Consider the following 114,897-nt stretch of genomic DNA (forward strand, 5'->3'; position numbering starts at 1 on the left):
GTTAGCACGCGTAATTCCGACATATCATCTTCACTCTAATCTGCCTTACAAAAAACAGTAAATGGTGCAAGCGCCGAAACTGCATTTTTTTAACATCAGAAAGCTGCTCAGGTAGATAGAACCCTCTCCACAATGGGCGGGGACTTCAAATGAGCATAACGACTGCGCAACCTGTCGAGAAGAAGTTCGCTTGGACTCTTGGTGCAGTAGAGATAAATTTTGTATAGCCCGCCAAACCCCATGTTGATATAGCGAGTCACCACTTCCTCATCGTTTTGCCCGTCCGGCAAGCCAAGATGAAGTGTCAGTTTTTTCCCCTCGACAGCAAATAACGGTGTATGCCAAAGGAGTTGGGCTGCACCCACCTTGGGTAGTCGGACAAACATATAAGCGTGGTTGCCCAGCGTATCAATATCACCGCCACGTCTTCTTTTCCATTCGAGAAGCCCGTCGTCTGGACGGGCCAGGCAAGTACCGATGTCATAATAGTCAAAGCCATTGTTTATTGCCCACTCAAGCTCCATAAATGTAGTGATTGAGTTGACTTCATTCAGCCTTTTGGCATCTGAAAAAACCGCCTCAGGATAGCCAGCACGTATCATGCTCCAGTAGCGCTTTCCGGCCCGAGTAATTACGCACGCAAGTTGGCATGCAACAATTTCGTCTTCCAACAGTATTAGATCGAGCCGGCCGAAAGTCTTTGCTATCCTTAATACTTCATGTGGGGCAATTTGCGAGGCGGCAGTGCCATGCCTTGCGATGGCATAGGGTTGAAGCATTTCCCTGTCGGCTCTTTCAATTTCCTCGTCCGTCAGTGCCTGCTTCATTCGGTAGCGCGATTGGTTCTTGCGTATGTTTCGACGTAACTTACTATCGTATCCCGCCGTGATATCGTCGATGGAACGACCCAGCGGCACGATAGCACTCAGAAAGTGAGGCACATACAACGCGCCCAAGGTTGGTATTTCACTGACCAGCACCGTACGGTTTGATTTATCCGATTCCGATTTGCTGTCGGCCACAGGAGACTCCACCCCCATGAGAACCTTGGCCATCTCCCGCTGTGCTCTTCTTCCCACATAGAGGATGTCGTAAGGACTGTCTTTGCGCAGCTTGAATCTGACAATTTCCCAGCGCCAGAAACAGGCTCGCCCAAGTATGTCTCGCAGCCAGGCTGTAGTTTTTCTTAGCTCAAATCGTATTGAGGGAGATATGAGTTTTCGGATCTGCACCGCTAAATACGCTTTCATTTTCGGCACTCTTTTTAACTTGCCTTCAGACTGGCTAATAGGCTCGCTTGCCGGTGAAGGCAAACAGCGTTCGCAGAAGAATGACGAAATCGAGCCAGAGCGACCAGTTGTTGATGTACTCAATGTCAGACTCAACACGCTGAATCATCTGCTCTATATCTCTCGTTTCACCGCGAAAGCCACGCACCTGAGCCAGGCCTGTGATGCCTGGCTTGATATTGTGACGCGCAAAGTAGTCTGCGATGCCAGGCGAGTACTGCGCATCATGCTGAATAGCATGCGGGCGAGGCCCCACCAGGGACATTTCCCCCATCAAAACGTTGAACAACTGTGGCAACTCATCCAGGCTAGTTCGCCGAATAAAGGCTCCAACCCTGGTCATGCGCGGATCATTCTTTTCTGCCTGCTTGACGATGCCGTCTTCCGGCTGATGGACGACCATGCTTCTGAACTTCCAGATACGAAAAACTCCACTCCACCCCATGCGCTCCTGTCGAAAGAACACCGGTCCAGGGCTATCGACCTTGATGGCAATCGCTATAGCCACCAGCAATGGAGCCGCCAGAAGCAAGATGAGAAAAGCCAAGACTTTGTCCTCAACATTCTTCAGAAACAGACGCATCCCCATCAGTGGAGTTTCAGACAAAGTCAGCACGGGAATACCGGCAATTTCACGAACGCTGTGATTGATCAAGCGCAGTGAAAAAATGTCAGGCACCCAATTAATAGCAATGTGCTTATCAAGCAGCTTTAAGTAAACATCCTTAATGACCTCCGAGCCATCCAGAGGTGTAACGAAATATACGGTACGAATGGAATGTCGCACGATTAACTTATCAAGGTCGGAGATATTACCCAGTATCGACAAACGTTGCGTGCTTTCTGAGCCCTCCTTCCCTCGAACATCGCGCGATCCAATCAACACACAACCGACCACTCGTTCACCCAGCCAGGGATTATTGCTTATTTTCTGGTGAAGGAAGCTGGCCAGCTCCCCCGAGCCAATAATAAGAGCGGTTTCCAAATGATTCGGGTGGGTCAAGAGTTTCTTCTGCACTTCGAGTGTCGCCAGGTGCAAAAGCAACTGAGCGAAATATCCAACAATAAATAACTGCGCAACCAATAAGCGCGAGTACTGTTCACTTTGTTTGGTCAGAAAGGCCATGACAACGAGAAAACCAAAAGCGGCAAGCCACGCCTTCAAAAGCTTAAATGCTTTGACGGTAAATCCAACATTGCTTCGGTAAATAGCATAATGGTCGTACACGACAGCCAACGCCCCAAGCAGCAACAGGAGCATGATGACATACGCTTGCGTTATAACGCCGATATGATAATCGATCAAATACCATGCGACACCGATCACCGCAACAAAATCGAGACCGGCCTGAATAGCGTTACTGGTACTGCTTCGTCGCTGGAGTATGGAGCGGCTACTGCTGGGTTCGAATATCATCATTAGACCTCATTAAATTGAGAATCCAAAACGCTTATCTATTAAGTAATAAAAAGGCAATGAAGATATAATTATTAATTAACTTGTCAGCGTTGAATGATCCATCTGCGGTGCGGTGCATCGCAGCTTCGATGATTCGCACCACATTGACAGCTCTCCTGGTGCCAGAGCCTTGAGCACGTCGCCCTGAACCATCAGCGCCAGACCCTTCTCGTAATACCTACTGGCCTTCTCAGCCGGCGAGGAGCAGGCCGCCAAGCCAACAGAACAGACTGCAAGGAGCGCGCCCCAAGCGTCTTTGCCAACTTTGCTCAAATACATCTTCATCGAATTCACCCCCTTGGAGGTCAATGCGGAATATGAGCCGCCAGCCGTGACACAGCCAATCTCATAAAAACGTGTAAGCGCTTATCTGCAGCAATAGGCGCTTCGCAGGCTCTCCACAACCGTCTTGCCACGACGGCAATCCGCGATCACATAATCTCCAGCCCTGGACTCACTTCGGCCTGGACGTCCAATCGACTCTCACTGGCACGACACCCATCCAGGAGATCCTCCCTGAAAGAAGCTTTCTGCTATGTCGGGGTATAGCCCAGCGTGGACAAACCATGTCAGCAAACTGACATGATCCTCTGTTGAAAAATGGTCAGGCGTTAGGCGATCTGCCATCAAGTGCCGTCAGACTGCGACTCTGCCTGTGGTTGAGGCATTACAGACGCTGTAAAGAAAGCGATAAACGGTCGTAAGGCTTGAGTTACAAGGGTTACAAGATGTAGCTGTGTCATTTTTGAGTCATCTGTTTTTTGACGCTTTTGCACGTTAGATGGCATTTCTTGCGCTTTAAGTGCGTGCTGCTAGTGCCCAAAAATGGCCAGTCACTAACTCGCCATACCGATCAGGAGCGAGAGAGGACTCATGACCAGATACCTGAAGGAACCCGGGCCTCGACATTTTCAACTACGGCTATGTCGCTTCCGTCGCCAACTGCAGCGCCGACACCAACGTGACCTTGCGCTATGGCGGTGCGCGCACGGAATACACGCGTATCAATTCGAGCCTGCCGTCGATCTGGCAATATACGGCCTACATCGACGCCCAACGCACGGGCAGCAACCTGCAAAACCTGATGACCGACCTTGAGCGCAAGGACATCGACGAATTCGCCCAGTTCGACCAGACCGGCGTGGGCTGTAGTGAAAAATGTGAACAGAAACACTATCATTAACTATCTTTTTGTGGTGTTTCAAGATGAGTCTTGCTGTCAGTGTGTGTGTTTCCAGAACCGTACGGTTAATGCTGTGCTCTATTTTTTTTGTACCCTCTTTCGCTCTAGCTGAAGAAGCTGATGCAAAAAAATGGAAGGAGTTAACAAATAATGACCTTTCTGCTATGCATCAACTGATAGTCAGTGCTCATCCAGGCGCTTTAGACAGTAACAATAAGGCTTTTGCGAGCTGGGTTGAACAGGGGTATTTAGAAGCTCGGCAACTGTCGGCGCAGGTCAAGTCGAAGAAAGATTCTTTAGCCGTTCTCAATTTTTACATTGCTGGTTTTCAGGATGGTCACGTAGGGCTGAGTCAATCAAAACAGGAGAAGTCTTCTTGGGCAGGTTTTGTTTTGGGGATGAAGGGGCAGAGCTTTATTGTAAAGAATGTCTCTAAAGACTGGCCCGTGCCTTTACCTCCCGTCGGGTCCGAGGTGGTGGCGTGTGATAATAAGTCAGTCCGCGAGATACTGGAAAGTGACCTGTCGCCCTATATTGATCGTAGACTTAAATTGCAGTCGACATGGTTGCATTTGGCTACGCAGTTGACGGTGGATGATGTCAATTATCCCGTGCTGGGCAGAGTCTTGCCAAACAACTGCCTGGTTACTCTCCCAAATGGAGATCAACAGCACTTTACTTTGTTATGGCGGCAAGAGCGCGGGGAGCTGGATCCTTTACTGTCGCAGCCTCAACCGCCACAGACTCTAAAAGGCCTGGGAGACGGGCGCTACTGGATACACGTATCAAATTTCACACCTTCAGCAGCTGAAAATGCCTCCCTCGATAAAATGCTAAGCGGCATCAAAAGTATCAATGATGCCACGCTGGTTGTGCTTGATGCACGTGGTAATCGCGGTGGTAACAGTTTAGTGGGTGTTGAAATACTTTCCGCTCTGTTAGGTTCAAAAGTTGTGAGTGGTGTGGGTGAGCAATCTCGCGCGTATGCGATGTGGCGTGTTTCTCCTTTTGCATTGTCAACGCTCAGTCATGTTCTAAAGTCCATGGAGGGTGATTATGGAAAAAACAGTGAAGCCTATAAGTTTGTTTCTGGTTTAACTGAGTCGATGGGGCTCGCGCTTCGTGAGAAAAAAGATTGGTTGCGGCAGCCGAGTTCTTCGTCAATAGATCAAGGGAAGTTGAAAGGGTTTAATGCCCAAGGCTTCAAAGGTAAGCTTGCGCTGGTGACGGACTCATTTTGCGCTAGCGCCTGTCTAGACTTTGCGGACATTGTTCTTGCTATTCCGGGGACTGTCCATCTGGGATTACCAACGAGTGCCGACACGCTGTATATTGATATAGGCTCTCAATCACTGCCGAGTGGTGCCCAGTTCTGGTTACCGTTAAAGGTATGGAGAGACCGAGCGCGAGGAAATAACCAAAGTTATGACCCGAGCTTTATCTTTGATGGGGATATCAATGATACTGCGGCCGTGCAGAAATGGGTTCTTGATACGATCTGACAGTTATTAAACGATACTGCACTGGGGGCTTAAGCTGGCGAGGCTGCTGAGCAATTCACCGATCTTCTTATCATTATGGCTAGACTAGTTTTGAGCTCAGATTGCACGCCAGACGCCTCGACAATCGTTAACCAACAAAAACCATGCAGGGCGTGCATGCCTGTCCGCTATCCTTGGCCTGACTTCCTGTCGAACGAGCGTTCCCATGCTTCAGGTCCAAGGCGTGTTCAAAAGCTACGCCACACCCCAGGGCCCATTGGCGGTATTGCAAGGTGTCGACTTGCAACTGACGCAAGGCAGCAGTCTGGCGCTGATGGGCGAATCCGGCAGTGGCAAGAGCACCTTGCTGCACTTGATTGCCGGGCTCGACAAGGTTGATCGCGGCAGCATCCGCATGGGCGATCAGCGCCTCGAACAGATGAACGAAGGGCAACTGGCAAATTGGCGGCGCACTGAAATCGGCCTGGTGTTCCAGCAGTACAACCTGATTGGCAGCCTGCGGGTCGAGGACAATCTGGCATTCCAGGCACGCCTCGCCGGACGTCATGACCTGCGTTGGCAAGCGCACCTGGTGGCGCGGCTGGGGCTGGGGGATTTACTCCAACGTTATCCGGAGCAGTTATCCGGTGGCCAGCAGCAACGGGTTGCTCTCGGTCGGGCGCTGGCGTCGCGTCCGCGTCTGCTGTTGGCCGATGAGCCGACCGGCAGTCTCGATGAACACACCAGCGATGAGGTGCTCGACTTGCTGCTGGAGCTGCTCGATGACAGCCCCAGCAGTTTGTTGATGGTCACTCACAGCCCACGGGTCGCCGCACGGCTGGCAGAAAAAGTGCTGCTGCACGGTGGACGCCTGGTCGACACAGGCCAACGCTGATATGGACGTTTTGCGTGAAACCTTGCGAGCGCTGCTCAGCCATTGGCGTCAGCACCCGGTGCAGTTTTTCAGTGTGCTGACCGGGCTCTGGCTGGCCACCGGCCTGCTGACCGGGGTACAGGCGCTGAACAGTCAGGCGCGAGAAAGTTACGCCCGCGCCAGTCAACTGATTGGCGGTGAACCCCAGGCCAGCCTCAGTGCGCCGAATGGCGCGACCTTCTCTCAGGCGTTGTTCGTCAACCTGCGCCGGGCCGGTTGGCCGGTGTCACCGGTGTTGCAGGCGCGACTGCAACTCAAGGGGCATGAAGACCTGCGCTTGCAGTTGATGGGTATCGAACCGTTGTCGTTGCCCAGCGGTTCGGCGCTGGCCGGACAACACCTCGACATGGCGCAGATGGTCGATTTTGTCGGCCCGCCGGGCCGTACCTGGATTGCCCCGTCAACCTTACAGGCGCTCGATCTGCGTGAGGGAGCTCAACCGCAAAGCCTGAACGGGCAGACCTTGCCGCCGTTGCACAGTCAGGTCGACATGGCCCCCGGCGTATTGCTGGTGGACATCGGAGTTGCCCAGCAGGTGCTGGGTTTGCCGGCACAGCTGTCGCGACTGTTGTTGCCCAGGGATTTCGCCGCCACCGAGCCTCAGCTACCCAGCGAATTGACGGAGCAGTTGCAACTCAAGCGCAGCGGCGAGGAGAACAATCTGGCGCGGCTTACCGAAAGCTTCCACCTGAACCTCGACGCGCTGGGGTTTCTGTCGTTCGTGGTCGGCTTGTTCATCGTCCACGCGGCTATTGGTCTGGCGCTGGAGCAACGTCGCGGGTTGTTCAGAACCCTGCGCGCCTGTGGGGTCAGCGTGCGGACGCTGATCTTCTGCCTGAGCCTTGAATTGGGTGGGCTGGCACTGCTCGGCGGGATGGCCGGAGTGGTCAGCGGTTATCTGTTGGCCAGCCTGCTGTTGCCGGACGTTGCCGCCAGCTTGCGTGGTTTGTATGGCGCCGAAGTGGCGGGGCAGTTGAGCCTCAGCCCGCTGTGGTGGTTCAGCGGGCTCGGTGTCAGCCTGCTCGGCGCACTGCTGGCCGGGGCGAACAGTTTGCTGCGGGCGGCGCAATTGCCGCTGCTGGCGTTGGCCAATCCGCAAGCCTGGCATCAGGCTCACGCGCGCTGGTTGCGGCGTCAGGGTTGGGTGGCGGCAGTCGCTGCGGTGATCGGCCTGATTGCGTTGCTGTGGGGTGACAGCCTGGCCAGCGGTTTTGTGTTGATGGCTGCGTTGTTGATCGGTGCCGCATTGAGTTTGCCGGTGCTGCTCGACGCTGTATTGAATCGGCTCGTGCGGCGCAGCCGGTCGGTGCTGGGGCAATGGTTTCTCGCCGATTGCCGTCAGCAGTTGCCGGCCCTGAGCCTGGCCTTGATGGCGCTGCTGTTGGCGCTGGCGGCCAACATCGGTGCCGGCAGCATGACCGCCGGTTTTCGTCAGACGTTCAGTGACTGGCTGGAGCAACGGCTGACTGCCGAGCTTTACGTCAACCCGCAGAACCCGGCACAGGCCACCGAACTGCAACAGTGGCTGCCGGAACAAAAAATCAACGCGGTGTTGCCGAGCTGGCAGGTTGCAGTGTCGTTACAGGGCTGGCCGGCGGACCTTTACGGGGTGATCGACCATCCGACCTATCGCGAGCATTGGCCGTTGCTTGAAGCGCTGGGTGAGCGCCCCTGGGATCAGTTGGTGGCGCGTGACACGGTGATGCTCAGCGAACAACTGGCCCGTCGACTCAAGCTGCGGCTCGGTGACCGTCTAAGCATTCCCACACCTCAAGGCGCGTGGTCACCGCAATTGATCGGGATCTATGCCGACTACGGAAACCCCAAGGGGCACTTGCTGGTCAACGCTGAACACCTGCTGCATTACTGGCCGCAACTGACGCCGAGTCGCTTCAACCTGCGTATCGATCCGGCGCAAATCCCCGCGCTACTGACGGCGCTGCAATCGCGCTTTGCCCTGGATGACAGCCGTATCGTTGATCAGGCCCGACTCAAGGGCTGGTCGACGCAGGTGTTCGAACGGACCTTCGCGGCGACGGCGGCGCTCAACAGCCTGACCCTCGGCGTGGCTGGTGTGGCGCTGTTCATCAGCTTGCTGACCCAGAGTCAGAGCCGTCTCGGGCAACTGGCACCGTTGTGGGCGCTGGGCGTGACGCGCCGACAATTGATGCTGCTCAACCTCGGGCAGACCTGGTTACTGGCCCTGCTCACGCTGGTGGTGGCGTTACCCTTGGGACTGGCGCTGGCCTGGTGCCTGGACACGGTGATCAACGTTCAGGCGTTTGGCTGGCGCCTGCCGTTGCGGGTGTTCCCGTTGCAACTCGTGGAATTGATGGGGCTGGCGATGTTGGCGACGTTACTGGCCTCGGCCTGGCCATTGTTCAAGCTCTATCGCACGCAGCCGGCGGACCTGCTGAGGAGCTTTGCCCATGAGGATTAACTGGGTCGTTGGCGTGTTGTTGCTGGCATTGACGGGTTGCGATGACTCATCGACGCACAACGAAAGTTTCGCCGGGCTGGGCAGTGAAGCGGCGGCGTTCCAGCAAGTGACGCCGGGCCGGGTATTCAGCTTCCCGGCCGATCACGGTGCGCATGACGGTTACCGCGTCGAGTGGTGGTACATCACCGCCAACCTCAAGGACTCGCAGGGCCGGGAGTTCGGCGTGCAGTGGACGCTGTTTCGCAATGCCCTGAAGGCCGGGCCCGAGCAACCCGGCTGGGCCAGCCAGATCGTCTGGCTCGGTCATGCGGCAGTGACCTCGGCGACCGTTCACCACGCCGCCGAGCGTTACGCCCGCGGTGGCGTCGGTCAGGCCGGGGTTCAGAACGTGCCGTTTACGGCGTGGATCGATGACTGGCGCCTGAGCACTCAAGCCGACACCGCGAACCCCTTGGCCGAGATGCACATGCAGGCCAGCGGCAAGGGCTTCAACTATCGGCTGCGACTCACCTCAAATCGGCCGTTGGTGCTGCATGGCGAGCAGGGCTTCAGTCAAAAATCCGAGCAGGGCCAGGCGTCGTACTACTACAGCCAGCCGTTCTTCCAGGCCAGCGGCAGCCTGGAAATCGACGGCACGACCTATCAGGTCAGTGGCCGGGCGTGGCTCGACCGTGAGTGGAGCAGCCAGCCGCTGACGGCGAACCAGACCGGTTGGGACTGGTTTTCCCTGCACCTGGACGGTGGCGCGCAGTTGATGCTGTATCGGATGCGGCAAAAGGAAGGAGTGGCATACCTGACTGGCACCTGGATCAACCCGGACGGCAGCGTTGTGCAACTCTCGCGAGACGAGATCAGCCTCACGCCGTTGGCGTCTTCCGAGGTGGCCGGGCGGCGTTTGCCGACGCGCTGGTCGATCAAGGTCCCGGGCAAAGGCCTGGACATCACCAGCAGCGCGCTGAACCCCGGGGCCTGGATGGATTTGCGCATTCCCTACTGGGAGGGGCCGGTGCAGGTGCGCGGCAGCCATGCCGGCAACGGGTATCTGGAAATGACCGGGTACTGATCCAGAGCGCCGCCCGGTATCCATGCGCTCCTGCTCAGGGAAACAAGTGTGGTCGGATTGGTTCGATTTTTTTCGTTACAAACCAATTAGCGGGAACATTGTGTCCAGATTTATTCAGAATTTGTGAGCGGACAGAACGTTTGCGTTGCATTAAAATCCCCCCGTTCGCTCAGTGTCGGGGCTCTTTACCGGTGCATGGATTGCCAGGCCATAACACTGGGCGAACACCTTCCTCCAGGCGCGATAAACAACATTTCATGCTCGCCTCATCGCACCGACAACCTTCAAATCACACCTCTCGTTAAAAAGCACCCTGTTCAAGCAACTGGCTGAAGGCTTCCAGTTCGGTTTTTTCCAGATCGGATATCACGATAAAACGCATGTGATTGTGTTGCCACGCGACCACGTTGTAACCGCGGATGAACTGGTTTTTCCGGGGCTGATCGGTTTCTGTCGTCGGCACCATGAACACGTTGATGATGTGCTTCGCCCGTCCGTAAGACAGTGCAGCGGTCGTCTGGTGTTGCAGGTAATCCAGGCGCCCGCCGAGTAAAGGAAAACCCTGTGTCGAGAAGTCGAACACCGGTGGCGAAAAATCCAGCTTGCCGGTAAACCAGGGCTTGACCGTGTGCCGGTCGGACGACACGACATCGTTCAAGTGCTGGGCCATCAGCGAGCGCACATGGCTGGACACCGCTTCGTCCAGCCAGGGTTGCTCAGGCGAAGGCGTGGCCACATACAACACCAGGGCCATGGCCAGTGCGATCGCGGAAAAAGCCGGTGCCAGCCACTTTCGCGTGGCATCTCTCAACGCTTGCCAGGGAGAGGTCGGTGACGGGAGATTGACGAAGACCTGTTGAATCAGCGCATCGGGCGCCGCGTAATACGGCGCATAGGCCTTGACGCTGGTGATCAGCCGTTGCATTTCGTCATGCACACGTTGGCAGTCGGCACACTGCGACAGATGCCCGGCAACGTTCGCGGTGGTCGTGGCGTCCAGTTCATGGTCCAGGTAGCCATGAATCAATTCGTGGCAGACCGTGCAGTTGATCTCATTCATGGCCTTGCAACTTCAGTAGTTCCAGCTTGAGCATGGCGCGAGCCCGGGCCAGTCTCGACATGACGGTTCCCAGAGGTATGTCGACCACCTTCGCGATGTCCTTGTAAGGCATGTCCTCCAATTCCTTGAGGACGATCATTTCGCGAAAGGCCGGGGGCAGGGCGCGCAGTGCCTGTTGAACCCGTGCAGCGTCTTCGGCCTGCATGGCGAGCAGCTCCGGTGTCTGGCTGTGGCTCAGGGCAAAGTTGTCTTGCGAGATTTCATCGCCGATGGCGACCCAACGATGGCTGGCCGAGCCCTTTAGCCAGTTGTAACTCTCGTTGCGGACGATCGTCAGGAACCAGGCCTTGGCATTGCCATCGGCAAAGCGATGCAGAAATCTGAACGCCTTGAGTGCACTTTCCTGCACCACATCATGTGCCGCGCTGTCACTGCCGGTGAGCCAGCGCGCGAGGTTGTAAGCGGCATCCATATGCGGTGCAAGCAGCTCCTCAAATCGCTTCATAGTGCCCCAGCCTTTGCCCCCTATAACCCGGATTCGCTACGTTTTATTCCCGGAATGAAAAATATTTTTTCCCGGGAATAAAACCCCGACCGGCGCGGTTGTACATCCTGTCAGTTCATCAATGTAGACCGCTACGAGGGCGTTCCCATGAACATTCGTCCGGCATCACATGAAAAACGTACAGACGGCCCCCTGGACCCCGACCGCAGACACCTGCTCAAGTGCTCGGCGTGGGCGGGTGCCGGTGTCATCTGGGCATTGAGCGGTGGGATTCCGCGAGCGTTCGCCCTGGGCGAAGATGGCCAGGTAAAGGACCCGAAAGCGCTGGACAGCACCTTCCACTTCGTACAAATCAGCGACTCGCACATCGGCTTCAACAAGGAAGCCAATCCCGAACCGCTGAAGACCTTGCAGGTCGCCATCGACAAAGTTATCGCGCTGCCGAAACGGCCTTCGCTGATCCTCCACACAGGCGACATCACCCACCTCTCCAAACCGGAGGAATTCGATACTGCCGCGTCTGTGCTCAAAGGCCTGCCTTCAACCGTGCACTACATACCGGGTGAGCACGACACCCTCGATGAGGGCGGCGGCAAGCTCTATCTCGAGCGCTATGGCAAAGGTACCAAAGGCAATGGCTGGTACAGCTTCAACGACCATGGCGTGCACTTCATTGCGCTGGTCAACGTCTTCAACTTCCAGGCGGGCCACGAGGCGACGCTCGGTGCCGAGCAACTGGCCTGGCTGCAGGATGATTTAAAGGCGGTGAGCACCAGCACACCGGTTGTGGTGTTTACCCACATTCCATTGTGGACGATCTACCAGCCATGGGGCTGGGGCACCGAAGACGGCGATCAGGCCATCGCCATGCTGCGCAAATACGGTTCGGTGACGGTCCTCAATGGCCACATCCATCAGGTCATCCAGAAAGTCGAGGGCAACATCACCTTCCACACCGCACGCGGCACGGCTTACCCGCAACCCGCACCCGGAGTCGGGCCAGCACCGGGACCGATGACCGTGGCAGCCGATCAACTGCGCAACTACCTGGGGATTACCGAGGTCAAGGCGACGCAGGGCGATCATCCGTTGGCATTGATCGATTCAACACTGGTTTAGGGGAGGCGCTGAGATGAAGCATTTACTGCGGGTTCTGGCCTTGGGTTGGCTGATGGTGTCGATTCCTGCATGGGCGGAAGGGACCAAAATCGATATCAAGGAATTCATGTTTGCGCCCAAGGACGTGACGGTAGCGGTGGGCACCAAAGTGACCTGGGTCAACGACGATCAAACGATCCATACGATTATGGAAACCCACAAGGTGTTCCATTCGCCGGCGCTCGACACCAACGACCAGTTTTCCTATCAGTTCAACACGCCGGGGACCTATGAATACTACTGCACGCTGCACCCGCAGATGATTGGGAAGATCATTGTCAGTGCGGCGAAGTGAGGGGAGGGGCGTTGTAACGCAGAAAAAATGGGTGACTCCAGGGTTTGATAACGGTCAATCAAGTGAACGCAAAGTCCGAAACAGCAAAGATCTAATGTGGGAGATCGCAGCACAATCACCAACACGCAGAACCTGTGGCGAGGGGGCTTGCCCCCGCTGGGTCGCGAAGCGGCCCTAAAATCGGTGATCGCATTGCATCAGGAAAAATACATCCGCCGGTTTTACGACTGCTTCGCAGTCGAGCGGGGGCAAGCCCCCTCGCCACAAATGCCCGCCAGACCAAAGATTTACATTAACTGACGGGCATTAACGCGAGCCATGGCTGAACCATCCATTGGATAAACGAACCTGAACACTCAGTGGCGAACGCCAGATGCCGAATCAGGCGTGTCGAGGTGTTCCAGCGCCCGGTTGACCATCAACTCGCCCAGCACAGCCAACTGCTGAATCGCCAACGCGACGCTGCGACGCGAGCCTTCGAGTTCAAAGGCCAGGTCGGTGGCCATGGCATTGAGCGAGGCGAGGGTTTCGGAGGTGTGGATCAGCAGGGTTTCGGTATCGACGTCGGGGGTGAGGGCGAAGATAGAGCTGACAGGGGGGGGACGATTGGGGGTGATCTTTTTCATTGGCTTGTTCCTGAAACTGAATCAAGGAAAAGCGCCTGCTTGAATTTAGAGGCGCTTGTGCACCTAGATCTTTTGAAGGGCTTCCACACCCTTGCCACTGATTCTGCAGCGACAGACGAAGGCTATCCGTGAGACCCACCCGGCACAAGTTCACCAAAACCGCTACAGCGTGCAGGAAATGTCCGAAGCCCGTGTTTCTGAGACGATCCGCCGACCTATCAGCTCAGCGGCGGCAGATTAAGCGCGGCGCAGCACTCATCAATCGAGCGCTGTTGTGTCTGCGCGTAAAGCGCCAGCTCATCAATAGTCGACCGCCCCAGCGCTTGTTCAAACGCCTGCCGATTCGAATGCTCGCCATAGTGGGTTTGCGCGGCGTCACCCAGGTTCGACTGGAAGATCCCTGCTGCACTGACCGGCAGAAAATCTTCATACACCAGCGGCACTGCACGGATGTACTCGGCGTCGAGCAAGCCACGCAATGACGCGGACCCGAGTTCATCGCTATCAGCCGTCAGGCCTTTTTCAGTGACGAAGTAGCGAAAGTAAGCCAGGCCCTGTTCGCGCATTTCGTTGTAGCTGTCCGGGAAGGCTTTGAAGTGCTGTTCCATCAGGCTGTTGTAGCGCGCCGCGTTGGCTTCGTTGGGGAAGTCCTTGAGCTCATCGCGGGCGGCGTTGAGCAGGCGGTCGTAGAGCGCGCGGCCTGCTGGCGTCAGCGCGGCGCCGCGTTGTTCGATTTCGCCGAAGCGGGCGCTGTGGCTGCCGAGAGCCTGTTGCTGATCGGTGAACGCAATCGGTTCGTCCAGCGCTTTGAAACTGGTCTGGCGCAGCAGGATCGGACACTGGCGGCGCGGTGGGCCTTCGATTACCGCTTTGGGGGTGATGCCGTGTTCGGGCATTTTTGCCTGCACGATGTCGATGTCCAGCGTGCGCGGTGTCAGGTGATTGATGTGCGGGCCTTTGAAGGCGACGACGTCGGCAATCAACCGATGCTGGGCGCTGAGTTGTTGGTATTGCGCGGCGGTGACGGTGGCGCGGTGGTGCCAGCGGAAGGTTTCCAGGGCCTGTTCGACGAAGTCCTCGGCTTGTTGCTCGTCGAGTCCGCCGTGTTGTTCGGCCTGCTCGATCAGCGCCAGTGCCTGTGCGGTGAAGATCGAACGCTTGGCCAGCACCGATTCGGCAAACGCGCGCAGCTCGGGGTTTTCGATCAGTTCCAGGCGCAGCAGCGAGGTGAACACCCGGAACGGGCTGACTTGCAACGACGCTTCATGCACGGCGCGGAACGCCGTGGAGTGCACCGGCACTCCGGCCGGCGTCAGGTCGTAATAGCCGACCGGCTGCATGCCCATCACCGCGAACAAGCGGCAGAGGGTCGCCAGCTCTTGCGCGGTGCCGACGCGGATCGCCCCGTGGCGTTCCAGGTCCAGGCGCTCGATTTCGCCTGTGCTGCGTAACTGTCGGGCAATCGCCGGATCGCTGTCGAGCACCTGGGCGTTGGTCTGCGCCACCAGTTCCATCAAGGCGCCGTACAGCGGCACTTCTTCGCGGTACATGTCTGACATCGCTCGCGAGAAGCGTTGGCGGATCAGGTCTGGGCTGACGACGTTGTGGTTGCTCATAAACACGAATCCCGGCGCAGTGACAGTGGAGTAGGCCGATTCTGTTCGGCACAGGCGACGCTGACAAACGAAGTTTCTTCTGAACTTCATTCTGCAAACGACTGCTGCGATCAGCGCAACATCTGGTCCACCAGCTCGATCCAGTGCCGAACAGGTGTCCGTCCGGCGCTGGCGAGGTGGCTCTGGCAACCGATGTTGGCGGTGACGATCAGCTCCGGTCGGCCGCTTTCCAGAGCGTTGAGCCTGTTGTCGCGCAGTTGCCGGGCGAGCACCGGTTGGGTCAATGAGTACGTCCCGGCCGAGCCACAGCACAAGTGACTGTCAGGCACGCTGGTGAGGTTGAATCCGAGGCGGGTCAGTAGTTCTTCGACTGCACCGCCGAGTTTTAGCGCGTGCTGCAAGGTGCACGGGCAGTGGAAGGCAATTCGTCGTTCGGTGGCTGCGCACACTCGCTCCAAGGGTTCGTTGCGCAGGATCTCCACCAGGTCTTTGCTCATCTCGCTGATCCGTTTGGCTTTAGCCGCGTAGGCCGGATCGGTCTTGAGCAAATGCCCGTAATCCTTGATGAACGCACCGCAGCCGCTGGCGGTTTGCACGATGGCTTCGGCGCCGCTTTCCAGCGCGGGCCACCAGGCGTCGATGTTCTGGCGGGCGCGATTGAGTCCCTGTTCCTGAGCGTCGAGGTGATAGTCCAGCGCCCCGCAGCATCCAGCCTGGTGAACGCTGCTGACGCTTATCCCCAGTCGATCCAGCACCCGCGCCGCGGCGGCATTGGTGTTCGGTGACAAACCCGGTTGCACACAGCCTTCGAGCATCAGCACTTTTCGCGCATGCACCGTGGTTGGCCAATTTCCCGCTGGCGGCACGTCGCGTGGCAGTTTGGCTTCGAGGTCGCGCGGCATCAGCGGTCGGAAAGTTGCACCGATTTGCAACAAGGCCTTGAACAGTCCGGGGTTCGGCGCCATCGCCCGCAAACCCTGACGCAATACGCGCTGGCTCGCCGAGCGCGGCACCGCCTGATCGACCACGGCGCGACCGATGTCCAGCAAGTTGTGATAATCGACTCCGGACGGGCAGGTGGTTTCGCAAGCGCGGCACGACAGGCAACGGTCCAGGTGCAATTGGGTTTGGGCGGTGGCGGGGTTACCTTCGAGCACTTGCTTGATCAGGTAGATCCGCCCTCGCGGGCCGTCCAGTTCATCGCCGAGCAACTGATAGGTCGGACACGTGGCGTTGCAGAACCCGCAGTGCACGCAGGTGCGCAGAATGCTTTCGGCCTCTGCCGCGCGGGGCAGGCGTTTGGCCTGATCGCTGAGGGTGGTCTGCATGCTTCAGAACTCCGCGTACATCCGGCCAGGGTTGAACAATCCCTGAGGGTCGAGTTGGGCCTTGAGCTGTTGGTGATAGCGCAACAGCGCCGGCGCCAGCGGCTGGAACGGCGTGTCGCTGACGCCGTGGCTGTAGCAGGTGGCATGGCCGCCCAGATCAGCAGCCAGTGACTGGATGCCCGGTGCCTCGGATTTCAACCAGCGTTGTGCGCCGCCCCAGTCAATTAGATGTTCACCGGGCAGCGTCAGCGGGCCGATGTTGTTCGGCAATGACAGACGCCACAACGGCAGCCCTTCATCGAAAAATGCCAGCTGTTGTTCATTCAACGCCTCCCAGAATTGAGCGTCCAGCACCTCGCCACCGAGTCGCTGATGGGCGGCGCTGACCGAACCTTCGCCACCCTCAAGCCGCAGGTGCAATTGCCGGCCGTCATGGCACGCCGCGCTGATGGGCAGCGGTTGCTGGCCCCACTCGGCAAGTTTGCTCAAGGCGTGGGCGCTGTCGAGTTCCAGGCTGATGCTCAGGCACTGGCGCGGTTTGGGCAGGACCTTGAGCGAGACTTCGGTGATCACGCCGAGGCAACCGAAGCTGCCGGTCAACAACCGCGACAGGTCATAACCGGCGACGTTTTTCATCACCTCGCCGCCAAAACGCAGCTGTTTACCGTTGCCGGTGATCAGCCGGGTGCCGAGCACAAAGTCACGCGCCGAACCGGCCCACGGGCGACGCGGGCCTGATAGCCCCGCGGCGATCATGCCGCCGACCGTGGCGTCTTCACCGAAGGAGGGCGGTTCACAAGGGAGCATTTGACCGGCCGCATCCAGCGCCGCCAGCAATTCCCTCAGCGGTGTACCGCAGCGAGCGGTGATCACCAGTTCGGTCGGGTCATAGCTGACGATGCCGCGATGGACGCGGGTGTCGAGCACCTCGCCAGCCACCTCACGACCGAGGAAGGCCTTGCTGCTGGCGCCTTGAATGCGCAGCGGCGTGGCGTTCTCCCGTGCCTGGTTGATCTGCTCCAGTAACTCCGCGCTGGCGTCCCGGTCCTGTTCGGTGCGCATCAGAAACGCTCCAGGTCGGGGAAGGGCAGTTGCCCGCCGTGGACATGCATGGCGCCGAACTCGGCGCAGCGGTGCAGGGTGGGAATGTTCTTGCCGGGATTGAGCAAGCCTTTAGCGTCGAAGGCGATTTTGATTGCGTGAAACACCGTCAGCTCGTCGCTGTTGAACTGTGCGCACATCTGATTGATTTTCTCCCGACCGACACCGTGCTCGCCGGTGATGCTGCCACCGACCTTGACGCAGAGTTCGAGGATTTTGCCGCCCAGGGCTTCGGTGCGTTCCAGCTCGCCGGGCTGGTTGGCGTCGAACAGGATCAGCGGGTGCATGTTGCCGTCACCGGCGTGAAACACGTTGGCGACTCGCAAGCCGTATTCACTGGCCAGCTCGGCAATCCCCTTGAGCACCCGAGGTAACTCACGTCGCGGGATGGTGCCGTCCATACAGTAGTAATCCGGCGACAAGCGCCCGATCGCCGGGAACGCCGCTTTGCGTCCGGCCCAGAATTTAACCCGTTCCGCCTCGTCGCGGGCCTGGCGCACTTCACTGGCACCGGCCCGCTCCAGCACGGCGCGAACCCGCAGGCAATCGTCGCGTACATCGGCTTCGACGCCATCGAGTTCACACAGCAGGATCGCTTCGGCGTCCACCGGGTAACCGGCGTGAACGAAGTCTTCGGCGGCGCGCAAGGCCAGGTTGTCCATCATCTCCAGACCCGCAGGGATGATCCCGGCGGCGATGATGTCCGCCACGGCGGCTCCGGCTTTTTCCACGGAGTCGAAACTCGCCAGCAGGACTTTGGCGGCCTGTGGTTTGGGCAGCAGTTTGACCGTGACTTCAGTGATGATGCCCAGCAATCCCTCGGAGCCGTTGAACAGCGCCAACAGGTCGAGCCCAGCGGAGTCCAGCGCGTCCGAGCCCAAGGTCAGGTGTTCGCCTTCAATCGTCAGCACTTCCAGTTTCAGCACATTGTGGACGGTCAGGCCGTATTTCAGGCAGTGCACACCACCAGCGTTTTCCGCGACATTGCCGCCAATCGAGCAGGCGATTTGCGAGGACGGGTCCGGCGCGTAATACAGGCCAAGCGGTGCGACGGCCTGGGAAATCGCCAGGTTGCGCACTCCCGGCTGAACCCGTGCGGTGCGGGCGGCGGGGTCGATGTGGAGGATCTGGTTGAAGCGCGCCATCACCAGCAGCACGCCTTTTTCCAACGGCAGCGCGCCGCCGGACAACCCGGTGCCGGCACCACGCGCCACCACCGGCACCCGATGGGCATGGCAGAGTTTGAGCACGGCCTGAACCTGCTCGAAATAGCGCGGCAGCAGCACCAGCATCGGCGTGGTTCGATAGGCCGAGAGCCCGTCGCACTCGTAGGGTTTGAGTTCTTCTTCGCGGTAGAGGATGTCCAGTTCCGGCAGCTGCTCGCGCAAGGCGTTGAGCAAGGCATCCTTGTCGACCGGGGGCAGGGCACCGTCGATGCGTTCGTCGTAGAGAATGTTCATCAGATGACAAGCCTCGCAGCAGCTGCCGAACGCAGCCTTCGGCAGCTGCTACAGGTGTGTGTTCAAGCTCGGGTTCTTTGTCATTTATAGTCAAAATTTCGACAGTGGGCCTGCCGACAGGGCTATTTCGGGCCGCCAAGCGGTGATGGCTATTTGATTGCGCCCTGATAGACTTCCAGACATCCCTGTCTGAGTTACTCGTAGTTTCAGGTCAGTAGTGAAGAGGAGCTTTGTCCCCTTATGCACCATAACGGAGGAAAGGGACTTTCACTGGCACGGAGGCTTTACACATCGCGAATCCTGGGAATGGTCCTGGGCCTGCTCTGCGTGGGCGCGGCGATCATTCCACTCAAACCGCCGCATTGGCTGCTGGCGCTGATGCTGTTCAACGGCCTTATCTGGCCGCACCTGGCCTATCAATGGGCGCGCCGCTCGCCCATGCCTTATCACGCCGAACACCGCAACATTCTGATCGACGCGTTCATGGGCGGATTCTGGGTCGCTGCCATCCAGTTCAATCCCTTGCCCAGCACTGCCACGTTGTCGATGATGGCGATGAACAACGTCGCCATTGGAGGCCTGCGTTTTCTGCTTGTCGGCACGGTGGCTCAGTTGCTGGGCATGGGTGTCGGGCTGCTGATCTTCTTTCCGGTGTTCATCGCGCAAACCAGCCCTGTTCAGTTGTATGCCTGTTTGCCGTTGCTGACGTTTTACCCCTTGGTGTTGGGCTGGATCTGCTTTCGTCAGGCCCACACGCTGGGCAAGCACAAACGCGAACTGCTGGCCCTGAGCCGCACCGACAGCCTCACCGGGCTGTTGAACCACGGCGCCTGGAAAGATGCGCTGGAGGTCGAGTTCCAGCGTTGTCAGCGCCAGCAGCGGGGCGGCGCGATTGCCTTGATCGACATTGACCACTTCAAGATCATCAACGACACCTACGGCCATGTGGCCGGCGATATCGTGTTGCGCCAGTTGAGCAAAGTTCTCAAGCAAAACCTGCGCGCCAGCGATGTGGCCGGGCGTTATGGCGGCGACGAGTTTTGCGTGATCCTGCCCGACGTGCCACTGGCCCACGCCGCCCAAGCGATGGACGCCTTGCGCGATCGGTTTTCGGGGCTGGGTTACGAGCAGAATCCGGCGTTGAAAGTCAGCCTGAGCATCGGCCTGGCCGCGTTCGACCCGATGCACACTGAAGCCCTGCAATGGCTCAACGATGCCGATGCGGCGCTGTATGCGGCCAAGACTACCGGGCGTAACCGGGTGATTTGTCATGCCGATGGGCTGGTGCAGCGGGTGGCGATGGGGTTGGTTTGAGGTTTAGCGGTGTTGCAGATGTCGTCTTCGCGGGCAAGCCTTGCTCCTACGGTTCGGGGGAGGGGCGGATATTGATGATTGATGCAGATTGTGTAGGAGCAAGGCTTGCCCGCGATGGCGGTCTCACGGATGCCATTATTGGCGAGCCAGGCGCCTACACGTCAGGCGGACGTCTTCAGGTAATCGGTGTGCTGACGAACGCCGGCAGCTGTTCGGCGTAGGCGGTGAACGCGCGGATTTTCGGGAACTGCGCGTCACTGACCTGATCCGGCACCACCAGATTGGTGAAGCTCCAGGCCACGGCGAGGGTGATGCCCGCCTGGTCGAGGGAACCGTCGGTCTTCAGTGGCTGCTTGACCAGTTCCTGTTCCAGCGCCGAATACGCCGCCAGCAACTGCCCGCCGACGCGTTCCAGCCACGGTTCATGCTGTTTCTCGGCAGGTCGCAAAGTGCGCTCGTAATAGATCTGCACCGACTTCTCGCAAGCCGCCAGGGCCAGGCCGATCAGCCGCAATGCACGCACGCGCTGGTCCAGTTGCGCGGGCATCAGGCTCTTATCCGGTCCGCTCAAGGCTTCCAGGTAATCGATGATCAAGGTCGAGTCCATCAGCACTTCGCCGTTGTCCAGCACCAGCGTCGGGGCCTTGACCACCGGGTTGATCTGCTGGAACTGCGCAAAGTGCCGGAACACCGACACCGAGGCGTGCTCGAATGGGATGTCCAGCGATTTCAGGCTAATGGCGACGCGTCTTACATAAGGTGAATCGAGCATTCCGATCAGCTTCATGTACAGCTCCTTTGATAATGCGTAGACAGTGCGCCGCCAATTTAGCGGTAAACCCATGACCTTCGCCAGTGCACTCGGGCTCAGCCGCTATGCTTGAGAGTCTAGGTACCCGGATGTTTCTGGAGGTCTGTCATGCCCGCCGAAAAAACTGCGCTCGTCCTTGCCGGTGGCGGCAGCCTCGGTGCGGTTCAGGTCGGCATGTTGCAGGCGCTGGTCGAAGCGGGTGTGTCGTTCGATATGGTGATCGGTGCCTCGGTCGGTGCCATCAACGGTGCGTACTTCGCTGCGCGCCCGAACGCGCAAGGGGTGGCCGAGCTGGCGGACTTCTGGCGTGGTTTGCGCAAGGCCGATGTGTTTCCGTTTTCGCTACTCGATAGCCTGTCGGCGATTTTTCGGCGCAGGGGTTTTCTGTTGCAGTCTGCGGCGCTGGAGCATCTGGTGCGGCGGGCGTTGCCCTTCAAGCAGATCGAAGACACCGAGTTGCCGCTGCACATCGTCACCACCAATTTGCTGACCGGCGCCGAAGAGCTGCTGTCGAGCGGCAGTGTCGAGCAGGCGTTGCTGGCCAGTGCGGCGATTCCATTGGTGTTTCCGTGTGTGCAGATCGGCGGCAAGCTGTTGATCGACGGCGGCGTGGCCAGCAATACGCCGATTGCCAGTGCGGTGTACCTGGGCGCGACGCGGGTTGTAGTGGTGCCGACCGGATTCGGTTGTGACTGCCCCAGTCCGCCCTCAGGGCTGGTGGCGTTGGCGCTGCACACCTTGAACCTGATGAGCATGCGCCAGCTGGTGCGCGACATTGAACTGTATTCACCGCGAGCGGCGATCCACGTGGTCGCGCCGCTCTGTCCGCTGGGGATCTCGGTGTTCGATTTCACCCAGACCGATCAACTGCTGCAGCGCGCTTATCAGTCAACCCAGGCCTGGATCGAAAGCGGCGGGCTGAATCGCGCCGGGGTGCCGGGCTCATTGCAGGCCCACACCCATCATGGCGCTGAGGGTCAGTCCTCGAACCCGACCTGCTCGTGAATCTCATCCATCTTCAGCTCCAGGCGATAGGCCACGGCGATGAACAGCGCCTGGCACAGGCACAAGGTTGCACTCAAGGAGCGGAACGCAAACGAAGAACCTTCATTGACCAGCAGCACTGTGTTCGCCCGTTTGGCCAGTGGTGACAGGTTGCTGTCGGTGATGATCAGGGTTTTCGCCTGATGGTGCTGGGCGATGCGCAGGCAATGCTGGGTTTCCTTGCCGTAAGGCGTGAAGCTGATGGCGATCACCAGGTCATTGGCCCGCACGCTGCGCATTTGCTCGCGGTAGCTGCCGCCCAATCCCGAGACCAGGTGAATGCGCTTGTTGGTGTGTTGCAGGTTGTACACCAGGTAATCGGCCACCGCGAACGAGCGGCGCACCCCGACCACGTAGATGTTGTCGGCATTCACCACCAGGTCCACGGCTTTCTCGAAGGACTGGTCATCCAGCTCCAGGCCCAGGCGTTCGATGCCTGACAGCGTGGCGTTGATGCACTCGCGCGCCAGGTCGCCGCCGCTGGCCTTCTGCGATTTGTTGGCGATCATGCTGCGAATGCGCTGCTGGTAGTTCTGCACCGGCGTGGTCTTGTGGGTGTACGCCTCGCGGAACAACGCCTGCATTTCGCTGAAACCGCTGAAACCAAAGCGCTGGGAGAAACGCACGATGGCCGAAGGGTGTACTTCGCATTCGCGCGCGATGTCGCTGATGCGGTCGACCATGATCCGGTCGCTCTGCTGGCTCATGTAGCTGGCGATGCGTTTGAGCTGCCGCGGCAGGCTTTCGTATTCGTTGGTGATCAGCTGCAGCAAGCGTTCGGCATTGATCGGGGGGCTGGCGAGGTCGCTTTGCGGCGTGGTCTCGGCGGTAGCCGGCTGATCGGTGCGGGACATAGATAATCCTTCTGGCTTGTTCTTATTGGGCCGCTCGGTGAAGCGTTGCCCACGACAATAGGTTGGCTGTGCGCAGTCTACAGGGTAGGCGTGAATAAAATCTTGAGCCGTGGGTCAGCCGGACGCGTGCTGAAACGATGCACGGTGTCTGGAGCGGTTCTGTAAAAGTTTATTGGAAAAAATATTCCACGTAAAAATATATTGGAATAAATATTGATTTGTGCGCGCCACACGTTTTAGTCTGCATCCACCAAAAGCGTTCGGCGCCACCATCGCCCCGAACGCAGGCTGATAAAAATAACAGGAGCCAGCATGGGCCAGACTCGTTTTGCCAGTGGGCGTCAATTGGATCTGATTTGCCTCGGGCGCCTTGGCGTCGACCTCTATGCACAGCAAGTCGGTGCACGGCTGGAGGATGTCGCAAGCTTCGCCAAATACCTCGGAGGTTCGTCCGCCAACATCGCCTTCGGCACGGCCAGGTTGGGGCTGAAGTCGGCCATGCTCAGCCGGGTGGGGGACGACCACATGGGGCGTTTCCTGGTTGAATCCCTGGCCCGTGAAGGCTGCGACGTCAGCGGCATCAAGGTCGATCCGGAGCGCCTCACCGCCATGGTTTTGCTGGGCCTCAAGGACCGCGAAACCTTTCCGTTGGTGTTCTACCGCGAAAACTGTGCCGACATGGCCCTGCGTGCCGAAGACATCAGCGAAGCCTTTATCGCCTCCAGCAAAGCCTTGCTGATCACCGGCACGCATTTTTCTACCGACGGCGTCTACAAGGCGAGCATCCAGGCGCTGGAGTACGCCGAAAAGCACAACGTCAAACGCATTCTCGACATCGATTACCGGCCGGTTCTTTGGGGCTTGGCGGGCAAGGCGGATGGCGAAACCCGTTTCGTCGCCGACCAGCAGGTCAGCCAGCACGTACAGAAAATCCTCCCGCGTTTCGACCTGATTGTCGGCACCGAAGAGGAGTTCCTGATTGCCGGTGGCAGCGAGGACTTGTTGAGTGCACTGCGCAACGTCCGTCGTCTGACAGCGGCGACCCTGGTGGTCAAGCTCGGGCCGCAAGGCTGCACGGTGATTCACGGGGTGATTCCGGTTCGTCTCGAAGACGGCGCGATCTATCCTGGTGTGCGGGTCGAAGTGCTCAATGTGCTCGGCGCTGGCGATGCGTTCATGTCGGGCTTCCTCAGTGGCTGGCTGGAGGATGCCAGCGATGAGCGCTGCTGCCAGTTGGCCAACGCCTGCGGCGGCCTGGTGGTTTCTCGCCACGCCTGCGCCCCGGCGATGCCGACCCGCGCCGAACTGGATTACCTGTTCAACAGTCCGGTGCCGATCACCCGGCCGGACCAGGATGCCGTGTTGCAACGTCTGCATCAGGTCAGCGTGCCGCGCAAAACCTGGAAGCAGTTGTTCATCTTTGCCTTCGACCATCGCGGGCAATTGGTGGAACTGGCGCAAAAGGGCGGTCGCGAACTGAGCAGCATCGGCGAGCTCAAGCAGTTGTTCATCAAAGCCGTGGAGCGGGTCGAAGCGGATCTGCGTCGGCAGGGTATCGAGGCGGATGTCGGTCTGCTGGCTGACCAGCGTTTCGGCCAGGATTCGCTGAATGCCGCCACCGGTCGCGGCTGGTGGGTGGCGCGTCCGGTGGAGGTGCAAGGTTCACGGCCACTGGCCTTCGAACATGGTCGTTCGATTGGCAGCAACCTGATCGCCTGGCCGCAGGAACAAATCATCAAGTGCCTGGTGCAATTTCACCCCGACGATGAACCGCTGCTGCGTCTGGAACAGGAAGCGCAGATCAAGGGGTTGTATCAGGCGGCGCAGGTCAGCGGCCATGAGTTGCTGCTGGAAATCATCCCGCCCAAGGATCACCCGTCAGCGCATCCGGACGTGCTCTATCGCGCGATCAAGCGCCTATACAACCTGGGTGTTTTCCCGGCCTGGTGGAAGATCGAGGCGCAAAGCAGCGAGGAGTGGAAACAGCTCGACGAGCTGATCCAGGAGCGCGACCCCTATTGCCGAGGCGTGGTGCTGCTGGGGCTGAATGCACCGGCCGCAACGTTGGCCGAAGGCTTTGCGCAAGCGAGCCAGAGCAAGACCTGTCGCGGGTTTGCAGTCGGCCGGACGATTTTCCAGGAGCCGAGTCGAGCGTGGCTCGCCGGTGAGATCGATGACGAAGCGCTGATCCAGAGAGTACAGGGCACGTTTGTCGAACTGATCAATGCCTGGCGCACCGCCCGCGCCTGACCAAGTATTTTGTGACACGCCGGTTTTTTGTGGTGAGGGGGCTTGCCCCCGTTCGAGTGCGAAGTACTCGCCATGCCGGCGCCGTGGTGTAACTGACCCGATGAGGTCGTGGTTTTTGGGATCGCTTCGCGATCCAACGGGGGCAAGCCCCCTCGCCACAGTGAACCGTTAACCGATAGAACAATAAAAGGTGCAGCCATGCCCGCTATCCGAATTGGCATCAACCCGATTTCCTGGAGCAACGACGATCTGCCGGCCCTCGGTGGGGAAACGCCGCTGAGCACTGCCCTGAGCGAAGGCAAGGACATCGGCTACGAAGGTTTTGAACTCAACGGCAAGTTTCCCAAGGACGCCAAAGGGGTCGGCGATGTGCTGCGGCCTTACGACCTGGCGCTGGTCTCTGGCTGGTACTCCAGCCGCCTGGCCCGGCGTTCGGTGGCTGAAGAAATCGAGGCCATTGGCAGCCATGTCGAGTTGCTGGCGAAAAATGGCGCCAAGGTGCTGGTCTACGGCGAAGTCGCCGATTCGATTCAGGGCCAGCGGATTCCGCTGGTCGAACGCCCGCGTTTTCACACCGAGCAGGCCTGGCAGGAATACGCCGACAAGCTCACCGAGCTGGCACGTTTCACCCTGTCCCAGGGCGTGCGTCTGGCGTATCACCACCACATGGGCGCGTATGTCGAATCGCCGGCAGACATCGATAAGCTGATGTCCCTGACCGGCAGCGAAGTCGGCCTGCTGTTCGATTCGGGCCATTGCTACATGGGTGGCGGCGAACCGCTCGAGGTGCTGCGCAAGCACATCGGGCGCATCTGCCACGTGCATTTCAAGGACGTACGCAAACCGGTGGTGCAACTGGCGCGCAACAATCTCTGGAGCTTCCCGGACTGCATCATCAACGGCACGTTCACCGTGCCGGGCGACGGTGATATCGACTTTGCCGCGCTGCTCGACGTATTGCTGGCCGCCGATTATCACGGCTGGCTGGTGGTCGAGGCCGAGCAGGATCCGGCCGTCGCGCCGAGCTATGTCTATGCCAAGAAAGGTTACGAGACCTTGCGCGCCTTGCTCGATCAGAGGATCGGACAATGAGCCTGCTGGTCAAGAGCAGCGCCAAGGGCCGAACCCTGGTCGAGTTACCCGCCGGAGCGCTGGAGTACGTTGGTTTCAGCGCCTACCGCCTGAGCCTCGGCGAAACCTTGCCGGTCAGCGCGGGCGATAAAGAACTGTGCCTGGTGCTGCTCAGCGGTCGGGTTGATGTCAGCGGTGAGGCTCCAGGGCAGGGCGCGTTCAACTGGGACAACATCGGCGACCGCCAATCGGTGTTCGAAGATAAATCACCGTTCGCCGTTTACCTGCCACCTGGCAGTCAGGCGCAGATAGTCGCACTCAGCGATGTACAGATTGCCGTGTGCGCTGCTCCCGGTTCGGCGTCGGCAGGCATCGGTCCACGGCTGATAACCCCCGACAGCATGAAGCGCAGCGTACGCGGCAAGGGCGCCAATACCCGTTACGTCTGCGACATCCTGCCCGACACCGAGCCTGCGCATTCACTACTGGTGGTGGAAGTGCGTACGCCGTCCGGGCATTCGTCGAGCTACCCGCCGCACAAGCACGACACCGACAACCTGCCACACCAGAGCTTTCTCGAAGAGACCTATTACCACCAGGTCAACCCGCCGCAGGGCTTCGTTTTTCAGCGGGTCTACACCGATGACCGTTCTATCGATCAGGCCATGGCCGTGGAAAACAGCGATCTGGTGGTGGTGCCCAAGGGGTATCACCCGGTCAGCGTGCCTTACGGCTACGAGTCGTATTACCTGAACGTCATGGCCGGCCCGAAACGGGTTTGGCAGTTCCATAACGATCCGCAGCACAGCTGGCTGCTGGACCTCTGAATTCTGAAGACGCACTGGAGAACAAAAACAATGAGTGATGCCAAGGTTATCGGCCACTACCTCAACGGCCAGGTGCAGGACACTGGCAGTGAGCGCTTCAGCAATGTCTTCAACCCGGCCACTGGCGCGATTCAGGCGCGGGTCGGGCTGGCCAGCCAGAAAACCGTCGATGAAGCCGTGGCTTCGGCGCTGCGGGCGTTTCCGGCCTGGTCCGAGCAATCGTCGCTGCGCCGCTCGCGGGTGATGTTCAAGTTCAAGGAACTGCTCGACCGTCATCACAATGAGCTGGCGGAAATCATCAGCCGCGAACACGGCAAAGTTTTTTCCGACGCCAAGGGTGAAGTCACTCGTGGCATCGAGATCGTCGAGTACGCCTGCGGGGCGCCGAACCTGCTGAAAACCGAATTCAGCGACAACATCGGTGGTGGCATCGACAACTGGAATCTGCGTCAACCGTTGGGCGTTTGTGCCGGGGTCACGCCATTCAACTTCCCCGTGATGGTGCCGCTGTGGATGATTCCGCTGGCGCTGGTCACCGGCAATTGTTTCATCCTCAAACCTTCGGAGCGTGATCCGTCGGCCAGTTTGCTGATGGCGCGCCTGCTCACTGAAGCCGGTTTGCCGGACGGTGTGTTCAACGTGGTGCAGGGCGACAAGAGCGCCGTCGATGCGTTGCTGCAGCACCCGGATATCGAAGCCATTTCGTTTGTCGGTTCGACGCCGATTGCCGAGTACATCCACCAGCAAGCCACGGCCCGTGGCAAACGCGTGCAAGCGCTGGGTGGGGCGAAGAACCACATGATCGTGATGCCCGACGCCGATCTGGATCAGGCCGCCGATGCGTTGATTGGCGCTGCATTCGGCTCGGCCGGCGAACGCTGCATGGCGATCTCGATTGCCGTGGCGGTAGGCGACGTTGGCGACAAACTGATTGCCAAACTGCTGCCGCGCATCGATCAGTTGAAGGTCGGCAACGGTATGCAGGGCGACAGCGACATGGGGCCGCTGGTTACCGCCGAGCACAAGGCCAAGGTCGAAGGCTTCATCGATCAAGGCGTGGCCCAGGGTGCGCAGCTGATTGTCGATGGCCGCGGCTTCAAGGTGCCGGGTGCGGAGAATGGTTTCTTTGTCGGTGCAACGCTGTTCGACAAGGTCACGACCGAGATGAGCATCTACCAGCAGGAAATCTTCGGTCCGGTACTGGGCATCGTTCGGGTGCCAGATTTCGCCAGCGCCGTGGCGCTGATCAACGCCCATGAGTTTGGCAACGGCGTGTCGTGCTTCACCAGCGATGGCGGGATTGCCCGGGCGTTTGCCCGCACCATCAAGGTCGGCATGGTCGGCATCAACGTACCGATTCCGGTGCCCATGGCCTGGCACTCGTTTGGTGGCTGGAAGCGTTCGTTGTTCGGCGATCACCATGCCTACGGTGAAGAAGGCATTCGTTTCTACAGCCGCTACAAAAGCGTCATGCAGCGCTGGCCGGACAGCATCGCCAAAGGCCCTGAGTTCAGCATGCCCACTGCCAAATAAACACCTTGAGTGCGGAGAACAAGAATAATGAGCCAGCCCCTGCGTTTCGCCCTGAACCGTATGGTTGCCCCACGTTTGTCGCTGCCTGAATTCATTGAACTGGCGGTAGCCCTGAAAGCCGATGCCATCGAGATCCGCAACGACCTCAAGGGCATCGAAATCGAGGACGGTACGCCGCCCGAGCGTGTGCGCCAGTTGTGCCGGGCCAACGGGATCAGCGTGCTGTCGATCAATGCGCTGTACCCGTTCGATGTGTGGAACGACGAGCGCCGCGCACACGCCTTGAAACTCGCCGCCTATGCCCGTGATTGCGGCGCGCAAGGCTTGGTGATGTGCCCGCTGAATGATCGCGCCGACCCGCGTAACGAAGCTGAACGCAGCGTCGACCTGCGCACCGCATTGAGCGAACTGGCGCCGATCCTGCGCGAATACGGGATTCTCGGTTTCATCGAACCACTGGGTTTCGAAGAGTGTTCACTGCGGCGCAAACGCACCGCAGTGGATGCGATCAAGTCCATTGGCGGGCTGGATGTGTTCCGTCTGGTGCATGACACCTTTCACCATCATCTGGCCAGTGAACACGAGTTCTTCCCCGAGCTGACCGGGCTGGTGCACATCTCGGGCGTCGAGGACGCGCAAGCGCCGCTGACGTCTATCCGCGATGGGCATCGGGTGCTGGTGGGCGAGGGCGACATCCTCGGCAACGCAGCGCAGATCGATACCTTACTCAGCACCGGCTACAGCGGTTACCTGTCGTTCGAGCCATTTGCCGACAGCGTGCACGGGCTGACAGATATCCGCCAGGCAATCGGCGCGAGCATGGATCACCTGAAGAACTCCCTGGCCTGACACAGGATATTGGGTTGGCATAAATCTAATGTGGGAGCGGGCTTGCTCGCGAAAGCGGTCTGACAGTCACATCGATTTTGAATGTGCCACCGTCTTCGCGAGCAAGTCGGATCGCCGCACCGCCGCTCCCACATTGAGCAGATTTGCATTCATAAAAGGTGCAAGCATGAGCACAACACGACTGACCATGGCCCAGGCCCTGGTGAAATTCCTCGACAACCAATACGTCGAGGTCGATGGGGTTCAAAGCAAATTCGTCGCCGGGATCTTCACCATTTTCGGCCACGGCAATGTGCTCGGCCTCGGCCAGGCGCTGGAGCAGGACAGCGGTGACCTGATCGTCCATCAGGGCCGCAATGAACAGGGCATGGCCCACGCCGCCATCGGTTTTGCCAAACAGAATCTGCGGCGCAAGATCTACGCTTGCAGCTCATCGGTCGGCCCCGGTGCGGCGAACATGTTGACTGCTGCGGCGACGGCCACCGCCAACCGGATTCCCCTGCTGCTATTGCCGGGTGACGTCTACGCCAGTCGCCAACCGGACCCGGTGCTGCAACAGATCGAGCAGTTCCACGACCTGAGCATCAGCACCAACGATGCCTTCAAAGCGGTGAGCAAATACTGGGACCGCATCAACCGTCCCGAACAACTGATGAGCGCGGCGATCCACGCCATGCGCGTGCTCACCGATCCGGCGGAAACCGGCGCGGTGACGTTGGCCTTGCCGCAAGACGTGCAGGCCGAAGCCTATGATTACCCCGATTGCTTCCTGCAAAAACGCGTGCACCGCATCGACCGTCGCCCGGCCACCGAAGCCATGCTCGGCGACGCTGTAGCGCTGCTCAAAGGCAAGCGCAAACCGCTGATCATCTGCGGCGGCGGGGTCAAATACTCGGGCGCGAATGCCGCGTTGCAGGCGTTTGCCGAGCGTTTCGACATCCCGTTCGCCGAGACTCAGGCCGGTAAAAGCGCGGTGGTTTCCAGTCATCCGCTGAACGTCGGCGGAATTGGCGAGACCGGTTGCCTGGCGGCGAACCTGCTGGCCAAGGAAGCCGATCTGATCATTGGCATCGGCACTCGCTACTCGGACTTCACCACGTCGTCGAAATGGCTGTTCCAGCATCCCGAGGTGAAGTTTCTCAACCTGAACATCAGCCCGTGCGATGCGCTGAAGCTCGATGGCGTGCAGCTGCTGGCCGACGCCAGATCCGGCTTGCAGGCGTTGTCCGAAGCGCTGGCCGATTACCGCTCCAGTTGGGGCGATCAACCGCGTCAGGCCAAGGCACAACTGGAGGAAGAGGTCGATCGGGTCTATCAGGTCGAATACCAGACCCAGGACTTCATTCCGGAAATCAACGACCACATGGACCCGGCGGTGCTGCGCGAATTCATCGAGCTGACCGGTTCCTGCCTGACCCAAAGCCGCGTGCTCGGCGTGTTGAACGAGACCCTGGCTGATGACGCGGTGATCGTTGCCGCTGCCGGCAGCTTGCCCGGTGACTTGCAACGCAGCTGGCGCAGCAAGGGCGTGAACACCTATCACGTCGAGTACGGTTATTCCTGCATGGGCTACGAGGTCAATGCCGCGCTCGGGGTGAAACTCGCCGAACCGACGCGCGAGGTCTACGCGCTGGTGGGCGACGGCTCGTACATGATGCTGCATTCGGAGCTGGCCACCTCGATCCAGGAGCGGCGCAAGATCAACGTGATCCTGCTCGACAACATGACCTTCGGCTGCATCAACAACTTGCAGATGGAGCACGGCATGGACAGCTTCGGCACCGAGTTCCGTTTCCGCAACCCTGAGACCGGCAAGCTCGATGGCGGTTTCGTCCCGGTGGACTTTGCCATGAGCGCGGCGGCCTACGGCTGCAAGACCTACAAGGTCAACACTGTCGAGCAACTGCAAGCGGCACTGGCCGATGCGCGGTTGCAGACGGTGTCGACGCTGATCGACATCAAGGTCCTGCCCAAGACCATGATCCACAAATACCTGTCCTGGTGGCGGGTGGGTGTGGCGCAAGTCTCCACCAGCGCCCGCACCGATGCGGTAGCCAAAACCCTTAATGAACGACTGGCCAAGGCCCGTCAGTACTGATTGCTCTGCCATCTCAACAGGAAGGAGTCTTCGCATGTCTTTAAAGCTAGGCGTCATCGGCACCGGCGCCATCGGTCAGGATCACATCCGTCGTTGCAGCCAGACCCTGCTCAACAGCCAGGTGGTGGCGGTTACCGACATTAATCTGCAGCAGGCCGCCAAAGTGGTTGCCGACCTGAAGCTGACCGCCGAGGTGTACCCGGACGGCCACGCGCTGATCAAGGCGCCGGACGTCGAAGCGATTCTGGTCACCTCCTGGGGACCGAGCCACGAAGAGTTCGTGCTGGCGGCGATTGCGGCAGGTAAACCGGTGTTCTGCGAGAAACCGCTGGCGGTCACCGCCGAGGGCTGCCGCAAGATCGTCGAGGCCGAAGTGGCCCACGGCAAACGTCTGGTGCAGGTCGGTTTCATGCGCCCGTACGACGAGGGTTACCGAGCACTCAAAGCGGTGATCGACAGCGGCCAGATCGGCGAACCGCTGATGCTGCATTGCGCTCACCGCAACCCGACCGTGGGTGAGAACTACAAGACCGACATGGCGATCACCGACACGCTGATCCATGAACTGGATGTGCTGCGTTGGTTGCTCGACGACGATTACGTGTCGGTACAAGTGGTGTTCCCGCGTAAGACCAGCAAGGCCCACGCCCATCTGAAAGACCCGCAAATCGTCTTGCTGGAAACCGCCAAGGGCACGCGCATCGACGTCGAAGTCTTCGTTAACTGCCAGTACGGTTATGACATTCAGTGCGAAGTGGTGGGCGAGACCGGCATCGCCAAGCTGCCGGAGCCGTCGCAGGTGCAGATGCGCAGCGGTGCCAAGCTGTCCAACGCGATTCTGATGGACTGGAAGGACCGCTTCATCGCTGCCTACGACGTAGAGTTGCAGGCCTTTATCGATGGCGTACGCGCCGGGCAGGTCGGTGGGCCGTCGGCCTGGGACGGTTTTGCCGCAGCGGTGGCGGCGGATGCCTGCATCGAAGCACAGCAGAGCGGGGCGATCATCAAAGTCGCACTGCCAGACCGTCCCCACTTCTACGGCTAACCACAATCCAATGTGGGAGCGGGCTTGCTCGCGAAGACGGCGGTACATTCAACATTGATGTGACTGTCAGACCGCCTTCGTCGGATCGCCGCCCGGAGCAAGCCCGCTCCCACAGGATTGATGTCTGGGCTCAGGCCCTGGTTAAGGAGAACAACAAAATGCGCATCGCACTAGACCCCTACATGTACCGCACTCTGTCCCTGGGCAAGATGGTCGACAAGGTCGCCGAGCTCGGTTACGAGCACATCGAGCTTTCACCCCGGGAAGATTTCCTGCCGTTCTACAAGGCTCCGCGTGTCGACAAGGCGCGGATCAAGGAGTTTCGCAAAGCCCTGAGCGACACCGGGGTGAAGCTCTCGTCCTTGCTCCCGATGTACCACTGGGCCGCCGCCGATGAAGGCTTGCGGGCAGCGGCGGTGCGTAACTGGAAGCGCGCAATCCAGATTGCCGTCGAGATGGATTGTGAACGGGTCAACACCGAGTTCACCGGTCAGTCGGACAACCCGCTGGTCTGCGAGAACCAGTTCATGCGTTCCATGGACGAGCTGATTCCCGAGTTCGAACGCGAAGGCATCAAGCTCGATATCCAGGCGCACCCGTATGATTTCTGCGAACGCAATAACGAGTCGGTCGACATCATTCGCGGCCTCGATCGCGACTGGATCAACTACCTCTACGCAGCGCCGCACACCTTCTTCTATGACGACGGCAAAGGCGACATCGCCTCGATGCTCAAGTACGCGGGCTCCAAACTCAGCCACTTGATCATCGCCGACACCTACAACCACAAGGCTTCGTCGGGGCTGCGCTACATCGTCAACCCGCCGGGCGTTACGGCCACCGTGCACCAGCATCTGGACATCGGTCAGGGCGAGGTCGACTGGGACGCGTTCTTCAGCACCCTGCGCGAGATCAAGTTCGACGGCATCGCCACGGTCTCGGTGTTCGCCTGGGAAGATCGCCCGGACGAATCCAACCGGATGATGTTCGAGCGCGTGACCCGCGAGTTGTGTCGATAAGCATTTTCGGGAGCGCCTCCAGACATTGTGGCGAGGGAGCTTGCTCCCGCTCGGTCGCGTAGCGAACGTAAAACCTGCCAATGGGCTCTACCTGGAGGAACCGGTTGCAGGTTTCAGGACTGCTGCGCAGTCCAGCGGGAGCAAGCTCCCTCGCCACAGGATTGATGTCTGATCTTATTCCCCGTTTTGTTCAGCGCCAAAAGGAAAGCTTCATGCGAATCGGACTTGTCGGTTACGGCCACGGTGGCCGGTTTTTTCATGCGCCGTTGATCAGCAGCTTGCCGGCGGCGACTTTTGTCGGCGTGGTGACGCGTTCCCCCGAGCGTCGTCAGCTATTGGCGGCTGAATACCCCGGCGTCCCGGCCTTCGACAACATTGGCCAGTTGGTGGAAGTCGGGGTCGATGTGCTGGTGATTTCCACCACGCTGGAAGGGCGGGCGGCGCTGGTGCTCGAAGCGATTGAGTACGGGGTAGCGGTGGTCTGCGACAAACCCTTCGCTGCCGATGCACAGCAGGCCGAAGCGCTCGTAACCGCTGCCGAGCAGCGCAAGGTCCCACTCAGCGTCTATCAGAACCGGCGCTGGGACTCGGACTTTCTCACGGTACGTAAACTCGTCGAATCCGGAGCACTGGGTCAGGTCACGCGCTTTGAGTCCAGCGTAGAACGCTATTCGCCGCAGTCAGTGGACAAGGGCAGCGGCGGTGGGTTCCTGCGCGATCTGGGCAGTCATCTGGTGGATCAGGCGCTGCAATTGTTTGGGCCGGTAACACGGGTTTATGCCGAGCTGGACTACCTCAATCAGGAGCAGCTTTTCGACAACGGCTTTTTCCTCTCGCTGATCCATGCCAACGGCGTGACCTCGCACTTGAGCGGCAGTTGCCTGCAAAACAATCCCGGGCCGCGTTTTCGGGTCAACGGTACGGCAGGTTGCTACAGCGTCGACGGTCTGGACGGACAAGAGGCCCTGGCGCTGGCCGGGCTGACGCCAACGTCCGAAGGTGATCGCTGGGGCGTTGAAGAGCATCGACGCTGGGGCTGGTTCGAGCACGGTGAAGAGCGCGAGCGGATTCCGTCTGAGCGCGGTTGTTGGAATCAGTTCTATTTACAGCTGCAAACCGCGTTGCAAAGCGCTGGCCCATTGCCGGTCGAGGCCCGTGATGCACTGGCGACCACCCGCGTTCTAGACGCCGCACGGCTGAGTTTCGAACGCCATCAGGCGATTGAAATGAAGCCTGCATGCGGTCATGGAAAAAAATTAGAATAAAATTCTAAAATGAGTTGATATGGAAATTAAATTCCAATAAAGTCATTTCCAGGTTGCCGACTATCAACGTCCCGATCGACCTCAAGCCAGCCTTGAGTGCGGGGAGGGCGAAACAAAAACAAGAAACAACGATAGGTGCCGTCGATGAAAACCTTCAGCTCTGCTCTGCACGTTTTACGTAACGCGTTCCTGCCTCGTGTTCAAACCTTTTCCCTTTCCGGTTGCCTTTGCGTTCAACGCAAGGGCGCCTTGGTGTGCTGCATTCCCGGCGCACCGATCATTCGCTTGCCCACTCACTGAATTCGTCCTGCGCCTTATCCATAAAACCTACAAGAATGTGGAGAAAGACTTTTCATGAAGACCAAGATCCGTTTCGCCTCACTTGCCCTGTCCCTGATGCTTGCCAGCGGTGCTGCACTCGCTGACCTGAGGATTGGCGTCAGCATGTCCCAGTTCGATGACACCTGGTTGACCTACTTGCGCGAATCCATGGACAAGCAAGCCAAGTCCATGCCCGATGGCGTCAAACTGCAGTTCGAAGACGCCCGCAGCGACGTGGTCAAGCAACTGAGCCAGGTCGAAAGTTTCATCAGCCAGAAAGTCGACGCCATCGTGGTGAATCCGGTGGATACCGCCGCGACCAGAAAAATCACCGAAGCGGCGGTCAAGGCCGGAATTCCGCTGGTCTACGTCAACCGTCGTCCGGATGACCTGAAACTGCCCAAAGGTGTGATTACCGTGGCCTCCAATGATCTGGAAGCCGGCCAGATGCAGATGCAGTACCTCGCCGAAAAAATGAAAGGCAAGGGTGACATCGTGATCCTGCTCGGCGACCTCGCCAACAACTCCACCACCAACCGCACCAAAGGCGTCAAAGAGGTGCTGGCCAAATACCCGGGCATCAAGATCGACCAAGAGCAGACCGGTACCTGGTCACGCGATAAAGGCATGACACTGGTCAACGACTGGCTGACCCAGGGCCGCAAATTCGACGCCATCGTCTCCAATAACGATGAGATGGCCATCGGCGCGGCCATGGCCTTGAAACAGGCCGGCGTGGAAAAGGGTAGTGTGTTGATCGCCGGTGTCGACGGTACTCCCGACGGCCTGCGCGCCGTGAAGAAAGGTGATCTGGCGGTCTCGGTGTTCCAGGACGCCAATGGCCAGGCTGTCGACTCCATCGACGCCGCCGTGAAGATGGCCAAGAACGAGCCGGTCGAGCAAGCCGTGTGGGTGCCGTATCGCCTGATCACCCCGGAAAACGTTGACCAGTTCAAATAGTCAGTCCGTTCAAAAACAACAATAAGCACGCAAGGTGGCATTGCCAACCTTGCTGATGGAGTACCTGATCATGTTCGCTTCAGCGACTGCTTCGAGCATCCCGTTGGTGGGTGTCCAGCCAAACGCCATACCTGTCGATGAGCCGTACCTGCTGGAGATCATCAACGTCAGCAAGGGTTTCCCCGGTGTGGTGGCGTTGTCCGATGTCCAGCTGCGGGTGCGTCCGGGTTCGGTGCTGGCCTTGATGGGTGAGAACGGCGCCGGCAAATCCACCCTGATGAAAATCATCGCCGGCATCTATCAGCCGGATGCCGGTGAGCTGCGTCTACGCGGTAAACCGGTGACCTTCGATACGCCGCTGGCAGCCTTGCAGGCCGGGATCGCGATGATCCACCAGGAACTCAACCTGATGCCGCACATGAGCATCGCCGAGAACATCTGGATCGGTCGCGAGCAGCTCAACGGTTTCCACATGATCGACCACCGGGAAATGCACCGCTGCACCGCGCAATTGCTGGAGCGACTGCGGATCAACCTCGACCCGGAAGAACAGGTCGGCAACTTGAGCATCGCCGAGCGGCAGATGGTCGAAATCGCCAAAGCAGTGTCCTACGACTCGGACATCCTGATCATGGACGAACCGACCTCGGCGATTACCGACAAGGAGGTCGCCCACCTGTTCTCGATCATTGCCGACCTCAAGGCCCAGGGTAAGGGCATCATCTATATCACCCACAAGATGAACGAGGTGTTCAGCATCGCCGACGAAGTCGCGGTGTTCCGTGACGGCGCTTACATTGGCCTGCAACGGGCCGACAGCATGGACGGCGACAGCCTGATCTCGATGATGGTCGGGCGTGAACTGAGCCAGTTGTTCCCGGTGCGCGAGAAGCCGATTGGCGATTTGTTGATGTCGGTGCGTGACCTGCGTCTGGACGGTGTCTTCAAGGGCGTGTCCTTCGACCTGCATGCTGGCGAGATCCTCGGCATCGCCGGGCTGATGGGCTCGGGCCGGACCAACGTCGCCGAAGCGATTTTCGGCATCACCCCCAGCGACGGCGGTGAAATTTGTCTCGATGGCCAGCCGGTACGTATCAGCGATCCGCACATGGCCATCGAGAAGGGCTTTGCGTTGCTGACCGAGGATCGCAAGCTCAGTGGCCTGTTCCCGTGCCTGTCGGTCCTGGAAAACATGGAAATGGCGGTGCTGCCGCATTACGCGGGCAACGGCTTTATCCAGCAAAAAGCCTTGCGCGCCCTGTGCGAAGACATGTGCAAGAAGCTGCGGGTGAAAACCCCGTCGCTGGAGCAGTGCATCGACACCTTGTCCGGCGGCAACCAGCAAAAAGCCTTGCTTGCCCGTTGGCTGATGACCAACCCGCGCATCCTGATTCTCGACGAACCGACCCGCGGCATCGATGTCGGCGCCAAAGCCGAGATTTACCGACTGATCTCCTATCTCGCCAGCGAAGGCATGGCGGTGATCATGATTTCGTCGGAGCTGCCGGAGGTGCTCGGCATGAGCGACCGGGTGATGGTCATGCACGAGGGCGACCTGATGGGCACGCTCGACCGCAGCGAGGCGACCCAGGAGCGGGTCATGCAACTGGCCTCGGGCATGTCTGTACGCCATTAAGTCAAGGGTGAACGCCGTATCTGTGGCGAGGGAGCTTGCTCCCGCTGGGCTGCGGAGCGGCCCCAATGTCTCGGATATACCGTAGATCTGGCGGGCGCTACGCACTCGAACGGGAGCAAGCTCCCTCGCCACAGGTCTGTATTCGATGCCGGATTTCATTTGAAGGGTGAGTGGTTATGAACGCGATACTGGAAAACAAGCCTGCAATGGCACCGGCCAAGAGTCGTCGGCGCTTACCGACCGAGCTGAGTATCTTTCTGGTGCTGATCGGCATTGGTTTGGTCTTTGAAATGTTCGGCTGGATCGTGCGCGACCAGAGCTTTTTGATGAACTCCCAGCGGTTGGTCCTGATGATCCTGCAAGTGTCGATTATCGGCTTGCTGGCGATTGGCGTGACCCAGGTGATCATCACCACCGGTATCGACCTGTCATCGGGTTCGGTGCTGGCCTTATCGGCGATGATCGCCGCCAGCCTGGCGCAGACCTCGGATTTCGCCCGGGCGGTGTTTCCGTCGTTGACTGACCTGCCGGTGTGGATTCCGGTGATTGCCGGGCTCGGGGTCGGGCTGTTGGCGGGGGCAATCAACGGCAGCATCATTGCCGTCACCGGGATTCCACCGTTCATTGCCACCTTGGGCATGATGGTCTCGGCCCGCGGCCTGGCGCGTTACTACACCGAAGGCCAGCCGGTGAGCATGCTCTCGGATTCCTACACGGCCATCGGCCACGGCGCGATGCCGGTGATCATCTTTCTGGTGGTGGCGGTGATCTTCCACATCGCCTTGCGCTACACCAAGTACGGTAAATACACCTACGCCATCGGCGGCAACATGCAGGCGGCGCGCACCTCTGGCATCAACGTCAAACGCCATCTGGTGATCGTCTACAGCATCGCCGGGTTGCTGGCGGGGCTGGCGGGCGTGGTGGCGTCGGCCCGTGCCGCAACCGGGCAGGCCGGGATGGGCATGTCGTATGAACTGGACGCGATTGCCGCAGCGGTGATCGGCGGTACCAGCCTGGCGGGTGGCGTGGGGCGCATTACCGGCACGGTGATCGGCGCGCTGATCCTCGGGGTGATGGCCAGCGGCTTCACCTTCGTCGGTGTCGACGCCTACATCCAGGACATCATCAAAGGCCTGATCATCGTGATCGCGGTGGTCATCGACCAATACCGCAACAAGCGCAAACTCAAGCGCTGAAAGTCCCCCTGAATCTCCCCCCGTAGGAGCAAAGCTTGCTCGCGATGAACGATAACGCGGTGTAACAGGTAAACCGCATCACGCCCATCGCGAGCAAGAGCTGGGCGCCCCCAGCGCCTACACAGCAGTCCCCCGATTCAATCTTCTTAAAAAACTCCTAATAACAATAAAGGTGAGCTTTGCCATGGGCGTAAGAAAATCAACCTTGTACCTTTCACCGTGCCTGCTGCTGGCAGCCATGGGCAGCGCAGGACACTGCCTGGCGGTGGATGCGTTTTCGGCCGATTCGAAATGGCTGACTGGCGATTGGGGCGGTCTGCGCACCGACTGGCTGGAAAAGGGCTACGACATTCAGCTGGAGCACGGCGGTGAATTTGCCAGCAACCTCAAGGGTGGCTACAACGACGACAAGACCGCACGCTGGACCGAGCAGTTCGTGTTCGGCCTCAAGGTCGATCTGCAAAAGGCCATGGGCCTCGAGCACGCGACCTTCAAAATGGCGATCACCGAGCGCGACGGTCGGAGCCTGACCAACGACCGGATTGCCGACCCGCGCGTGGGTGGTTACAACTCCTCCCAGGAAGTCTACGGTCGTGGCCAGACCTGGCGCCTGACCCAGTTGTGGCTGAGCAAGGGCTTTCTCGACGACGGCGCGCTGGACATCAAGGTCGGTCGCTTTGGTCCTGGCGAAGACTTCAACAGCTTCCCTTGCGACTTCCAGAGCTTGACCTTCTGCGGTTCCCAGGTCGGCAACTGGGCTGGCAGCATCTGGTACAACTGGCCGGTCAGTCAGTTGGCTGGGCGGGTCAAGTACAGCCTCAATCCTGAAGTATTCGTGCAGGTCGGTGCCTACAACCAGAACCCCTCGAACCTGGAAGTCGGCAACGGCTTCAAGCTTGATGGCAGCGGCACCAAGGGCACGATATTCCCGGTAGAGCTGGTCTGGTCGCCGAAAGTCCAGGGACTGCCGGGCGAATACCGGGTCGGCTACTACTACAGCACCGCGAATGCCGACGATGTGCTCAAGGACGTCAACGGCCAGCCGCAACCACTGACTGGCAACGCGTTCAAGTCTCACAGCAGCAAGTCCGGTTACTGGCTGGTGGCCCAGCAGCAGATCACCAGCCATCACGGCGATGCCAGCCGAGGTTTGTCGCTGTTCGCCAACCTGACGCTGCATGACAAGGACACCAACCAGGTCGACAACTTCATGCAGGCGGGGATGGTTTACACCGGACCATTCGATTCACGGCCCAAGGATGCGATCGGCTTTGGTGTCGCCCGGGTTCACACCAACAGCGACTACCGCGAGCGCGCGCAATTGCAGAATCAGGTCAACGGTGCGACCGATTACAACGACCCGGCGAGTATCCCGCTGCAGCACAGCGAATACAGTTCCGAGCTGTATTACGGTTTCCATGTCACCAATTGGTTGACCGTGCGACCGAACCTGCAATACGTGCGTTACCCCGGTGGTGTACGTGAAGTCGATTCGGCGGTGATCGGCGGGATAAAGGTCGAAACCGTGTTCTAAAGGCACTTTTCGCGGTGAATTACGCCACGCAGGCAAGCGTGGCGTAGCCGTTTGTCTTCTATATACAGCCGCTCGATTGAATTTCTTGCTATAAACGCACTCCGATAACCGCCTCAAAGCTTGCCAGAGAGCAATTTAAGGGCTGTATCGGACAAATTCCCTGTCTTTTCAGTTGCTGAGGTTGCAAGTCGGCCTTAGACTGCCGCCCCTCGTAAATTGAGTGCCGGGTGGCGCTTGGAATGTACGGCGCCTTTCCGAGGCCTTGCGGGTCGACCGGAAAGCTCCCTGATTCGCCTTAATGCACGTATTTTTTATAGAGAAATCAATGACAAAGGAAAAGTTGCTGGCCATGCCGGCGGATGACTACATGAATGCCGAGCAACAGGCTTTTTTCACCGAGCTGCTGCAAGCCATGAAAGTGGAAACCCACGAGCGCATCGAACAGAACCGCATCGCCATTGAGAGCCTGGATACCCCGGCTGACCCGGCTGACGCGGCTTCGGTCGAGGAAGAGCGCACCTGGCTGGTCAACGCCATTGATCGTGATCAGCGCATGCTGCCTCAGCTGGAAAGAGCGCTGGAACGTATCGGCGACGACACTTTTGGCTGGTGCGACGACAGCGGCGAGCCAATCGGCCTGAAACGCCTGCTGATCAGCCCGACCACCAAGTACTGCATCGAAGCTCAAGAGCGTCACGAGCAAATCGACAAGCACCAGCGTCAGGCCTGATTCAGTAGCGCCCATTCGCGGGCAAGCCCGTTCCCACAGGTCACACTTCACCTGAGGGAGCAGGTTTGCCCGCGAAGCTTTTTGCCGCCCGGAAAATATCCCCGCACTTCTATTGATCTGCTGCAAGCACCGCGACTAATGGACCATAGATAATGGCCTTCTAGTGGCGCTTAATGCTGACACAACAAATAGAAGACGCAGTGGGGTAACGAACATGGCAGGCGACGGATCTTTGGCTGGCGCAGCGGCGCAATCACGGGTTTCACCCAAGACGGATGCGCGCTGGTTGATGCCTGCGCTGCAAAGCGCCGCCTTGATGCTGTTGCTGTGCGCCTTGGCACTCGGCGGCTGGCCGCTTTACCTCTGTTTACCGGTGGCGGTGCTGATTATCTGGCTGCCCCGCCTGCGTTCGCGGGCAATCGTCGACGTTCCCGTCGCCGACGCGTCCAGTGCGATCACCGAACTGACCCGCGATCTGTCCTATTCCACCAGTCATAACGCCTTGTCTGCCGCTGGCGTGGCCTATTCGGTCAAGCAACTGGCCGGCAAACTGCAGTCGCAACTCGATGCCGCCGCGCAAATCGTCAGCAGTGCCGAAGTCATGATCGGGACTGAGAAGGCGACCTCACAACTCAGCCAGCAAGCCTTGAGCGCCGCCAGCGAAGCCCACCAAAGCAGTGTCCTGGGGAGCACCGTGCTGGCCGAATCCATCACGCGGATGCACCAGCTCAGTGTGCGCGCCAACGACAGTCGCGAGCTGATCGAAGCCCTGAGTGTGCGCAGTGAAGACATCCAGCGAGTGACGCTGGTGATCCAGACGATCGCCAGCCAGACCAATCTACTGGCGCTGAACGCGGCGATTGAAGCGGCGCGGGCCGGAGAGCATGGCCGTGGCTTTGCCGTGGTTGCCGATGAGGTTCGCGGGCTGGCCGGGCGCACTGCAACCGCTACGGGAGAGGTCGGGTTGATGGTGGCCGACATCCAGCAGCGCACAGCGCAGGTGGTCGAGCAGATCCGTCAGTTGTCCAGCGACCTGAACAGCGGTGTCGAGCAAGTCGAGCACACCGGGCAACAATTGCAAAACATTGCCCGACTGGCCGCCGGGGTTGAAGCCCAGGTCGGTGAGATCGCCAGTGGTTCCAGTAACAATCACCAACAACTGGACAGTCTGTTTCATGCCGTCGAACAGATGCGCAGCGATCTGGCAGTCAGTGATCAGCAAACCCGGCACCTGGCGCAAGCGGCGGTGCAAATGGAGGGGCAGGCCGAGACCATCAGCGAACGCCTCGCCGAGGTCGGACTGGACGACTACCACCAACGGATCTATGACCTGGCACGCGAAGGTGCCAGTCAGATCGCTGAGCGTTTCGCGCAGGACATCGACCAGGGGCGCATCAGTCTGGAGGATCTGTTCGACCGTAACTATCAGGCAATTCCCAACACGGCGCCGACCAAGTTCCAGACCCGTTTTGATCGCTACGCCGATCAGGTGCTGCCGGGGATACAGGAACCCTTGCTCAAGCGTCATGAAGGTCTGGTGTTTGCGATCGCCTGCACCCAGCAAGGCTACGTACCGACACACAATGCGATCTTCAGTCAGCCGCTGACCGGCGACGTAGATATCGACGCGTTGCAGAACCGCACCAAACGCAAATTCAGTGACCGTACCGGTATTCGCTGTGGCAGCCATCAACAGCCTGTATTACTTCAGACCTATACTCGTGATACGGGCGAATTGATGCATGACTTGTCGGTTCCGATCATGCTCAAAGGGCGGCATTGGGGTGGACTGCGGTTGGGTTACAAACCTGAAAGCCCACGGTAAGGCTGGTCCCGGGGACATGTGATTGTTACCGGTTATGCAAGGAAATTGTGCAGGCAGGCGGCTATTTCCAGGGAGCGGGACTCATTAACATTTCTACATTGTTAGGAAGCTAATGAAAAATTCCGAGGTGCTCTCATGCAAAGCAAAGTCGATGTGGCGGTGATGATTGGCAGTGGCGTGCCTGCCGGATTGCGGGCAGCGGGGCAAAGCGTGTGCTGGGTCGTCTTGCTCAATGGCGAGCAACGTGGCACTGCATTCTCAAGCCGTAATGAGGCCGAGGAATGTAAAGCTGCCTGGTTGGCGCAACTGAACGCCGAAAAGCCCGACAGCCTGCATTAAATCGTTTTCGCTAATGAGTCTGCTCAAGTCGCGACCTGTCGATCAGGCTTTCAGTGCGCCTCCATCAACAGCAAGCTTCAACGCTTTGGCAGATTCCATGGCCGCGGCTGCAGCGACGTCCGTGGTTTTGAACCAACGGTCTTTCTCGACCTGGTGGTAAGTCACGGTGGTCAGCGGCGGCTTGGCGCGCATTACAATGACAGCCTGGAATTCGCCGTCGACTTCTCTGGCTTCGCCCCAAATAAAAAATTCGCCGATATCAAATTCCGTCACGTACGCCTTCCCTTGGAAATTATTCTGTTGTTTTCAACGCAGCCCGCCGAAGGGGCTGAGTTTCAATGGTCGGGCAGTATGGCAGTTGTTGCTTGCTGGCGGCGCAGTTAAGTCATCGGTGTGACGAAACGACAGTGCAGGCAAACACCATCCGGGGTGTCAGAAGCGGGTTTCGAGGTTTCTGGCGAGGGCGCAGGCTTCGTTGTGGTCACCACGGAAGCCTCTTACACGACCCGTTGCGGTTTCTTTGATATGGAAAAAGCGCTTACCTGCCAGAACCACCTGATAACGCAGGTGAGGGCTATAGGTCGGGGTGTTTGTGTGCTGGGCGGGGAGGGTCAGCGTGCTCATATGAATTCCTTTTCTATGGTTTGCCGACGGATACACGTCGCTTTAGGTAGTCTAGGGGCGCATGGCTGCTCTAGAATCGCCTCCACGGGTTGGAGGTTCATGCTTATCTAAAGCAATTTTTTTCTGGCGATATGTCAGAAAAGTGCTTTTTTTAAGGAGTTTTCTCCCTAAAGTAGATAGTCCAGTATTCTCTGGCCGTTAGAAGGGCGATTTCCTTCAGCATCTGACGACCGCCAGGGAAGACGGGAGGATGGGCACTCCAGTAGTCTTTTCCTACCCTGCGATGAAGGAGCTTTCTGCTCGCTTCACGATTTCAGCTTGGGTCATTGTTGCGACATTTTCGGTATGACCGTTTTTCTGCTGCCTGTTTTTTCTGCAGGTAGCGTCATTTTCAGATGTGGGGATGTTTCCTTGGCAGTAAGTAATCTCGATATGCATGCTTTGTTTGTGCTGGGTGATCTGCGCGCAAAGCTGGTCAAACAGTTTCAATCACGTTTCGTTTACATCACCGAGCAGACCCCTGAAGGTATTTACGTCGCCGAGATCGACACCGAGTCGGCGCTGGTGGTGGACGACAAGCCTCGCCTGGAACTCAAGGTCGGCGATCATTTCCGCGCAGCGGTATTGCCTAGTCGCGAAGGTGGCAAATTCGAAATCAAGTTTCGCGAGATCAAACTGACGGTCTACGGCCTCGGTGATTACGCATTTGTGACCACGGCAGACGGCCACGCCATTCTGTTCAAGGAAGGCCACAGCGTAGTGACGGTGTTTGCCGCTCACCAACAGCTACAGGAAGGCCTGACCAAAACCTTGAAAGCGGTAACCGGCAAAGCTGCCAAGTGGCGCAAGGGCGAGCTCATAACGTTCAAGGCCAGCGAATAAATGAGCCTGTCCCGGGCCGACTTCCATGAGCAAAACCTCGACAGTGCTCGTGCACAAGCCCAGCGCCTGTTCGCTCAGAGGGCTGTTCTGCAGGGCGCCTGGCTAAGCTGGGTGGCATCGCAGATCTACACCTTGCGTCCGGCGGAGTACGCCAGCATGGTGCGAAGGGAGTTGCAGCACTTGCAGGACTCTTCTGAAAGTTGATCGTTGGACCTCGAACGCACAAACCTCTACTACAGTCAGTTGACTGAGTATTCGCAGGTGCGCGGCCTTTGTGCGCAAAGCCGTCCTGCCATGGCTGTGAACAGCACGAGGTGCAACGCATGAAAGGGTTTCGACTGCTACTGGGAAGTCTGCTAGCCACTGTTGGTCTGTTGGTGTCGCCCGTGACCGTAATGGCCGCCCCGGCGCCGATCCACTTCGCTGACCTGAACTGGGAAAGCGGCAGTCTGATCACCGACATTTTGCGGATCATTGTCGAGAAGGGTTACGGCCTGCCGACCGATACCTTGCCGGGCACCACCATCACCCTGGAAACCGCGCTGGCCAACAATGACATTCAGGTCATTGGCGAAGAGTGGGCCGGTCGCAGTCCGGTCTGGGTCAAGGCCGAGGCTGAAGGCAAGGTGGCGAGTATCGGCGATACGGTCAAAGGCGCAACCGAAGGCTGGTGGGTGCCGGAATACGTGATCAAGGGCGATCCGGCCAAAGGCATCAAGCCATTGGCGCCGGACTTGCGCAGCGTGTCGGACTTGCCGCGCTACAAGGATGTCTTCAGCGATCCGGAAAGCCCCGGCAAGGGACGTTTTCTCAATAGCCCGATCGGCTGGACCTCGGAAGTGGTCAACAAGCAGAAGCTCAAGGCCTATGGCCTGACGGACAGCTATGTGAATTTTCGCAGCGGTTCCGGCGCGGCGCTGGACGCAGAGATCACCTCGTCCATTCGCCGTGGCAAGCCGGTGCTGTTTTATTACTGGTCGCCAACCCCGTTGCTCGGGCGCTTCAAGCTGATTCAGCTGGAAGAGCCGCCGTTCGATGCCGAGGCCTGGAAAACCCTGACCGATGCCGATAACCCCAATCCAAAACCAACACGCTCGCTGCCCTCGAAACTGTCGATTGGAGTGTCTGCACCTTTCCAGAAACAGTATCCGCAGGTGACTGAGTTTTTCAGCAAGGTTGATCTGCCTATCGGGCCTCTGAACAAGGCCCTGGCCGAAATCAGCGAGAAGCACACCGCGCCGCGCCAGGCAGCCGAAGCCTTCATGAAGGCGCACCCGGAGGTCTGGCGGGCGTGGCTGCCCAAGGATGTCGCAGACAAGGTCTCTGCAAGTCTGTAGGGTACCCGGTCGATCAATGAACGGTCAGAGTTCAGGCAAATTTTATGCGGCGTGACTGCAACATTGTCGTGGAACAACGCACTGACAAAAAGTCTGGTCTAGGCTGTTTCTTCTGCCATCGATACCCGGAACCCTGCTCATGACGTTTGTGCTTGCTCAATGGATCGTCGCCGCGTTTGTGCTGATCAGCCTGATTCATTTGTACTGGGCGCTCGGCGGTCGTTGGGCCATTGACGCCGTTGTGCCGCAGGTACAAGGCGGCGCAGAGGAGGGGCTGCGGCCGGCTTTCAGACCTTCTGCACTGGGAACCCTGGCGGTGGCTGTCGGGTTGTTGCTGATTGCCCTGATGGTGTGCCTGAGAGTTGGCCTGTTTGTGCCGGCAGTCGGGCACTGGTCGATGCAATGGCTGATCAGTGCAGTTGCCTTGCTGATGTTTGCCCGCGCGATTGGTGATTCGAATCTTGTCGGCTTTTTCAAGGAACAGGCCGGGTCGAAGTTCGCGCGCCTCGACACCTGGGCCTATTCACCGCTGTGTGTGGTGTTGGGGGCGGGGTTGTTGGCCGTTGCGTGGGGGTGAGTTCTAATCTTCAGGATCGCAGGCTGCGATCTTTTCGGCTCAACGCTCGCTTTCTGTCCGTCGACTGCTGACCTCAGCCGGCACATCATCCCCGGCCATACGCTTGCGGAACAACGCCGCACGCGCCAGCAGCAGGGTGGTGACCGGCATGGTGATCGACAGCAGTATCGGGATCAGCCAGGCGTGCAACACCGGACTCGACTGGAGTGCCGAGAAAAAGATGATCGACGCCAGCGCCACGCACCAGGCGCCCAAGGTCGAGGCCAAAGCCGGTGGGTGCATGCGTTGGAAGTAGTCCTTCAAGCGCAGCAGGCCGATGGCACCGATCAACGCGAACAGGCTGCTGGCCACCAGCAGGATCGCCACCGGGATCTCGACCCACAAAGACAACTGACCCAGCTCATTCATTCGATCACCTCGCCACGCAACAGGAATTTCGCCAGGGCAAACGAGCCGACGAAGCCGAACAGCGCGATCAGCAGCGCCGCTTCGAAGTAGGTGTCACTGGCATAGCGGACCCCCAGCACCAGCATCATCAGCATGGCGAGGATATACAGGTAATCCAGCGCCAGAACCCGGTCCTGTGCCGATGGACCTTTGAACAGGCGAATCAGTGTCAGTCCCATCGCCAGCGAGAAAATGAACAGGCTGAACAGAACCGCATTCGAGAGCAGGGCACTCATTCGAAAATCTCCATCAAGGGGCGCTCATAAGTCGCCTTGAAGTGCTGGATGAAGTGCGCTTCGTCATCCAGATCGAACACATGCAACAGCAAAATGCTGCGATCCAGCGCCAGTTCCGACCAGACCGTACCGGGAATCACCGTGGTGATCATCGACAGCGCCGCGAGGCCGTTGGCGTCACGCAGGTCCAGCGGCACCTTGATGAACTTCGAGTGTGGCGGCCGTCGCCCGGCGTTCAACACGCCCCAGGCGACGGCGAGGTTGGACGCCAACACGTCACACCCGACCAGGAAGATCAGGCGCAGGATTACCCCGGGACGACGAATACGGATCGGCAGCGGTCGCAGCTTGCGCATCATCAGTGGTGCGCAACAACCCAGTATCGCACCCAGTAGCAGGTTGCCCGGGCTGATGGACTGGTTCAGCACCAGCCACAACAGCCAAAGGGCCAACGACAACCAGGGGGCAGGGAACAGACGTTTCATGGTTGCACCTCCTGCATCGCAGCCTTGGCTTCGGGGCTGGGTACGGCGCGGGTGCCGAGTACCGCCATCACGTATTGCTGCGGATTGTTCAAGGTGTCGGCGGCCGCCTGGGTGTAACGCATCAGCGGTTCGGCCTTGAAGGTCAACACGATGCTCAAGGCCAACAAGGCAAAGATCGGTACGCATTCCAGGCGTCGCAGCACCGGTGACGGGCGTTCTGCGGGCGTCCAGAAACGCTGGATACCCAAGCGCGAGAAGGCGATCAACGAGGCCAGCCCGGACAGGATCAACAGCGCCAGCAGGCTCCATGCCGCGTTCGATATCGGCTGCTCACCCGAGACGCCGAGGCCCAATGGGTTGAGCAGGGCGCTGAGCAAACCGAGCTTGCCGATGAATCCGGAGAGCGGCGGCATGCCGATGATCAGCAGGGCGCAGGCAATGAAGCTCAAGCCCAGGAAGGCCATGGTCCAGGGAATCACCTGTCCGACCACGGCTTTCTGGTCGTCGTCGAGGTTGATGCCCTTGCTCGGCGGTGAAGATTGCGATGGTCGCGGTAGCGCTTCGATTTCATCGTCCAGCGGCATCTCGATGGCGGTGCGCGAGCGTTCGATCAGTTCCGCCAGCAGGAACAGCGCGCTCAGCGCGAGGGTCGAGCTGACCAGATAGAACAGCGCCGCGCCGATCAGGCTCGGCTGGGCAAAACCGATGGCCGACAACAGGATGCCCGCCGACACCATGATGCTCAGGCTGGCCATGCGCTCCAGGCGCTGCGTGGCCAGGATCGCCAACGCCGCGCAGATAATTGTCGCCATGCCGCCGTAGGTCAGCCAGTCGCCGCCAAAGTATGCCGACGCACCGGCCTGGCCGGAGAACAGCAGGGTCCACAGACGCAGCAAGGTGTAGACGCCGACCTTGGTCATGATCGCGAACATCGCCGCCACCGGAGCACTGGCCGAGGAGTAGGCCGGGGCCAGCCAGAAGTTCAGCGGCCACATCCCGGCCTTGGCCAGGAATGCCACAGCCAGAATCGCCGCGCCGGCATGCAGCAAGCCGCGATCGGCTTCCGGCACCAGCGGGATCTTCAGCGCCAGGTCGGCCATGTTCAGGGTGCCGGTGACGCCATAGATCAGTGCGGCGCCAATCAGAAACAGCGACGAGGCCAGCAGGTTGATCGAAATGTAATGCAGGCCCGACGACACCCGGGCGCGCCCCGAACCGTGCAGCATCAAGCCGTAAGACGCCGCCAGCAGCACTTCGAAAAACACGAAGAGGTTGAACAGGTCGGCGGTCAGGAAGGCTCCGTAGAGGCCCATCAGTTGAATCTGGAACAGCGCGTGGAAGCTTGCGCCGGCACTGTCCCAGCGGGCCATGGCGAACAGCAGGGCGCTGACGCCGATGATCCCGGTCAGCACCAGCATCAGCGCCGACAGGCGATCGACCACCAGCACGATGCCAAAGGGTGCCTGCCAGTTACCCGGCAGGTAGACGCCGATGGAGCCGGGCACGCCTTGCGCCTGGGTCCACTGCAGCAACAGTACAGAAATCCCCAGTCCCAGCAGGCTTGAGAACAGGTTGATCCGGGCTTTGAGCGGGCGGTGTTTTTCGCCGAGCATCAACATCAGCGCCGCCGTCAGTAACGGCAGCAGAATCGGTGCGGCGATCAGATGGGGCATCCAGCTCATTCTTTAGGCTCCCGGCCATCGACATGGTCGGTGCCGGTCAGGCCCCGGGACGCCAGCAACACCACCAGGAACAATGCGGTCATGGCGAAGCTGATGACGATGGCGGTGAGTACCAGCGCCTGGGGCAGCGGATCGGTGTAATGCAGCAGGTCTTGCGGCACGCCGTCCTTGATGATCGGCTCCTTGCCGATGAACAGGCTGCCCATGCTGAAGATGAACAGATTGACCCCGTAAGACAGCAGGCACAGGCCCATGACGACCTGAAAGGTCCGTGGGCGCAGCACCAGCCAGACCCCGGAGGCAGCCAGTACGCCAATGGCAATTGCGATGACTTCTTCCATCAGGCAGCTCCTGGCTTGGCAATGGGTTTAGGCTGGCTGCCCGGCTTGTGGCCACGCACCGATTGGTGCGCCAGGGCAGTCAGGATCAGCAGTGTCGAACCTACCACCACGGCATACACGCCGATGTCGAAGCCCAGCGCACTGGCGATATGAATCTCGCCCAGCAACGGCAACCCGAAATGCCAGGTGTGGGTGGTCAGGAACGGATAACCGGCGACCATTGCACCCAGGCCGGTGAGCGTGGCGAACAGCAGTCCGGTGCCCATCCAGCGTACCGGCCGCAGGCTCATCTGCGCCTCGACCCACTGAGTGCCGGCGACCATGTATTGCAGGATGAACGCCACCGACATCACCAGGCCCGCGACAAAACCACCGCCCGGTTGATTGTGCCCGCGCATGAACAGGTAGAACGACACCACCACTGCAACTGGCAATAACAACCGCACCAGCACCGCCGGGACCATCATGAAGCCCAGCGCGGTATCGCTGGCGTGACGCGGGTTGACCAGATCAGTGACCACGTCCGGCGCCAGCAGGCGTTGTTGTGCCGGTAGTTGCATGCTTTCTTTCGGTGGGCGGAAGCGTCGCAGCAGGGCAAACACGGTCAGCGCCACGGCCACCAGCACGGTGATCTCACCGAGGGTGTCGAAGCCGCGGAAGTCCACCAGCATCACGTTCACCACGTTGCTGCCGCCACCTTCGGGCAATGCGCGACTGAGGTAGAACGAGGAAATATCGTTCGGTGTCTGGCGGGTCAACATGGCGTAGGCGAGCAGCGCCATGCCGATGCCGACCGCGCTCGATAGCAGCAAGTCGCGCAAACGGCGAGCCCGCGCCTTGGGCACGCTGCTGGGCAGTGGCGAGACCTCTTCGATCCGCCGTGGCAACCAGCGCAGGCCAAGCAGGATCAGCACGGTGGTTACCACCTCGACCACCAATTGGGTCAGGGCCAGGTCCGGCGCCGAGAACCAGACGAAGGTGACGCAGGTCATCATGCCGCAGACACTGACCATCGTCAGGGCCGCGAGTCGGTGGTACTTGGCTTGCCAGGCGGCGCCCAACGCACAGGCAATCGCCAGCAACCAGAGCGTGACGAAGACGATCGATCCGGGGATCTTTGGCCGCTCGCCCCAACTCAAGCCGCTGTGCAGCAGCGGAATCAACCCCGCCAACACGGCCACCAGCACCAGCAGGAACAATTGAGTTTGCAGGCGCTTGGTACTGACCCGCCGCTCAAGCCGTCGAGCCAGGCGCATCATCACCACCAGGCTGCGTTCGAACAGGCGCTTGCCGTTGAGGCGGCCAATGAGCGGCGGGTAGTTGAATCGCCCGCGTTTGAGCTGATTGCGCAGCAGCAGGTACACAACGATACCGGCGGACATGGCGATCAAGCTCATGATCATCGGCGCATTCCAGCCGTGCCAGATCGCCAGGCTGTATTCGGGCAAGGTTCCACCCACCACCGGCAGGGCCGCAGCGGCGAGTAACGGGCCGACCACCTGGGCCGGGAAAATCCCGACCACCAGGCAGGCGAACACCAGCAACTCCACTGGTGCACGCATCCAGCGCGGCGGTTCGTGCGGGGTGTGCGGCAGGTCGGTGGCGGTTGGGCCGAAAAACACGTCTACGGTAAAGCGCAGCGAATAGGCGACGCTGAACGTACCGGCGATGGTCGCGACGATCGGCAGGGTGGTCTCGATCCAGGCCGAGGCATTAATGAACACGGTTTCGGCGAAGAACATCTCTTTAGAAAGGAAACCGTTGAGCAACGGCACGCCGGCCATCGAGGCGCTGGCGACCATCGCCAGGGTCGCGGTGAACGGGATCAGTTTGATCAGGCCGCTGAGCTTGCGAATGTCGCGGGTGCCGCTTTCGTGGTCGATGATCCCGGCAGCCATGAACAGCGAGGCCTTGAAGGTCGCATGGTTGAGAATATGAAACACCGCCGCGACGGCGGCCAGCGGGCTGTTCAGGCCCAGCAACAGGGTGATCAGGCCCAGATGGCTGATGGTCGAGTAGGCTAGCAGGCCCTTGAGGTCGTTCTGGAACATCGCGCAGTAAGCGCCGAGCAACAAGGTACAGGCGCCGGCCCCGCTGACGATATAGAACCATTCTTCGCTGCCGGACAGCGACGGCCACAGCCGTGCCAGGAGGAAAACCCCGGCCTTGACCATGGTCGCCGAGTGCAGGTAAGCCGAGACCGGTGTCGGAGCGGCCATGGCGTGGGGAAGCCAGAAGTGGAAGGGGAACTGGGCACTTTTGCTCAAGGCGCCGATCAGGATCAACGGCAGCAGGATGGGGTACAACGCATGGGCGCGAATCAGATCGCCGGCGGCCAGGACCTTGTCCAGGTCATAGCTGCCCACGACATGGCCGAGCAGCATCACCCCCGCCAGCAGGCATAAACCACCGGCACCGGTCACCATCAGCGCCATGTAGGCGCCACGGCGAGCATCGGCGCGGTGGTGCCAATAGCCGATCAACAGGAACGAGAAGAGGCTGGTCAGCTCCCAGAAAAACACCATCTGAATCAGATTGCCGGAGATCACCAGCCCGAGCATGGCGCCCATGAACGCCAGGAAAAATGCAAAGAAGCGTGGCACCGGGTCGTCCGGCGACATGTAATACCGCGCATACAGCGACACCAGCGTGCCGATGCCCAGCACCAGCATCGAGAACAGCCAGGCGAAACCGTCCATGCGCAGGACGAAATTCAAGCCCAGGCTCGGTAGCCAGAAGAACTCTTCGCGAATCACGCCACCGTGGGCGATTTGCGGATACAGCAACGCCACCTGGACGGTGCCGATCAAGGCAACCAGGCCAGCGAGTATCGATTCAGTGTTACGCGCGTTGTGCGGCAGCAAGGCCGCCAGACAGCTGCCAATAAAAGGCAGAAGCAGTAGAACTATCAGGGACATAGGCTTCTAATCTGCGGAAGTTTGTGAAGGATCATACGTGCCGAGCCCCTGATCACCAACTGCCAAGCTGTGGCAGGATCCTACAAGGTAGGCTGAAAACGCCTGATTCACATTGTTTCGAGGGGTTGTGTCCGATCGTTCTGGCCCCTTCGCGAGCAAGCCCGCTCCCACATTAGATTTGTGTTATGTCGCGATTGCGCATACGCAGGCAATCGAATGTGGGAGCGGGCTTGCTCGCGAAGGCGATCTATCAGGCGCTACAGTTCTTGAGGTTTAACCCTGTGCTTCCTGTTCCAGCTCTTCTTCAGTCGAAGCAGCTTTACCCTTGGTCTTCAACTCACTGACGATCACCGCCGCGACAATCAATGCCGCACCAAACAGCGCCAGCCCCGGCAGCCGTTCACCCGCCAGGCGCCCGGCGATACCGGCCCAGACCGGTTCGCCAGCGTAGATCAGCGTCGCACGGGTTGGTGAAACGCTTTTCTGCGCCCAGTTCATCGCCACCTGAATCGCCGCACTGGCGGCGCCCAGGCCCACCGCGCTGGCCAGCAGCAACCAGGAGAAACCGGGAAGCGCTTCCTGAGTCGGCACAATCATCAAAAATGCCAGCACCGAAGTGGTCGCCAGTTGCACCACGGTGACCCGACGCACGTCGACCCGGCCAGCATAAGTGCTGATCAGAATGATTTCGGCGGCGATGGCGACGGCGCTGATCAGCGTGGCGATTTCCCCCGAGCTGAAATTCAGCGACGCCCCGGCAGGACCGGAGAGCAGCATCAACCCGGTAAACGCCAACATGATGCCAATGCTCGGCATCAACCCCGGCCGACGCCCCAGCACCAGCCATTGCAGCAAAGGCACGAACGGCACGTAAAGCGCAGTGATGAACGCCGATTGGCTGCTGAGAATGGTCTGCAAGCCAACGGTTTGCAGGCCGTAGCCGAGCATGATCGCCACACCAATGAACGCGCCGGCCTTGAGTTCAAACAGGGTCAACTCACGCAGGCTGCGCCAGGAGAACAGCGCGACAATACTCGCCGCTGCAGCAAAGCGCAGGCCGACGAAAAACATTGGCCCGCTGACCGTCATCGCATGCTGCACCAGCAGGAACGTCCCGCCCCAGACCATGGTGATCAGCACCAGCACGCATTCAGCCTTGCTGAACCGTGAGAAAAAGGTAGAGGGTTTGGAAGTATTCACCGACGTCATGGCCTTGCGCACTACCTGAGGGGGACGCACAATGCGCCCGAAGTTGGGCAGTATACTGCGCAAACCTACTAAGTGAGCAATATAGTGCACAAAGATTCCGGCCAACGAGCCTCCGTCCTGCAACACGTCAGCCAGAACGTCCGACGCCTGCGCCATGTCGCAGAGCTGAGCCAGACCGCATTGGCGGAAAAATCCGGAGTCAGCCGCCGGATGCTGGTGGCCATCGAAGCGGGTGAGAAAAACGTCAGCCTGACCACCCTCGACCGGGTGGCCGAAGCCTTGGAGGTAGCCTTCAGCGACCTGATTCAGGCTCCCGAGGTGCGGGACCCAAGCCGCATCAACGAACTGGCGTGGGCCGGCTTGATCCCCGGCAGTAAAGCCGTGCTGTTGGCCAAGGCCAACGCCAGCCGAGAAGTCGAACTCTGGGAATGGCGGCTGGAACCGGGCGAGGAATACGTTTCGGAGCCGGATGCCGATGGCTGGAGTGAACAGCTGTATGTCTTCGAAGGCAGCCTGACGCTGGTGCTGGGGGATGAAGAGCGCATTCTCGCGACAGGCGAGTTTGTCAGCTTCGCCAGTAACCGGCCTCACGCCTATCGCAATGATGGGACGGTGGCGACGCGGTTTGTGCGTAATGTGGTGCTCTGAAACAGATCATCGGTCCCGATAACCATCCAGTGATACATTTCAGACATTCCCCTCGATCCGTGAGAACCGCATGACTGAAACTCTTGGCGGACAAGCAACAGACATTATTCGCAACGCCGACATCCTGATCGTCGGCGGTGGCTTGAGCGGCGCATTATTGGCCATGCAGTTGCTGCGTTTGCCCGGCAAGCGTCAGGTGCTGGTGATCGAGCCTCGCGCCGAGTTGGGCCGGGGCGAGGCCTATAGCGCGGTTGAATTGGGCCATACGCTGAATGGCAATGCCGCGCGGATGGGTGTCGACCCGGACAACCCCGATGACCTGACCCAATGGCTGAGCGCATTTATTGCCAATGGCGGTTGGCCGGAGTCGGATCAGCAGTCGGTGCCGGTCGCCGAGTTGTTCCCGCCTCGGGGCATTTTTGGTCTGTACGTGCAGCAGCGGTTGGCCGAAGCCCAGGCCGTCGGCGCGCGTTATGGTTCAAGCGTCGAGCATGTGCGCGGGGAAGTGGTCGACCTGCAAACCGATGAACACGCCACATTACTGACCTTGAGTGATGGTTCACGGTTAAGAGGCGCTTTTGCGGTGCTGGCGACCGGCTTGTTCCCGGCTGCGCGAACCCCACAAACCGAGTCCAGTGGCTTGAACGCTGCAGCCGTCGATCCTTGGGATGTGGCGGCCATGACACAGCTTGATCCGCAATCGACGGTATTGATCATCGGCTCGGGCCTGACCATGGTCGATGCCGTGGTGTCGCTGGAGCAGGCCGGGCATCGTGGACCGATCGAAGTGTTTTCCCGTCACGGGTTGCTGCCGCATGTGCGTCGGCAACCGCCGGCGTGGGTGGATTTTCTGGCCGAAGATCCCGACATTCGCAGCCCACGTCAGTTGATGCATGAACTGCGACGGCATTGCCGTGCGGCGATGGCGGAGGGTATCGACTGGCAGGCGCCGCTGGATACCGTGCGGGCGCATATCGGGCGGCTCTGGAGCCAGGCAACGGATGTGCAACGCCGGCAGTTTGTGCGCCATGTGCGGCCATGGTGGGAAAGCCATCATCACCGGTCGCCGCCCTTGAGTGCAGAGCTGGTGGCGCGTTTGCATCAGTCAGGGCGCTTGCGAATTCAGGCCGCTTCGTTCAAAGGCCTGGCGCCCTCGGCGGACGGACGGGTGAGCATTTGCATTCGTCGGCGCGGGGAGTCTGAAGTGACGGTGGTCAGTGGCGACGCGCTGATCAACTCCAGTGGCATCGAATACGACTGGCGCCGGGTCGCCCGACCCTTGCCGCAGCAACTGCTGGCCCGCGGCTTGATAAAACCGGGGCCATTGGCGCTGGGGATCGCAGCGGATCCGAGCGGGGCGGTCATGGATGCCGAGGGGCAGGTTGCCCAGCGCTTGTTCGCCATGGGCCCGCCCCTGCGTGGAATGTGGTGGGAAAGCACGGCAGTGACCGACGTGGCGAGCCAGGCCAAGGCGTTGGCACTACAGCTGGCGCGCTGAGCATTGCCATGCAGCGCTGGAGCGATCAGACCTCCCTGATATTGACCCAGCGCTGCTCCCGCGCCGCCAGCCGAATCGCCGCCGCCAGGCGTTCCACTTCCCAGGCCTCCTCGAAATCCGTGCCGTCCTGGCCTTGTCCGGCCAGGGCCATGATCAGGGCGTGCACTTCCAGCGTCTTCAACTCGTTGTAACCCAGTTGATGCCCCGGTGCAGGGCTGAATGCCGCGTAGCCGGGCAGATTCGGTCCGGCCAGTAAACGCTGGAAACCGTCCTGGCCGGCGCGGCACAGGCGTAACTCATTCAAGCGCTCCTGATCGAATGCCAGAGTGCCCTTGGTGCCGCTGATCTCGAAGCTCAGATGATTCTTGTAGCCGTGCTTGAGCCAACTGCTGCTGAAGGTGCCACGCGCGCCGTTGGCAAAGCGCAGCAGGGCGTGGGCCTGATCGTCGACGGCAATGCTGCGTTGTTCCAGGCTGCCCGCCGTGGCCGGGCGCTGGCGGTGCACGGTTTGGGTATCGGCGCACACCGCCTCGACATCGCCCACCAGATAGCGCGCCATGGCCAGCAAATGACTGCCCAGGTCCGCCAGCGCGCCGCCGGCATGTTCGGCCTCGCAGCGCCAGGACCACGGCGAGTTCGGGTCAGCCATGAAGTCTTCGCTGAATTCGCCTTGAAAGCTGATGATCTCGCCCAGCTCGCCGTTTCGAATCAGCTCGCGGGCCAAACCAATGATCGGGTTGTGCCGGTAGTTGTAGCCCACGCGGGTGACCACGCCGGCCGCTTTGGCCGCCAGGTGCATGGCGTTGGCTTGTTGAAGACTGACAGCCAGTGGTTTTTCGCAATACACCGGTTTGCCGGCGGCGATTGCTGCCATGGCCATCGGGTAATGAAGATGGTTCGGTGTGGTGATGGCGATCAGGTTGACCTTGGGATCGTCGATCAACTGTTGCCAGTCACTGTGGGCCCGTTCGAAGCCCCAGGCAGTGGCGCACGCTTGTGCGCGAGCAGGATCGGCGTCGGCAAGCGCGGCGAGGCGCAGCGTGAAGGGCAGTTCGAAAGCCGCGCTGACATTGCGAAAGGCCAGGGCGTGGGCACGGCCCATGAAGCCCGTGCCGATAAGTCCGATTCCGAGTTCGCGCATAACTGGGTCCTTTGGATTATTGTTTTCAGGATGCCTAGTTATGGAATAAATATTCTCTAAATGCAATTAGTGGAATTAAAATTCCTTAATCTCTGGGATGACCTTCTTCCCTGTGGGAGCCGGGCTTGCCCGCGAGACAAGCGCCACGGTACGACAGATGCGCCTCGCTGATGCAATCGCGGGCAAGCCCGGCTCCCACAGGAGACAGAAAATCAGGACAGGAAACCACCGTCCACATTCAACGAAACGCCAGTCGTATAGCTCGACGCATCACTCGCCAGATACAACACCGCACCGGCCATCTCGCTTGGATCAGCCACACGCTTGAGCGGAATCTGTTGCAACGCGGTCTTCAGGATCGCGTCGTTTTTCACCAGCGCCGAGGCAAATTTGGTGTCGGTCAGGCCTGGCAGCAGGGCGTTGCAGCGGATGCCGAACTGCGCGCACTCCTTGGCAAAGACCTTGGTCATGTTGATCACCGCCGCCTTGGTCACCGAGTAGATGCCCTGGAAGATGCCTGGCGAAACGCCATTGATCGAGGCGACGTTGATGATGCTGCCGCCACCGTTTTCGCGCATCAGCTTGCCGGCTTCCACCGACATGAAGAAGTAGCCGCGAATGTTCACGTCGACGGTTTTCTGGAAGGCGCCGAGGTCGGTGTCCAGCACGTTGCAGAACTGCGGATTGGTTGCGGCATTGTTGACCAGGATGTCCAGGCGACCGAATTGCTCGCGGATGCCGGCGAACACTTGAGTGATCTGTTCCATTTCGCCGATGTGGCAGGCGATAGCGGTGGCTTTGCCGCCGTCAGCGATGATCGCGTCGGCCACGTGCTGGCAGCCGTCGAGTTTGCGACTCGAGACGATCACGTGGGCGCCTTGCTGGGCCAGTAGTTTGGCGATCGCTTCACCGATGCCACGGCTGGCGCCGGAGACGAAAGCGATTTTACCGTCGAGGTCGAATAAGTGGGTCTTGGACATGGTTTTTCCTTGAGGTGGGCAGGCGCCGGGCGCGTGATCAGAGGCTGGACTTCTGGATGACTTGCAGGCTCATCTGCTCCAGCAGCTTGTTCATGTGAATGAACTGCGCGAAGCGTTTGTCCTGGGTCTGGCCATGGAAGAAACGGTAGTAGATCTGCTGCACGATACCGGCCAGGCGGAACAGCCCGTAGGTGTAATAGAAGTCGAAATTGTCGATCTTGATCCCCGAGCGCTCAGCGTAGTAATCGACGAATTCGCGCCGGGTCAGCATGCCGGGGGCATGGCTCGGTTGACGGCGCATCAGTTGCACCGGTGCCGGGTCGCCGGCTTCGATCCAGTAGGCGAGGGTGTTGCCCAGATCCATCAGCGGATCGCCGAGGGTGGTCAGTTCCCAATCCAGTACGCCGATGATCTGCATCGGGTTGTTCGGGTCGAGGATCACGTTGTCGAAGCGGTAGTCGTTATGGACGATGCTTGACGTCGGGTGGTCGGCGGGCATCTTGTCGTTGAGCCAGTCCTTGACCGCTTGCCAGCTCGGCGCATCAGGCGTCAGGGCTTTTTCGTAGCGCTCGCTCCAGCCATGAATCTGCCGGGCGACATAACCTTGCGGCTTGCCCAGGTCGGCCAGGCCACAGGCCTGGTAATCGACGCGGTGCAGCTCGACGAATTTGTCGATGAAACTCTTGCACAAGGTTTCGGTTTTAGCGGCGTCGAGGCCCAGTTCCGCTGGCAGTTCGGAGCGCAGGATGATCCCCTTGACCCGTTCCATTACATAGAACTCGGCACCGATCACCGATTCGTCGGTGCAGTGCACGTAGGCTTTCGGGCAATACGGGAAACCGTCCTTGAGCTGATTGAGAATGCGAAACTCACGGCCCATGTCATGGGCGGACTTGGCCTTGTGGCCAAACGGCGGCCGACGCAGCACGAACTCCTGCTCGGGGTATTCCAGCAGGTACGTCAGGTTCGAAGCGCCACCGGGGAACTGGCTGATCTGTGGCAACCCGCTCAGGCCCGGAATGTGCGCCTTGAGGTACGGATCGATCAGGCTGGCATCAAGTTCTTCGCCAGAGCGGATACGGGTGGACTGGTCAGTAAGCGCCATGCTTATCCCTTCTGCTTATTTTGGAGGCCAGACATCATTGACTAATCTAATGGCGTGCCGGGGTCGCCACAAGCGCGGCAAGGTCTTATAGGTTAGCGTGTTGCCGGATAATCAGCGTTCCTGATGTGCGAGAACAGGCTCGGCGGACTATGGTTCAGAGGGGCATCGCTTTCAGGAAGGAGATTCGACATGGGCTGTCCGCAAGTGTGCGCCACCGCGACCCTGCAATGCAGTTTCGGTGCGGCGCCGGGGGTGCTCAACGTGCTGCCGGTAAACCGCACGCTGACCGGGGGCATGCCGGCGGCGAACATCATGGATCACATTCCGCTGCTGAACATCATGCCGTTTGGCATGTGCATGAGCCCGGCCAATCCAATGGTCGCCGCGGCCACGGCGGCGGCCCTCGGCGTGCTGACGCCAATGCCGTGCATTCCGGCCACCGCCGCCCCGTGGATGCCCGGAGCACCGACCCTTTTGCTGGGGGGAATGCCTGCCCTCGATGCCAACTGCAGCTTGATGTGCAACTGGGGCGGGGTGATCAAGATTGCAATGCCGGGGCAGATGCAAATGCTTATCCCCTGATCCGAAGAGCGCCGCTGCCCTTGTAGCAGCAGGCTACGCCAGCTGCTACAGGTCCGCGTCAGGCTTGTGTCGGATCGGCCCAGCGCCGGTACCACCAGCGCATCCGCGAAATCGGTTTGCCCTCGGCGTCCAGCGGTCGTCCATCGCTGGCAAAGGCTTGCTCCGGTTCGAGCAACTGACCGTTGAGGTAGCGGGCGTTGACGGCGGGTTTGCCGTTAGGGTGAAAACGCTGGTAAACCCCTTCACGCACACCGTCGCGATAACACTCCAATTCAGCCACTTTCCCATCGGGGAAATAGTTGGTTGCTTCGCCATGCAGCAGGCCTCGGCGATACGTGGCTTTGCGTTGCAGCCAGCCTTGCGGCGCATAAAACGTTGCGACACCTTGTAACTTGTCATGCTCAAAAGGCAGTTGTGCCGAGAGCTTGCCATTGGGGTGATACAGCAGGCTCCTGCCTTGCAGTTCGCCCTGGCTGTAATTCAAGGCGGCCTGGGGTTTTCCGGCTTCCTTGATGTGCAGCGGACCTTCCAGCCGGCCGTCGAGCATTCGTCCGTCGAGCCGGCTGTCACCGCGTTCCAGTTCCAGTTTGTCCGATGACATCCTCGCTCGCTCCTCAATTGACCTTCACCAGTCCGCCCTTGATGGTCAGCATGCCGCCGCCGTCCACGGTCTGCTCGGCGCCGCCCTTGTTGGTCAGGCTGACCCCGGCATCATTGGTCAGTGAGGTGCCGGCCTTGTTGGTCAGCTCCGTACCGGCCTGATTGCTCAGGGAGGTGCCGGCTTTCTGACTGATCGAGGTGCTGGCCTGGGCCGCCAGATCGGCGCCACTCTTGATCGCGAAACTGCCACCGCTTTGCAGTGTGAGAGTGCCACTCACCTTGATGGTCAGGTTGCCGTCCACCGTCAGGCTGTAATCGCCAGTGACCTTGTGCTCGTAGTTGCCGCCGGTGCTGTGGTTTTGATCGGCGCCGACCTTCACCGTGCGGCTGTCCTTGACGTCGAGGCTGTCGCTGCCGGTCTGGATCGTCACGCTGCGTTTGCCTTTTTCCAGGGTCACGGTCTCATCGCCTTCCTTGACCGTGCGGGTTCGGGCGTTCTTTACCGTAAGGATTTCATCATGGCCGACGCTGGCGGTGGTGTCGTTGAGTACATTGATCTTGAAGTCCTTCTGCGCCTGCAGAAACACCTCTTCGGCATCCTTCTTGTCCTCGAAGCGCAACTCGTTGAACCCGCCGCCACCTTTGGATGAGTGGGTCTTGATTCCGGATTGGGTCTGGTTCGCTGGCAGAGCATAGGGCAGGGCGTTGTCACCGTTGTAGACGCAACCGGTGACCAATGGCCGGTCCGGGTCGCCGTCGATAAAGGTCACGATTACTTCCTGACCGATCCGTGGCACAAACTGCATGCCGAAGCCTTTGCCACTCCACGGCAGCACCACGCGGACCCAACAGGAACTGCTTTCGTCATTCTTGCCGTCACGATCCCAGGGGAACTGCAACTTGATCCGGCCGTACTGATCGGTCCAGATTTCCTCGCCGGATTTGCCGACCACCAGCGCCGTTTGCGTATGCATCCGCGGCTTGGGCGTAATCCGCGCCGGGCGATAAGGCGTGGCCTTGGGAATGGCTTCGAAGCGGTTGCGGTAGCTGTCGTGACTGGCCTCGTGGGTGACCGCCGTCACCACCCAATCGATATTCAGCGTCGGGTCATCGTGACCGGCCAGCGTGAACCAGTGCCCCGGCACCAGCCAACGGCAATCGCTCTCGCCGACGAAGCGTTTCTCCTGACTGCGCAAACCGTCCACCCGCTGCTTGGTCAGCGCATCGCCCCGGGCCTTGGCGTTGTAACCGCCCGGATGTTCGTAGATAGAGCGCGGCCCGGCCACTGCTTCAGCCTGATCGTAGAGGGACGTGGTCGGTGTGGTGAACTCATAATCCGTCGCCCGATACACCCCGGCCACCGCCTGCACACAGACTTGTCCGGAACGGATGCCATGCAATTCGCGCTCGCCCATTCGCTGCCCGAGATACGTCACCTTCGGCCCGTTGGGGATTGGCACAAAAGCGTCGTTGCTGTCCCCAAGCACCAGCGTGTGCTTGCCGTCTTCATGGGTGAAAAACCAGAAAATCCCTTCCTCTTCCAGCAACCGCGAAACGAAGGCGAAATCGGTTTCACCGTACTGCACGCAGTACTCGCGCGGGGTGTAACTGCCGGTGAGTTTCAACTGGAAATCGGTGAAGCCGTGAGCCTTGAAAATCGTCGTGACGATGTCCGAGGTGGCGAGGTTCTGGAACACCCGGTTGTTGCTGGCCAGGGTCAGCCACCAGAGCCAGGGCCTTAAGGTGAGCTGATAACGCTCGGCAGTCGCGTCGGCGGGGAGTTGGCGGATTTCGGCGACCAGTGCATCCAGCGGACGGGTTTGGGCGTCGTTGTGCAGGGTGGTAGTGATGTGGCTGGCGACGGCGCTGGTCAGGGTGAGGGACGCGCCGTCGTTGAGGCCGTTGAGGGTTTGTGAACTCAGGGCGTTAAGCGATTCTTCGCCGGAGATTGACTCAGGATAAAGCGCCGACAGCGAGGTGGCGGTGAGGGAGAGGGTAGTGTTGCTATCAGTTGTGCGGGGCATCGGGTGGTCTCGGCTGGAAACGGCTTGTACCGGTCATCGAACTTAACCTTCTTCACCCAGGCTGGCTGGCTGAGGCGCCGTACTCGAAGAGCTGCTGGCATCGGTAGCGGGTATTGCCGATGCGGATGCCGGGGCGTACTGCGCCAGTGGCAGCCATTGCAAGGCATCGAACTGTGCAATGGCGTCTGCCGAGGAGTTAGTGACTTGCAGTTTGGTCAGTCCGATGACATAGCTGAGGTGTTCAGCGGCAACGACAGTTTTCGAAATCAGGCCTTCCGGCTGCGAGGGGTCAGATTGACTGTCATTCAGCACCGAGTTATCCAGGCGAAGAATGGCGATCCGATGATGATCACCACCGGAAATCGTATCGACGTACCCGGAGTAGTACTTCTTCAATGCACTGTACTGGAACAAGTAGATGTGTTCGGAAGTGATTGCGTTCTCGGCACGGTAGTAATACTCGCGCTGGAAACTGGCTAATTTGGACAGAAAATGCCCAGGGTGCGTCGTCGAAAAATCCGCGATCAGGCCCTCCCACTGGGTTTTGAACATTGATGAGTTGCGCACAGGCAACGATGTGCTGCTGCTTGAGCTCGACGCTGCTGCGCCTGAAACCGTGCTGGGTACTGAAGTCAGTACGCCAGAGCGGGACTTGAGTGCGTCCAGATAGTCTTTGCAGCCTTGCTCTACTTTGTTGCCGAGGGTGACCTTGTCCACTGAATAGTTGAAGTTGGACTCTGCCCTTATTTCACCGGTGATCACCATGCTAGGAAGGGGCAGTTCACTGGCTGGATAGGTCCGTATCTGATCCAGGTCGGCACCCTTATTGAACAAATACAAGAAGTTGAATTTGTTGAATGTCTTTTGTTTACTCAGTTGATTGGCCAACTGATCGGCGGTGGTGGCTCCCGCGACAGAGCTTGCGGCCCGTTTATTGGGCGGTGCAAGACCCTGGGTCTTTATCCCCGCCAGATTGTTGATATGAGTGGAATGGTAGAGAAAGCTCATGGGCACTCCTGGGATTGACCTACCAGATGATTAATCAATACAGAGAAAAGGGGCGGATTTATCTGCACATGCTTAGGCCACCCATGCAGGGTGATCCAAAATAAATCAGTCCCCTTTTCCACTGTAGGCATTATTCTTGTCCTTTTTTATTTTATGTTGGAAAGCGATGCGGAATGGAAACTGATTTAATTTTTAGCTTGGTCTCTGCAATCCAGTACTTTCAAAAAAATCAGTTTATTTTAACTAAGGTCGGGCTTCTCCCAGTGAACTACATCTGAATCATGATGGGCAGTGTATTTTGCACCTGTATGAACAATCCATTCTGCGCATTTTTTACAACAGGGTTTTGAAACGCCGATGAAAACGTTTGCACTGCTGTATTTCGACGCTGCAAGCTCTTCTAATATTTGCATTTCAGCGTGCATGTGACCGTTACCTCTTTTGATTAGTGCATATACAATATCGAATCCCAACTCGTTGGCCATTCTGATAATTTCATCATCACCAATTCGCTGGGTGTTGGAAGCTATTAACCATTCATTGTTGACAACGGCTACAGCCACGCAGTCCATTTGGATTAAGCTTTGGGATTTTGGTGTTGGTGAGGCGTACCCGGAATAGTTAAGTCCCAATAGATAGCTTGCGACTTTGTCCAGTTGTTGAACGCTGTTCAGTCTGTTGTTGTGATAGGCCTTGTCGCGGCGATTGACGAATTTTCTTGGAGATAGCATATGAACTCCTGAATTTATATCCATAAATAACTTGTATTTCGGGATACCCAAGGCAAATTAGGTTAACTATTCCAACACCCACTCCGCCAACTTCCCCGTCACCTGTGTCATCAACACATTCTCAACATCCCTTGCTCCGGCGGCGCTGCACTTGGCCAACACTGCCTGCACAATCCCGGCATCAAACTCGAACTGCTTGCCGGTCGCAGCTTTGTAGCGAGCACGCAATTTCTCCAGTTTCGCCAGCACAATCCCTTCCAGCGTCGCCTCATCCAGCGGCCTGTACGCAACCACGGTCATCCGCGCCAGAAATGCCGGGCGGAAGGCTTTCAGCAGCACGTTGTGCAGGGCTTCGGTGAAGGCATCGCTGTCGAGTTGCGCGGTCGGTGTGTCGAGCAGCAGTTCGGCGCCGACGTTGCTGGTGGCGAGCATCACGGTGTTCTTGAAGTCGACCACCAGGCCGGTGCCGTCTTCCATCAGGCCCTTGTCGAAGACGTTATAAAAAGCCTCCAGCACATCCGGGTGGGCTTTTTCGATTTCGTCGAGCAACACCACGGAATAGGGTTTGCGCCGCACGGCTTCGGTGAGCACGCCGCCGCTGCCGTAACCGACGTAGCCGGGCGGGGCGCCTTTGAGTTGGCTGACGGTGTGGGCTTCCTGATATTCCGAGAGGTTGATGCTGATCAGGTTGCGTTCGCCGCCATACAGCGCATCGGCCAGGGCGTAGGCGGTTTCGGTTTTGCCGACGCCGGTGGGGCCGACCAGCAGGAACACGCCGACCGGTTTTTGCGGGTCGGTGAGGCCAGCGCGATACGCCTGCAAGCGTTGGGCGATGGTGTTCAGCGCGGGGCGTTGGCCCATCACCCGCTGGCTCATGCGCTGGCCGAGGGTGCGCACGGCGTGGGCTTCGTCGGCGAGCATTTTGCCGACCGGGATGCCAGTCCAGCCGGCAATCACTGCCGCAACGGTTTTCGCGTCGACTTGCTCCGGCACCAGCGGGTCGTCCTGGCGAATGGCGTCGAGGCCGGCTTCCAGGCGCAGCAGTTCGGCGGCCAGATGGTCGAGGCGTCCATCAGTGACGTCGTCCGGTTTGTCATTATCGGCGCGTTCGCTCAAGGCCAGCAGCTCGCGTCGGGTTTCCAGCAGCTCGCGCACGGCGACGCGTTCTTCGCCCCAGCGGATCTCCAGTTCGCGAATGGCCTGCACGTTGCTGGTGGACTCGGTCTCGAGCACGGTAATGCGCTCACGGTGATCGAGGCCGGTGGCCTGTTCGCGGCGCAGGCGTTCGACTTCATCCTTGAGGCTTTGCTGGCGATGACGCAGGCTTTCCAGTGGAGGCGGTACGTCGTGTTGCCCGAGGGCGACTCGCGCGCAAGCGGTGTCGAGCACGCTGATCGCTTTGTCCGGCAGTTGCCGGCCAGAGATGTAGCGATGGGACAGCTTCACCGCCTCATGAATCGCTGCATCCAGGACCTGCACGCCGTGGTGCTGTTCGAGTTTGGCGGCCACCCCACGGAGCATTTCCACGGCAGTGATTTCATCCGGTTCTTCGACCTGCACCAGTTGGAAGCGTCGGGCGAGGGCCGGGTCTTTCTCGAAGTATTTCTTGTACTCAAGCCAGGTGGTCGCGGCGAGGGTCCGCAGTTCACCACGGGCCAGCGCCGGTTTGAGCAGGTTGGCGGCGTCGCTTCCGCCCTCGACACCGCCGGCGCCGATCAGGGTGTGGGCTTCGTCGATGAACAGGATGATCGGTTTTTCCGCGCTGCGGACGGCATCGATCACGCCTTTGAGCCGTTGCTCGAATTCCCCTTTGACCCCGGCGCCGGCCTGCAACAAACCAAGGTCTAGGACTCGCAGGCTGACTTCTTGCAGCGACGGCGGTACGTCCCCGGCGGCGATGCGCAAGGCCAGGCCTTCGACCACCGCGGTTTTGCCGACGCCCGGCGCGCCAACCAGGATCGGGTTGTTCTGGCGACGGCGCAGCAGGATGTCGATGCACTGGCGAATTTCGCCGTCACGCCCGACGATGGGATCGATGCGCCCGGCATGCGCGTCGGCGGTCAGGTCCTGGGTGAACTGATCAAGTATCGAGTCCTGTTTCTGCTGCGGTTTGCCGGCGGTTGCGGCGACCGAGCGGGCGCCGCCGACGTGCTCGCGGGAGCTTTCGGTCCATTCCAGCAGATTGTTGCGCAAGGCGTCCCGAGGAATCCGCAGCAGCGACGAAGCACTGTTGAGCAACAGGCTGCGGCGTTCATCACGGTCAAGCAGCGCCAATAACAGCAGGCCGGAACGGATGCTCTCAAGGCCAAGCACGCTGGCTTGCACCACGGCGTCCTCCAGCAAGCCAATGGTGTGCGCCGAGAGGGCCGGAGTACGGGTACTGCCGGTCTTGAACAATTCCAGGGCCTTGTTGATTTCCGCCGTCAGGGCATCGCGTTCCAGGCCGAAGCGCGGTAGCAGGTAGGCGAAGTCGCCGCCTTCGATTTCCAGCAGTTCAAGCAACAGGTGCTCGATTTCAACGTAATGATGACCGCGTTGCAGGCAACGCTGGGCGGCCCGTTCCAGGGCGCGGCGGTTGTCCGGGTTGAGGCGTCCGATCAGGCTGGCCAGTTCCATGTTCAGGTGATCTCCAGCTGACGAAGACGAGTTTCGATGCGTTGCAGGGTGAGGCTGGATTGGCGCTGCAGGCCGCCGTTCCAGCTCAACAGTGGTGGTGACTGACGACCGAGTTTTATCGGGCTGGCGCCACGCACCAGCAGCACCAGTGTGCACTCCAGGTCCGGCCCGAAATACAGTGCGCTGAGGCTGGCCAAGGCCGCGTGCGTTTCACCGTCCGGCAAGAAGGTGGCGGCCTGGGCGGGTGTCAGTGGGCCAAGGGTCAGACGGATGCCGGCATGTTCGTCCCAGACCCGGGTGCCGGCCACGGCGCTGCGCCCCAGTTGCAGGTTGCGTCCACCGGGCTGCAAGCGGCTGCGACTGGCGGGTGGAATCTCGCGCCAGGCACCTTCATAGGCGTTGAGCTCGACCGGCAATTCGAACTGTTCGCGCACGATGGCAGCGAAGCCTGCGAGCGAACGACGCCCGTCGGCGAACAGCGCGCTGCACGCCAGTACGGCGGCATCGGGAATCGCCTGACGATCATGCAGGGCTTTGGGCAGCAGGCCGGTCAACGCTCGCAACTGAGCGTGCACCGGTGTTGCGCCAGGCACTGAAAAGCCCACGGCAATCCGGTGTTTGCGCAGCACTTTGTAGAGCAGGCTGAGCAGTCGGTGCTGGAACAGATCGAGGAACTCGGCCGGCGCATAATCCTTGGCGCGGGCGCGTTGTTGCAGCCACTCCTGATAGGCGTAGGGCAGTGGTCCGTCTGGTCCGCCGAGACCGAAAACCGGAGTGGTCAGGGTCGGCTTGTGATCCGTTTCCTCGGTCAGGCTTTCAACCTGGCTGGCGGCGAACAACGGCGTCAGCGGACCGCGCAGACGCAGCGCTTCAGCCTGCGGTGCAGTGCCGCTACCCAGCGATTCGGCTTGTGGATGCTCACGCTCGAGCAGCAACAAGGCCTGCAACAACTCGAACGCCTGAGGATCGCGGCGCAGTCGTTGGCTCAGGCTCAGAGGGAGAGCGGCATGCCGGCTTGGGGTTGCCATGCCTTGATCTCCTTGTCCGATTCAACCAGCACCGTGCGCACGAAGCGATTGGCCGTGGCATAGAGTGAGAAAAACTGCGCCAGCACCGCTGAAAACAGCACCGCGCTGGTGCCGACAAAATGCTGCGGATCGAGTTGCAGGCGCACCTCCAGCCCATTGCGCCAGCCGCGCCAGGCATCTTCACCGACATGCGCAATGACGCGCTCACAGCTCAGGCTCAGCAGACCTTCGATCTGCCGCAGGGCACTGGCCTCGTCACGCAGGTTATGCAGTGCGAGGATTTCCTTGAGTGCGTCCAGCGCTTGCGGACCTTCGACCAATGACAAATGATTGAGGGTCAATTGCGAGACCAGTCGCCAGCGCGATTCACCGTCCAGCCGCGGCAGGCTTTGCGGGCTCGGTGGATTACGCAAGCGCGCCGAGGCGACTGGCCCCGGTCGCTCGAAGCCCAGCGGTGTTCCAGCCGACAGGCTCTGGGCCAAGTGCCGATTGGTGCAGAGCAGCTCGGCGGTCAGGCTCAGTTCAGTCACGTCTTCAAACGGGTCGAGCTGGGTGTCCACCAGACTCAACATCAGGTCAGTACCCAAGCGGTTTGGGGTCATGCCGCTGATTCGCCGGGCGTGCCAATAGCAGCGGTGGTTGCCGCCGTGCTGGCTGCCGTAATACGCCGGTACACGCTGTACGCCCTGCGAGGTGCTGGCGCGCAGGGCGCGAATGCTGTGGATTTCGACGCTGTTTTCCCGATGGCTGTCGGCAACCAGGCGGTATTCGCTACGAGTGCCGTCCGGGCGAAGCGGCTCGGAAGTCCGTGGGAAGAGGTTGATCACCGGCGCGCAACCCAGCGCGATATCGCTGGCTTGTAAATGCAGGCGGCTGCCGAGTGCCTGGTCGAAAACGATGTACAGATACAGCGTCTGGCTGTCGCTGATTGCACCCGCCAGCGGCACGTCGAAAAAATTGAATTTGTCCGGAAAGGCAAAGTACTCGGCGAGCAAACGCATCCCGGGATGCACGCCATCTTCATCGGGTAGCAGCACTTCATCGTTGGCGAAACCGACGATTTTCGGCAGCCCGGCCAGCACTTTTGGTGTGCTGCCGGGTGGCCCGGCGAGGAGCTGAATCGCATGGGCGCCGAGCAAGTCGTAGAGCTTGGCGTTGGTCACCGGCGATGCGGCCAAGTGCAGGCGCAACTGCTCGATGCCGAGTTCTGCCCATTGGCTTTGGCCCAGGCAGCGCAGGCTCAAGCGCAGCGCCGAACGTGCCTGGGCGACGCCGGTCAGGGCCTGGGCTTCGTCACTTCCCAGCAGCAAGGCTTCGTCGATTGCCAGCGGCCAGAGGTGAACGGCAGCGCTGGTGCGAAAGTGAATGCTTTCTCCGTGGCGGGTGGTGACGAACAGCGGCGTGTCGCGCGGCAGCGGGTAACCGCCGGCCAGGTTGCCCTTGCTTGGATCGGGCTCGAACTGGACGATGGCGCAGGACGGCAGCGGGCGCATGGTCAGCGGATAGAGTTGTTCCAGCAGCGCGTCGCTGAACTCGGCGTAATCGTCGTCGAGTCGCCGTTGCAGGCGCGCCGCGAGCAAGGCGAAACCTTCGAGCAAACGCTCGACATGCGGGTCCGGGCATTCGCCGGGAGACAGTTCCAGGCGTCTGGCAACCTTGGGATAGCGTTCGGCGAAAATGCTCCCGGCGTGGCGCAGCCAGGTCAGTTCCCGCTGGTAGTAATCGAGCAGTTGCGGGTCAATCGAGTCGCTCATTGCGCACCTCAAGGCCATCGCCGGCGTTCTCGATGACAAATGCGACAGGCCAATGCTGCTTGCCGCTGCGTAGCTCACCTTGCAGCTTGATACTCAGCTGTTGCGGATTTTCGGGGACCGGCGAGACGTCGACCGTGCCGAGTTGCAGGCGTGGTTCGAAGGCGTCGATGGCTTCCCGAATCTGCCGCGTCAGTTGACGACGGTCATCGCTGCGCTGTTGCTGCAATGCAGTCCAGTCAGCGATGCCGTAGTCAATAACGCTTGGCGGCGTGGTCAGCGGGCGCTGGCCACGGCGGGTGTTGAACAAACGCAGCAACTCGATACGGACCGACTCCAACAGTGCCTGGCGATCGAACGCCTGCACGGTATCCGCCTCGCTGGCGGCAAGGCGTTCGAACAGCGGCGGCAGAATGCCGGTGCCGGTCATTTTCGGGGTACTCCGTCAGCCCTTGATCAGCTTGTTCGCGGCCAGGTCCCAGGTCGAAGCGGCCGTGCCTTCCTTGGTGCCATCGTCTTTCTGCGCGGTCAGTTCCCACTTGATCTTGGTGAAGTTCAGCGAGAGGGTTTCCACCGGTTTGCCGCCCGTGCCCCCGCTGACGCTGACGTTGGACAGCACCACGTTGTTCAGGGTGTAAATGATGAAGGGCATCAACTGGCCACTGCCTTCGGCCGCGTTGCGTCCGATGGTGATCTTGGCTTCCGGGATCGGTTTGCCGGCGCAGCAGTACTCGTTGAGAGACGGGGTCGAGCTGTCGACGAACTTGGTCAGCGTGAACTCGCCGATGTGCGGCTTGCCGGAGGTACGCTCGGAGTTGCTGACGTCGTTGGTCACTTGCATCGCGACGTTGTGGCTGTAGGACATGACTTCGATCTTGTCCTTGTAACCTTCGAGCAGGCTGTCACCTTTGATGTCGCCGCCGAGGTCGAGAATGATTGCATCCATCGCATGAAACTCCTGAAGAAAATCGCGTTAGATAAGCAAAGGAAAACCCGCCGGCCAGGCCGGCGGGAGGCAGGTCAGGCAGCTACCGGTGGCGGCAGGGTGGCGACCAGGCGGATCGAGGCTGTCAGCTCTTCGAGCTGGAAGTGCGGCCGCAGAAACACCGTGGCCCGATAGACGCCCGGTTTCCCGGCGACTTCCGAGACATCCACTCGGGCCTCACGCAGCGGGTACTGCGCCTTGATTTCCTGTGGGGCGTTGTCGTTGATCAGCACGTAATCGGCGATCCAGTTGTTGAGGTAGGTCTGCACGTTGTCACGGGTCATGAAGCTGCCGACCTTGTCGCGCATGATGACCTTCAGGTAGTGGGCGAAGCGGGACGCCGCGAGCACGTAAGGCAGCATGGCCGAGATCCGCGCGTTGGCGTTCGCCTCGTTGGTGTTGTAGACCTTGGATTTGTTGGTGGTCTGGCCACCGAAGAACACCGCCACGTCGCTGTTCTTCTTGTGGCACAAGGCGATGAAGCCGAGGTCGTTGAGCTCTTTTTCACGACGGTCGGTGATTGCCACTTCGGTCGGGCATTTGAGCGACAGATCGCCGGAGGTGGTGCGGAACGTGTGGGCGGGCAGTCCTTCGACGGCGCCACCGCCTTCGGCGCCGCGAATTGCTGCGCACCAACCGTATTTGGCGAAGGCTTCAGTGATGCGTTGCGACAGGGCCCAGGCCGCATTGCCCCAGAGGTATTTGCTGTGGTCGCTGCCGTTGACGTCCTCGACGTAGTTGATGCCTTCCACCGGCAAGGTGTCCGGGCCATAAGGCAGGCGCAGCAGGAAGTGCGGCAGCACCAGCGACACGTAGCGCGAGTCTTCGCTTTCGCGGAACGAGCGCCACTTGATCAGCTCCTGGCTCTCAAAGACTTTCGACAGGTCACGCGGCACCGCGAGCTCGGTGAAGCTGTTCATGTCGAACAGCCGCGGGCTGGCAGCGGCAATGAACGGCGCATGGGCGGCGGCCGCGACGTTCGAGAGTTTCTCCAGCAGGCCGATGTCCTGCGGGTTCCGGCCGAAGGTGTAGTCACCCACCAGCAGGCTGAACGGGTGACCGCCAAAGGTCCCGTATTCTTCTTCGTAGATCTTTTTGAACAGCGCGCTCTGGTCGAACTCGACAGCTTTTTCCAGATCGTTCTGCAGCTCTTTCTGGGTCACGTTGAGCAAGCGCAGTTTCAGCCTGGAACTGGTTTCGGTGTTCTGCACCAGCAGGTGCAAACCACGCCAGGACGCTTCGAGTTTTTGCAGGTCCGGATGGTGCAGGACTTCGTTGAGCTGGGTGCTGATCAGCTTGTCGATCCGGCTGATGCGGTCATTGATCATCGCCACGGTGTCCTTGTCGACGACCATGTCTTTGTCTAGAACCTGGGTGGCGAATTCCGCAAGCATGTCGCGGGCGTAATCCTTCTGGCTTTCGTCGTGGGCCATTCGCCCTTCGGCGATGATTCGGTCGAGCAGAGACAAGGTCTCGTTCACACTCTCGCTGGCTTGGGCCTGGGCGCTGGATGAGGCGGGCATGGCAATTTCTCCCTAAGTGAATTGACGATCAGGCTTGATCTTGCGGCGCCGCGTCGGCATCACCGGCAGGTGCAGAAGGCAGCGCTTCAGGCTGCGCTTCAGGCCGGGCCGACTTGATCTCTTGCAGGCCTTCGGTGTTGGCGATGACATCACGCAGCAGCTTGTCCAGGTCATCGTTGCCATCGAGTTTGGTCAGCAGGTCGCGCAGACGCTGACGCGCTTCGAACAGGCGCCGCAACGGCGCTACTTGCTCGACCACCTTGACCGGGTCGAAGTCATCGATATGACCGAACTTGAGCTCGATGTTGAGCTTGCTGTCATCGCCGGTGAGGGTGTTGTTGACCTGCAAGGTGGCGCGCGGGGCTATCGAGGCGAGCACTTCGTTGAAGTTGTCGCGATCGATCTCGGTGAAACGCCGTTCATTCAACTTGGGGAGGGGCTCGAGGGGTTTGCCGGAAAGGTCGGCAAGAATGCCGACCACCAGAGGCAATTCTTTCTTCTCGATGGCGTTACCTATTTCGACGTCATAGGTGATTTGCACGCGGGGCGGGCGGACCCTGTCGAGCTTGTGCTGAGTACTTTCTGCCATGGTGGCTGACTCCGATGCATGGGCGGGAGCAATGCACCGGAGGGCCCGTTCATCGCATTCCCTTACCGAACCGTAGGTTAGAAAGGGAGGGCAGTTGGAACTGTCATTCCTTTGACGAACCTTCCACATTCGTCGTACCGACCGAACTACCCAAGACGCTAGAACAGGTCTATAAAAATGCAAACAAAAACAATTTTGGACCGTCATGAGAAAAGGAAAATTCATTGTGCGCGCCGTTTTTTTTATCTCTCTCTCGTTCCTGTTACTCACGGGCTGTTCGTTGTTCGGGCCACGAGTCGATCTCGATCGCCTGACACTGGACGTCGCCGCCCATGCCAATGACGACACGCCGATTGCCGTGGATTTTGTCGCGGTGAATGATCCGGACCTGCTCAAACAGCTGTCGGCACTGACCGCTCGGCAATGGTTCAGCGAGCGCGAGCAGTTTCAACGCGACTACCGACAGCTAATGACGGTCTGGGGGCTGGAGCTGGTTCCAGGGCAGTTTATCGATCAACAACCCTTCCCCTTGGGCGGCAAGCGAGCCGCTGGACTTTTGATCTTCGCGAGCTATAACACACCCGGAGCGCACCGACTTCGACTGGACGATCAGAGCAAGGCCTGGCTGAAGTTCGACAGTCGCGAGATGACACTGGTCAGCGACACTGCGCACTGATCTGCACTGAAAAGATCGCCAGGCCGCGGCAAGCGGCGCCATTCGACGTCGAAGGGAATCGTATGAGTTTGCTACCTGACGCGGTTTGCTGGCACGAGGGCATGCAGTTGCTGCCCCAGCATTTTCAGTTGCAAGGTCTGCGCGCCGAAGCGTTGGTCGCGCATTTTGCCAAGGCCTGCAACCCCTGGTTCTGGGGTATCACCCATCTCGACATCGACCCTTCGGCACTGAGTGCCGGGCACGTTCGCTTGCTCGCCTTGCAGGCGACCTTGCCGGATGGTTTGCCGATCAACGTGCAGGCCGGTGTGGGACCGATGCTGGAGCTCGATGTCAGCGAAGCGGTCGATGCAACGGACAATGCCACTGTGACCGTGTACCTGGCGGTCAGCCCGTTGTGGCGTGCCGGGCAATTACTGCCGCTCACCGGACGCTTGCAATCGGTAATCGGCGATGCCTTGCCAGACCTCACCAGCGGTCAATACCCCGAGTCGATTACGGTGTGGCGGCCCAATCCGCGGTTGTGCACGCAACTGAACAAGGCCGACTCAATCTGTGTACCGCTGGTGCGTATTCGCAAGGAAGGCGGCGGCTTTTTGCAACTGCCCTACACCGCGCCGACGCCGTGCCTGTTACCCGAGTCGGTGTTGGGCCGTCGGGTCGGCGGTCTGTGCGCCCGGGCCCGAGAGAAATGCATGTTTCTGGCCGGTCGCTTGCGCCAGGCACAGCAAGCCGGTAACCAGGATGACGCCGCAGAAATCCGCCGCCAACTGACCGCACTCTGGGCACGTCTGCCGGAAGTCGAGGGTTTGTTGAGCAGTCGGTTGGCGACGCCTCAGGCGTTGTATGGTCTGCTGCTGGGGCTGGCCGGTGCCTGGTCGGCGCTTGATCCGCTGGCAGGGGTGCCGGCCTTCGCCGCGCTGGATTTTCTCGAGTTGCAGCGCGGCTACGAGAGCGTACTCGACTGGCTGGACAAGACCCTCGAATTGATTCGCGCCGGCTATCGCAGCCTGCCGTTCGAACGCCATGAACACCTCTTCTCGATCCAGTTGCCCGACGATCAGCCAAGCCAGCGCCTGGTGATCGGCTTGCGCATGCCCAATGGTGCAAGCGAGCAGTCTGCGAGTGAATGGTTGAGTCGGGCGATCATCGCTTCCGCGCCGCACGTTGCCCTGCTCGGTCGACAACGCATGCGCGGTCTGGCGCATGAGGCCATGAATCGCAACGAACAGGTGGCCTACAGCGTGGGCGAAGATACCCGGTTGTTTGTGGTCACCGCAGAGGGCCAATGGTTCGACGGGCAACTGCCGCTGCAGATTGTCGCGCCGGCCTCGCAGCTGGCGAGCAGCCCGTGGCAAGTGGTGCTGTTTGTCGCTCAAGCCAGTGAAAACGCTTGATCAGGGAAGGGGAATCGAATGCCTGAAGGGAACGTCGGCGGCGGTGCGCGAGGCCTCCACGAAGCGCCGCTGAGCAGTGCTTTTCGCCAGGCCTGGCAAGAGTGGTCGCAGGCCTGGAACGAACAGCCCAAAGACAGTGACGATGAAGCGTTGGTTGAGGCCGTCGTCGAGTTTTCCACGCAGATTACCCAGCGTTTGTGGCGAACCGCGTTTGCCAAAGTCGGTGATGCCGCCACCGAGCAGGTGACCGCCGTGGTGTATGCGTTTGTCGCGCTGATCGACGAGACCCTGTTGTTTACCGCCTGGCCGGGTCAGCTCGGCTGGCAGGACAAACCGCTGGAGTCACGGATGTATGCCAGCCGTCAGGCGGGCGAACGGTTGCCACTGGCGATCAAGACATTGCTCGACGACCAGGTGCCGGCCACTCGGGATCTGGCCAACGTGTATTTGCAATGCCTGGTACTGGGTTTTGAAGGGCGTCTGCGCGGCGAGCAGAACCAGCTCCAGCATGAGAAGTGGCGGTTGGCGTTGTTCGCGTTTGCCTGGCAACACGAGCCCGATTACGCCGATGTCAGCGCTCGGCTGGAGCAGCCTTCAGTGGTGACTCCCGTGCAGTTGCCCCTGCGTCTGTCGCTACCTGACGGCTTTCGCCTGGCGCTGGCGATCCTTGGCGTCGTGCTGTTGATGACCGGGTTGGGGCAGATGTTCTGGCGTGACATTCGTCAAGAGCTTGAGCCGGTCATGCACCTTTCCGAAACGGCAGCGGCCCAGGAGCAAGACTCATGAGCACCCTGGGGATTGTCGCAACCGTCGTCGCGGTGCTGTTATTGCTGGCGGTGTTGCTGGTGGCGGTGTGGTGGTTGCGGACCCAGAGCGGCGCGGCGATTCGCAGTTTTTATCTGTCGGTCCGGCACATGGAGCAGGAGCAAGGCACGCAGGATCGCTATCAGATTCCGTGGCTGCTGATGCTTGGCAACGAAACCCAGGGCACTCAGCTCTGTGCCCAATGGCGCTTGCAACCCACCGACAAACCGGCCTGGTTCGGGCGCTGGTGGTCGGACCCCGAGGGCGCAGTGCTGGTGGTGCCACAAACGTTGTTTTTGCCTGATGAAGGCTTGAACCTGCAACGGGGCGGCTGGTGGCGTCTGTTGGGATTGATCGTGCGCCTGCGCAGCAAGCGGCCGCTGGACGCGGTGATCTGGACCGTGCCATCCAGTCAACTGGGCGATCCGGAGCTGGCCGCCAGCCTCGGTCTGGCGGCACGGCGGCGCTTCATCGATCTGTTACAGCGGTTCGGTCTGAGCCTGCCGGTGTATGTGGTGATTACCGGGATGGAGGAAGTGCCGGGCTTTCAGGCGTTGATTGCTGCACTGCCGGTCGAGGCACGTGAACAGGCGTTGGGCTGGTCGTCGCCGTATTCGCCTGAGGCGGTCTGGCAATCGCAATGGAGTGATCAGGCGCTGGATCAGGTGAGCCGGGCATTGTCTGAATCAATCATCGAGATCGGCGCCTTGTCCGGGCATTTGAGCAACGAACTGTTTGCCTTGCCGGACCGTTTCGAGGCGCTGCGGCGCACACTGCAAACCCTGCTTGAACCGGTTTTCCAGGGCAATGCACAAGGCGAGGCACCACGTTTCCGCGGGATTTACTTCACCGCCAATCAAGCGCCGGAGAGTACTCGGGAGAGCTTCTCGGCCTATGACACGGTGTTGCAGCAGAGCGCGTTTGCCCGGCAGTTGTGGCAGCGCCGGATTGTCGCCGAACGTGGCGTGGCTCAGGTCGTACCGCGTATTTTGCGGCTGCGCCAACGCTGGCAACGGGTGACCGGCGTGGTGGCGCTGGTGGTCGGGCTGGTGTGGGCGATCGGTATGGTTTGGGTCTGGCACGACTCGGTCAAGGATGCCCATGAGTTGTCACGCTTGCTGCAAGGTGCGCAGAAAAATTATGTCGCGGTCACGGACGAAAGCCATCGACTGGAACCGACGCGACGTAACGTCGAAAGTTTCTGGCGGGTACTGGAACGAGCCCCGCGCTGGACGTTCAGTTCGGTGGTCTTTCCCACCTCCTGGTTTTCCTCGCTGGATGCGCAGCTGGAAGACGAGTTGCGGCTGACCGCCCAGCGGCAGTTGCTGGTGCCGCTGCAAGAGTTGCTGGTGTCGGACCTGGCGCAGCTCAAGGCGATCCGCAATACCGAGCGTCGAGTGAACGTGGAAAGCGAAGACCCGGCGCAATGGCAGAACTACGTCAAGGCCAAGGAACTGGTCGAGCGCGCGGTGCGTCTCGAACAACAGAACCAGTGGTTCAATCAGGCGTTGAACAATCCCCGGAGCCCGCTCGATGACCTGGTGCTGTTGAGCAATAACGCCTTGTCGCTGAACCTCAATGTCGGCACGTTGCGTCGCTCGGCCTTCTATAACCGGGTACTGCTCAATTCCGACACCAGCGGGTTGAAAGCGCTGGACCTGAGCACGGAACGCTCGACCATCTCGACGAATTTTGAAGGACTGATGGAGCGCTGGCTGGACCAGTACTTCCTGGCTGACAACTTCGTGCGTCAGGCCGGTTACCTGAAGTTGCATCTGGAGCGGCTGGAGTCCGGCAGTGGCAATTCACTCAGCGAACTCGAGGACTTGAGAGCGCTGATTGATGACCTGCAAGCATTGATTGGCTTGACCAACTCGGCGTGGGGACGAGGCAAGGGCCAGGACCTGGTGCCGGGCTATCGCGAGCTGATGGATAAAGTCCGCCAAAGCGCCTTGCTCGGGCCGCAACTGGAGCAACAACTGGACATGCAGGCGTCGAAGTTGCAGCAGAGCTTTCGTGATCAATGGATTGCCCAGGCCGGCTCGCGTGGCAATTTGCTGGTTCAGCAAGGCAGCGGACAACTGGCGTTGCAAGAGCATGTCAGCCAGCTGGACAACGCCGTGCAGGCGTTGTTCAAGCGCGATTTCGTGGCCATTGCACTGCGTCAGGATGATTCCAGCCTCAGTGCTTCTCAGGGTCAGAGCGCCGACAGCGATGGTCTCAACAGCGCATTGAATTACTTCGCCAGTTACAAAAGCTACGCCAGCGAGGAGTTGCCACGTATCCCGCCGGCGTACCGGGGCGCGCTGCTCCAGGCGGCGGAAGGAGCGGCGGCCAAGGCGATGTGGCTCAGCCTGGAGGAACAGGGCGGCCAGGTGCAGCAAGGCACAGGGTTCAATGTGCAGGCCTCGCAGGCGGTGGCGTTGCAAAAAGCCTTTGTCGAGTTGCGCCGCAGTGACCTGGCTACCCGTTTGCAGAACGCACTCAACCGCCGCGCGTTGGCCGAGGTCGCCAATGGCCTGAACGAAATAATCGCCCAGCCGCTGTTCAGCGAAAGGACCAGTATTGCGCGCTGGGATGGTTCGAAAAACCTCGGCTTGCAGCTGTACGGTGCCAGTGATGTGCAGGACCTGAAGCTGAGCCTCAAGCAGCAGTTCAACACCATGTTGGGTATTACCGAACAACGTACTTCGGCGTTGGAGTGGCTGAAGGTCCAGCAGCAGAATCTGTCGGGACTGGATTACGAACGGGTTGTGCAGTTCAGTGCCTTGAATGATGAACTGCTCAAGTACAAGGAGCAGAATCCTGCCAGCTCTGCGGCTCAGATCGAACAGTTGGTGAGCCGGGATTTTATCGACATGGATGCCGGGTCCTGTGCGCAAATCCTGCAAACCGCCAACCTTTCCGGTGGCCGTGGGACGCTTGCCCTGAGGGCTCAGGAACTGCAGCAAACCGCGATGCAACGCTGCCAGTCGCTGCAGCAGCAACAGGCTTCGGCTGCGTGGAACGACCTGGCCAACTATTTCAATCAGTACCTGGCCGAGCGTTTTCCATTCTCCAATGGCACGCAGGTGACCGATGCCGACCCGGCGCGGGTCCAGCATTTGCTGGAGTTGATCGACAAGCGCCTGCCGGTGGCGCAAGCCGGCTTGCAACTCAGCCGGACGCCGGAACGCTTGGCCGCCGAGGACTTTCTCAATCGCTTGAAACAGGCCAGCACTTGGCTCGGGCCGCTGTTTGTGCGAGATAAAAGCGGCATTCTCGGGGTGGAGATGGATGTGCGCTGGCGCACTGATCGCGAGGAAGAGCACGGCGCCGATCAGGTCATTGCCTGGGGCTTGAATGCTGGCAATCAACAGATCAGCTACCCCGGCGAGGCCCAGCAGAACCTGCGCTGGATGGTCGGTCAACCCGTCAGGTTGACGTTGCGCTGGGCCAGGAATGGTCCGCAGCGGCCGGTCAGCGACCCGTTGCAACCGAACCTGGTGATCAGGGACCTGGAAGCTGGCTGGGAGTACGGCGGCCCTTGGTCGTTGCTGCGGCTGATGCGTTCGCACCAGTCGAATCAGCGCCAGCCAAGCATGGACTACACCGATTTTCCACTGACCTTGCGCTTGCCGGTCGCCGCGAGCACCAGCATTGAGGAGCCGACACAAATGTTCATGCGCCTGTCATGGATGACTCAGGGATCAAAACTGCCGTTGTCCATTCAACCGTTGCCGACCCGTGCGCCGCGTTCACCCTTTGTCTCGACGGGTTCGACGGCGGCCATCGTGACGAACGAGGAGGGCTTGTGAGTTTGCCGTCACTATCATTGTCATCGCCGCTGCCGGAGTTGATCGCACAGTTGCTCGAACCGATCAGCGATGAAGCGCCCTGTGGCCAGGACCTGCGCTATGAGCCTGAGTTCGATCAGTTGCGCGAGCTGCGCCGCGAGGACGATACCAGTTTGCCGACAGGGGTCTGGCAGTCGTCGATCAAGCGTGCCCAATGGGCGGAACAGGCAAAGCTCGCCAGCCGTTTGCTGCTGGAGCGCAGCAAGGACTTGATGCTCAGTGCCTGGCTCGGCGAGGCCTGGTTGCATCTGGACGGCCTGGAAGGGTTGCCGGGCAGCCTGGCGCTGGTGGCGGGGCTATGCGAGCGCTACCCCGAGCAACTTCACCCTCAGGCCGAGGAGGGCGATCAGTCGTGGCGGGTGATTCCTCTCGAATGGCTGGCGCGACGCTACAGCGAAATCCTGCTCACCCGGGTGCCGCTGTTCGACATGCGCACCAGCGAATTTGCGGATTTTTGCCTGGATGACTGGCGGCGCTTGCAAGTGCAGCAGGTGATGGTCAATGACACCAAGGCCGCAAAGACCTCAGCTGAAGCCGCGCGCAACGAGCAGAAAAAACTCACCGAACAGATTCGCGCGACACCGCTGTCCTTCTGGTTGCGCAGCCAAGGCAGCCTGTTACTGAGCTTGCAGCATCTGCAACGGCTGGAGGACTGGAGTGATGCCTACCTGGGCAATCAGGCGCCAGGCTACAAATCATTGCGGGGCATCATCGAGGCGCTGTTGACGCTCGTTCAGGAGTTCATCGCCATGCATCCACGTCAACCCACCCAGGCCCCGGTCGAGCCACCGCAGGTCCGGGCGCCCCAAAACACTCCGGAGCCAGAGCCCGCGCCAGCCCAACAGGCACTGCGTGAACCGGTGAGTCGCGAAGAGGCTTATCGGCAGTTGCTGCTGATTGCCGAGTACCTGGCGCGAACCGAGCCCCACAGCCCGGTGCCTTACTTGATCAGGCGCGGAGTGGAGTGGGGCAATAAACCGCTGAGTGAACTGTTGGGCGAGTTGATATCGGCTGACGCGGAGTCGCGCCGACTCTGGACGTTATTGGGTGTGCTCTAAACATCGCAGCGCCTCTCAGAGCGGCTTGGGCAACTTGATGGGCGTCAACACCGGACGATCGGAGAAAAACGCCATCAGGTTCTGCCCGACCAGTTCAACGGTTCCCTTGGTCGCTTCCGGCGACAGGCCGGCCACATGCGGCGTGAGGATCACGTTGCTCAATACCTTGAGCGCATCCGGCACCTGAGGCTCTTCATCGAATACATCGAGCGCGGCACCGGCGATCCGCCGTTGCTCGAGCGCGCTAACCAGATCGCTGGTAGCAACCACGCTGGCGCGGGCAATGTTGACGATAAAACCCTGGGGGCCCAAGGCATCCAGCACCTGCTTGTTGACCAGGTGCTGCGTGCCGATGCCGCCGGGCGTGCAAACGATCAGAAAGTCAGAGACCCGAGCCAGTTCGGTGGGCGTTGAGCAAAAGTCGTAGGGGATGTCGCTGAGCAACTGGCGGCTGTGGTAACTCACCGTCATGTCGAAGCCGTTGGCGGCACGTTTGGCGATGGCCATGCCGACGGCGCCGAGCCCCAGAACACCCAGGCGCTTGCCGGCCAGTGACGGGCGCATGATCTTCGGCCATTCACCGCGGCGCACCGCCGCGTCGCACCGAGGGATGTCACGCACCAGCGACAGCAACAAGGCCATCGCATGATCGGCCACCGACGAGGCGTTGACGCCAGCACCATTGGTGACGGTTATACCGCGGTCGCTGGCGGCTTGCAGATCGACCTGCTCGTATCCGGCACCGATTACGCAGATGATTTTCAGGTTCGCCAGCGCGGCGATTTCATCGGCATAAAGCCCCAGCGGGCCGCGCGTCAGCACGGCATCGATCTGCCCGCGATGACTGGCGATGGCCTGGGCACGCTCGGCGGGAGTGGGGGCGAGAATCAGGTGGAAGCCTTGATGTTCGAGAATCGGCAGGTAGTCGTTAATGGTTTCAACCAGTACCAGTACGGTTGCAGGCATGCTGGGCTCCTGTAGGCATTGGAATAAGCGGTTCAGATTGCTGACTACAGAGTGGTTTGGCAATTACCAAAAGTTGCAGAACTCAGTGTAGGAGCTGACGAAAGCAATAAAGCAAGATCAAAAGATCGCAGCCTGCGGCAGCTCCTACGCGATCACAATCGTTGCGGCGAACGTGGTCAATGTAGGAGCGGCCATAGGCTGCGATCTTTTCAGCGCATCAGAACCTGGCGTCCGCTGTGTTCATTAATTTCACGAACGCCCCGCCAAGGGTTGCATTGTGGTGCTCAATGATCATTTTGGCCGATAACGCCGCAGTGTCCATGCAGGTGTGAGCATCGGCGACGAGCGTAACCTGTAAGCCCTGTTCGGCTGCGGCTCGGCAGGTACTGTCGATGCAGTACTGGGTTTTCATGCCGACGATGAACACATGGTTTATCGAGGCGTTGGTGAGTTGTTGTGCCAGTCGAGTTCCGAGGAAGCAATTGGGGCGGGTTTTATCGAACAGGGTGTCGACATTCGCATCCAGCTCCAGCTCGGGAAGTAATTGCCAGAATGGGCTTCCAGCCTCAATGGGCGAACCCTCAGGACCGGTGTGGCGTACCGCATAAATCGGCACTTCGCGCGCTCGGGCCCGGTGAATGAGCTGGCGGATGTTGGCAAGTACTCGCTCGCCGTCGTGGGGCTTGTCCGGGCCGTAGAACAGACCGACCTGCATATCGATGATCAAAAGTGCCGATGACATAGGTGTTTCTCCATGAAGTGCCGAACGGACGGGAGAAACAACAAGGCCCCGTCCATTGCTGGCGGGGCCTGGGGTTCACTGCGCTGTATTTATCTCAGCCAGCCACCGCACGACCCGCCGGAAGCGGTCGTGGTGGTGCGGGTGAGGTTCAGCGCAGCGAAGTTCATGAGGCCGATCATGCTGTGGGTTCGGCAAACATGTCAATGCAGTCGCAAGGCGATTATTGAGTGCACTCGGCTCGCCGATTCAGCGCCCCCATAAAAAGCAGCTTCTTCGGATTGCTCGCGTTCAGCCGGCGGATTGTGTGGGCTGTGGCGCGTAACGCCTTTTCCGAGCATCTGATCTGCATAACCATTCCTCAGCTAAGTCTTTGCTTCTGCTGATTAATCCCGGACAATCGCGCCCCTGTTTCGGCCAGGGCGCTGCCTGTCAGCTTTTTCTGACTCGTCCTGACCGAGTGGCAAGTGACCGGAATGCGGAGATCTGACCGGATGAATGATCAGGCCAATAGCGTTGATGAACGCTATGAAGCGGCGGCACCAGCGAGCCTCAGCAGCTGGAATCGCCATGACACCACCTGGATGCTGGGCCTGTTTGGCACGGCGATTGGTGCGGGTACCCTGTTTTTGCCGATCAACGCAGGCCTCGGCGGTTTCTGGCCGCTGTTGATCCTGGCGTTGCTGGCGTTCCCCATGACCTTTTATGCGCACCGTGGCCTGACCCGCTTCGTGTTGTCCGGTCGCGCAGGGGCAGACATCACCGAAGTCGTCGAAGAGCATTTCGGGATCAAGGCCGGCGCCCTGATCACGTTGCTGTACTTCTTCGCGATCTTCCCGATCCTGCTGATCTACAGCGTTGCGCTGACCAACACCGTGGGCAGTTTCCTCGAGCACCAGTTGCACATCATGCCGCCGCCACGGGCGATTCTGTCGTTCGTGCTGATCCTCGGTCTGCTGGCCGTGGTGCGCTGCGGCGAGCAGATGATCGTCAAGGCCATGAGCCTGATGGTGTACCCGTTCATCGTGGCGCTGCTGTTTCTGGCGGTGTTCCTGATTCCGCACTGGAACGGCGGCATTCTCGAAACCGCGAGCACCTTGCCCGAGCCTTCGGCATTGCTGCACACGCTGTGGCTGGCGATTCCGGTGATGGTGTTCTCGTTCAACCACTCGCCGATCATCTCGGCCTTTGCGGTGGACCAGAAGCGTCGTTATGGCGCGCACGCCGAAGAGCGCAGCTCGCAAATCCTTTCTCGCGCTCACACCTTGATGGTGGTGATGGTGCTGTTCTTCGTCTTCAGTTGCGTGCTGACCCTGTCGCCAGCACAACTGGCCGAGGCCAAGGCGCAGAACCTGTCGATCCTGTCGTACCTGGCCAACCACTTCAGCAACCCGACGATCGCGTTCGCTGCGCCGTTGATTGCGTTCGTGGCCATTTCCAAGTCGTTCCTGGGCCATTACATCGGCGCCAGCGAAGGCCTCAAGGGGCTGATCGTCAAAAGCGGTCGCCGTCCGGCACCGAAGACCCTGGACCGTATGACCGCAGCGTTCATGCTGGTGGTCTGCTGGATCGTCGCCACGCTGAACCCGAGCATCCTGGGGATGATCGAAACCCTCGGTGGCCCGGTCATCGCGGCGATTCTGTTCCTGATGCCGATGTACGCGATCCGCAAGGTGCCAGCCATGGCACGTTATCGCGGCCAGGCCTCCAACGTCTTCGTGACGCTGGTGGGCCTGGTGGCGATTTCGGCGCTGATTTATTCGCTGACCGCCTGATTCAGTGAGGCAACGGCCGCTGCGCTTTATATGCGCAGCGGCCGTTTTTTTTGCTTGGTCGAAAAGCTCGGCGCGACCCTCTGCGCGGGTTATCGGGGGCAAACTGATCCAGCTCACATGTCATGGCGGATTTGAGGCTACGCTTGTGCCTGCAAGGCAGTGTGATCGATGTTCTGTTTTGTGCCGTTGTCGATCTGGCCGGCTTGGAATTGATTGCCTGGAGACACCTGATTGCCGACTGATCCACCGACTGTAGCGCCCCAAACCACCACCGAGCGTCCTAACCGTTTGCAGGACCTGTTGGCCGGCTTATCGATTGCCGGTCTGCTGCTGCCCGAGGCTGTCGCGTATTCGAGTATTGCCGCCCTGGCGCCGCAGGCCGGGGTAATTGCGCTGTTCGCTGGCTTGCTCTGTTATGGACTGTTTGGCACCAGCCGATTTGCCATCGTTTCCGCAACCTCTTCGTCAGCCGCCGTGCTGGCGGCCGCCACGGCGACATTGGCCAATGGCGACCCGCAACTTCGTGCAAGCCTGGCCATCGGGCTGGTACTGGTGACCGGCGCGTTCTTTTTGCTGGCCGGGTTGTTCAAGCTTGGCAGCGTGACGTCATTCATCGCCAAGCCGGTATTGCGCGGCTTTGCCTTTGGCCTGGCGCTGACGATCATCCTTAAACAGCTCGCCAGCGTGGTCGGCGTGCACCTGAGCAACGGCAATCCGATTCGTTTTTTGCCGGAGTTGCTGGAGCAACTGCCGCAGTGGAACTGGGTCGCCGCCGGTGTGGCCGCGGTGGCGCTGGCCTTGTTGTGGTTGTTCGGGCGGTTCCGGCGCTTGCCGGGTGGCTTGCTGGTGGTGGTGATCGGCATCGCGGCGGGGCAATGGCTGAACCTGCCGGCCTACGGGGTCAGGATGATCGGGGTTATCGACCTTGGCCTGGAGATTCCGAAGCTGCCGGTGCTGCCTTTTGCCGACTGGTTACGCCTGGGAGAACTGGGCTTTGCCATGGTGATGATCCTGTATGCGGAGTCCTACGGCTCGATCAGCTCCTTCGCACTCAAGCACGGTGATCGGGTGTCCTCGAACCGGGATTTGCTGGCGTTGGGAGCGTCGAACCTGGTGTCCGGGTTGTTTCACGGGATGCCGGCAGGGGCGGGCTATTCCGCGACTTCCGCGAATGAGGCCGCCGGCGCGACGTCGCGTTTGGCCGGTGGCGTGGCAGCGCTGGTGGTGCTGATCATCGTCCTGACAATGCTGCCTTATATCGCCTTGACCCCTGAACCGATACTGGCCGCGATCGTCATGCATGCGCTGGGCCGTGGCTTGAGTCTGCAACCGTTGGGGCGCTATTTCATCTGGCGACGTGATCGCCTGCTGGTGATCTGCGCCGTGGCGGCCGTGTTGGTATTGGGGGTGCTGGACGGTTTGCTGGTGGCGGTGGCGATCAGTGTGCTGCTGATGCTCAAGCAAATGTCAGCGGCGGATATCCAGGTGCTCGGGCATATCGGCACCGGGCACGATTTTGTCGACATGCAACGTCATCCATTGGCCAGGGCCGTGCCGGGGATGCTGATTGTCCGACCCGGCGAAGCGCTGTTTTTTGCTAACGCGGAGCGAATTCTCGGCGGCGCATTGCACTTGATTCGGCACTCTGAAACGCCGATTCACACAGTGATTCTCAGCCTGGAAGAGTCACCGGACCTGGACGGCACCAGCATCGAGGCGTTGCAGGAGTTTTTCTTGCGGGTACGCAACGAAGGCAAGCGCCTGGTGCTGGCGCGTCTCAAGCTCGAGGCGCAAGCGGCACTCTCGGCGCTATCGGAAGTCAAGCGTTTGCAAGTCACTCTCTGTGACTTGAGCGTCGACGGGGCGGTGCAGGAGGCGCTTAAAGGCCAAGGGTAAAACCTTCTGGCATAAAAAAACGCCGCGCACCTTACGATGCGCGGCGTTTTTTTGTGGCGAGGGAGCTTGCTCCCGCTGGGTCGCGAAGCGGCCCAAAAATCAAACACCGCGAGTATTCAGATAGAATGCGGGGCTGATTTTACGACTGCTCCGCAGCCGAGCGGGAGCAAGCTCCCTCGCCACAGGCGTTAAGCTTGAACGACCGGGATGTTGGCGTTCGCTGCAGCTTCACGGAACTCGGCGATCTGGTCGAAACTCAGGTAGCGATAGACATCGCTGGCCATGGTGTCGATTTCTTTCGCGTAGGCCATGTACTCCTCGACGGTCGGCAGGCGACCCAGGATCGAAGCCACCGACGCCAGCTCGGCCGAAGCCAGATAGACGTTGGCGCCATCGCCCAGACGGTTCGGGAAGTTACGGGTCGAGGTCGACACTACGGTGGAGTTCGGTTCTACGCGAGCCTGGTTACCCATGCACAGCGAGCAGCCCGGCATTTCCATGCGCGCGCCAGCCTTGCCGTAGATGCCGTAGTAGCCTTCTTCGGTCAGTTGGTGAGCATCCATCTTGGTCGGCGGCGACAGCCACAGACGGGTTGGCAGCTGACCCTTGACCTGATCCAGCAGTTTACCGGCAGCGCGGAAGTGACCGATGTTGGTCATGCACGAACCGATGAACACTTCGTCGATCTTCTCGCCAGCAACGCTGGACAGCAGACGGGCGTCGTCCGGATCGTTCGGCGCGCAGAGCACAGGCTCTTTGATATCGTTCAGGTCGATCTCGATGATTTCAGCGTATTCGGCGTCAGCATCGGCAACCATCAGCTCAGGGTTGGCAATCCAGGCTTCCATCGCTTGAGCACGACGTTCCAGGGTGCGCGCATCGCCGTAGCCTTCGCCGATCATCCAGCGCAGCAGGGTGATGTTGGAGCTCAGGTACTCGGTGATCGACTCTTTCGACAGCTTGATGGTGCAACCGGCAGCCGAACGTTCAGCCGAAGCGTCGGACAGCTCGAAGGCTTGTTCGATGCTCAGGTTGTCCAGGCCTTCGATTTCCAGGATGCGGCCGGAGAAGGCGTTCTTCTTGCCTTTCTTCTCTACGGTCAGCAGGCCAGCCTGGATCGCGTAGTAAGGAATGGCGTGAACCAGGTCACGCAGGGTGACGCCCGGTTGCATTTTGCCTTTGAAGCGCACCAGGATCGATTCCGGCATGTCCAGTGGCATCACGCCAGTGGCTGCGGCGAACGCGACCAGACCGGAACCGGCCGGGAACGAGATGCCCATCGGGAAACGGGTGTGCGAGTCACCACCGGTGCCGACGGTGTCCGGCAGCAGCATACGGTTCAGCCAGCTGTGGATGATGCCGTCGCCCGGACGCAGGGAAACGCCGCCGCGGGTCATGATGAAGTCTGGCAGGGTGTGGTGAGTGGTGACGTCGATCGGCTTTGGATAGGCCGCGGTGTGGCAGAAGGACTGCATCACCAGATCGGTCGAGAAGCCCAGGCACGCCAGGTCTTTCAGTTCGTCACGGGTCATCGGGCCAGTGGTGTCCTGGGAACCGACGGTGGTCATTTTCGGTTCGCAGTAGGTACCAGGGCGAACGCCGGCTACGCCGCACGCCTTGCCGACCATTTTCTGCGCCAGGGTGAAACCCTTGGTGCTTTCAGCCGGAGCTTCCGGCTTCTTGAACAGGTCGGACGGTGGCAGACCCAGTTCGGTACGCGCCTTCTCGGTCAGGCCACGGCCGATGATCAGCGGGATACGACCGCCAGCACGGACTTCGTCGAGCAGGACCGGGGTCTTCATTTCGAAGGTGGTCAGGATTTCGTCGCTGTTGTGCTTGGTGACTTTACCGGCATGAGGGTACAGGTCGATCACGTCGCCCATGTTCATGTTGGTGACGTCGAATTCGATTGGCAGTGCGCCGGCATCTTCCATGGTGTTGTAGAAGATCGGAGCGATTTTGCTGCCGAAGCAGAAACCGCCAGCGCGCTTGTTCGGCACGTAAGGAACGTCGTCGCCGAAGAACCACAGCACCGAGTTGGTTGCCGATTTACGCGAAGAACCGGTACCCACTACGTCGCCGACGTAGGCGATCGGGAAACCTTCGCCGCGCATGGTTTCGATCTGCTTCATCGGACCGGTAACGCCTTGCTCGTCCGGCACGATACCGTCACGGGCCATTTTCAGCATGGCCAGGGCGTGCAGCGGGATGTCTGGACGCGACCAGGCATCAGGAGCAGGGGACAGGTCGTCGGTGTTGGTTTCGCCGGTGACCTTGAATACACGCAGGCTGATCTTGTCGGCCAGCACCGGGCGGTTCTTGAACCACTCGCCGTCAGCCCAGGATTGCAGTACGCCTTGAGCGTGGACGTTGCCGTTCTTGGCTTTTTCCGCGACGTCGTGGAAAGCGTCGAACATCAGCAGGGTGTGCTTGAGTTGCGCAGCAGCGACGGCGGCCAGTTCGGCGGAGTCGAGCAGGTCAACCAGGGTCACGATGTTGTAGCCGCCTTGCATGGTGCCAAGCAGTTCAACAGCGCGCTTTTTGTCGATCAGGGGAGAAGTGGCTTCGCCTTTGGCCAACGCAGACAGGAAGCCGGCCTTTACATAGGCTGCTTCGTCCACTCCAGGCGGAACGCGGTTGGTGATCAGGTCAACGAGGAAAGCTTCTTCGCCAGCAGGAGGATTCTTCAGCAGCTCAACCAGGCCTGCAGTTTGTTCGGCGTTAAGCGGCTGGGGAACGATACCCAGTGCTGCACGCTCTTCGATATGTTTGCGGTAGGCTTCAAGCACAGTTATTACCCTCATCAGTGGTCCCAAATGGGTGTCCGGGACGCTCATCCCGAAATTGCCGTACTCATGCGCTGCGTGGCGTTGTGGGCCGCTTAGCCAGAATTACCGACAATTCCTTACAGAAGCTGCTTTCAAAGTTTTACGCCTGCAGAACGGGGAGCTGATGAGGGTTGGCGCTGAGTTTTTCCCCGCTGGAAATACTCATCGCCAACACCGCTCTGAAGGAACGACTGTGCTCGTGACGCTTTGAAAACAGCTTCTAACGGACATTGGCGCCTTAAAAGGCTGGCTGATTCTACGGCAAAAAAAAATTAAAGGTAAGTTAGGCCCTGAACTTTGAGGGGTGATGAATGTTAGACAAAGGGCTAACATGCCGACCTGTTTTGCTTTCTCGCGTTCTGCCTACCTATGCCCAATCAAACCATCAAGACTCCCTGTGTCGGCCTCTGTTCCACTGTTTACGGTGATCTGGTGTGCCGTGGCTGCAAGCGTTTCCACCATGAAGTGATTCACTGGAACGGTTACAACGAGGAAGAAAAGCGCGCCGTCTGGTTGCGTCTTGAGCAGCTGTTGGTGCAGGTGATGGCCGGGAAAATCGAGATTTTCGATCCCTGGCGGCTGCGTGAGCAACTGGAGCAGCGAAAGATCCGTTTTGTGCCGCATCAGTCGGAATATTGCTGGGCGTACCAGTTGATTGCCCGGGGGGCGCGGGTCATCAATAATCTGGAAGCTTATGGGATGGTGTTGTTGCCGGAGTTCCGCGACTGGAGCTTGCCGGAGTTGCGTGATGCCATTGATCGGGAGTTTTTCCTGCTGTCGGAAGCGCATTACCAGCGTTATATCGCGCCGGGTTTTCTCAGGGATGCGTTTGGCGGTTGATCCTGGCGGCCTGACAGCCAACCCATCTCTTGCAGATGTACACCAATCAAACCTGTGGGAGCCGAGCTTGCTCGCGATGGCGGCCTGATAGCCGACCAATCTCTTGCGGGTGTACATATCCATTCCTGCGGTAACGGCGGCTGGCGGTTTCGCCCTTACGGCGACTCACTTTTTTTACAAGCGCCTAAAAAAAGTAAGCAAAAAAACGCTCGCCCCAAGCGTACGGCACCTCGCCTAGGCTCGGCGTTCCCTCACTCCGGTATTCATCAGGGGACATCGCCTACGGTCTGCTTCGCGACGACCTCCTCTCGATGTGTTCGACTTCGTCGAACGGCGCTGCGCGCCCACCCCCTGATGAACACCTCCACTCGGCCTCCCGATAGGGGCGGGTGGATCAAGATCAACGGCGGCAGGCGAGCTAACGCTCGGCCTGTTGAGTGGTTGGGGGCGGGCGCGGGCGCTGCGCTTTATTGTGTGCCGTAGGCTGCGATCTTTTGATCCTTAGTTGTCGTAACCGAGGTTCGGTGCTAGCCAGCGTTCACTCACGCTCAGCTCCTGGCCTTTGCGAGCGGTGTAGCTTTGCACTTGATCCTTGTCGATTTTGCCGACGGCAAAGTACTGCGCCTGTGGGTGGGCGAAGTACCAGCCGCTGACGGCGGCGGCCGGGAACATGGCGTAGTGTTCGGTGAGGAACACTCCGCTGCGACCGGCGTGCATTTCGCTGGCCTCGGGATCCAGCAGGGCGAACAGCGTGCCTTTCTCGGTGTGGTCCGGGCAGGCCGGATAGCCGGGGGCAGGGCGGATGCCGGTGTATTGCTCCTTGATCAGCGCCTCGTTGTCGAGGGTCTCGTCCTTGGCATAACCCCAGTAGTTTTTACGAACCTGCTGGTGCAGCCATTCGGCACAGGCCTCGGCCAGACGGTCGGCCAATGCCTTGACCATGATCGAGTTGTAGTCGTCGCCAGCGTCCTGATAGGCCTTGGCGACTTCTTCGGCGCCGATCCCGGCGGTGGTGATGAAGCCACCGACATAGTCGGTAATGCCGCTGTCTTTCGGCGCGACGAAGTCGGCCAGGGAGAAGTTCGGCTTGCCGTCGGTCTTGATGATCTGCTGGCGCAGGTGATGCAAGCGGGCCAACGGCTTGCCGTCATCGCCGTAGACTTCCAGGTCATCGTCATGCACCTGATTGGCCGGCCAGAAGCCGAACACCGCACGGGCGCTGATGAGCTTCTCGTCGATCAGTTTGGCGAGCATTTCCTGAGCGTCGGCGTACAGCGCGGTGGCGGCTTCGCCGACCACTTCGTCCTGGAGGATGCGCGGGAATTTACCGGCCAGGTCCCAGGAGATGAAGAACGGCGTCCAGTCGATGTACTCGGCCAGCACCTTCAAGTCGATGTTGTCCAGCACCTTGGCGCCGGTGAACGTTGGCTTGACCGGTTCGTAAGAACTCCAGTCGAACTGTGGTTTCTTGGCGATCGCCGCCGGGTAGCTCAAGCGCTCGGTGCGGGCGCTGCGGTTAGCCGTGCGCTCGCGGACTTCGATGTATTCCTCGCGGGTTCTCTCGACGAAACCGGCCTTCAGTTCCTTGGACAGCAACTGCGTTGCCACGCCAACGGCGCGAGAAGCGTCGGTGACGTAGACCACCGCATCGTTGCTGTACTTGGGTTCGATCTTCACCGCCGTGTGGGCTTTGGAAGTGGTCGCGCCACCGATCATCAGCGGCAGATGGAAATCCTGGCGCTGCATCTCGCGGGCCACGTGGACCATCTCGTCCAGCGAAGGCGTGATCAGACCGGACAGGCCGATGATGTCGCACTTCTGCTCTTTGGCCACTTGCAGGATTTTTTCGGCCGGGACCATCACGCCGAGGTCGACGATGTCGTAGCCGTTACAGCCGAGTACCACGCCGACGATGTTCTTGCCGATGTCGTGGACGTCGCCCTTGACCGTGGCCATCAGGATCTTGCCCTTGGCTTCCGGCTTGTCGCCTTTTTCCAGTTCGATGAACGGGATCAGGTGCGCTACCGCCTGCTTCATCACGCGGGCGGATTTCACCACCTGCGGCAGGAACATCTTGCCGGCGCCAAACAGGTCGCCAACGATGTTCATGCCGGACATCAGCGGGCCTTCGATGACCTCGATCGGCCGGGCGAACGACAACCGGGATTCTTCGGTGTCTTCCACGATGTGCGTGGTGATGCCTTTGACCAGTGCGTGCTCCAGGCGCTTGTTGACGTCCCAGCTGCGCCATTCTTCGGTCTCGGCTTCCTTGACGCTGCCATCGCCCTTGTACTTGTCGGCAATCGCCAGCAGGGCGTCGGTGCCGTCCGGGGTGCGGTTGAGGATCACGTCTTCGACGGCATCGCGCAGCTCGGCCGGGATCTGGTCGTAGATCTCCAGTTGGCCGGCGTTGACGATACCCATGGTCAGGCCGTTGCGGATCGCATACAGCAGGAACACCGAGTGGATCGCTTCACGCACCGGGTTGTTGCCACGGAACGAGAACGACACGTTGGACACGCCGCCCGAGGTCAGCGCGTAGGGCAGTTCGTCACGGATATAGGCGCAGGCGTTGATGAAGTCGACTGCATAGTTGTTGTGCTCTTCGATACCGGTGGCGACGGCGAAGATGTTCGGGTCGAAGATGATGTCTTCCGGCGGGAAGTCGACTTCGTTGACCAGAATGTCATAGGAGCGTTTGCAGATTTCTTTCTTGCGCGCTTCGGTGTCGGCCTGGCCGGCTTCGTCGAAGGCCATCACCACCACGGCAGCGCCATAGCGCTTGCACAGTTTGGCGTGGTGAATGAACTGCTCGACACCTTCCTTCATGCTGATGGAGTTGACGATGCCCTTGCCCTGGATGCACTTGAGGCCGGCTTCGATCACTTCCCATTTCGATGAGTCGATCATGATCGGCACGCGGGAGATGTCCGGCTCGCCAGCGATCAGATTGAGGAAGGTGACCATGGCCTTCTTCGAATCGAGCATGCCTTCGTCCATGTTGATGTCGATCACCTGCGCACCGGCTTCGACCTGTTGCAGGGCGACTTCCAGCGCTTCGGTGTAGTTGTCTTCACGGATCAAACGGGCGAACTTGGCGGAACCGGTAATGTTGGTCCGCTCGCCGACGTTGACGAACAACGAGCTGCGATCGATGGTAAACGGCTCCAGGCCCGACAGGCGGCAGGCCTTGGGGATGTCCGGAATCTGCCGTGGCGCGTAGCCGGCGACCGCTTTGGCGATGGCCTCGATGTGCCCTGGCGTGGTGCCGCAGCAACCGCCGACGATGTTCAGGAAACCGCTTTGGGCGAACTCTTCGATGATCTTGGCGGTTTCCACCGGCAGCTCATCGTATTCACCGAATTCATTCGGCAGACCGGCGTTCGGGTGTGCCGACACGTAGGTGCTGGCCTTGTTCGACAGTTCTTCCAGGTACGGACGCAGTTCACGGGCGCCAAGGGCGCAGTTCAGGCCGACGGAAATCGGCTTGGCGTGGGCAATGGAGTTCCAGAAGGCTTCGGTGGTCTGGCCGGACAGGGTGCGGCCGGAGGCATCGGTGATGGTCCCGGAAATCATGATCGGCAATTCGAAACCGACTTCCTCGAACACGCCCTGCACGGCAAAGATCGCGGCTTTGGCGTTCAGGGTGTCGAAAATGGTTTCGATCAGGATCAGGTCGGCGCCGCCTTCGATCAGGCCTTTGGTGGCCTCGGTGTAGTTCTCAACCAGCTCATCGAAGGTCACGTTGCGGTAGCCAGGGTTGTTTACGTCCGGCGATAGCGAGCAGGTGCGGCTGGTCGGGCCCAGGACACCGGCGACAAAACGTGGTTTGTCCGGGGTTTCGAGGGTCTTGGCGTCCGCCACCTTGCGTGCAAGGCGTGCACCTTCTACGTTTAACTCGTACGCCAGGCCCTGCATGCCGTAGTCGGCCTGGGATACCTGGGTGGCGTTGAAGGTGTTGGTTTCCAGAATGTCGGCGCCGGCATCCAGGTATTGCTTCTCGATCGCCCCGATTACGTCCGGGCGGCTCAGTACCAGCAAGTCGTTGTTACCCTTGACGTCGCTTGGCCAGTCGGCAAAGCGTTTGCCACGGTAGTCCTGCTCCTCGAGCTTGAAGCTCTGGATCATTGTGCCCATGCCGCCATCGAGAATCAGGATGCGCTCTTTGAGGGCTTGCTTGAGGACGTGTAGGCGAGCGCTGCGATCGGACATTAGGACTACCTGGTAAGGCCATTACGAAGGGTCGGAATCATAGCAAACCTGTGTGCTTTTAGAGCATGAGCTGCTTTTGCATGAATATCGCTCATGTTGGTGGACGGGCCAGGACGGTAGAATCGCGACGTTTTTTCATGATCGGGACCAGGGATATGTCGTATCGCGTTTTCATCAGCCTCTTTGTGCTGCTTATAAGCAGTGCCGCCACAGCACAAGGCACGGCGCCGGTGATTTCCTATACCCGCGACATTCAGCCGATCTTCACTGAAAAGTGCGTGGCCTGCCATGCCTGCTATGACGCCGCCTGTCAGCTCAATCTGGGCAGTGGCGAAGGTGCGGCGCGTGGCGCGAACAAGATTCCGGTCTATGCCGGTGAGCGCAGCAAGGCGTCGGAGCCGACACGGCTGTTTTATGACGCCTTTGGCAAAGCCGCCTGGCAACGCAAGGACTTCTACTCGGTACTCGATGCCCAGGGCAGTCAGGCTGCGTTGATGGCGCGCATGCTTGAACTCGGCCACCGGACGCCGCTGCAACCTAACGCCAAGTTGCCGGAAGAGATTGTGCTCGGGCTTGAGCGCGAGAACATGTGCCCGATGCCGGGCGAGTTCGAGGCCTATGCCGGCGCCCATCCGAAAGAAGGCATGCCGCTGGCGGTGACCGGGCTGACCGATCAGCAGTACCAGACACTGCAACGCTGGCTGGCCTCCGGTGCGCCAATCGACCAGCAGGGCCTGGTCCCGAGCGCCAGGGAAGCCTTGCAGGTGGTGCAGTGGGAAAACCTGCTGAACGCACCGGGCGCCCGTGAAAGTCTGGTAGCACGCTGGTTGTTCGAGCACTGGTTTCTGGCGCATATCTACTTCAAGGATGGCGAGCCGGGGCACTTCTTCCAGTGGGTGCGTTCGCGCACACCGACGGGCCAGCCGATCGACCTGATCAACAGTCGTCGCCCGAACGACGATCCGGGCACCCAGGTGTATTACCGCTTGTGGCCGGTGCAAGGGGTGATCGTGCACAAGACGCACATCACCTATCCGCTGAGCCCGGCGAAAATGGCCCGGATCAAAACCCTGTTCTACAACGGCAACTGGCAGGTCCACGCCTTGCCGGGTTATGGCCCGGAACGTCGGGCCAATCCGTTCGAGACCTTCCAGGCGATTCCGGCCCAGGCGCGTTATCAGTTCATGCTCGATAACGCCGAATACTTCGTGCGCACCTTTATCCGCGGCCCGGTCTGTCGCGGGCAGATCGCTACCGACGTGATCCGCGACAACTTCTGGGCGTTCTTCCAGGCGCCGGAGCATGACCTGTACATCACCGATCCGAGTTATCGCGGCAAGGCCACGCCATTACTGGCCATGCCTGGCCAGAATGATGATGTCGGCAGCGTGCTGAGCCTGTGGCATGCCTACCGCGACAAGCGTAACGAGTACGAAGCCTTGCGCCGTGACACCTATGCCAAGGCACACGCACCGAGTTGGTCGACCTTGTGGGCCGGTAATGACAACGCCTTGCTGAGCATCTTCCGGCACTTTGACAGTGCCTCGGTGAACAAGGGCCTGATCGGTGAAGTGCCACAGACCATGTGGTTATTCGACTACCCGTTGCTGGAGCGCACCTATTATCAGCTGGCGGTCAACTTCGACGTGTTCGGCAACGTTTCCCATCAGGCGCAGACCCGGCTGTATTTCGACTTGATCCGTAACGGCGCCGAGCAGAACTTCCTGCGCCTGATGCCGGCCGATTCACGCGATGGGTATCTGGACGACTGGTATCAGAGCAGCGGCAAATTCAAGATGTGGCTGGATTACGAAAGCATCGACAATGATAAGCCGACTGCACTGAAACTCGACGAGAAAGACCCTAAACGCGACTTCGTCCAGCAATTGCTGATGCGTTACGGTGACCTGAACGCCAGGCCTGATCCGATCAATCGCTGCGATGGCGCTTATTGCTCGCGGCCCAACATCGATCCGGCCTTGCAGAATGCCGAGCAGGCATTGAGCCGTTTGACCGCGCGCCCGGCGGCCGGGCTCAAGGTGATCGACCAGTTGCCGGAAGCGACGATGCTGCGCATCGAAACTCGCAGCGGCAAGCGCGAGGTGTACAGCCTGCTGCGCAACCGTGCCCACAGTAACGTGGCGTTCCTGCTCGGTGAGGCATTGCGCTATCAGCCGGGGCTGGACACCTTGACCATTTATCCCGGTGTGCTCAGCAGCTACCCGAACTTCATGTTCAACGTTCCCGCTGAACAAGTGCCGGCATTTGTCACCGAGATGGAGAACGCCAAGGATGCCCAGGGCTTCGAGAAAATCGTCGAGCGCTGGGGGATTCGTCGCAGTCACCCGCAGTTCTGGCAGTATTTCCACGATTTGAGCCGGTATATCCACGAGACCGATCCGGTGGAAGAGGGCGTACTGGACATGAATCGCTATGAAAACCTCTGATCGAGCTGCCGGTCAGCCTGGCGGCGAGCGGATCTTTCCCGACAAAAATACTGGGACTTTGTCCGGCGCGATGATTGGCGTAAACTGCGCCCAAGCCTGCGAGGAACTTCCATGACCGCCATTACTATTACCGACGCCGCCCACGATTATCTGGCTGATCTGCTCTCCAAGCAGAACACCCCGGGGATCGGCATTCGGGTCTTTATCACCCAGCCTGGCACTCAATACGCCGAAACCTGCATTGCCTATTGCAAGCCGGGCGAAGAAAAACCTGAAGACACGGCGCTGGGGCTGAAAAGCTTCACTGCTTACATCGACTCGTTCAGCGAAGCATTCCTGGACGATGCGGTGGTCGACTACGCCACTGACCGCATGGGCGGCCAACTGACCATCAAGGCGCCAAACGCCAAAGTACCGATGGTCAACGCCGACAGCCCGGTCAACGAGCGCATCAACTACTACCTGCAAACCGAAATCAACCCGGGGCTGGCCAGCCACGGCGGTCAGGTCAGCCTGATCGATGTGGTTGAAGACGGCATCGCCGTATTGAAGTTCGGTGGCGGCTGCCAGGGCTGCGGCCAGGCTGACGTGACCCTGAAGGAAGGCATCGAGCGCACGCTGCTTGAGCGTATTCCCGAGCTCAAAGGTGTCCGTGACGTGACCGACCACACGCAGAAAGAAAACGCCTACTACTAAGGTGTTCGCTGCGACATGAAAAACGGCGCTGTGGCGAGGGAGCTTGCTCCCGCTCGATTGCGAAGCAGTCGCAAGCCAGTCGACGCATTTACTTTTAATGAATGCGTTGGCTGATTTTGGGACCGCTTTGCGGTCCAGCGGGAGCAAGCTCCCTCGCCACAAGTGCTTCAGGGGCGATACAAATGTGCATGCCCGGCGCGGTACAGCGACGATTCGCTGAAGGTGTCACTGCCCAACACCCGACCCACCAGAATCAGCGCCGTACGTCGAAATCCCTTGGCCTGAACCTTTTCGGCGATGTCTGTCAGCGTTCCCACCACCCAATCCTGATCCGGCCAACTGGCCCGATGCACCACCGCAATCGGGCAGTCCGCGCCGTAATGCGGCAGCAGCTGCGCGACGATTTTCTCCAGGTGATTGACCCCCAGATGAATCGCCATGGTCGCGCCATGCTGAGCCAGGCTGCTGAATTCTTCGCCCGGCGGCATCGCGGTCTTGTCGGCGTAGCGGGTCAGGATGACGCTTTGCGAGATGTCCGGCAGCGTCAGCTCGGCGCCCAACAGCGCTGCGCAAGCGGCGGTGGCGGTGACGCCAGGGATGATTTCAAACGGAATGCTCAGCTCGCGCAGATAACGAATCTGCTCGCCGATCGCCCCATACAGGCTCGGATCGCCGGAATGCACGCGCGCCACGTCCTGGCCTTTGTCGTGGGCGATTCTGATCAGCTCGATGATCTGTTCCAGGTGCAATTCGGCGCTGTTGACTACCTGTTCAGCCTGATGGCCTTCCAATACGGCTTCCGGCACCAGCGAGCCGGCGTAAATGATCACCGGGCAGCTGCGAATCAGTCGCTGGCCCTTGACCGTGATCAGTTCCGGGTCGCCGGGACCTGCGCCAATGAAGTAGACGGTCATGGCCGGCTCCTGTGAAAAATTGTCAAAGCAAGGCTTCAGATGAAGATTGCTCATGATCGAAGGCGGGGATTATCGAGGATTTTACGCGGCGCCGGCCAATGCAAACGTCGCCTGGGCATATTTTTGTCGCGGGATCAGCAGTTTTGCCGGTGTCTGCGCCAGTTGTTCGGCGAGGGCCAGTGCGGCACTTTCCGCTATGCCGTAGCAGCCGGTGCGCTCGAAAGCAATTTGCGAGCGATGGCTGAGTTGCGCTTGATAGCTGGAAAGTTGCTCGCTGCTGAAGCAGATCAGTGGCAGTGACAGTTGCCGGGCCAACTCGATCAGACCGGGCTCATCACGTTTCAGATCGATGCTGGCCAAGGCCTTGATCGCCTGTAATTCGATGTCATGAGCCTGCAACGCCTGGTCGAGCAACGTGCGCAGCGTGCTGGCCGGGCAGCCGCGCTGGCAGCCCAGGCCGACCACCAGGGTCGGCGCTGCGCGCGTTTCACTCATGCGTGGTATTGATCATCGCTTTTGCGGCGGAACAACCAGGCGCTGATCAGGCCCATGGCCAGCCAGAACGCGGCGTTGGTCAGCTGCGAGGCGATCTTGAATTGCGCTTCGAGGGCTTCGGGGGCCAGCATCGAATGCACTTCAGGCTGCGGTGCGCCGATGATGTGCGGCACGGCCAGAATGGCGACACCGAGCACTTTCAGCAGCCAATGCCGGGCGAACACGATCAGCGCGATACCGACAGCGGTGGACGCTGCCGTGCTGATCCACCAGATCTGCCGTTGTGCCAGGTCTGCGGCGGCAGTCCCCGGCAATTCCGGCGGCAAACCCAGGGTTGGTGCGAGGACGAAGGTCGCGTAACCGGCCAGTCCCCAGAGCAGACCTTGGGAGGTGCGAGTCGGCGCGCGCAGGGTGTAGAGACCAGCGAGCATCAGCGCAAAACCGACGGCGACCACCAGATTACCGCCAGTGGTCGACAGCACGCGCTGCCAGCCATCTTCCGGCTCCCAAGCCTCTGCATCGTGGGTGTGGCCAGCCATGGCGCCTTCGGCATGTTCATGGACTTCAGCCGCCGGGGCTTTTTCGTAGGTCTCCGCCTGAAGAATCAGCGGTGCGACCCAGAAACTTTGCAGCAGGGTCAGCAGCAGGGCGGCCAGCAAGCCGGTGAAACCTGCGGTTTGCGCTATACGCTTGATCATCTCGGCAGGTCTCAGTGGCACGGGAACGCAGAACTGTGACGGGTATCGTGGGCGGCGTTGTGCACCGCGTCGATGTGCGAGAAACCGGCGAAATACACCAGGCACGCGCCCAGAATCGATGCGCCAATAGCGGCAACGAGGCGTTGGCTCAGGGTGGAGGTGGTGCTGGCGGTGACGTGGCGAGTGCTGCTGATGATCGACATGGCGCTTCCCTCTGGTCAGTCAGTGGGTGAATCGAGCGCATGCAAACCCCCGCGAGCCGGGCACGCAGAGGCTAAAACAGCGCCCGCCCACCGCGGGTTTGTTATTGATGTGTTGCGGGCCGGTCTCCGGGCTTACGAGGGGCTGGCATTCGCCGAACCTGCAAGAATCGCCTTCCCATGCCGAACTGCTGGCACAGTGGATCTGATTCTTCGCTCGCTTACCGTTGCGGGGGCAGCACCGGACTGACATGGCTTTTGAGTAAAGCACATGATTCACCGGTTTCCCGTTTCACCCTGTGAAGGGCACCCGTAACAAGGCGTGTAGGAGAGCATGGGCGAGGGCGGGGCGTCAATTGGCACGCGTTCTCAGTTGAGGTCTAAGCAGAACCCTGTGGCGAGGGAGCTTGCTCCCGCTCGGCGGCGCAGCCGTCGTAAATCGTGTGCACGCGGGGTACTTGCGGGAATGAGGGGCCGCTTCGCGACCCAGCGGGAGCAAGCCCCCTCGCCACAGTGGATCGCGAACATTGACCCGCCCCGATGCGATGCGTAGCCTTGCGCTTTCGAGGTTCTTTGGCGCGTGCGCCGAAGCTAAGAAGGGAACGCGGTCGATGCCGCGGCTGCCCCCGCAACTGTGAACGGTTTCGTTTCTGCCATGCCACTGTGTTCTTTTGTTTTCAGACGCGGGAAGGTGCAGCAACCGCCAGTCGAAAGACTGGCCCACCGTCAGCCAGGAGACCTGCCTCGATACAGATTCTCACTACAACCGGGCGGGGTGATCCGGTGGCGAATTCTTCCGCGCGCTCAAGCGCTGCCGGTTGTCGTCCCGTATGCCCGCCACCTTGCCAAAGGGCATCCGATGAAAACACTGGCCAAACTTCCCGTCACCATCGTTACCGGCTTCCTCGGCTCGGGCAAAACCACCTTGCTGCGGCACATGCTCGATAACGCCCAGGGCCGGCGCATCGCGGTGATCGTCAACGAGTTCGGCGAGCTGGGCATTGACGGCGAAATCCTCAAGCAATGTTCCATCGGCTGCACCGAAGAAGAAGCCAACGGCCGCGTGTATGAGTTGGCCAACGGCTGCTTGTGCTGCACCGTTCAGGAAGAGTTCTTCCCGGTGATGCGCGAACTGGTTGCCCGTCGCGGCGATCTCGACCACATCCTCATCGAGACCTCCGGCCTGGCCCTGCCAAAACCATTGGTCCAGGCCTTCCAGTGGCCGGAAATCCGCAGCGCCTGCACCGTGGATGCGGTGATCACCGTGGTCGACAGCCCGGCCGTGGCCGCCGGCACCTTCGCCGCGTTCCCGGATCAGGTCGATGCCCAGCGCAAACTCGACCCGAACCTGGACCACGAATCGCCGCTGCACGAGCTGTTCGCCGACCAACTGGCCAGCGCCGACCTGGTGATCCTCAACAAGGCCGACCTGATCAGCCCTGCGGATCTGGCCAAAGTGCGCCTGGAAGTCGCCGAAGAACTGCCACCCGCGGTGAAAATCATCGAAGCCAGCAGCGGTCGTTTGCCGCTGGACGTGTTGATCGGCCTGGGCGCCGGCTCTGAAGAACACATCGACAGCCGCCACAGCCACCACGACCATCACCATGATGGCGATGACCACGACGACCACGATCACGACGCTTTCGATTCGATTTCCATCGAACTGCCGCAAGCCGATGAAAGCCTGTTGCTCGATGCCCTGACCCAATTGGTGGTTCAGCACGGCATCCTGCGGGTCAAGGGCTTCGCCGCGATCCCGAGCAAGCCGATGCGCCTGCTGATCCAAGGCGTGGGTACGCGTTTTGACAAGCACTTCGACCGTCAGTGGGGCGCAGACGAAGCGCGCAGCACCCGTCTGGTGCTGATTGGCCAGCAACTGGACGCCGTCTTGCTCGAAGCGCAATTGCGCGCCGCGCTCAGCGTTTAACCCATGCACCTGCTCAGGACCCAGCCCGGCGGTTTCGTCTCGGATGACAACATTGCCGACCTTGGTCAAACCCCCGCCGAGCTGGTGATTCTGTGCAGCGGCGACTCCAGCCTGGCGCTGCTCGCCGAAGCCGCGCAGCAGTTGCCCGAGGACTATCCGAGCCTGCGCCTGGCCAACCCGATGCAGGTGCAGAATCACGCCTCGGTCGACTTGTACGTCGACGAAGTGCTGCGCCACGCCAAGGTGATTCTGATCTCGCTGCACGGCGGGATTGCCTATTGGCGCTACGGCATCGAACGTCTGGTGGAGCTGTCGCAACGCGGTGTGCAACTGATTCTGGTGCCGGGCGATGACCGTCCTGACCCGGAGCTCAGCGACCTCAGTACCGTGCCTGTCGAAGACCGCGAGCGGCTTTGGCACTTTTTGCGTCAGGGCGGCATGGGCAATGCGCTGGATTTGTATCGCTGTCTGGCCAGTCGTTGGCTGGGCCGCGATTACCACTGGTCCGAACCGCAGACCTTGCCGCGTACCGCGATTTACCACCCACACAAAAGCAACGCGACGCTGGGCGATTGGCAAGCCAACTGGCAGCTTGATCAACCGGTGGCGGCGGTGCTGTTTTACCGTTCGCACTTGCAGGCGGCGAACACCGCTTTCATCGATGTTTTCTGCCAGCGCTTGCAGGCAGCGGGGCTGAACCCGCTGCCGATAGCGCTGGCCAGTTTGAAAGAGCCCGGCTGCCTGACGGTGGTCGAAGACTGGCTGGATGAGGTGCAGGCCTCGGTGATTCTCAACACCACCGGGTTTGCTCAATCGAGCCCCGAAGCCCCGCACCTGCGACCCTTCCGGCGCAATATCCCGGTGATCCAGGCGATCTGCGCCCAGGACAACGAACCCGGTTGGCGTGCCAGCGAGCAAGGGCTTGGCCCGCGGGATCTGGCGATGCACATCGCTTTGCCGGAGCTCGATGGGCGGATCATCAGCCGACCGATCAGTTTCAAGGATCTGGCTTGGCGCAGTGAGCGCAGTCAGTCCGATGTGGTCTGCTATCGACCGCAACCTGAACGCATGGATTTTGTCGCTGAACTGGCGCGGCGCTGGGTCGAGTTGGCGCGGGTGGCGAATACTGAAAAACGCATTGCGCTGATCCTCGCCAACTACCCGACTCGCGATGGGCGGATTGGCAACGGCGTTGGCCTCGACACGCCGGCTGCGGCGCTGAATATCTTGCGGGCGCTGCACGCCGAGGGCTATCCGTTGCCTGCCGATTTGCCGGAAAGCGGCACCGCATTGATTCAGCAATTGCTCGGCGGGGTCAGCAATGACCTGGAGAGCATCGACCTGCGCCCGTGCCAGCAAAGCCTGGCACTGGACGACTATTACTCGATGTTCAACGCCTTGCCCGAAGCCAACCGTGCAGCGGTGCTGGAACGTTGGGGATCGCCTGAAAACGACCCGATGTTCCGCAGCGGACGAATGATGGTCGCAGGGCTGCGGTTTGGCCTGACCTTTGTCGGCATTCAGCCGGCGCGCGGTTATCAGGTTGATCCGAGCGCGGTCTATCACGATCCGGACCTGGTGCCGCCCCACGGTTACCTGGCGTTCTATTTCTGGTTGCGTCAGGCCTACGGCGCCCACGCGGTGATTCACGTCGGCAAGCACGGTAACCTCGAATGGTTGCCGGGCAAGGGCGTTGGCCTGTCTGAAAGTTGCTGGCCAGATGCATTGCTCGGACCGCTGCCAAATATCTATCCGTTTATCGTCAACGACCCGGGCGAGGGCGCGCAGGCTAAACGGCGGACGCAGGCGGTGATCATCGACCACCTGATGCCGCCGCTGACCCGCGCCGAAACCTACGGCCCGATGCGCAATCTGGAGCTGTTGGCCGACGAATATTACGAAGCTCAATTGCTCGACCCACGACGGGCTCGCGAGTTGCAGCGCGACATCCTCAATCTGGTGCGTGAAACCCATATCGACCGTGAATTGCAGCTGGACGAGAAGCTCGACAGCGACGCCGATGCCGCGATCTGGTTGCCGCGTCTGGACACCTATTTGTGCGACCTGAAAGAGTCGCAGATTCGCGACGGCCTGCACGTGTTCGGCGAATCGCCAAGCGGGCGTCTGCGTATCGACACCTTGCTGGCGTTGCTGCGGATTCCGCGCGGTGACGGTCGTGGCGCGCAATCGAGTCTGTTGCGGGCCTTGGCCAAGGCGTTCGCGCTTGGCTTTGATCCGCTGGATTGTGTGTTGTCCGATCCTTGGTCAGGTCCGAAGCCGGCTGAATTGCTGACGCTCAGCGCTGAGGCCTGGCGCACCGCTGGCGACACTCGCGAACGTCTTGAGCTGTTCGCCGCGCAGTTGATCGAGCAGGCGCTCAGCGCTGATGTCGAGTTGTTGAGTCAGCCCGGCTGGGGTGACGTCGGTGCGATCATCGGCAGCTTGCGTGACGTCGTCGCACCGCGACTGGACGCCTGCGGCCCGGCAGAAATGCGCGGTCTGCTGGATGCGCTCAGTGGTCGCTTTGTTCCGGCAGGGCCTAGCGGCGCACCGAGTCGCGGACGCCTCGATGTGCTGCCCACCGGGCGTAATTTCTACTCGGTGGACGTGCGCAACCTGCCGACCACCACCGCTTGGCGCATTGGTTTCCAGTCGGCGAACCTGATTCTTGAACGGCACCTGCAGGACCACGGCGATCATTTGCGCCAGTTGGGTTTGTCGGTCTGGGGCACGGCGACCATGCGCACGGGCGGCGATGACATCGCCCAGGCCATGGCACTGATGGGCGTGCGTCCGGTCTGGGCGACGGGCAGTCAGCGGGTCGACGACTTCGAAATTCTGCCGCTGAGCCTGCTCGACCGGCCGCGCGTGGATGTGACGTTGCGCGTTTCCGGGTTCTTCCGCGATGCCTTCGCCAACCTGATTCGGTTGTTCGATGCCGCCGTGCAAGCGGTTGCCGCGCTGGACGAGCCAGACGATATGAACCCGTTGGCGGCCAAGGTTCGCAGCGAACGCGAAGCGCTGATCCAGTCCGGTCTGGACGAGGAGGCCGCCGCACGACAGGCCGGCTGGCGGATTTTCGGCGCCAAGCCCGGTGCCTATGGCGCGGGTGTGCAGGGCGCCATTGATGGCCGTTTGTGGCAGAGCCGCGAGGATCTGGCCGAGGTCTATCTGAACTGGGGCGGCTACGCTTATGGCGGTTCCGATGAGGGCACGGCGGCTCGCGAACAGTTCGCCCAGCGCTTGAGCCAGGTTCAGGCGGTGCTGCAAAACCAGGACAATCGCGAGCACGACTTGCTCGATTCCAACGACTATTACCAGTTCCAGGGCGGCATGCTCGCCGCCGTCGAAAGCCTCAGCGGTGAAGCGGCGGCGAGCTACCATGGCGACCACAGTCAGCCGGATTTGCCGAAGATCCGCACCCTCAAGGAAGAGCTGAACCGGGTGATCCGCTCCCGAGCGGCGAACCCGAAGTGGATCGACGGGATCAAGCGGCACGGCTACAAAGGCGCTTTTGAACTGGCGGCCACCGTTGATAATCTGTTCGCCTTCGACGCCACCACGCAGTTGATCGACGATCACCAGTACGCCTTGCTCGCCGACGCCTATTTGCTTGACCCGTCGACCCGCGAGTTCGTCCAGCAGCATAATCCGCACGCCTTGCGCGACATGACCGAACGCCTGCTCGAAGCCCAGCAACGCGGGATGTGGCAGGAGCCGGGCGAGTACCGCGAGGCGCTGGAGAATTTGCTGCTGGATATAGAAGAAGACAGTTGATGCCCGGCATAAAATTGCGCTCCGACCGTTAATCCTGTGGCGAGGGGGCTTGCCCCCGTTGGGCCGCAAAGCGGCCCCAAAACGACGATCACGGTGTGTCAGATATTACGCGTCCGCTGGTTTCCGACTGCTGCGCAATCGAACGGGGGCAAGCCCCCTCGCCACAAATGCCGGGCTTGTCCGTGATATGTACTAATAGACACCACCGACCACATACGAGAAAACCCGATGACCGACACCCCGCATTTCCCGCTCTCCGCCGTGGTCGGCGCCGATGCCCTGAAACTGGCGCTGTGCCTGACGGCCATCGACCCGAAAATCGGCGGTGTGCTGATCGAAGGCCCGCGGGGCATGGCCAAGTCGACATTGGCCCGTGGCCTGGCGGACCTGCTCGCCAGCGGGCAGTTCGTCACCTTGCCGTTGGGCGCGACTGAAGAGCGACTGGTCGGCACCCTCGACCTGGACGCCGCGCTGGGTGAAGGCCGTGCGCAGTTTTCCCCCGGTGTGTTGGCCAAGGCCGACGGCGGCGTGTTGTATGTCGATGAAGTGAATCTGCTGCCCGATCACCTGGTGGATCTGTTGCTCGACGTCGCTGCCAGCGGCACCAACCTGATCGAACGCGACGGCATTTCCCATCGGCATTCGGCGCGCTTTGTACTGATCGGCACCATGAACCCGGAAGAGGGCGAGCTGCGTCCGCAACTGCTCGACCGTTTCGGCCTGAACGTCGCCCTCAGCGGTCACACGGCGCCGCTTGAGCGTGGTCAGATCATCCGTCGCCGGCTGGACTTCGACAGCGACCCCCAGGCTTTTTGCGCCGACTGGGAAGTTCAGCAGCAGGCATTGCGTGAACGCTGCCAAGGTGCACGTACGGCACTGGCGAACATTCCTCTGGATGATCAGGCGCTGGCGCAGATCACCGAGCGTTGTTTTGCCGCCGGGGTCGACGGCTTGCGCGCTGACCTGGTCTGGCTGCGTGCCGCTCGCGCCCATGCGGCGTGGCGTGGGGCCGGGGCGATCAGCGAGGACGATATCGATGCCGTCGCCGAGTTTGCCTTGCGCCATCGGCGTCGCGACACGCCGCCGTCTGCGCCGCGCCAGAACACCACGCCAGACTCGTCCGCAACCCAACAACCGAACCCCGGCGAAGGCCAGGGCCAGTGGGGTGAAATGCCCGCGCAGGCATTACCCACCGGCGCCCGCCGTGAAGTGCCGAGCTGGCCAAAAAAGCCCTAGGCATTCGCCCTCGATCTGATGCGGGGGCGAATGCCAAACCCCGCGCAGGACGCCTGAAAAATGGCAGGCAAGGTCAGCGTCGAGCCAGCCAAAACGGCTCGGTCAATTGGCCCGGCACGCTGCTCAACGGCCGTCCGCGTCAGCGCGAAGATCTGCTGTTTCACCTGCGCAGTCGTTCACCTCACGAGCTGTGGCTGGTGATTGTCGATGCCTCGGCCTCGACCCGGCGTCATCAGGCGTTGAGCGACGCCAAAGGCCTGCTGGCGCAATTGTTCGACGACGCCTATCGCCAACGTGCGCGACTGGCGCTGTTGACCGCCAGTGGTGCTGCGCCGAAGTGGCAAGTGCAAGGCCTGAAAGCCTCAGCCAGCCTGCGCGACTGGCTCGACGCACTCGGTGCGGGCGGAGGCACGCCGTTGTTCGCGGCGCTGGATGAGGCGACGCATTGGTTGGCGTTGCGGCAAAAGCGTTTCCCGGCAGAGCAACAACGCGTGTTGCTGTTGACCGATGGCCGTCTAAAAAACACGCCAATGCAGGTGGCGCTCAATTGCCCGGCGCTGCTGGTGGACATCGAGCGCGGGCCGATTCGATTGGGGCGGGCGAAGGTCCTGGCGCACGAATTGAACGCAGACTATCGACATATCGACACGCTTTAATCTGCCGAATTACCCACAGCACCTATGCTGTGGATTCAGCTCATCACAGGAGTGGATCATGCGTGTTCTAGCCGCTAACAGTCAGGACGATTTCCGGGTCAAAGCCTATGCCGGTACCAACGGTGTGTTACTGGCCATGGACCTGGCCGAACCCCGACGCAAAGGCCTGCTCGGTTTCGCCATCGAAAAACAGCAAGGCAGCGGGCCTTGGGAGTTTTTGTTCAACAGCCTGACCTTCCCCGGCAAGGCCCACACCTTTCCCCAGTACAACGCGACGCCCAGCGACAGCGCACCGTTGCAGAAATTTCGCTGGGCTGATTACGCGGTGAATCCGGGCGTGACGATCAACTATCGGGTGCATCTGGCCTATGGCACGCCGGATGCGCCGCAATTGGGCGAGGCCCTGGCGGTGACGGTTACCACCGACAATGGCCTGCCGGCGGGCCAGCATGTCATTTTCAATCGTGCGGTGGCGGCCAGCCAGGCATTCTCCCGCAAGTTCCCCGAGCTCGACGCACAGCTGAGCGCCAACAAGAACCTGTCCCTCGACGACTGGCCCGCCGCACCACGGCAATGGCTGGAGAACGGCTTGCTGGAGCAGATCACCGGTTTCATCGAGCGCGCCGTGGATGGCCAGTGGGCGCTGGACATCGCGATTTACGAGTATCAACTGCCGACCATTATCGATGCGGTCAACGCGGCGTTTGGGCGCGGTGCCAAGGTTCGGGTGCTGTATCACGCCAAGCCCGGTGATGCCGACACCACCATGAATGAAGAGAGCCTGGCGAAGCTTCCCGACGAGAGCAAGCGGGGGCGGGTGACCCACGCGATCTTCCATGACAAATTCATCGTGCTGAGCAAGATCGATGGTGGTGAATATCGGCCGCAATCGGTGCTGTGCGGCAGTACCAATTTCACCGACAACGGCGTCTACCGCCAGGCCAACGTGGTGCATGTGCTGGACAATACCGCTGTGGGTGTCCGTTATTTGCAAGTGTTCGAGCAGATCTGGGCTGCGCCGGCCGACGTGGGTGCTACACGCAGCTGGTTGACCAAGAACAACCCGATGGACCCGTCACAGCCGTTGTTTGTCGGCTTCTCACCGCGTACCGGCCAGGCCGATCTGCAGCAATTCGTCGAGATCATCAATGCGGCGAAGAAGGACGTTCTGTTTGTCACCGCGTTCGCGCTGCCGGACGAAATCCTCAACGCCTTGCTCGGCCAACCTCACGACGATGTGCTGCGCTATGGCCTGCAAAACACTGCCAGCCGCATCACCGGTTATCACGCCGACCGCACGGCCGATTTCGCCGCCACCGCGTTGCTCAACACCGGTATCGAAGGCTGGCTCAAGGAAAGCATGAAAGGCCAGAAGGGCGATTTGCTGGTGCACCTCAAAGCCATCGTCGTCGACTTTACCACCGACGCGCCGATCATCATCAGCGGCAGCCACAACCTGAGCATCAATGCCAGTGAAGGCAACGACGAAAACTTCCTGATCATTCGCGGCGACACCGATCTGGCCGACCGCTATGGCCTGGAATTGCTGCGCTTCTACGAGCATTACCGTTTTCGTTATGCCGCCAGGCAAGAGGACCTCAAGCAGGTTCCGCCCCTGGCGGTGGATGACAGTTGGACCAACGCCTATTACCTGGACGGCGACCTGCGAATGCTCTCGCGGTTGCGTTTTTCCGGGCGGTAAATGATCGCCGATTCTGCCTGGCCGTGAAGGTCATGCCGCCGGTCTGCTTTCACAGGGGCTGTGCGGCACCTGATCTACCGTTGCTTGTTGAGGAGTGCGCTCCTCATTCACGCGGTTTTTCAGGGAGAACTACCATGGCACATGTACGGCGTGATGTATGGAAGCTGGGTTCTGGCTGGAGCGATACCTTGTTGTGGTATGCGCGTGGCGTCGGAGTCCTTCAACAACGACCGATCACTGACCGCACCAGTTGGCGGTTTCTGGCGGCGATTCACGGTATCGATATTCCCCTTTGGCAAAGCGCCGGTTATCTGCGACGGGGTGAGCAGCTACCGTCCCAGGCAGATCAGGACACCTACTGGAACCAGTGTCAGCACCAGAGCTGGTACTTTTTGCCGTGGCACCGCGGCTATCTTGCTTCATTCGAGCAGATCGTCCGCAAGGCTATCGTCAGCCTCGGAGGGCCAAGTGATTGGGCCCTGCCGTATTGGAACTACAACGAGAACCAGCAGACGCTGAAGCTTCCGGCCTGTTTCGCGGCGACCACGTTGCCCAACGGTGAGCAGAATCCCTTGTTTGTAGCTCGCCGGTTTGGCCCGACCGGTAACGGGGTGGTGGTGCTCAACGAGCAGCGGATCAATCTGCGTCCGGCCCTTACCGATCATGATTTCGCCGGCGGTTCCGGCGGTGGCTCTCCAGGTTTTGGCGGCCCGGTCACGGTGTTCGAGCACTATGGCCAGGTCAGCGGCCGGCTCGAGTCGCAACCGCACAACTACGTGCACGTCGCCGTGGGCGGCCAGCAACAGGGCAGCCGGGTGCCGGGGTTGATGATCGATCCGGATACCGCTGGTCTGGACCCGATATTCTGGCTGCATCACGCCAACATCGACCGGCTCTGGGACGTGTGGCTGCAGCGTGACCGGCAGAACCGCAACCCGGTCAACAGTGCGTGGCTCAATGGTCCGCCGACCCCGGGTCGGGGGTTCGTGGTGCCGACGGTCAGCGGCGATTCGTGGCCGTTCAAGGTGTCTGACATGCTCGATACCCGGGCACCGAAGCTGGATTATAGTTATGAGGATACGTCCGACCCGCTGCACGGTACCCGGGCATTCCAACAACGCTTGGAAACCTTGGGCGCAAGCCCCGAGCCTCTTGGTGCGGCAGTAGTGAAGGAAAAATCCATGAGCGCCCAATCACCCGCCGAACTGCTCGGCGCCAATGACAAAGCCATCGCCTTGACCGGCGCTACAGTCGAGACGCCGTTGCAACTCGACCAGAGCACCTCGGGCAAGCTGATGGGCAACCTGAAATCCCGGGCCTTTGCCCCCACGGTTGCGGAGCATTCCCTGGACCGGGTGTACCTCAACCTGGAAAACATCCGCGGAAACAATGACGCGGCGACCTTCGACGTGTACATCAGTCTGCCGGTCGAGGGACAGTTGTCGGCGCTGCCTGACCAATACGTTGGGTCGATCTCGCTGTTTGGCGTGCGCAAGGCCAGCAGCCCGGACAGCCAGCATGGCGGCAAGGGTGTGAGCCATGTGCTGGAAATCACTGATGTCTTCGACAAGCTCAGTGCCAGCGGCCATCCGGTTCTGGCGAAATTGCAAGTGCGCTTTGTGCCGGTGACCGATGTTCAGGCCGAGGACAACATCACGGTCGGTCGTGTGAGTGTCTATCGGCAAGGCGACTGAAGATGGGGGCATACCTCATCCAGGCCGTGACCCGAGGCTTCCTGCCGTGGCTGATCCTGATCAGCCTGGCAGGTTGGGGGCTGCTCCTCGGTTCGGTGCAGATGCTGTCTATCCCGGCATTCTGCGGAGCCTTCGTGCCTCTTGCTTATGCCGCGAGCTGGCAGGGGATTGAACAGGCGTTGCTGTTCAATCCTCCTCGCCAGTTGGTGGTTTCATGGCTATCGATGTTGCTGGCGATGACTCCTTTGCTGCTGGTCCATCCGCTGACGTATGTATGGCAACGCAGTTTGCTGAGGAAGCGCTGGCAGGCGGTGGTGTTGTTTGTGCTGGGTTTCACCAGCGTCTGGACGCTAGCCGGTCTGCTGCTCATGACCTTGGTAGTCGCGGCGCGGGTGATGCTTGGGGTTTCGCAGGCGATGGCGTTTGTCGTTACTTTGGCCGTGTGCCTGGTGTGGCAGGCCTCGCCGCTCAAACAACGGTACCTGAACCGCTGTCATCACCAGCCAAGGATTTCGGCGTTCGGCTGGGGGTTTATCAAGGATTGTCTGGCCTATGGTGTGGTCAGCGCAGGCTGGTGCGTCGGCTCGTGCTGGGCCCTGATGTTGTTGCCGATGCTGGCAGAGCAGGGGCATGTGCCGCTGATGCTGGTGAGCATGGGCTGGATGCTCTGGGAACGGTTCAAGCGTCCTCGACCCGTTCGATGGCACTGGCCCCGCCTGTTTCGCTGACCCTCACCCGTGGAGCGGCCGCAGGTAGCTCCACGAGGATTGCATAAGCCATCCGGCTATTTGCTCATCGCTGCCCGGTACTGGCGCGTGCGTTTGGCGATGTACAACTGGTCGAGAATCAACGCCCAGAGTGCCGACACCGCAGGTTTTGGCTGGCGACCGCGGCTCAGGCGCTGGATCTGAAAGCGCACCACGGCCATGTTGGCCAGTGCCGCCAAGGGCTTGCGTTTCCAGGTGATCGGCGGCAATTGTGGGTGGCTGTCATGTCCCTCGCGCCACAGTTTGACCAGCAACGGCTCGACCGCCAGCGCGGTGCCGATACCGGCCATGGCAATGCCGCTGGCCAGCACCTGTTCGACAACCGGCAGGCGTCGGATACCGCCAGTCACCATTACCGGCATCTGTGCCCGGCTCGCCAGTTCACCGGCCATTTCGAGGAAGTAGGCCTCGCGCGCCAGAGTCCGACCGTCGCGGGCTTCGCCTTGCATCGCCGGAGCTTCATAGCTGCCACCCGACAACTCCAGCAGATCGATGGCGAGCGGGTTGAGCAGGTCGATGACCTGCCGCGCATCGTCGGCATCGAAGCCGCCGCGTTGGAAGTCGGCGGAATTGAGTTTCACCGCGACGCAAAAGTCTGCCGTGACGGCTGCACGAACGGCGTTCACCACTTCAATCAACAAGCGCGCGCGATTTTCCAGCGAACCGCCCCAGCGGTCGGTTCGTCGATTGCTCAATGGCGACAGGAATTGACTGATCAGGTAGCCATGCGCCGCGTGAATTTCCACACCGGTAAAACCGGCTTTTTCGGCCAGGGCAGCGCTGGTGGCGAAGCGCTGGATGACCTCCTGGATGTTGTCTTCGCTCATCGGTGTGGGCTGGGCGAACATCTTCGAGAACTGTCCCATTTCCAGCGCCACGGCAGACGGCGCCCAGGCGGGTTGACCGAGATTGGCCATGGTCTGGCGCCCGGGATGGTTGAGCTGCATCCAGAACTGTGCGCCCTTGGCCCGACCAATCGCAGCCCATTGACGGAAACGTTCAAGGTGCTGTTCATCTTCCAGCACCACACCGCCGGGACCGGTCATGGCCCGACGGTCGATCATTACATTACCGGTCAGCAGCAGGCCGGCCTCGCCATCAGCCCAGGCCCGATAGAGCTGCATCAAGGCCTGTGAGGGGGCTTGATCAGTGTCGGCAAGGTTTTCTTCCATCGCCGCTTTAGCGATGCGATTGCCGATCGTCTGGCCGTTGGGCAGATTCAACGCGTGAAAGGGCGACATGCTTGACTCCTCAGTAGTGGAGAGGTGAGGCTAAGCTTAAAGTTAACTTTAATGTCAAGCGTGGTAATGAGGTTCTGATGAAGATTGGTGAGTTGGCGCAAATGAGCGGCCTGAGCGCTTCGCGCATCCGGTTTTACGAAAGCCAGGGGTTGATCGGCCAGGTCCAGCGCTTGGCCAACGGTTATCGGCGCTACCCGGCAGAGGTGCTGCAAACCCTGCAAATCATCCAGTGTGCGCAGCAGGCCGGGTTCAGCCTGGAAGAGCTCAAGCAGTTGCTCACCAGTCCAAAGCAGGGTGAGCTCAGGCACGACGAACTGGTGTCGAGCCTTGAGCACAAGGTCGGACAGATCGAAGAGATGCAACAGCATCTGGCGCAGAGCAAGGCGAAGTTGCTGGGCATGATCGAGACCATCAAGGACCGGCCTGAGGGGATGGCGTGTTCGGAGAACGCCGAGCGCGTGCTGGCGACGCTCAAGCACCACTGATGCGTTCAGTTCTGATTGGTGCAACCGTCGGCAGAGACTGGAGACGAGGGTTTCGAAGTCTTCGCGCTGCGATGAGCGAGCAACTGATGCGCCCGTGGAACGGTGCGTAAAGAGCCAAGGGGTTGCCGTAACCATTGCAGGTCACGCTGCGGTCTGCGTGGGACAGGTTTAGCGCGAGCCTTGCCCAAGAGAGCGATAAACACGTTGTTCAAAGTCTCCGCACTATCAAAACCTTTGAGCTTTCTCAGCAGTTTCCCGTTGCAATAGCACAACACCGTGGGGGTGCCGCTGACCTTGGGGTGACGGGGGGATTCGGCTGTATTCAACATGTAAAACTCGGCGCGATCTTTATAGGCCTCGGCCGTCGCCCGAAATATCGGCCCGGCAAACTCACAGGCGTAGCAGTGCGGATGAGCGAAATACAGGACGACCGGGCGGTAAGTCCTCAATGCCCGGCGGTATTGCGGCGCCAGGGTAATGGGAGCGGTTTTTGGATTCACGGAATAGTCCTTTGCACAGAAAACGTTGGAGCCAGTACGTATTCAATATGATCGGAACGTGAGAACTGTTCGTGCTGCGTTCACTGACAAAGACCTAAAGACTAAAAGAAGTTGCGAGTTCGAACGGGTCCGTCAGGAGAATTGACGGACCGCTGTCAAGCCACTGCGTCATTCAGAGCCGTTTGAGCACCACATCATCAAAACGCGACCCGAAGACGCTGCTTACGCCATCGTTTGCCAGCAACTTGACTTCCATGTGCTGAGTGTCAGCTGGAGCCGAGAAGTGAAGTTCCTTTTCAGTCCAGTGCATGCCGCCGCCCAGATCGAGTTGTTTGCGCTGCTTGGAGGGATGCATCACGACCGTTGCCTGACACGCTGACCCACTGTCGGTTTTCATTTTTACGGAAAACTTGAATTCTCCCTCACCTTCGACCGTAACGCGCTGAGTAATCTGGGCATTAACCTGCAAGGCACAGGAATCCTCGGAATACTCGACCTTTGCTGGCGAGTTAGGTGTCCAGTGCTCTCCCTTCCGTGAAAAGTCACCATTGAGCAGCAAATTATTTTCTGCGGGCTGTTGGGACATTTGGAAACTCCTGTAAGTGGGTGTTACGCGAAGTTGATCATCACGACTCAGCGACATCTGAAAGGCCTCTGAAGTCGGGGTAAAAAGATTGAGCGCCAGAAACAAGCAACCTACAACTGTCAGATCTGACAGGTCAGTTAGAGATGTCGACGAATGGTGGTATCGATGACCTGAGCTACAACCGGGGAGGGATCAGAGGTTTGCTCAAGGTCATAGCGTAAAGCGCCTGACAATAGGGTCGAGTGGTTGACGGTTTTCGTGACACGTATCGGCTCGCTCGCCCTCAATTGGGGCCCAACTACCCGTGCCTGTAGCCAACGGTAGCGCTTGTGCGCTGCGTCGTTTGGTAACGCCTTTTTTGTGCTTTCACATATCCCGTTGATTCGATTCACATTTCATTTGCCTTGGGATTTTCCGTTCGGGCTATGGCACACTTTCTGCTGTCTATTCCGTTGTTACATACCATGTTCCGGTATAGCGGAATAAACATCATCCTGGAGTGCCCGTCATGCAGCGTCGACTTTCCTTGTTTACAGCGTGTGTTTTTCTCTTTGCGGCCACAGCCTCTGCCGTGGGCATTGCCCAGGCGGCGGACAGCAGGCTCGACAATGTGTTGAAGCGCGGGCATTTGATCGTGGGCACGGGCAGCACCAACGCGCCGTGGCACTTTCAGGGCGCGGACGGAAAATTGCAGGGTTTTGATATCGACATCGGGCGGATGGTCGCCAAGGGTTTGTTCAATGACCCGAGCAAGGTCGAGTTCGTGGTGCAGTCGTCAGACGC

97 protein-coding genes, 1 pseudogene and 2 riboswitches (2 of these 100 cut by a window edge) are annotated in these 114,897 nt (G+C 59.9%); of the genes and pseudogenes, 51 read left to right on the forward strand and 47 right to left on the reverse strand.

Going from position 1 to position 114,897, the window contains the following annotated elements; all coding sequences use genetic code 11:
* The 4 genes from AC3WK5_RS12470 to AC3WK5_RS12485 form a co-directional block, all read right to left on the reverse strand.
* On the reverse strand, positions 1-23 hold the start of the coding sequence (locus tag AC3WK5_RS12470) for a glycosyltransferase 61 family protein (RefSeq protein ID WP_103315163.1). Its footprint begins 1,084 nt before the window's first position; 23 of the gene's 1,107 nt are visible here — the first part of the coding sequence; the start codon lies at positions 21-23; its stop codon lies beyond the left edge, outside the window.
* A gap of 84 nt (positions 24-107) precedes the next feature.
* Positions 108-1,250: a GNAT family N-acetyltransferase gene (locus tag AC3WK5_RS12475; protein WP_103315164.1), complete on the reverse strand. Its 1,143-nt coding sequence runs from the start codon at positions 1,248-1,250 to the stop codon at positions 108-110.
* Positions 1,251-1,284: 34 nt separating this feature from the next.
* Positions 1,285-2,706, reverse strand: a complete 1,422-nt coding sequence (locus tag AC3WK5_RS12480) for an undecaprenyl-phosphate glucose phosphotransferase (protein ID WP_103315298.1) — start codon at positions 2,704-2,706, stop codon at positions 1,285-1,287.
* Positions 2,707-2,784: 78 nt separating this feature from the next.
* The gene (locus AC3WK5_RS12485) at positions 2,785-3,033 is read right to left on the reverse strand and encodes a hypothetical protein (RefSeq protein ID WP_103315165.1); all 249 of its coding nucleotides are present in this window, start codon (positions 3,031-3,033) and stop codon (positions 2,785-2,787) included.
* A gap of 610 nt (positions 3,034-3,643) precedes the next feature.
* On the opposite strand from AC3WK5_RS12485, the pseudogene AC3WK5_RS12490 reads away from it, so the two are divergent.
* The 5 genes and pseudogenes from AC3WK5_RS12490 to AC3WK5_RS12510 all read left to right on the forward strand — a co-directional run.
* Positions 3,644-3,892, forward strand: a pseudogene (locus AC3WK5_RS12490) (sulfatase-like hydrolase/transferase); the annotation flags it as partial.
* A gap of 62 nt (positions 3,893-3,954) precedes the next feature.
* On the forward strand, positions 3,955-5,433 hold the full coding sequence (locus AC3WK5_RS12495) for a S41 family peptidase (RefSeq protein WP_103315166.1): 1,479 nt from the start codon (positions 3,955-3,957) through the stop codon (positions 5,431-5,433).
* 205 nt (positions 5,434-5,638) lie between these two features.
* The gene (locus AC3WK5_RS12500; RefSeq protein ID WP_054596716.1) at positions 5,639-6,307 is read left to right on the forward strand and encodes an ABC transporter ATP-binding protein; all 669 of its coding nucleotides are present in this window, start codon (positions 5,639-5,641) and stop codon (positions 6,305-6,307) included.
* Position 6,308: 1 nt separating this feature from the next.
* Positions 6,309-8,786, forward strand: coding sequence for an ABC transporter permease (locus tag AC3WK5_RS12505; RefSeq protein WP_103315167.1), 2,478 nt, complete (start codon positions 6,309-6,311; stop codon positions 8,784-8,786).
* On the forward strand, positions 8,776-9,849 hold the full coding sequence (locus tag AC3WK5_RS12510; RefSeq protein ID WP_103315168.1) for a lipocalin-like domain-containing protein: 1,074 nt from the start codon (positions 8,776-8,778) through the stop codon (positions 9,847-9,849). Before AC3WK5_RS12505 ends, AC3WK5_RS12510 begins: the two co-directional genes overlap by 11 nt.
* A 301-nt stretch (positions 9,850-10,150) precedes the next feature.
* Here the strand turns inward: AC3WK5_RS12510 and AC3WK5_RS12515 are convergent, their stop codons facing one another.
* The gene (locus tag AC3WK5_RS12515) at positions 10,151-10,909 is read right to left on the reverse strand and encodes an anti-sigma factor family protein (RefSeq protein ID WP_103315169.1); all 759 of its coding nucleotides are present in this window, start codon (positions 10,907-10,909) and stop codon (positions 10,151-10,153) included.
* Entirely contained in the window at positions 10,902-11,414 is a 513-nt protein-coding gene (locus AC3WK5_RS12520; protein WP_103315170.1) for a sigma-70 family RNA polymerase sigma factor, read from the reverse strand. The genes AC3WK5_RS12515 and AC3WK5_RS12520 overlap by 8 nt, the downstream gene beginning before the upstream one ends.
* A 147-nt stretch (positions 11,415-11,561) precedes the next feature.
* Here AC3WK5_RS12520 and AC3WK5_RS12525 point away from each other — a divergent pair, with 147 nt between their 5' ends.
* Positions 11,562-12,533, forward strand: a complete 972-nt coding sequence (locus tag AC3WK5_RS12525) for a metallophosphoesterase family protein (RefSeq protein ID WP_054596721.1) — start codon at positions 11,562-11,564, stop codon at positions 12,531-12,533.
* Between the two features lie 13 nt (positions 12,534-12,546).
* The gene (locus AC3WK5_RS12530; RefSeq protein ID WP_103315171.1) at positions 12,547-12,867 is read left to right on the forward strand and encodes a cupredoxin domain-containing protein; all 321 of its coding nucleotides are present in this window, start codon (positions 12,547-12,549) and stop codon (positions 12,865-12,867) included.
* A 356-nt stretch (positions 12,868-13,223) separates the two neighbouring features.
* On the opposite strand, the gene AC3WK5_RS12535 is transcribed toward AC3WK5_RS12530, so the two are convergent.
* The 5 genes from AC3WK5_RS12535 to glcD form a co-directional block, all read right to left on the reverse strand.
* Positions 13,224-13,493, reverse strand: coding sequence for a DUF6124 family protein (locus AC3WK5_RS12535; RefSeq protein ID WP_103315172.1), 270 nt, complete (start codon positions 13,491-13,493; stop codon positions 13,224-13,226).
* 218 nt (positions 13,494-13,711) lie between these two features.
* Entirely contained in the window at positions 13,712-15,109 is a 1,398-nt protein-coding gene (gene hglS / locus AC3WK5_RS12540) for a 2-oxoadipate dioxygenase/decarboxylase HglS (protein ID WP_103315173.1), read from the reverse strand.
* A gap of 110 nt (positions 15,110-15,219) precedes the next feature.
* A complete protein-coding gene (glcF, locus tag AC3WK5_RS12545) occupies positions 15,220-16,437 on the reverse strand; it encodes a glycolate oxidase subunit GlcF (RefSeq protein ID WP_103315174.1) in 1,218 nt (405 codons plus the stop codon).
* Between the two features lie 3 nt (positions 16,438-16,440).
* Positions 16,441-17,499, reverse strand: a complete 1,059-nt coding sequence (gene glcE, locus AC3WK5_RS12550; protein WP_103315175.1) for a glycolate oxidase subunit GlcE — start codon at positions 17,497-17,499, stop codon at positions 16,441-16,443.
* On the reverse strand, positions 17,499-18,998 hold the full coding sequence (gene glcD, locus AC3WK5_RS12555) for a glycolate oxidase subunit GlcD (protein ID WP_103315176.1): 1,500 nt from the start codon (positions 18,996-18,998) through the stop codon (positions 17,499-17,501). Before glcD ends, glcE begins: the two co-directional genes overlap by 1 nt.
* A gap of 240 nt (positions 18,999-19,238) precedes the next feature.
* Here glcD and AC3WK5_RS12560 point away from each other — a divergent pair, with 240 nt between their 5' ends.
* Positions 19,239-20,312 carry a diguanylate cyclase gene (locus tag AC3WK5_RS12560; RefSeq protein WP_103315177.1) on the forward strand — a complete coding sequence of 358 codons (1,074 nt, stop codon included), beginning with the start codon at positions 19,239-19,241 and terminating at the stop codon, positions 20,310-20,312.
* Positions 20,313-20,487: 175 nt separating this feature from the next.
* Here AC3WK5_RS12560 and AC3WK5_RS12565 read toward each other — a convergent pair whose 3' ends face one another.
* On the reverse strand, positions 20,488-21,099 hold the full coding sequence (locus AC3WK5_RS12565) for a glutathione S-transferase (protein WP_054596729.1): 612 nt from the start codon (positions 21,097-21,099) through the stop codon (positions 20,488-20,490).
* 132 nt (positions 21,100-21,231) lie between these two features.
* On the opposite strand from AC3WK5_RS12565, the gene AC3WK5_RS12570 reads away from it, so the two are divergent.
* On the forward strand, positions 21,232-22,128 hold the full coding sequence (locus tag AC3WK5_RS12570; RefSeq protein WP_054596730.1) for a patatin-like phospholipase family protein: 897 nt from the start codon (positions 21,232-21,234) through the stop codon (positions 22,126-22,128).
* On the opposite strand, the gene AC3WK5_RS12575 is transcribed toward AC3WK5_RS12570, so the two are convergent.
* Entirely contained in the window at positions 22,101-23,021 is a 921-nt protein-coding gene (locus tag AC3WK5_RS12575) for a MurR/RpiR family transcriptional regulator (protein ID WP_054596731.1), read from the reverse strand. The genes AC3WK5_RS12570 and AC3WK5_RS12575 overlap by 28 nt on opposite strands.
* Positions 23,022-23,333: 312 nt before the next feature.
* Here AC3WK5_RS12575 and AC3WK5_RS12580 point away from each other — a divergent pair, with 312 nt between their 5' ends.
* The 16 genes from AC3WK5_RS12580 to AC3WK5_RS12655 all read left to right on the forward strand — a co-directional run bounded on the left by AC3WK5_RS12580 (position 23,334) and on the right by AC3WK5_RS12655 (position 43,522).
* Positions 23,334-25,271 carry a bifunctional 5-dehydro-2-deoxygluconokinase/5-dehydro-2-deoxyphosphogluconate aldolase gene (locus AC3WK5_RS12580; RefSeq protein ID WP_103315178.1) on the forward strand — a complete coding sequence of 646 codons (1,938 nt, stop codon included), beginning with the start codon at positions 23,334-23,336 and terminating at the stop codon, positions 25,269-25,271.
* A 198-nt stretch (positions 25,272-25,469) separates the two neighbouring features.
* Entirely contained in the window at positions 25,470-26,363 is an 894-nt protein-coding gene (gene iolE / locus AC3WK5_RS12585) for a myo-inosose-2 dehydratase (protein ID WP_103315179.1), read from the forward strand.
* Positions 26,360-27,169 (forward strand): 5-deoxy-glucuronate isomerase, encoded by an 810-nt coding sequence (gene iolB / locus AC3WK5_RS12590; RefSeq protein WP_103315180.1) that lies wholly within the window; start codon positions 26,360-26,362, stop codon positions 27,167-27,169. Before iolE ends, iolB begins: the two co-directional genes overlap by 4 nt.
* Before the next feature lie 30 nt (positions 27,170-27,199).
* Complete coding sequence (locus tag AC3WK5_RS12595) at positions 27,200-28,702, forward strand: CoA-acylating methylmalonate-semialdehyde dehydrogenase (RefSeq protein WP_103315181.1); 1,503 nt, start codon at positions 27,200-27,202, stop codon at positions 28,700-28,702.
* Between the two features lie 27 nt (positions 28,703-28,729).
* Positions 28,730-29,551, forward strand: coding sequence for a TIM barrel protein (locus AC3WK5_RS12600; protein ID WP_103315182.1), 822 nt, complete (start codon positions 28,730-28,732; stop codon positions 29,549-29,551).
* A 166-nt stretch (positions 29,552-29,717) separates the two neighbouring features.
* Positions 29,718-31,649, forward strand: a complete 1,932-nt coding sequence (gene iolD / locus AC3WK5_RS12605) for a 3D-(3,5/4)-trihydroxycyclohexane-1,2-dione acylhydrolase (decyclizing) (protein ID WP_103315183.1) — start codon at positions 29,718-29,720, stop codon at positions 31,647-31,649.
* A 34-nt stretch (positions 31,650-31,683) separates the two neighbouring features.
* Positions 31,684-32,694: a bifunctional inositol 2-dehydrogenase/D-chiro-inositol 1-dehydrogenase gene (gene iolG, locus AC3WK5_RS12610; RefSeq protein WP_103315184.1), complete on the forward strand. Its 1,011-nt coding sequence runs from the start codon at positions 31,684-31,686 to the stop codon at positions 32,692-32,694.
* A gap of 158 nt (positions 32,695-32,852) precedes the next feature.
* Positions 32,853-33,713: a sugar phosphate isomerase/epimerase family protein gene (locus AC3WK5_RS12615; protein ID WP_103315185.1), complete on the forward strand. Its 861-nt coding sequence runs from the start codon at positions 32,853-32,855 to the stop codon at positions 33,711-33,713.
* 212 nt (positions 33,714-33,925) lie between these two features.
* Positions 33,926-34,978, forward strand: coding sequence for a Gfo/Idh/MocA family protein (locus AC3WK5_RS12620; RefSeq protein WP_103315186.1), 1,053 nt, complete (start codon positions 33,926-33,928; stop codon positions 34,976-34,978).
* A gap of 354 nt (positions 34,979-35,332) precedes the next feature.
* Entirely contained in the window at positions 35,333-36,259 is a 927-nt protein-coding gene (locus AC3WK5_RS12625; RefSeq protein WP_054596741.1) for a sugar ABC transporter substrate-binding protein, read from the forward strand.
* A gap of 70 nt (positions 36,260-36,329) precedes the next feature.
* Complete coding sequence (locus AC3WK5_RS12630) at positions 36,330-37,895, forward strand: sugar ABC transporter ATP-binding protein (protein WP_054598296.1); 1,566 nt, start codon at positions 36,330-36,332, stop codon at positions 37,893-37,895.
* Positions 37,896-38,071: 176 nt separating this feature from the next.
* Entirely contained in the window at positions 38,072-39,094 is a 1,023-nt protein-coding gene (locus tag AC3WK5_RS12635; protein ID WP_054596742.1) for an ABC transporter permease, read from the forward strand.
* Between the two features lie 184 nt (positions 39,095-39,278).
* Positions 39,279-40,628: a carbohydrate porin gene (locus AC3WK5_RS12640; RefSeq protein ID WP_103315187.1), complete on the forward strand. Its 1,350-nt coding sequence runs from the start codon at positions 39,279-39,281 to the stop codon at positions 40,626-40,628.
* 325 nt (positions 40,629-40,953) lie between these two features.
* Positions 40,954-41,358 (forward strand): TraR/DksA family transcriptional regulator, encoded by a 405-nt coding sequence (locus AC3WK5_RS12645; RefSeq protein WP_019691009.1) that lies wholly within the window; start codon positions 40,954-40,956, stop codon positions 41,356-41,358.
* A gap of 601 nt (positions 41,359-41,959) precedes the next feature.
* Complete coding sequence (locus AC3WK5_RS12650; protein ID WP_371918185.1) at positions 41,960-43,183, forward strand: methyl-accepting chemotaxis protein; 1,224 nt, start codon at positions 41,960-41,962, stop codon at positions 43,181-43,183.
* A gap of 135 nt (positions 43,184-43,318) precedes the next feature.
* A complete protein-coding gene (locus AC3WK5_RS12655; RefSeq protein WP_054596745.1) occupies positions 43,319-43,522 on the forward strand; it encodes a hypothetical protein in 204 nt (67 codons plus the stop codon).
* 42 nt (positions 43,523-43,564) lie between these two features.
* On the opposite strand, the gene AC3WK5_RS12660 is transcribed toward AC3WK5_RS12655, so the two are convergent.
* Together AC3WK5_RS12660 and AC3WK5_RS12665 are read right to left on the reverse strand one after the other, a co-directional pair.
* Entirely contained in the window at positions 43,565-43,795 is a 231-nt protein-coding gene (locus tag AC3WK5_RS12660) for a hypothetical protein (RefSeq protein WP_054596746.1), read from the reverse strand.
* A 159-nt stretch (positions 43,796-43,954) separates the two neighbouring features.
* On the reverse strand, positions 43,955-44,146 hold the full coding sequence (locus tag AC3WK5_RS12665) for a hypothetical protein (protein WP_054596747.1): 192 nt from the start codon (positions 44,144-44,146) through the stop codon (positions 43,955-43,957).
* A 411-nt stretch (positions 44,147-44,557) separates the two neighbouring features.
* Between AC3WK5_RS12665 and AC3WK5_RS12670 the strand changes: the two genes are divergently transcribed.
* The 4 genes from AC3WK5_RS12670 to AC3WK5_RS12685 all read left to right on the forward strand — a co-directional run bounded on the left by AC3WK5_RS12670 (position 44,558) and on the right by AC3WK5_RS12685 (position 46,942).
* Positions 44,558-45,028 carry a hypothetical protein gene (locus AC3WK5_RS12670; protein WP_371917629.1) on the forward strand — a complete coding sequence of 157 codons (471 nt, stop codon included), beginning with the start codon at positions 44,558-44,560 and terminating at the stop codon, positions 45,026-45,028.
* Positions 45,029-45,232, forward strand: a complete 204-nt coding sequence (locus tag AC3WK5_RS12675; RefSeq protein ID WP_054596749.1) for a hypothetical protein — start codon at positions 45,029-45,031, stop codon at positions 45,230-45,232.
* Between the two features lie 119 nt (positions 45,233-45,351).
* Positions 45,352-46,365 (forward strand): ABC transporter substrate-binding protein, encoded by a 1,014-nt coding sequence (locus AC3WK5_RS12680; protein ID WP_054596750.1) that lies wholly within the window; start codon positions 45,352-45,354, stop codon positions 46,363-46,365.
* A gap of 139 nt (positions 46,366-46,504) precedes the next feature.
* Positions 46,505-46,942, forward strand: a complete 438-nt coding sequence (locus AC3WK5_RS12685; RefSeq protein WP_103315189.1) for a DUF3995 domain-containing protein — start codon at positions 46,505-46,507, stop codon at positions 46,940-46,942.
* A 39-nt stretch (positions 46,943-46,981) separates the two neighbouring features.
* Here AC3WK5_RS12685 and AC3WK5_RS12690 read toward each other — a convergent pair whose 3' ends face one another.
* The 7 genes from AC3WK5_RS12690 to AC3WK5_RS12720 all read right to left on the reverse strand — a co-directional run bounded on the left by AC3WK5_RS12690 (position 46,982) and on the right by AC3WK5_RS12720 (position 54,350).
* Positions 46,982-47,350 (reverse strand): Na+/H+ antiporter subunit G, encoded by a 369-nt coding sequence (locus AC3WK5_RS12690; protein WP_054596752.1) that lies wholly within the window; start codon positions 47,348-47,350, stop codon positions 46,982-46,984.
* On the reverse strand, positions 47,347-47,625 hold the full coding sequence (locus tag AC3WK5_RS12695) for a K+/H+ antiporter subunit F (protein ID WP_019690998.1): 279 nt from the start codon (positions 47,623-47,625) through the stop codon (positions 47,347-47,349). Before AC3WK5_RS12695 ends, AC3WK5_RS12690 begins: the two co-directional genes overlap by 4 nt.
* A complete protein-coding gene (locus tag AC3WK5_RS12700) occupies positions 47,622-48,110 on the reverse strand; it encodes a Na+/H+ antiporter subunit E (RefSeq protein WP_103315190.1) in 489 nt (162 codons plus the stop codon). The genes AC3WK5_RS12695 and AC3WK5_RS12700 overlap by 4 nt, the downstream gene beginning before the upstream one ends.
* Entirely contained in the window at positions 48,107-49,792 is a 1,686-nt protein-coding gene (locus AC3WK5_RS12705; protein ID WP_103315191.1) for a monovalent cation/H+ antiporter subunit D, read from the reverse strand. The genes AC3WK5_RS12700 and AC3WK5_RS12705 overlap by 4 nt, the downstream gene beginning before the upstream one ends.
* A complete protein-coding gene (locus AC3WK5_RS12710) occupies positions 49,789-50,133 on the reverse strand; it encodes a Na+/H+ antiporter subunit C (protein WP_003202835.1) in 345 nt (114 codons plus the stop codon). Before AC3WK5_RS12710 ends, AC3WK5_RS12705 begins: the two co-directional genes overlap by 4 nt.
* Positions 50,133-53,051 carry a monovalent cation/H+ antiporter subunit A gene (locus AC3WK5_RS12715; RefSeq protein WP_103315192.1) on the reverse strand — a complete coding sequence of 973 codons (2,919 nt, stop codon included), beginning with the start codon at positions 53,049-53,051 and terminating at the stop codon, positions 50,133-50,135. Before AC3WK5_RS12715 ends, AC3WK5_RS12710 begins: the two co-directional genes overlap by 1 nt.
* Before the next feature lie 273 nt (positions 53,052-53,324).
* On the reverse strand, positions 53,325-54,350 hold the full coding sequence (locus AC3WK5_RS12720) for a DMT family transporter (RefSeq protein WP_103315193.1): 1,026 nt from the start codon (positions 54,348-54,350) through the stop codon (positions 53,325-53,327).
* Here AC3WK5_RS12720 and AC3WK5_RS12725 point away from each other — a divergent pair.
* Complete coding sequence (locus AC3WK5_RS12725; protein WP_103315194.1) at positions 54,345-54,908, forward strand: helix-turn-helix domain-containing protein; 564 nt, start codon at positions 54,345-54,347, stop codon at positions 54,906-54,908. The genes AC3WK5_RS12720 and AC3WK5_RS12725 overlap by 6 nt on opposite strands.
* Positions 54,909-54,978: 70 nt before the next feature.
* Positions 54,979-56,406 (forward strand): FAD/NAD(P)-binding protein, encoded by a 1,428-nt coding sequence (locus AC3WK5_RS12730; RefSeq protein ID WP_103315195.1) that lies wholly within the window; start codon positions 54,979-54,981, stop codon positions 56,404-56,406.
* A gap of 25 nt (positions 56,407-56,431) precedes the next feature.
* Here AC3WK5_RS12730 and AC3WK5_RS12735 read toward each other — a convergent pair whose 3' ends face one another.
* The 3 genes from AC3WK5_RS12735 to AC3WK5_RS12745 form a co-directional block, all read right to left on the reverse strand.
* Entirely contained in the window at positions 56,432-57,547 is a 1,116-nt protein-coding gene (locus AC3WK5_RS12735; RefSeq protein WP_103315196.1) for a Gfo/Idh/MocA family protein, read from the reverse strand.
* Between the two features lie 212 nt (positions 57,548-57,759).
* On the reverse strand, positions 57,760-58,527 hold the full coding sequence (locus AC3WK5_RS12740; protein WP_103315197.1) for an SDR family oxidoreductase: 768 nt from the start codon (positions 58,525-58,527) through the stop codon (positions 57,760-57,762).
* A gap of 37 nt (positions 58,528-58,564) precedes the next feature.
* Positions 58,565-59,632, reverse strand: coding sequence for a phosphotransferase family protein (locus AC3WK5_RS12745; protein WP_103315198.1), 1,068 nt, complete (start codon positions 59,630-59,632; stop codon positions 58,565-58,567).
* A gap of 189 nt (positions 59,633-59,821) precedes the next feature.
* Between AC3WK5_RS12745 and AC3WK5_RS12750 the strand changes: the two genes are divergently transcribed.
* Positions 59,822-60,214, forward strand: coding sequence for a DUF4280 domain-containing protein (locus AC3WK5_RS12750; protein ID WP_054596762.1), 393 nt, complete (start codon positions 59,822-59,824; stop codon positions 60,212-60,214).
* A 58-nt stretch (positions 60,215-60,272) separates the two neighbouring features.
* On the opposite strand, the gene AC3WK5_RS12755 is transcribed toward AC3WK5_RS12750, so the two are convergent.
* The 11 genes from AC3WK5_RS12755 to tssB form a co-directional block, all read right to left on the reverse strand.
* Complete coding sequence (locus AC3WK5_RS12755) at positions 60,273-60,815, reverse strand: toxin-antitoxin system YwqK family antitoxin (RefSeq protein WP_103315199.1); 543 nt, start codon at positions 60,813-60,815, stop codon at positions 60,273-60,275.
* 13 nt (positions 60,816-60,828) lie between these two features.
* Positions 60,829-62,838 carry a type VI secretion system Vgr family protein gene (locus tag AC3WK5_RS12760; RefSeq protein ID WP_103315200.1) on the reverse strand — a complete coding sequence of 670 codons (2,010 nt, stop codon included), beginning with the start codon at positions 62,836-62,838 and terminating at the stop codon, positions 60,829-60,831.
* 42 nt (positions 62,839-62,880) lie between these two features.
* Complete coding sequence (locus AC3WK5_RS12765) at positions 62,881-63,846, reverse strand: hypothetical protein (RefSeq protein ID WP_103315201.1); 966 nt, start codon at positions 63,844-63,846, stop codon at positions 62,881-62,883.
* Between the two features lie 239 nt (positions 63,847-64,085).
* Entirely contained in the window at positions 64,086-64,577 is a 492-nt protein-coding gene (locus AC3WK5_RS12770; RefSeq protein WP_103315202.1) for a nucleic acid/nucleotide deaminase domain-containing protein, read from the reverse strand.
* A gap of 66 nt (positions 64,578-64,643) precedes the next feature.
* The gene (tssH, locus tag AC3WK5_RS12775) at positions 64,644-67,193 is read right to left on the reverse strand and encodes a type VI secretion system ATPase TssH (protein ID WP_103315203.1); all 2,550 of its coding nucleotides are present in this window, start codon (positions 67,191-67,193) and stop codon (positions 64,644-64,646) included.
* A 2-nt stretch (positions 67,194-67,195) separates the two neighbouring features.
* Positions 67,196-68,221 carry a type VI secretion system baseplate subunit TssG gene (gene tssG, locus AC3WK5_RS12780; protein WP_103315204.1) on the reverse strand — a complete coding sequence of 342 codons (1,026 nt, stop codon included), beginning with the start codon at positions 68,219-68,221 and terminating at the stop codon, positions 67,196-67,198.
* Positions 68,185-69,975: a type VI secretion system baseplate subunit TssF gene (gene tssF, locus AC3WK5_RS12785; RefSeq protein ID WP_103315205.1), complete on the reverse strand. Its 1,791-nt coding sequence runs from the start codon at positions 69,973-69,975 to the stop codon at positions 68,185-68,187. The genes tssG and tssF overlap by 37 nt, the downstream gene beginning before the upstream one ends.
* Positions 69,959-70,402: a type VI secretion system baseplate subunit TssE gene (tssE, locus tag AC3WK5_RS12790; RefSeq protein ID WP_103315206.1), complete on the reverse strand. Its 444-nt coding sequence runs from the start codon at positions 70,400-70,402 to the stop codon at positions 69,959-69,961. The genes tssF and tssE overlap by 17 nt, the downstream gene beginning before the upstream one ends.
* 15 nt (positions 70,403-70,417) lie before the next feature.
* Positions 70,418-70,918, reverse strand: coding sequence for an Hcp family type VI secretion system effector (locus tag AC3WK5_RS12795; RefSeq protein ID WP_054596770.1), 501 nt, complete (start codon positions 70,916-70,918; stop codon positions 70,418-70,420).
* Between the two features lie 74 nt (positions 70,919-70,992).
* Entirely contained in the window at positions 70,993-72,480 is a 1,488-nt protein-coding gene (tssC, locus tag AC3WK5_RS12800) for a type VI secretion system contractile sheath large subunit (RefSeq protein WP_054596771.1), read from the reverse strand.
* 28 nt (positions 72,481-72,508) lie between these two features.
* Positions 72,509-73,069 (reverse strand): type VI secretion system contractile sheath small subunit, encoded by a 561-nt coding sequence (gene tssB / locus AC3WK5_RS12805; RefSeq protein WP_103315207.1) that lies wholly within the window; start codon positions 73,067-73,069, stop codon positions 72,509-72,511.
* 205 nt (positions 73,070-73,274) lie between these two features.
* Here tssB and AC3WK5_RS12810 point away from each other — a divergent pair, with 205 nt between their 5' ends.
* From AC3WK5_RS12810 to tssA, 5 genes are all read left to right on the forward strand, one after another.
* Complete coding sequence (locus AC3WK5_RS12810; RefSeq protein WP_258535607.1) at positions 73,275-73,745, forward strand: type VI secretion protein; 471 nt, start codon at positions 73,275-73,277, stop codon at positions 73,743-73,745.
* A 62-nt stretch (positions 73,746-73,807) separates the two neighbouring features.
* Positions 73,808-75,139 carry a type VI secretion system baseplate subunit TssK gene (gene tssK, locus AC3WK5_RS12815; RefSeq protein WP_103315208.1) on the forward strand — a complete coding sequence of 444 codons (1,332 nt, stop codon included), beginning with the start codon at positions 73,808-73,810 and terminating at the stop codon, positions 75,137-75,139.
* An 18-nt stretch (positions 75,140-75,157) separates the two neighbouring features.
* Entirely contained in the window at positions 75,158-75,925 is a 768-nt protein-coding gene (locus tag AC3WK5_RS12820; RefSeq protein ID WP_103315209.1) for a DotU family type IV/VI secretion system protein, read from the forward strand.
* Positions 75,922-79,740: a type VI secretion system protein gene (locus tag AC3WK5_RS12825; protein ID WP_103315210.1), complete on the forward strand. Its 3,819-nt coding sequence runs from the start codon at positions 75,922-75,924 to the stop codon at positions 79,738-79,740. Before AC3WK5_RS12820 ends, AC3WK5_RS12825 begins: the two co-directional genes overlap by 4 nt.
* Positions 79,737-80,837 carry a type VI secretion system protein TssA gene (tssA, locus tag AC3WK5_RS12830; RefSeq protein ID WP_103315211.1) on the forward strand — a complete coding sequence of 367 codons (1,101 nt, stop codon included), beginning with the start codon at positions 79,737-79,739 and terminating at the stop codon, positions 80,835-80,837. Before AC3WK5_RS12825 ends, tssA begins: the two co-directional genes overlap by 4 nt.
* A gap of 15 nt (positions 80,838-80,852) precedes the next feature.
* Here the strand turns inward: tssA and AC3WK5_RS12835 are convergent, their stop codons facing one another.
* Both AC3WK5_RS12835 and AC3WK5_RS12840 read right to left on the reverse strand, forming a co-directional pair.
* Positions 80,853-81,803: a 2-hydroxyacid dehydrogenase gene (locus AC3WK5_RS12835; RefSeq protein ID WP_054596778.1), complete on the reverse strand. Its 951-nt coding sequence runs from the start codon at positions 81,801-81,803 to the stop codon at positions 80,853-80,855.
* A gap of 217 nt (positions 81,804-82,020) precedes the next feature.
* Positions 82,021-82,545, reverse strand: coding sequence for a cysteine hydrolase family protein (locus AC3WK5_RS12840; RefSeq protein WP_103315212.1), 525 nt, complete (start codon positions 82,543-82,545; stop codon positions 82,021-82,023).
* Positions 82,546-83,036: 491 nt separating this feature from the next.
* Here AC3WK5_RS12840 and AC3WK5_RS12845 point away from each other — a divergent pair, with 491 nt between their 5' ends.
* Both AC3WK5_RS12845 and AC3WK5_RS12850 read left to right on the forward strand, forming a co-directional pair.
* Positions 83,037-84,317, forward strand: a complete 1,281-nt coding sequence (locus AC3WK5_RS12845) for a serine/threonine transporter (protein ID WP_054596780.1) — start codon at positions 83,037-83,039, stop codon at positions 84,315-84,317.
* A 231-nt stretch (positions 84,318-84,548) separates the two neighbouring features.
* The gene (locus AC3WK5_RS12850) at positions 84,549-86,213 is read left to right on the forward strand and encodes a SulP family inorganic anion transporter (protein WP_103315213.1); all 1,665 of its coding nucleotides are present in this window, start codon (positions 84,549-84,551) and stop codon (positions 86,211-86,213) included.
* A gap of 188 nt (positions 86,214-86,401) precedes the next feature.
* Here the strand turns inward: AC3WK5_RS12850 and acnB are convergent, their stop codons facing one another.
* Complete coding sequence (gene acnB, locus AC3WK5_RS12855; protein WP_103315214.1) at positions 86,402-89,002, reverse strand: bifunctional aconitate hydratase 2/2-methylisocitrate dehydratase; 2,601 nt, start codon at positions 89,000-89,002, stop codon at positions 86,402-86,404.
* A 408-nt stretch (positions 89,003-89,410) separates the two neighbouring features.
* Here acnB and AC3WK5_RS12860 point away from each other — a divergent pair, with 408 nt between their 5' ends.
* On the forward strand, positions 89,411-89,881 hold the full coding sequence (locus tag AC3WK5_RS12860) for a DUF1289 domain-containing protein (RefSeq protein ID WP_054596783.1): 471 nt from the start codon (positions 89,411-89,413) through the stop codon (positions 89,879-89,881).
* A gap of 501 nt (positions 89,882-90,382) precedes the next feature.
* Here AC3WK5_RS12860 and metH read toward each other — a convergent pair.
* Complete coding sequence (metH, locus tag AC3WK5_RS12865; RefSeq protein WP_103315215.1) at positions 90,383-94,093, reverse strand: methionine synthase; 3,711 nt, start codon at positions 94,091-94,093, stop codon at positions 90,383-90,385.
* A 155-nt stretch (positions 94,094-94,248) separates the two neighbouring features.
* Between metH and AC3WK5_RS12870 the strand changes: the two genes are divergently transcribed.
* Positions 94,249-96,540, forward strand: coding sequence for a fatty acid cis/trans isomerase (locus AC3WK5_RS12870; RefSeq protein WP_103315216.1), 2,292 nt, complete (start codon positions 94,249-94,251; stop codon positions 96,538-96,540).
* Between the two features lie 111 nt (positions 96,541-96,651).
* Positions 96,652-97,236, forward strand: coding sequence for a Fe-S biogenesis protein NfuA (nfuA, locus tag AC3WK5_RS12875; protein ID WP_007946504.1), 585 nt, complete (start codon positions 96,652-96,654; stop codon positions 97,234-97,236).
* 167 nt (positions 97,237-97,403) lie between these two features.
* Here the strand turns inward: nfuA and cobM are convergent, their stop codons facing one another.
* From cobM to AC3WK5_RS12895, 4 genes are all read right to left on the reverse strand, one after another.
* On the reverse strand, positions 97,404-98,150 hold the full coding sequence (cobM, locus tag AC3WK5_RS12880) for a precorrin-4 C(11)-methyltransferase (protein ID WP_103315218.1): 747 nt from the start codon (positions 98,148-98,150) through the stop codon (positions 97,404-97,406).
* Between the two features lie 81 nt (positions 98,151-98,231).
* Complete coding sequence (locus AC3WK5_RS12885; RefSeq protein ID WP_103315219.1) at positions 98,232-98,645, reverse strand: cobalamin biosynthesis protein; 414 nt, start codon at positions 98,643-98,645, stop codon at positions 98,232-98,234.
* Entirely contained in the window at positions 98,642-99,343 is a 702-nt protein-coding gene (locus tag AC3WK5_RS12890) for a CbtA family protein (RefSeq protein WP_103315220.1), read from the reverse strand. The genes AC3WK5_RS12885 and AC3WK5_RS12890 overlap by 4 nt, the downstream gene beginning before the upstream one ends.
* Positions 99,344-99,354: 11 nt before the next feature.
* A complete protein-coding gene (locus tag AC3WK5_RS12895; protein ID WP_054596789.1) occupies positions 99,355-99,546 on the reverse strand; it encodes a CbtB domain-containing protein in 192 nt (63 codons plus the stop codon).
* 100 nt (positions 99,547-99,646) lie between these two features.
* A riboswitch (cobalamin riboswitch) is annotated at positions 99,647-99,872 on the reverse strand.
* A 220-nt stretch (positions 99,873-100,092) separates the two neighbouring features.
* Positions 100,093-100,304: riboswitch (cobalamin riboswitch) on the forward strand.
* Positions 100,305-100,402: 98 nt separating this feature from the next.
* Here AC3WK5_RS12895 and cobW point away from each other — a divergent pair.
* The 7 genes from cobW (at position 100,403) to AC3WK5_RS12930 (ending at position 111,263) form a co-directional block, all read left to right on the forward strand.
* A complete protein-coding gene (cobW, locus tag AC3WK5_RS12900) occupies positions 100,403-101,470 on the forward strand; it encodes a cobalamin biosynthesis protein CobW (protein ID WP_103315300.1) in 1,068 nt (355 codons plus the stop codon).
* Positions 101,471-101,473: 3 nt separating this feature from the next.
* Positions 101,474-105,247, forward strand: a complete 3,774-nt coding sequence (gene cobN / locus AC3WK5_RS12905; RefSeq protein ID WP_103315221.1) for a cobaltochelatase subunit CobN — start codon at positions 101,474-101,476, stop codon at positions 105,245-105,247.
* 228 nt (positions 105,248-105,475) lie between these two features.
* Complete coding sequence (locus AC3WK5_RS12910; protein WP_103315222.1) at positions 105,476-106,483, forward strand: magnesium chelatase ATPase subunit I; 1,008 nt, start codon at positions 105,476-105,478, stop codon at positions 106,481-106,483.
* A 53-nt stretch (positions 106,484-106,536) separates the two neighbouring features.
* Positions 106,537-107,139 (forward strand): vWA domain-containing protein, encoded by a 603-nt coding sequence (locus tag AC3WK5_RS12915; protein WP_103315223.1) that lies wholly within the window; start codon positions 106,537-106,539, stop codon positions 107,137-107,139.
* Between the two features lie 58 nt (positions 107,140-107,197).
* Positions 107,198-108,841 (forward strand): phospholipase D-like domain-containing protein, encoded by a 1,644-nt coding sequence (locus AC3WK5_RS12920; RefSeq protein ID WP_103315224.1) that lies wholly within the window; start codon positions 107,198-107,200, stop codon positions 108,839-108,841.
* Positions 108,842-108,975: 134 nt separating this feature from the next.
* On the forward strand, positions 108,976-110,535 hold the full coding sequence (locus tag AC3WK5_RS12925) for a tyrosinase family protein (protein WP_158248907.1): 1,560 nt from the start codon (positions 108,976-108,978) through the stop codon (positions 110,533-110,535).
* 2 nt (positions 110,536-110,537) lie between these two features.
* The gene (locus AC3WK5_RS12930; protein WP_054596797.1) at positions 110,538-111,263 is read left to right on the forward strand and encodes a copper chaperone; all 726 of its coding nucleotides are present in this window, start codon (positions 110,538-110,540) and stop codon (positions 111,261-111,263) included.
* A 56-nt stretch (positions 111,264-111,319) separates the two neighbouring features.
* Here the strand turns inward: AC3WK5_RS12930 and AC3WK5_RS12935 are convergent, their stop codons facing one another.
* On the reverse strand, positions 111,320-112,543 hold the full coding sequence (locus tag AC3WK5_RS12935; RefSeq protein ID WP_103315226.1) for an NADH:flavin oxidoreductase/NADH oxidase family protein: 1,224 nt from the start codon (positions 112,541-112,543) through the stop codon (positions 111,320-111,322).
* 77 nt (positions 112,544-112,620) lie between these two features.
* Between AC3WK5_RS12935 and AC3WK5_RS12940 the strand changes: the two genes are divergently transcribed.
* Positions 112,621-113,028, forward strand: a complete 408-nt coding sequence (locus tag AC3WK5_RS12940) for a MerR family transcriptional regulator (RefSeq protein ID WP_054596799.1) — start codon at positions 112,621-112,623, stop codon at positions 113,026-113,028.
* A gap of 5 nt (positions 113,029-113,033) precedes the next feature.
* On the opposite strand, the gene AC3WK5_RS12945 is transcribed toward AC3WK5_RS12940, so the two are convergent.
* Positions 113,034-113,528 (reverse strand): thioredoxin family protein, encoded by a 495-nt coding sequence (locus AC3WK5_RS12945; RefSeq protein WP_103315227.1) that lies wholly within the window; start codon positions 113,526-113,528, stop codon positions 113,034-113,036.
* A 172-nt stretch (positions 113,529-113,700) separates the two neighbouring features.
* Positions 113,701-114,114: a hypothetical protein gene (locus AC3WK5_RS12950; RefSeq protein WP_103315228.1), complete on the reverse strand. Its 414-nt coding sequence runs from the start codon at positions 114,112-114,114 to the stop codon at positions 113,701-113,703.
* A 508-nt stretch (positions 114,115-114,622) separates the two neighbouring features.
* Here AC3WK5_RS12950 and AC3WK5_RS12955 point away from each other — a divergent pair.
* On the forward strand, positions 114,623-114,897 hold the 5' end (the start) of the coding sequence (locus tag AC3WK5_RS12955; RefSeq protein ID WP_054596801.1) for a transporter substrate-binding protein. Its footprint extends 574 nt past the window's final position; the window shows 275 of its 849 coding nt (coding positions 1-275); its start codon is at positions 114,623-114,625; its stop codon lies beyond the right edge, outside the window.

It is taken from the genome of Pseudomonas sp. FW306-02-D09B (assembly GCF_058782685.1).

Excerpts from the sequence above, each read along its gene's own strand:
- AC3WK5_RS12495 (WP_103315166.1), top strand. The coding sequence starts at position 3,955 with ATGAGTCTTGCTGTCAGTGTGTGTGTTTCCAGAACCGTACGGTTAATG.
- AC3WK5_RS12940 (WP_054596799.1), top strand. The coding sequence starts at position 112,621 with ATGAAGATTGGTGAGTTGGCGCAAATGAGCGGCCTGAGCGCTTCGCGC.
- hglS (WP_103315173.1), bottom strand. The coding sequence starts at position 15,109 with ATGAGCAACCACAACGTCGTCAGCCCAGACCTGATCCGCCAACGCTTC.
- AC3WK5_RS12575 (WP_054596731.1), bottom strand. The coding sequence starts at position 23,021 with ATGTCCCGCACCGATCAGCCGGCTACCGCCGAGACCACGCCGCAAAGC.
- AC3WK5_RS12600 (WP_103315182.1), top strand. The coding sequence starts at position 28,730 with ATGAGCCAGCCCCTGCGTTTCGCCCTGAACCGTATGGTTGCCCCACGT.
- AC3WK5_RS12925 (WP_158248907.1), top strand. The coding sequence starts at position 108,976 with ATGGCACATGTACGGCGTGATGTATGGAAGCTGGGTTCTGGCTGGAGC.
- AC3WK5_RS12485 (WP_103315165.1), bottom strand. The coding sequence starts at position 3,033 with ATGAAGATGTATTTGAGCAAAGTTGGCAAAGACGCTTGGGGCGCGCTC.
- iolE (WP_103315179.1), top strand. The coding sequence starts at position 25,470 with ATGCCCGCTATCCGAATTGGCATCAACCCGATTTCCTGGAGCAACGAC.
- AC3WK5_RS12795 (WP_054596770.1), bottom strand. The coding sequence starts at position 70,918 with ATGGATGCAATCATTCTCGACCTCGGCGGCGACATCAAAGGTGACAGC.
- glcF (WP_103315174.1), bottom strand. The coding sequence starts at position 16,437 with ATGCAGACCACCCTCAGCGATCAGGCCAAACGCCTGCCCCGCGCGGCA.
- cobM (WP_103315218.1), bottom strand. The coding sequence starts at position 98,150 with ATGACCGTCTACTTCATTGGCGCAGGTCCCGGCGACCCGGAACTGATC.
- AC3WK5_RS12840 (WP_103315212.1), bottom strand. The coding sequence starts at position 82,545 with ATGTCATCGGCACTTTTGATCATCGATATGCAGGTCGGTCTGTTCTAC.
- AC3WK5_RS12810 (WP_258535607.1), top strand. The coding sequence starts at position 73,275 with ATGAGAAAAGGAAAATTCATTGTGCGCGCCGTTTTTTTTATCTCTCTC.
- AC3WK5_RS12750 (WP_054596762.1), top strand. The coding sequence starts at position 59,822 with ATGGGCTGTCCGCAAGTGTGCGCCACCGCGACCCTGCAATGCAGTTTC.
- tssB (WP_103315207.1), bottom strand. The coding sequence starts at position 73,069 with ATGGCAGAAAGTACTCAGCACAAGCTCGACAGGGTCCGCCCGCCCCGC.
- cobW (WP_103315300.1), top strand. The coding sequence starts at position 100,403 with ATGAAAACACTGGCCAAACTTCCCGTCACCATCGTTACCGGCTTCCTC.
- AC3WK5_RS12920 (WP_103315224.1), top strand. The coding sequence starts at position 107,198 with ATGCGTGTTCTAGCCGCTAACAGTCAGGACGATTTCCGGGTCAAAGCC.
- iolD (WP_103315183.1), top strand. The coding sequence starts at position 29,718 with ATGAGCACAACACGACTGACCATGGCCCAGGCCCTGGTGAAATTCCTC.
- cobN (WP_103315221.1), top strand. The coding sequence starts at position 101,474 with ATGCACCTGCTCAGGACCCAGCCCGGCGGTTTCGTCTCGGATGACAAC.
- AC3WK5_RS12525 (WP_054596721.1), top strand. The coding sequence starts at position 11,562 with ATGAACATTCGTCCGGCATCACATGAAAAACGTACAGACGGCCCCCTG.
- AC3WK5_RS12560 (WP_103315177.1), top strand. The coding sequence starts at position 19,239 with ATGCACCATAACGGAGGAAAGGGACTTTCACTGGCACGGAGGCTTTAC.
- AC3WK5_RS12950 (WP_103315228.1), bottom strand. The coding sequence starts at position 114,114 with ATGTCCCAACAGCCCGCAGAAAATAATTTGCTGCTCAATGGTGACTTT.
- iolG (WP_103315184.1), top strand. The coding sequence starts at position 31,684 with ATGTCTTTAAAGCTAGGCGTCATCGGCACCGGCGCCATCGGTCAGGAT.
- AC3WK5_RS12755 (WP_103315199.1), bottom strand. The coding sequence starts at position 60,815 with ATGTCATCGGACAAACTGGAACTGGAACGCGGTGACAGCCGGCTCGAC.
- AC3WK5_RS12500 (WP_054596716.1), top strand. The coding sequence starts at position 5,639 with ATGCTTCAGGTCCAAGGCGTGTTCAAAAGCTACGCCACACCCCAGGGC.
- nfuA (WP_007946504.1), top strand. The coding sequence starts at position 96,652 with ATGACCGCCATTACTATTACCGACGCCGCCCACGATTATCTGGCTGAT.
- AC3WK5_RS12910 (WP_103315222.1), top strand. The coding sequence starts at position 105,476 with ATGACCGACACCCCGCATTTCCCGCTCTCCGCCGTGGTCGGCGCCGAT.
- AC3WK5_RS12740 (WP_103315197.1), bottom strand. The coding sequence starts at position 58,527 with ATGTCCAAGACCCACTTATTCGACCTCGACGGTAAAATCGCTTTCGTC.
- AC3WK5_RS12570 (WP_054596730.1), top strand. The coding sequence starts at position 21,232 with ATGCCCGCCGAAAAAACTGCGCTCGTCCTTGCCGGTGGCGGCAGCCTC.
- tssK (WP_103315208.1), top strand. The coding sequence starts at position 73,808 with ATGAGTTTGCTACCTGACGCGGTTTGCTGGCACGAGGGCATGCAGTTG.
- AC3WK5_RS12630 (WP_054598296.1), top strand. The coding sequence starts at position 36,330 with ATGTTCGCTTCAGCGACTGCTTCGAGCATCCCGTTGGTGGGTGTCCAG.
- AC3WK5_RS12615 (WP_103315185.1), top strand. The coding sequence starts at position 32,853 with ATGCGCATCGCACTAGACCCCTACATGTACCGCACTCTGTCCCTGGGC.
- tssC (WP_054596771.1), bottom strand. The coding sequence starts at position 72,480 with ATGCCCGCCTCATCCAGCGCCCAGGCCCAAGCCAGCGAGAGTGTGAAC.
- AC3WK5_RS12765 (WP_103315201.1), bottom strand. The coding sequence starts at position 63,846 with ATGAGCTTTCTCTACCATTCCACTCATATCAACAATCTGGCGGGGATA.
- AC3WK5_RS12860 (WP_054596783.1), top strand. The coding sequence starts at position 89,411 with ATGCCCAATCAAACCATCAAGACTCCCTGTGTCGGCCTCTGTTCCACT.
- AC3WK5_RS12685 (WP_103315189.1), top strand. The coding sequence starts at position 46,505 with ATGACGTTTGTGCTTGCTCAATGGATCGTCGCCGCGTTTGTGCTGATC.
- AC3WK5_RS12930 (WP_054596797.1), top strand. The coding sequence starts at position 110,538 with ATGGGGGCATACCTCATCCAGGCCGTGACCCGAGGCTTCCTGCCGTGG.
- AC3WK5_RS12620 (WP_103315186.1), top strand. The coding sequence starts at position 33,926 with ATGCGAATCGGACTTGTCGGTTACGGCCACGGTGGCCGGTTTTTTCAT.
- AC3WK5_RS12745 (WP_103315198.1), bottom strand. The coding sequence starts at position 59,632 with ATGGCGCTTACTGACCAGTCCACCCGTATCCGCTCTGGCGAAGAACTT.
- AC3WK5_RS12700 (WP_103315190.1), bottom strand. The coding sequence starts at position 48,110 with ATGAAACGTCTGTTCCCTGCCCCCTGGTTGTCGTTGGCCCTTTGGCTG.
- AC3WK5_RS12680 (WP_054596750.1), top strand. The coding sequence starts at position 45,352 with ATGAAAGGGTTTCGACTGCTACTGGGAAGTCTGCTAGCCACTGTTGGT.
- AC3WK5_RS12625 (WP_054596741.1), top strand. The coding sequence starts at position 35,333 with ATGAAGACCAAGATCCGTTTCGCCTCACTTGCCCTGTCCCTGATGCTT.
- AC3WK5_RS12870 (WP_103315216.1), top strand. The coding sequence starts at position 94,249 with ATGTCGTATCGCGTTTTCATCAGCCTCTTTGTGCTGCTTATAAGCAGT.
- glcE (WP_103315175.1), bottom strand. The coding sequence starts at position 17,499 with ATGCGCACCGAACAGGACCGGGACGCCAGCGCGGAGTTACTGGAGCAG.
- tssF (WP_103315205.1), bottom strand. The coding sequence starts at position 69,975 with ATGAGCGACTCGATTGACCCGCAACTGCTCGATTACTACCAGCGGGAA.
- glcD (WP_103315176.1), bottom strand. The coding sequence starts at position 18,998 with ATGAACATTCTCTACGACGAACGCATCGACGGTGCCCTGCCCCCGGTC.
- AC3WK5_RS12520 (WP_103315170.1), bottom strand. The coding sequence starts at position 11,414 with ATGAAGCGATTTGAGGAGCTGCTTGCACCGCATATGGATGCCGCTTAC.
- AC3WK5_RS12510 (WP_103315168.1), top strand. The coding sequence starts at position 8,776 with ATGAGGATTAACTGGGTCGTTGGCGTGTTGTTGCTGGCATTGACGGGT.
- AC3WK5_RS12480 (WP_103315298.1), bottom strand. The coding sequence starts at position 2,706 with ATGATATTCGAACCCAGCAGTAGCCGCTCCATACTCCAGCGACGAAGC.
- AC3WK5_RS12760 (WP_103315200.1), bottom strand. The coding sequence starts at position 62,838 with ATGCCCCGCACAACTGATAGCAACACTACCCTCTCCCTCACCGCCACC.
- tssG (WP_103315204.1), bottom strand. The coding sequence starts at position 68,221 with ATGGCAACCCCAAGCCGGCATGCCGCTCTCCCTCTGAGCCTGAGCCAA.
- AC3WK5_RS12715 (WP_103315192.1), bottom strand. The coding sequence starts at position 53,051 with ATGTCCCTGATAGTTCTACTGCTTCTGCCTTTTATTGGCAGCTGTCTG.
- AC3WK5_RS12690 (WP_054596752.1), bottom strand. The coding sequence starts at position 47,350 with ATGAATGAGCTGGGTCAGTTGTCTTTGTGGGTCGAGATCCCGGTGGCG.
- AC3WK5_RS12515 (WP_103315169.1), bottom strand. The coding sequence starts at position 10,909 with ATGAATGAGATCAACTGCACGGTCTGCCACGAATTGATTCATGGCTAC.
- AC3WK5_RS12655 (WP_054596745.1), top strand. The coding sequence starts at position 43,319 with ATGCAAAGCAAAGTCGATGTGGCGGTGATGATTGGCAGTGGCGTGCCT.
- tssE (WP_103315206.1), bottom strand. The coding sequence starts at position 70,402 with ATGACCGGCACCGGCATTCTGCCGCCGCTGTTCGAACGCCTTGCCGCC.
- AC3WK5_RS12535 (WP_103315172.1), bottom strand. The coding sequence starts at position 13,493 with ATGAAAAAGATCACCCCCAATCGTCCCCCCCCTGTCAGCTCTATCTTC.
- AC3WK5_RS12645 (WP_019691009.1), top strand. The coding sequence starts at position 40,954 with ATGACAAAGGAAAAGTTGCTGGCCATGCCGGCGGATGACTACATGAAT.
- AC3WK5_RS12640 (WP_103315187.1), top strand. The coding sequence starts at position 39,279 with ATGGGCGTAAGAAAATCAACCTTGTACCTTTCACCGTGCCTGCTGCTG.
- AC3WK5_RS12890 (WP_103315220.1), bottom strand. The coding sequence starts at position 99,343 with ATGATCAAGCGTATAGCGCAAACCGCAGGTTTCACCGGCTTGCTGGCC.
- AC3WK5_RS12635 (WP_054596742.1), top strand. The coding sequence starts at position 38,072 with ATGAACGCGATACTGGAAAACAAGCCTGCAATGGCACCGGCCAAGAGT.
- AC3WK5_RS12650 (WP_371918185.1), top strand. The coding sequence starts at position 41,960 with ATGATCGGGACTGAGAAGGCGACCTCACAACTCAGCCAGCAAGCCTTG.
- iolB (WP_103315180.1), top strand. The coding sequence starts at position 26,360 with ATGAGCCTGCTGGTCAAGAGCAGCGCCAAGGGCCGAACCCTGGTCGAG.
- AC3WK5_RS12735 (WP_103315196.1), bottom strand. The coding sequence starts at position 57,547 with ATGCGCGAACTCGGAATCGGACTTATCGGCACGGGCTTCATGGGCCGT.
- metH (WP_103315215.1), bottom strand. The coding sequence starts at position 94,093 with ATGTCCGATCGCAGCGCTCGCCTACACGTCCTCAAGCAAGCCCTCAAA.
- AC3WK5_RS12705 (WP_103315191.1), bottom strand. The coding sequence starts at position 49,792 with ATGAGCTGGATGCCCCATCTGATCGCCGCACCGATTCTGCTGCCGTTA.
- AC3WK5_RS12825 (WP_103315210.1), top strand. The coding sequence starts at position 75,922 with ATGAGCACCCTGGGGATTGTCGCAACCGTCGTCGCGGTGCTGTTATTG.
- AC3WK5_RS12565 (WP_054596729.1), bottom strand. The coding sequence starts at position 21,099 with ATGAAGCTGATCGGAATGCTCGATTCACCTTATGTAAGACGCGTCGCC.
- AC3WK5_RS12675 (WP_054596749.1), top strand. The coding sequence starts at position 45,029 with ATGAGCCTGTCCCGGGCCGACTTCCATGAGCAAAACCTCGACAGTGCT.
- AC3WK5_RS12835 (WP_054596778.1), bottom strand. The coding sequence starts at position 81,803 with ATGCCTGCAACCGTACTGGTACTGGTTGAAACCATTAACGACTACCTG.
- AC3WK5_RS12505 (WP_103315167.1), top strand. The coding sequence starts at position 6,309 with ATGGACGTTTTGCGTGAAACCTTGCGAGCGCTGCTCAGCCATTGGCGT.
- AC3WK5_RS12730 (WP_103315195.1), top strand. The coding sequence starts at position 54,979 with ATGACTGAAACTCTTGGCGGACAAGCAACAGACATTATTCGCAACGCC.
- AC3WK5_RS12695 (WP_019690998.1), bottom strand. The coding sequence starts at position 47,625 with ATGAGTGCCCTGCTCTCGAATGCGGTTCTGTTCAGCCTGTTCATTTTC.
- AC3WK5_RS12885 (WP_103315219.1), bottom strand. The coding sequence starts at position 98,645 with ATGAGTGAAACGCGCGCAGCGCCGACCCTGGTGGTCGGCCTGGGCTGC.
- AC3WK5_RS12895 (WP_054596789.1), bottom strand. The coding sequence starts at position 99,546 with ATGTCGATCATCAGCAGCACTCGCCACGTCACCGCCAGCACCACCTCC.
- AC3WK5_RS12770 (WP_103315202.1), bottom strand. The coding sequence starts at position 64,577 with ATGCTATCTCCAAGAAAATTCGTCAATCGCCGCGACAAGGCCTATCAC.
- AC3WK5_RS12595 (WP_103315181.1), top strand. The coding sequence starts at position 27,200 with ATGAGTGATGCCAAGGTTATCGGCCACTACCTCAACGGCCAGGTGCAG.
- AC3WK5_RS12530 (WP_103315171.1), top strand. The coding sequence starts at position 12,547 with ATGAAGCATTTACTGCGGGTTCTGGCCTTGGGTTGGCTGATGGTGTCG.
- AC3WK5_RS12820 (WP_103315209.1), top strand. The coding sequence starts at position 75,158 with ATGCCTGAAGGGAACGTCGGCGGCGGTGCGCGAGGCCTCCACGAAGCG.
- AC3WK5_RS12935 (WP_103315226.1), bottom strand. The coding sequence starts at position 112,543 with ATGTCGCCCTTTCACGCGTTGAATCTGCCCAACGGCCAGACGATCGGC.
- AC3WK5_RS12665 (WP_054596747.1), bottom strand. The coding sequence starts at position 44,146 with ATGAGCACGCTGACCCTCCCCGCCCAGCACACAAACACCCCGACCTAT.
- AC3WK5_RS12710 (WP_003202835.1), bottom strand. The coding sequence starts at position 50,133 with ATGGAAGAAGTCATCGCAATTGCCATTGGCGTACTGGCTGCCTCCGGG.
- tssH (WP_103315203.1), bottom strand. The coding sequence starts at position 67,193 with ATGGAACTGGCCAGCCTGATCGGACGCCTCAACCCGGACAACCGCCGC.
- AC3WK5_RS12475 (WP_103315164.1), bottom strand. The coding sequence starts at position 1,250 with ATGAAAGCGTATTTAGCGGTGCAGATCCGAAAACTCATATCTCCCTCA.
- AC3WK5_RS12580 (WP_103315178.1), top strand. The coding sequence starts at position 23,334 with ATGGGCCAGACTCGTTTTGCCAGTGGGCGTCAATTGGATCTGATTTGC.
- AC3WK5_RS12845 (WP_054596780.1), top strand. The coding sequence starts at position 83,037 with ATGAATGATCAGGCCAATAGCGTTGATGAACGCTATGAAGCGGCGGCA.